Annotated in this window: 110 protein-coding genes (2 of these 110 running past the window's edge); 58 read left to right on the forward strand and 52 right to left on the reverse strand. The window is 69.9% G+C overall.

Annotation, left to right across the window (positions count from 1 at the left end; all coding sequences use genetic code 11):
- Positions 1-198: the 3' portion of a CBS domain-containing protein gene (locus tag KLK06_RS24180; protein WP_214637839.1), read on the forward strand. 234 nt of this gene lie to the left of the window's left edge; only the last 198 of its 432 coding nucleotides appear in the window; its start codon lies beyond the left edge, outside the window; the stop codon is at positions 196-198.
- Positions 199-277: 79 nt separating this feature from the next.
- Here KLK06_RS24180 and KLK06_RS24185 read toward each other — a convergent pair whose 3' ends face one another.
- Together KLK06_RS24185 and erpA are read right to left on the reverse strand one after the other, a co-directional pair.
- Positions 278-1,264: a carbohydrate kinase family protein gene (locus tag KLK06_RS24185; protein ID WP_214637840.1), complete on the reverse strand. Its 987-nt coding sequence runs from the start codon at positions 1,262-1,264 to the stop codon at positions 278-280.
- Positions 1,265-1,401: 137 nt separating this feature from the next.
- Positions 1,402-1,755 carry an iron-sulfur cluster insertion protein ErpA gene (gene erpA / locus KLK06_RS24190; protein ID WP_214637841.1) on the reverse strand — a complete coding sequence of 118 codons (354 nt, stop codon included), beginning with the start codon at positions 1,753-1,755 and terminating at the stop codon, positions 1,402-1,404.
- 157 nt (positions 1,756-1,912) lie between these two features.
- Here erpA and nadA point away from each other — a divergent pair, with 157 nt between their 5' ends.
- Positions 1,913-3,070, forward strand: coding sequence for a quinolinate synthase NadA (gene nadA, locus KLK06_RS24195; RefSeq protein ID WP_214637842.1), 1,158 nt, complete (start codon positions 1,913-1,915; stop codon positions 3,068-3,070).
- Positions 3,071-3,084: 14 nt separating this feature from the next.
- Here the strand turns inward: nadA and KLK06_RS24200 are convergent, their stop codons facing one another.
- From KLK06_RS24200 to KLK06_RS24230, 7 genes are all read right to left on the reverse strand, one after another.
- A complete protein-coding gene (locus tag KLK06_RS24200; protein WP_308168417.1) occupies positions 3,085-3,702 on the reverse strand; it encodes an SIMPL domain-containing protein in 618 nt (205 codons plus the stop codon).
- Between the two features lie 36 nt (positions 3,703-3,738).
- Positions 3,739-5,856 (reverse strand): serine/threonine-protein kinase, encoded by a 2,118-nt coding sequence (locus tag KLK06_RS24205; RefSeq protein WP_214637843.1) that lies wholly within the window; start codon positions 5,854-5,856, stop codon positions 3,739-3,741.
- Between the two features lie 67 nt (positions 5,857-5,923).
- The gene (locus tag KLK06_RS24210) at positions 5,924-7,342 is read right to left on the reverse strand and encodes an alpha/beta fold hydrolase (protein ID WP_214637844.1); all 1,419 of its coding nucleotides are present in this window, start codon (positions 7,340-7,342) and stop codon (positions 5,924-5,926) included.
- A gap of 25 nt (positions 7,343-7,367) precedes the next feature.
- Positions 7,368-7,925, reverse strand: coding sequence for a hypothetical protein (locus tag KLK06_RS24215; protein WP_214637845.1), 558 nt, complete (start codon positions 7,923-7,925; stop codon positions 7,368-7,370).
- Between the two features lie 5 nt (positions 7,926-7,930).
- On the reverse strand, positions 7,931-8,830 hold the full coding sequence (htpX, locus tag KLK06_RS24220; RefSeq protein ID WP_214637846.1) for a zinc metalloprotease HtpX: 900 nt from the start codon (positions 8,828-8,830) through the stop codon (positions 7,931-7,933).
- Between the two features lie 2 nt (positions 8,831-8,832).
- On the reverse strand, positions 8,833-9,111 hold the full coding sequence (locus tag KLK06_RS24225) for a hypothetical protein (RefSeq protein WP_214637847.1): 279 nt from the start codon (positions 9,109-9,111) through the stop codon (positions 8,833-8,835).
- Positions 9,108-9,920, reverse strand: coding sequence for a PspA/IM30 family protein (locus tag KLK06_RS24230; protein ID WP_214637848.1), 813 nt, complete (start codon positions 9,918-9,920; stop codon positions 9,108-9,110). The genes KLK06_RS24225 and KLK06_RS24230 overlap by 4 nt, the downstream gene beginning before the upstream one ends.
- A 153-nt stretch (positions 9,921-10,073) precedes the next feature.
- Between KLK06_RS24230 and KLK06_RS24235 the strand changes: the two genes are divergently transcribed.
- Positions 10,074-10,658 carry a DUF3043 domain-containing protein gene (locus KLK06_RS24235; RefSeq protein ID WP_308168418.1) on the forward strand — a complete coding sequence of 195 codons (585 nt, stop codon included), beginning with the start codon at positions 10,074-10,076 and terminating at the stop codon, positions 10,656-10,658.
- A gap of 7 nt (positions 10,659-10,665) precedes the next feature.
- Here KLK06_RS24235 and KLK06_RS24240 read toward each other — a convergent pair whose 3' ends face one another.
- Positions 10,666-11,634, reverse strand: a complete 969-nt coding sequence (locus tag KLK06_RS24240) for an SMI1/KNR4 family protein (protein WP_214637849.1) — start codon at positions 11,632-11,634, stop codon at positions 10,666-10,668.
- Positions 11,635-11,690: 56 nt separating this feature from the next.
- Here KLK06_RS24240 and KLK06_RS24245 point away from each other — a divergent pair, with 56 nt between their 5' ends.
- Positions 11,691-12,692, forward strand: a complete 1,002-nt coding sequence (locus KLK06_RS24245) for an aldo/keto reductase family protein (RefSeq protein WP_214637850.1) — start codon at positions 11,691-11,693, stop codon at positions 12,690-12,692.
- A 66-nt stretch (positions 12,693-12,758) separates the two neighbouring features.
- Here KLK06_RS24245 and KLK06_RS24250 read toward each other — a convergent pair whose 3' ends face one another.
- Positions 12,759-12,965 (reverse strand): hypothetical protein, encoded by a 207-nt coding sequence (locus KLK06_RS24250; RefSeq protein WP_214637851.1) that lies wholly within the window; start codon positions 12,963-12,965, stop codon positions 12,759-12,761.
- 709 nt (positions 12,966-13,674) lie between these two features.
- Between KLK06_RS24250 and KLK06_RS24255 the strand changes: the two genes are divergently transcribed.
- Positions 13,675-14,670 (forward strand): bifunctional adenosylcobinamide kinase/adenosylcobinamide-phosphate guanylyltransferase, encoded by a 996-nt coding sequence (locus KLK06_RS24255; protein ID WP_214637852.1) that lies wholly within the window; start codon positions 13,675-13,677, stop codon positions 14,668-14,670.
- A gap of 202 nt (positions 14,671-14,872) precedes the next feature.
- On the opposite strand, the gene KLK06_RS24260 is transcribed toward KLK06_RS24255, so the two are convergent.
- Entirely contained in the window at positions 14,873-15,673 is an 801-nt protein-coding gene (locus tag KLK06_RS24260) for an ABC transporter ATP-binding protein (RefSeq protein ID WP_214637853.1), read from the reverse strand.
- Positions 15,674-15,891: 218 nt separating this feature from the next.
- Here KLK06_RS24260 and KLK06_RS24265 point away from each other — a divergent pair, with 218 nt between their 5' ends.
- Entirely contained in the window at positions 15,892-16,737 is an 846-nt protein-coding gene (locus tag KLK06_RS24265) for an adenosylcobinamide-GDP ribazoletransferase (RefSeq protein WP_214638068.1), read from the forward strand.
- Here KLK06_RS24265 and KLK06_RS24270 read toward each other — a convergent pair.
- Positions 16,734-16,871 (reverse strand): hypothetical protein, encoded by a 138-nt coding sequence (locus tag KLK06_RS24270; protein ID WP_214637854.1) that lies wholly within the window; start codon positions 16,869-16,871, stop codon positions 16,734-16,736. The two genes, KLK06_RS24265 and KLK06_RS24270, sit on opposite strands and share 4 nt — an antisense overlap.
- 230 nt (positions 16,872-17,101) lie before the next feature.
- Positions 17,102-17,449, reverse strand: coding sequence for a GntR family transcriptional regulator (locus tag KLK06_RS24275; protein ID WP_214637855.1), 348 nt, complete (start codon positions 17,447-17,449; stop codon positions 17,102-17,104).
- Positions 17,450-17,554: 105 nt separating this feature from the next.
- Between KLK06_RS24275 and KLK06_RS24280 the strand changes: the two genes are divergently transcribed.
- The 3 genes from KLK06_RS24280 to sucB are packed head-to-tail and all read left to right on the forward strand — an operon-like array spanning position 17,555 to position 21,981.
- Positions 17,555-19,027 (forward strand): leucyl aminopeptidase, encoded by a 1,473-nt coding sequence (locus tag KLK06_RS24280; RefSeq protein WP_214637856.1) that lies wholly within the window; start codon positions 17,555-17,557, stop codon positions 19,025-19,027.
- Between the two features lie 51 nt (positions 19,028-19,078).
- Positions 19,079-20,443 carry a dihydrolipoyl dehydrogenase gene (lpdA, locus tag KLK06_RS24285; RefSeq protein WP_214637857.1) on the forward strand — a complete coding sequence of 455 codons (1,365 nt, stop codon included), beginning with the start codon at positions 19,079-19,081 and terminating at the stop codon, positions 20,441-20,443.
- Positions 20,444-20,481: 38 nt separating this feature from the next.
- On the forward strand, positions 20,482-21,981 hold the full coding sequence (gene sucB / locus KLK06_RS24290) for a 2-oxoglutarate dehydrogenase, E2 component, dihydrolipoamide succinyltransferase (RefSeq protein WP_214637858.1): 1,500 nt from the start codon (positions 20,482-20,484) through the stop codon (positions 21,979-21,981).
- A 625-nt stretch (positions 21,982-22,606) separates the two neighbouring features.
- Here the strand turns inward: sucB and KLK06_RS24295 are convergent.
- Positions 22,607-23,821, reverse strand: coding sequence for an MFS transporter (locus tag KLK06_RS24295; RefSeq protein WP_214637859.1), 1,215 nt, complete (start codon positions 23,819-23,821; stop codon positions 22,607-22,609).
- A gap of 86 nt (positions 23,822-23,907) precedes the next feature.
- Between KLK06_RS24295 and KLK06_RS24300 the strand changes: the two genes are divergently transcribed.
- Positions 23,908-24,360 carry a helix-turn-helix domain-containing protein gene (locus KLK06_RS24300; protein WP_214637860.1) on the forward strand — a complete coding sequence of 151 codons (453 nt, stop codon included), beginning with the start codon at positions 23,908-23,910 and terminating at the stop codon, positions 24,358-24,360.
- 62 nt (positions 24,361-24,422) lie between these two features.
- Here the strand turns inward: KLK06_RS24300 and KLK06_RS24305 are convergent, their stop codons facing one another.
- Complete coding sequence (locus KLK06_RS24305) at positions 24,423-24,845, reverse strand: MarR family winged helix-turn-helix transcriptional regulator (protein ID WP_214637861.1); 423 nt, start codon at positions 24,843-24,845, stop codon at positions 24,423-24,425.
- Positions 24,846-24,910: 65 nt separating this feature from the next.
- Here KLK06_RS24305 and KLK06_RS24310 point away from each other — a divergent pair, with 65 nt between their 5' ends.
- From KLK06_RS24310 to KLK06_RS24320, 3 genes are read left to right on the forward strand one after another with little or no spacing between them, the layout of a single operon-like run.
- Positions 24,911-25,714, forward strand: coding sequence for an MBL fold metallo-hydrolase (locus tag KLK06_RS24310; protein WP_214637862.1), 804 nt, complete (start codon positions 24,911-24,913; stop codon positions 25,712-25,714).
- Positions 25,711-26,034, forward strand: a complete 324-nt coding sequence (locus KLK06_RS24315) for a hypothetical protein (protein ID WP_214637863.1) — start codon at positions 25,711-25,713, stop codon at positions 26,032-26,034. Before KLK06_RS24310 ends, KLK06_RS24315 begins: the two co-directional genes overlap by 4 nt.
- Positions 25,964-26,908 (forward strand): MFS transporter, encoded by a 945-nt coding sequence (locus KLK06_RS24320; protein ID WP_214637864.1) that lies wholly within the window; start codon positions 25,964-25,966, stop codon positions 26,906-26,908. Before KLK06_RS24315 ends, KLK06_RS24320 begins: the two co-directional genes overlap by 71 nt.
- Positions 26,909-26,991: 83 nt before the next feature.
- Here KLK06_RS24320 and tgmC read toward each other — a convergent pair whose 3' ends face one another.
- The 5 genes from tgmC to KLK06_RS24345 form a co-directional block, all read right to left on the reverse strand.
- Complete coding sequence (gene tgmC, locus KLK06_RS24325; RefSeq protein ID WP_214637865.1) at positions 26,992-28,128, reverse strand: ATP-grasp peptide maturase system methyltransferase; 1,137 nt, start codon at positions 28,126-28,128, stop codon at positions 26,992-26,994.
- Positions 28,125-29,069 (reverse strand): ATP-grasp ribosomal peptide maturase, encoded by a 945-nt coding sequence (tgmB, locus tag KLK06_RS24330; protein ID WP_214637866.1) that lies wholly within the window; start codon positions 29,067-29,069, stop codon positions 28,125-28,127. Before tgmB ends, tgmC begins: the two co-directional genes overlap by 4 nt.
- Position 29,070: 1 nt before the next feature.
- Entirely contained in the window at positions 29,071-29,331 is a 261-nt protein-coding gene (gene tgmA, locus KLK06_RS24335; protein ID WP_214637867.1) for a putative ATP-grasp-modified RiPP, read from the reverse strand.
- Between the two features lie 220 nt (positions 29,332-29,551).
- Positions 29,552-30,442, reverse strand: a complete 891-nt coding sequence (locus tag KLK06_RS24340) for an aminoglycoside phosphotransferase family protein (protein WP_214637868.1) — start codon at positions 30,440-30,442, stop codon at positions 29,552-29,554.
- Positions 30,443-30,544: 102 nt separating this feature from the next.
- Entirely contained in the window at positions 30,545-31,927 is a 1,383-nt protein-coding gene (locus tag KLK06_RS24345; protein WP_214637869.1) for a serine hydrolase, read from the reverse strand.
- 122 nt (positions 31,928-32,049) lie between these two features.
- Between KLK06_RS24345 and KLK06_RS24350 the strand changes: the two genes are divergently transcribed.
- Positions 32,050-32,796 (forward strand): TetR/AcrR family transcriptional regulator, encoded by a 747-nt coding sequence (locus tag KLK06_RS24350; protein ID WP_214637870.1) that lies wholly within the window; start codon positions 32,050-32,052, stop codon positions 32,794-32,796.
- 33 nt (positions 32,797-32,829) lie between these two features.
- Here the strand turns inward: KLK06_RS24350 and KLK06_RS24355 are convergent, their stop codons facing one another.
- Positions 32,830-33,477: a TetR/AcrR family transcriptional regulator gene (locus tag KLK06_RS24355; RefSeq protein ID WP_214637871.1), complete on the reverse strand. Its 648-nt coding sequence runs from the start codon at positions 33,475-33,477 to the stop codon at positions 32,830-32,832.
- 73 nt (positions 33,478-33,550) lie between these two features.
- On the opposite strand from KLK06_RS24355, the gene KLK06_RS24360 reads away from it, so the two are divergent.
- Both KLK06_RS24360 and KLK06_RS63115 read left to right on the forward strand, forming a co-directional pair.
- Complete coding sequence (locus KLK06_RS24360; RefSeq protein WP_214637872.1) at positions 33,551-35,080, forward strand: FAD-dependent monooxygenase; 1,530 nt, start codon at positions 33,551-33,553, stop codon at positions 35,078-35,080.
- 145 nt (positions 35,081-35,225) lie between these two features.
- The gene (locus tag KLK06_RS63115) at positions 35,226-35,396 is read left to right on the forward strand and encodes a hypothetical protein (RefSeq protein WP_374197147.1); all 171 of its coding nucleotides are present in this window, start codon (positions 35,226-35,228) and stop codon (positions 35,394-35,396) included.
- 165 nt (positions 35,397-35,561) lie between these two features.
- On the opposite strand, the gene KLK06_RS24365 is transcribed toward KLK06_RS63115, so the two are convergent.
- The 3 genes from KLK06_RS24365 to KLK06_RS24375 form a co-directional block, all read right to left on the reverse strand.
- Positions 35,562-35,774 (reverse strand): hypothetical protein, encoded by a 213-nt coding sequence (locus tag KLK06_RS24365; protein ID WP_214637873.1) that lies wholly within the window; start codon positions 35,772-35,774, stop codon positions 35,562-35,564.
- Between the two features lie 86 nt (positions 35,775-35,860).
- A complete protein-coding gene (locus tag KLK06_RS24370; protein ID WP_214637874.1) occupies positions 35,861-36,064 on the reverse strand; it encodes a hypothetical protein in 204 nt (67 codons plus the stop codon).
- A 51-nt stretch (positions 36,065-36,115) separates the two neighbouring features.
- Positions 36,116-37,087, reverse strand: coding sequence for an alpha/beta hydrolase (locus KLK06_RS24375; protein ID WP_214637875.1), 972 nt, complete (start codon positions 37,085-37,087; stop codon positions 36,116-36,118).
- Positions 37,088-37,426: 339 nt separating this feature from the next.
- On the opposite strand from KLK06_RS24375, the gene KLK06_RS63120 reads away from it, so the two are divergent.
- The 10 genes from KLK06_RS63120 (at position 37,427) to KLK06_RS24425 (ending at position 46,460) form a co-directional block, all read left to right on the forward strand.
- Entirely contained in the window at positions 37,427-37,756 is a 330-nt protein-coding gene (locus tag KLK06_RS63120; RefSeq protein WP_374197150.1) for an RICIN domain-containing protein, read from the forward strand.
- 177 nt (positions 37,757-37,933) lie between these two features.
- The gene (locus tag KLK06_RS24385; protein ID WP_214637877.1) at positions 37,934-38,788 is read left to right on the forward strand and encodes a hypothetical protein; all 855 of its coding nucleotides are present in this window, start codon (positions 37,934-37,936) and stop codon (positions 38,786-38,788) included.
- A 152-nt stretch (positions 38,789-38,940) separates the two neighbouring features.
- Positions 38,941-40,104, forward strand: coding sequence for an ROK family protein (locus KLK06_RS24390; RefSeq protein WP_214637878.1), 1,164 nt, complete (start codon positions 38,941-38,943; stop codon positions 40,102-40,104).
- Positions 40,105-40,153: 49 nt separating this feature from the next.
- Complete coding sequence (locus KLK06_RS24395) at positions 40,154-41,473, forward strand: ABC transporter substrate-binding protein (protein ID WP_214637879.1); 1,320 nt, start codon at positions 40,154-40,156, stop codon at positions 41,471-41,473.
- 6 nt (positions 41,474-41,479) lie between these two features.
- Positions 41,480-42,463: a carbohydrate ABC transporter permease gene (locus KLK06_RS24400; protein WP_214637880.1), complete on the forward strand. Its 984-nt coding sequence runs from the start codon at positions 41,480-41,482 to the stop codon at positions 42,461-42,463.
- Positions 42,463-43,362, forward strand: coding sequence for a carbohydrate ABC transporter permease (locus tag KLK06_RS24405; RefSeq protein WP_214638069.1), 900 nt, complete (start codon positions 42,463-42,465; stop codon positions 43,360-43,362). The genes KLK06_RS24400 and KLK06_RS24405 overlap by 1 nt, the downstream gene beginning before the upstream one ends.
- Positions 43,359-44,618, forward strand: a complete 1,260-nt coding sequence (locus tag KLK06_RS24410; protein WP_214637881.1) for a 6-phospho-beta-glucosidase — start codon at positions 43,359-43,361, stop codon at positions 44,616-44,618. The genes KLK06_RS24405 and KLK06_RS24410 overlap by 4 nt, the downstream gene beginning before the upstream one ends.
- Complete coding sequence (locus KLK06_RS24415) at positions 44,615-45,604, forward strand: BadF/BadG/BcrA/BcrD ATPase family protein (RefSeq protein ID WP_308168419.1); 990 nt, start codon at positions 44,615-44,617, stop codon at positions 45,602-45,604. Before KLK06_RS24410 ends, KLK06_RS24415 begins: the two co-directional genes overlap by 4 nt.
- A gap of 25 nt (positions 45,605-45,629) precedes the next feature.
- Positions 45,630-46,187 carry an AAA family ATPase gene (locus tag KLK06_RS24420; protein ID WP_214637882.1) on the forward strand — a complete coding sequence of 186 codons (558 nt, stop codon included), beginning with the start codon at positions 45,630-45,632 and terminating at the stop codon, positions 46,185-46,187.
- A gap of 12 nt (positions 46,188-46,199) precedes the next feature.
- Positions 46,200-46,460, forward strand: a complete 261-nt coding sequence (locus tag KLK06_RS24425; RefSeq protein WP_214637883.1) for a hypothetical protein — start codon at positions 46,200-46,202, stop codon at positions 46,458-46,460.
- Positions 46,461-46,580: 120 nt separating this feature from the next.
- Here the strand turns inward: KLK06_RS24425 and KLK06_RS24430 are convergent, their stop codons facing one another.
- The 4 genes from KLK06_RS24430 to KLK06_RS24440 form a co-directional block, all read right to left on the reverse strand.
- Complete coding sequence (locus tag KLK06_RS24430) at positions 46,581-46,991, reverse strand: S26 family signal peptidase (protein WP_214637884.1); 411 nt, start codon at positions 46,989-46,991, stop codon at positions 46,581-46,583.
- A complete protein-coding gene (locus KLK06_RS24435) occupies positions 46,988-48,808 on the reverse strand; it encodes an ABC transporter ATP-binding protein (protein ID WP_308168420.1) in 1,821 nt (606 codons plus the stop codon). The genes KLK06_RS24430 and KLK06_RS24435 overlap by 4 nt, the downstream gene beginning before the upstream one ends.
- On the reverse strand, positions 48,801-49,349 hold the full coding sequence (locus KLK06_RS60075) for a thioredoxin domain-containing protein (protein WP_250905895.1): 549 nt from the start codon (positions 49,347-49,349) through the stop codon (positions 48,801-48,803). Before KLK06_RS60075 ends, KLK06_RS24435 begins: the two co-directional genes overlap by 8 nt.
- 190 nt (positions 49,350-49,539) lie before the next feature.
- Entirely contained in the window at positions 49,540-49,722 is a 183-nt protein-coding gene (locus tag KLK06_RS24440; protein ID WP_214637886.1) for a hypothetical protein, read from the reverse strand.
- A 432-nt stretch (positions 49,723-50,154) separates the two neighbouring features.
- On the opposite strand from KLK06_RS24440, the gene KLK06_RS24445 reads away from it, so the two are divergent.
- From KLK06_RS24445 to KLK06_RS24475, 7 genes are all read left to right on the forward strand, one after another.
- Positions 50,155-51,048 carry a TIGR01777 family oxidoreductase gene (locus KLK06_RS24445; RefSeq protein ID WP_214637887.1) on the forward strand — a complete coding sequence of 298 codons (894 nt, stop codon included), beginning with the start codon at positions 50,155-50,157 and terminating at the stop codon, positions 51,046-51,048.
- Between the two features lie 37 nt (positions 51,049-51,085).
- Positions 51,086-51,823, forward strand: coding sequence for a peptidase E (locus tag KLK06_RS24450; protein ID WP_214637888.1), 738 nt, complete (start codon positions 51,086-51,088; stop codon positions 51,821-51,823).
- 38 nt (positions 51,824-51,861) lie between these two features.
- A complete protein-coding gene (gene lipB / locus KLK06_RS24455) occupies positions 51,862-52,566 on the forward strand; it encodes a lipoyl(octanoyl) transferase LipB (protein WP_214637889.1) in 705 nt (234 codons plus the stop codon).
- A gap of 68 nt (positions 52,567-52,634) precedes the next feature.
- Positions 52,635-53,642 (forward strand): hypothetical protein, encoded by a 1,008-nt coding sequence (locus KLK06_RS24460; RefSeq protein ID WP_214637890.1) that lies wholly within the window; start codon positions 52,635-52,637, stop codon positions 53,640-53,642.
- Between the two features lie 74 nt (positions 53,643-53,716).
- The gene (gene lipA, locus KLK06_RS24465) at positions 53,717-54,646 is read left to right on the forward strand and encodes a lipoyl synthase (RefSeq protein WP_214637891.1); all 930 of its coding nucleotides are present in this window, start codon (positions 53,717-53,719) and stop codon (positions 54,644-54,646) included.
- A 440-nt stretch (positions 54,647-55,086) separates the two neighbouring features.
- Positions 55,087-55,767 carry a DUF4191 domain-containing protein gene (locus tag KLK06_RS24470; RefSeq protein WP_214637892.1) on the forward strand — a complete coding sequence of 227 codons (681 nt, stop codon included), beginning with the start codon at positions 55,087-55,089 and terminating at the stop codon, positions 55,765-55,767.
- A 20-nt stretch (positions 55,768-55,787) separates the two neighbouring features.
- Positions 55,788-56,552 carry a class I SAM-dependent methyltransferase gene (locus tag KLK06_RS24475; RefSeq protein WP_214637893.1) on the forward strand — a complete coding sequence of 255 codons (765 nt, stop codon included), beginning with the start codon at positions 55,788-55,790 and terminating at the stop codon, positions 56,550-56,552.
- A 26-nt stretch (positions 56,553-56,578) separates the two neighbouring features.
- Here the strand turns inward: KLK06_RS24475 and KLK06_RS24480 are convergent, their stop codons facing one another.
- The 4 genes from KLK06_RS24480 to KLK06_RS24495 form a co-directional block, all read right to left on the reverse strand.
- On the reverse strand, positions 56,579-57,517 hold the full coding sequence (locus KLK06_RS24480; protein ID WP_214637894.1) for a hypothetical protein: 939 nt from the start codon (positions 57,515-57,517) through the stop codon (positions 56,579-56,581).
- An 11-nt stretch (positions 57,518-57,528) separates the two neighbouring features.
- A complete protein-coding gene (locus KLK06_RS24485; RefSeq protein WP_250905896.1) occupies positions 57,529-58,146 on the reverse strand; it encodes a TetR/AcrR family transcriptional regulator in 618 nt (205 codons plus the stop codon).
- A 59-nt stretch (positions 58,147-58,205) separates the two neighbouring features.
- Positions 58,206-62,492 carry a GH92 family glycosyl hydrolase gene (locus KLK06_RS24490; protein ID WP_214637895.1) on the reverse strand — a complete coding sequence of 1,429 codons (4,287 nt, stop codon included), beginning with the start codon at positions 62,490-62,492 and terminating at the stop codon, positions 58,206-58,208.
- Between the two features lie 61 nt (positions 62,493-62,553).
- On the reverse strand, positions 62,554-63,015 hold the full coding sequence (locus KLK06_RS24495) for an RDD family protein (protein ID WP_214637896.1): 462 nt from the start codon (positions 63,013-63,015) through the stop codon (positions 62,554-62,556).
- Positions 63,016-63,103: 88 nt separating this feature from the next.
- Here KLK06_RS24495 and KLK06_RS24500 point away from each other — a divergent pair, with 88 nt between their 5' ends.
- Entirely contained in the window at positions 63,104-64,231 is a 1,128-nt protein-coding gene (locus KLK06_RS24500; RefSeq protein ID WP_214637897.1) for a hypothetical protein, read from the forward strand.
- A gap of 94 nt (positions 64,232-64,325) precedes the next feature.
- Positions 64,326-65,750, forward strand: a complete 1,425-nt coding sequence (glnA, locus tag KLK06_RS24505; RefSeq protein WP_214637898.1) for a type I glutamate--ammonia ligase — start codon at positions 64,326-64,328, stop codon at positions 65,748-65,750.
- A gap of 121 nt (positions 65,751-65,871) precedes the next feature.
- Here glnA (KLK06_RS24505) and KLK06_RS24510 read toward each other — a convergent pair whose 3' ends face one another.
- Both KLK06_RS24510 and KLK06_RS24515 read right to left on the reverse strand, forming a co-directional pair.
- Positions 65,872-66,444, reverse strand: coding sequence for a YbhB/YbcL family Raf kinase inhibitor-like protein (locus tag KLK06_RS24510; RefSeq protein ID WP_214637899.1), 573 nt, complete (start codon positions 66,442-66,444; stop codon positions 65,872-65,874).
- Positions 66,445-66,639: 195 nt separating this feature from the next.
- Complete coding sequence (locus tag KLK06_RS24515) at positions 66,640-67,380, reverse strand: 4Fe-4S domain-containing protein (RefSeq protein WP_214637900.1); 741 nt, start codon at positions 67,378-67,380, stop codon at positions 66,640-66,642.
- 113 nt (positions 67,381-67,493) lie between these two features.
- Between KLK06_RS24515 and KLK06_RS24520 the strand changes: the two genes are divergently transcribed.
- Positions 67,494-67,766 (forward strand): hypothetical protein, encoded by a 273-nt coding sequence (locus KLK06_RS24520; RefSeq protein ID WP_214637901.1) that lies wholly within the window; start codon positions 67,494-67,496, stop codon positions 67,764-67,766.
- Between the two features lie 185 nt (positions 67,767-67,951).
- The gene (locus KLK06_RS24525; protein ID WP_214637902.1) at positions 67,952-68,185 is read left to right on the forward strand and encodes a hypothetical protein; all 234 of its coding nucleotides are present in this window, start codon (positions 67,952-67,954) and stop codon (positions 68,183-68,185) included.
- Positions 68,186-68,446: 261 nt separating this feature from the next.
- Here KLK06_RS24525 and KLK06_RS24530 read toward each other — a convergent pair whose 3' ends face one another.
- Positions 68,447-69,790, reverse strand: coding sequence for an MFS transporter (locus tag KLK06_RS24530; RefSeq protein ID WP_250905897.1), 1,344 nt, complete (start codon positions 69,788-69,790; stop codon positions 68,447-68,449).
- Positions 69,791-69,874: 84 nt separating this feature from the next.
- Here KLK06_RS24530 and KLK06_RS24535 point away from each other — a divergent pair, with 84 nt between their 5' ends.
- Positions 69,875-70,828 carry a LysR family transcriptional regulator gene (locus tag KLK06_RS24535; RefSeq protein WP_308168421.1) on the forward strand — a complete coding sequence of 318 codons (954 nt, stop codon included), beginning with the start codon at positions 69,875-69,877 and terminating at the stop codon, positions 70,826-70,828.
- A 16-nt stretch (positions 70,829-70,844) separates the two neighbouring features.
- Positions 70,845-71,258, forward strand: coding sequence for a histidine kinase dimerization/phospho-acceptor domain-containing protein (locus KLK06_RS24540; protein ID WP_214638073.1), 414 nt, complete (start codon positions 70,845-70,847; stop codon positions 71,256-71,258).
- Here the strand turns inward: KLK06_RS24540 and KLK06_RS24545 are convergent.
- Positions 71,239-71,676, reverse strand: coding sequence for a type II toxin-antitoxin system VapC family toxin (locus KLK06_RS24545; RefSeq protein ID WP_214637904.1), 438 nt, complete (start codon positions 71,674-71,676; stop codon positions 71,239-71,241). The two genes, KLK06_RS24540 and KLK06_RS24545, sit on opposite strands and share 20 nt — an antisense overlap.
- A 250-nt stretch (positions 71,677-71,926) precedes the next feature.
- Here KLK06_RS24545 and KLK06_RS24550 point away from each other — a divergent pair, with 250 nt between their 5' ends.
- Positions 71,927-72,259: a hypothetical protein gene (locus KLK06_RS24550; RefSeq protein ID WP_214637905.1), complete on the forward strand. Its 333-nt coding sequence runs from the start codon at positions 71,927-71,929 to the stop codon at positions 72,257-72,259.
- Positions 72,260-72,308: 49 nt separating this feature from the next.
- Here the strand turns inward: KLK06_RS24550 and KLK06_RS24555 are convergent, their stop codons facing one another.
- The 3 genes from KLK06_RS24555 to KLK06_RS24565 form a co-directional block, all read right to left on the reverse strand.
- A complete protein-coding gene (locus KLK06_RS24555) occupies positions 72,309-72,854 on the reverse strand; it encodes a GNAT family N-acetyltransferase (RefSeq protein WP_214637906.1) in 546 nt (181 codons plus the stop codon).
- 21 nt (positions 72,855-72,875) lie between these two features.
- A complete protein-coding gene (locus KLK06_RS24560) occupies positions 72,876-73,874 on the reverse strand; it encodes a hypothetical protein (protein WP_308168422.1) in 999 nt (332 codons plus the stop codon).
- Between the two features lie 113 nt (positions 73,875-73,987).
- Complete coding sequence (locus tag KLK06_RS24565) at positions 73,988-76,927, reverse strand: bifunctional [glutamine synthetase] adenylyltransferase/[glutamine synthetase]-adenylyl-L-tyrosine phosphorylase (protein WP_214637908.1); 2,940 nt, start codon at positions 76,925-76,927, stop codon at positions 73,988-73,990.
- 86 nt (positions 76,928-77,013) lie between these two features.
- On the opposite strand from KLK06_RS24565, the gene KLK06_RS24570 reads away from it, so the two are divergent.
- Positions 77,014-77,523, forward strand: a complete 510-nt coding sequence (locus KLK06_RS24570) for an HXXEE domain-containing protein (protein WP_214637909.1) — start codon at positions 77,014-77,016, stop codon at positions 77,521-77,523.
- Positions 77,524-77,535: 12 nt separating this feature from the next.
- Here KLK06_RS24570 and KLK06_RS24575 read toward each other — a convergent pair whose 3' ends face one another.
- Both KLK06_RS24575 and KLK06_RS24580 read right to left on the reverse strand, forming a co-directional pair.
- Positions 77,536-78,423 carry a hypothetical protein gene (locus tag KLK06_RS24575; protein WP_214637910.1) on the reverse strand — a complete coding sequence of 296 codons (888 nt, stop codon included), beginning with the start codon at positions 78,421-78,423 and terminating at the stop codon, positions 77,536-77,538.
- Positions 78,424-78,493: 70 nt separating this feature from the next.
- Entirely contained in the window at positions 78,494-79,195 is a 702-nt protein-coding gene (locus KLK06_RS24580) for a type 1 glutamine amidotransferase (protein ID WP_214637911.1), read from the reverse strand.
- Between the two features lie 56 nt (positions 79,196-79,251).
- On the opposite strand from KLK06_RS24580, the gene KLK06_RS24585 reads away from it, so the two are divergent.
- Entirely contained in the window at positions 79,252-82,659 is a 3,408-nt protein-coding gene (locus tag KLK06_RS24585) for a serine/threonine-protein kinase (RefSeq protein WP_214637912.1), read from the forward strand.
- Between the two features lie 9 nt (positions 82,660-82,668).
- Positions 82,669-83,523, forward strand: coding sequence for an alpha/beta hydrolase (locus tag KLK06_RS24590; RefSeq protein ID WP_214637913.1), 855 nt, complete (start codon positions 82,669-82,671; stop codon positions 83,521-83,523).
- A 48-nt stretch (positions 83,524-83,571) separates the two neighbouring features.
- Here the strand turns inward: KLK06_RS24590 and KLK06_RS24595 are convergent, their stop codons facing one another.
- A complete protein-coding gene (locus KLK06_RS24595; RefSeq protein WP_214637914.1) occupies positions 83,572-84,291 on the reverse strand; it encodes a hypothetical protein in 720 nt (239 codons plus the stop codon).
- Positions 84,292-84,526: 235 nt separating this feature from the next.
- Here KLK06_RS24595 and KLK06_RS24600 point away from each other — a divergent pair, with 235 nt between their 5' ends.
- From KLK06_RS24600 to KLK06_RS24610, 3 genes are all read left to right on the forward strand, one after another.
- A complete protein-coding gene (locus KLK06_RS24600; RefSeq protein ID WP_250906006.1) occupies positions 84,527-85,768 on the forward strand; it encodes a serine hydrolase in 1,242 nt (413 codons plus the stop codon).
- Between the two features lie 425 nt (positions 85,769-86,193).
- Entirely contained in the window at positions 86,194-89,130 is a 2,937-nt protein-coding gene (locus tag KLK06_RS24605) for a hypothetical protein (RefSeq protein WP_214637916.1), read from the forward strand.
- Between the two features lie 125 nt (positions 89,131-89,255).
- Positions 89,256-89,606: a hypothetical protein gene (locus KLK06_RS24610; RefSeq protein ID WP_250905898.1), complete on the forward strand. Its 351-nt coding sequence runs from the start codon at positions 89,256-89,258 to the stop codon at positions 89,604-89,606.
- A 189-nt stretch (positions 89,607-89,795) separates the two neighbouring features.
- Here KLK06_RS24610 and glnA (KLK06_RS24615) read toward each other — a convergent pair whose 3' ends face one another.
- The gene (gene glnA / locus KLK06_RS24615; RefSeq protein ID WP_214637917.1) at positions 89,796-91,157 is read right to left on the reverse strand and encodes a type I glutamate--ammonia ligase; all 1,362 of its coding nucleotides are present in this window, start codon (positions 91,155-91,157) and stop codon (positions 89,796-89,798) included.
- A 152-nt stretch (positions 91,158-91,309) separates the two neighbouring features.
- Between glnA (KLK06_RS24615) and KLK06_RS24620 the strand changes: the two genes are divergently transcribed.
- The gene (locus tag KLK06_RS24620) at positions 91,310-91,855 is read left to right on the forward strand and encodes an EF-hand domain-containing protein (protein ID WP_214637918.1); all 546 of its coding nucleotides are present in this window, start codon (positions 91,310-91,312) and stop codon (positions 91,853-91,855) included.
- On the forward strand, positions 91,852-92,832 hold the full coding sequence (locus KLK06_RS24625) for a terpene synthase family protein (protein WP_214637919.1): 981 nt from the start codon (positions 91,852-91,854) through the stop codon (positions 92,830-92,832). Before KLK06_RS24620 ends, KLK06_RS24625 begins: the two co-directional genes overlap by 4 nt.
- Before the next feature lie 35 nt (positions 92,833-92,867).
- Here KLK06_RS24625 and KLK06_RS24630 read toward each other — a convergent pair whose 3' ends face one another.
- Positions 92,868-93,839 (reverse strand): DUF5937 family protein, encoded by a 972-nt coding sequence (locus tag KLK06_RS24630; protein ID WP_214637920.1) that lies wholly within the window; start codon positions 93,837-93,839, stop codon positions 92,868-92,870.
- A 60-nt stretch (positions 93,840-93,899) separates the two neighbouring features.
- Between KLK06_RS24630 and KLK06_RS24635 the strand changes: the two genes are divergently transcribed.
- The 3 genes from KLK06_RS24635 (at position 93,900) to KLK06_RS24645 (ending at position 97,621) form a co-directional block, all read left to right on the forward strand.
- On the forward strand, positions 93,900-95,111 hold the full coding sequence (locus KLK06_RS24635; protein ID WP_214637921.1) for an MFS transporter: 1,212 nt from the start codon (positions 93,900-93,902) through the stop codon (positions 95,109-95,111).
- Between the two features lie 57 nt (positions 95,112-95,168).
- Positions 95,169-96,941 carry an NAD+ synthase gene (locus KLK06_RS24640; protein WP_214637922.1) on the forward strand — a complete coding sequence of 591 codons (1,773 nt, stop codon included), beginning with the start codon at positions 95,169-95,171 and terminating at the stop codon, positions 96,939-96,941.
- Positions 96,942-97,030: 89 nt separating this feature from the next.
- Positions 97,031-97,621 carry a TIGR03086 family metal-binding protein gene (locus KLK06_RS24645; protein ID WP_214637923.1) on the forward strand — a complete coding sequence of 197 codons (591 nt, stop codon included), beginning with the start codon at positions 97,031-97,033 and terminating at the stop codon, positions 97,619-97,621.
- A 203-nt stretch (positions 97,622-97,824) separates the two neighbouring features.
- Here the strand turns inward: KLK06_RS24645 and KLK06_RS24650 are convergent, their stop codons facing one another.
- The 5 genes from KLK06_RS24650 to KLK06_RS24670 all read right to left on the reverse strand — a co-directional run bounded on the left by KLK06_RS24650 (position 97,825) and on the right by KLK06_RS24670 (position 103,861).
- Positions 97,825-98,202 (reverse strand): hypothetical protein, encoded by a 378-nt coding sequence (locus KLK06_RS24650; protein WP_214637924.1) that lies wholly within the window; start codon positions 98,200-98,202, stop codon positions 97,825-97,827.
- Entirely contained in the window at positions 98,199-100,304 is a 2,106-nt protein-coding gene (locus tag KLK06_RS24655; RefSeq protein ID WP_214637925.1) for a right-handed parallel beta-helix repeat-containing protein, read from the reverse strand. The genes KLK06_RS24650 and KLK06_RS24655 overlap by 4 nt, the downstream gene beginning before the upstream one ends.
- Before the next feature lie 82 nt (positions 100,305-100,386).
- Positions 100,387-100,995 carry a TetR/AcrR family transcriptional regulator gene (locus KLK06_RS24660; protein WP_214637926.1) on the reverse strand — a complete coding sequence of 203 codons (609 nt, stop codon included), beginning with the start codon at positions 100,993-100,995 and terminating at the stop codon, positions 100,387-100,389.
- A 7-nt stretch (positions 100,996-101,002) separates the two neighbouring features.
- On the reverse strand, positions 101,003-102,553 hold the full coding sequence (locus KLK06_RS24665; protein ID WP_214637927.1) for an MFS transporter: 1,551 nt from the start codon (positions 102,551-102,553) through the stop codon (positions 101,003-101,005).
- Between the two features lie 90 nt (positions 102,554-102,643).
- Positions 102,644-103,861 carry an MFS transporter gene (locus KLK06_RS24670; protein WP_214637928.1) on the reverse strand — a complete coding sequence of 406 codons (1,218 nt, stop codon included), beginning with the start codon at positions 103,859-103,861 and terminating at the stop codon, positions 102,644-102,646.
- 134 nt (positions 103,862-103,995) lie between these two features.
- On the opposite strand from KLK06_RS24670, the gene panB reads away from it, so the two are divergent.
- From panB to KLK06_RS24685, 3 genes are all read left to right on the forward strand, one after another.
- The gene (gene panB, locus KLK06_RS24675) at positions 103,996-104,826 is read left to right on the forward strand and encodes a 3-methyl-2-oxobutanoate hydroxymethyltransferase (protein WP_214637929.1); all 831 of its coding nucleotides are present in this window, start codon (positions 103,996-103,998) and stop codon (positions 104,824-104,826) included.
- A 70-nt stretch (positions 104,827-104,896) separates the two neighbouring features.
- The gene (locus KLK06_RS24680) at positions 104,897-106,084 is read left to right on the forward strand and encodes a LuxR family transcriptional regulator (protein ID WP_214637930.1); all 1,188 of its coding nucleotides are present in this window, start codon (positions 104,897-104,899) and stop codon (positions 106,082-106,084) included.
- A 109-nt stretch (positions 106,085-106,193) separates the two neighbouring features.
- Positions 106,194-107,432: a S8 family serine peptidase gene (locus tag KLK06_RS24685; RefSeq protein WP_214637931.1), complete on the forward strand. Its 1,239-nt coding sequence runs from the start codon at positions 106,194-106,196 to the stop codon at positions 107,430-107,432.
- Between the two features lie 46 nt (positions 107,433-107,478).
- Here the strand turns inward: KLK06_RS24685 and KLK06_RS24690 are convergent, their stop codons facing one another.
- Positions 107,479-108,402, reverse strand: coding sequence for a threonine/serine dehydratase (locus tag KLK06_RS24690; RefSeq protein ID WP_214637932.1), 924 nt, complete (start codon positions 108,400-108,402; stop codon positions 107,479-107,481).
- 48 nt (positions 108,403-108,450) lie between these two features.
- Positions 108,451-109,623 carry a PLP-dependent aspartate aminotransferase family protein gene (locus tag KLK06_RS24695; protein WP_214637933.1) on the reverse strand — a complete coding sequence of 391 codons (1,173 nt, stop codon included), beginning with the start codon at positions 109,621-109,623 and terminating at the stop codon, positions 108,451-108,453.
- Between the two features lie 60 nt (positions 109,624-109,683).
- Here KLK06_RS24695 and KLK06_RS24700 point away from each other — a divergent pair, with 60 nt between their 5' ends.
- From KLK06_RS24700 to KLK06_RS24715, 4 genes are all read left to right on the forward strand, one after another.
- Complete coding sequence (locus KLK06_RS24700; protein ID WP_214637934.1) at positions 109,684-111,117, forward strand: PLP-dependent aminotransferase family protein; 1,434 nt, start codon at positions 109,684-109,686, stop codon at positions 111,115-111,117.
- Between the two features lie 75 nt (positions 111,118-111,192).
- The gene (locus tag KLK06_RS24705; protein WP_214637935.1) at positions 111,193-111,879 is read left to right on the forward strand and encodes an alpha/beta hydrolase; all 687 of its coding nucleotides are present in this window, start codon (positions 111,193-111,195) and stop codon (positions 111,877-111,879) included.
- A gap of 45 nt (positions 111,880-111,924) precedes the next feature.
- The gene (locus KLK06_RS24710; RefSeq protein ID WP_214637936.1) at positions 111,925-112,812 is read left to right on the forward strand and encodes an ABC transporter ATP-binding protein; all 888 of its coding nucleotides are present in this window, start codon (positions 111,925-111,927) and stop codon (positions 112,810-112,812) included.
- Positions 112,809-113,510, forward strand: the 5' portion of a protein-coding gene (locus KLK06_RS24715) for an ABC transporter permease (RefSeq protein ID WP_214637937.1). 24 nt of this gene lie beyond the right edge of the window; only the first 702 of its 726 coding nucleotides appear in the window; the start codon lies at positions 112,809-112,811; the stop codon falls past the right edge of the window. The genes KLK06_RS24710 and KLK06_RS24715 overlap by 4 nt, the downstream gene beginning before the upstream one ends.

Below are 113,510 nucleotides of genomic sequence, written 5' to 3' on the forward strand. Positions count from 1 at the left end.
GTGGTCGGGCTGGTCTGGGTGCCGGTCGACGCCACGGTCGAGGAGGCGCTCCAGCGCATGGAGCAGCACCAGATCAAGCGGCTGCCGGTGATGGAGGACATGCGGATCGTGGGCATGATCTCCGAGGCCGACCTGGCCAAGCACCTGCCCGACGACCAACTGGCCGAATTCGTGCACCGCGTCTACGCCGGCGCCTGACCGCCCGGCCGGGAAGACCACCGCCCCGCCGCACTGATCGTGCGGCGGGGCGGCTCGCGTTCGGTCGCGGTGGCGTGTGTCAGGCGTGGTGGCAGTGGACGAGGCCCGCGATCTCCTCGGCGGCACCGGCCCCGTAGGCGGCGCCGAACCGCTCAAGGAACGCCTTCTGCCCCAGCTCGTACTCCTGCCCGCCGACCCGCTCCAGGACGTGCGTGGCGGTCAGGTTGCCGAGCTGGCCGCAGCGCTCCAGCGACAGGCCCCAGGCCAGACCGGACAGGAAGCCCGCCCGGAAGGCGTCGCCGACGCCGGTCGGGTCGGCCTTGCCCGCCTCCGGCGCGGGCGCGACCTGGATGGACGGCTCGCCCGCGCGGTCGATGACGGCGCCCTTGGGGCCGAGCGTGGTGATGCGGACGCCCACGCGGTCCAGGACCTCGGCGTCGGACCAGCCGGTCTTCTGCTCGATGAGCCCCTTCTCGTAGTCGTTCGAGAACAGGTAGGCGGCGCCGTCGACCAGGTCGCGGATCTGCTCGTCGGCCATGCGGGCGAGCTGCTGCGAGGGGTCGGCGGCGAACGGGATGCCGCGCTGGCGGCACTCGTCGGTGTGACGCAGCATGGCGTCGGGGTCGTTCGGGCTGATCAGCACCAGGTCGAGCCCGCCCACGCGGTCGGAGACGGGCCGCAGCTCGATGAGCCGCGCCTCTGCCATCGCGCCGGTGTAGAACGAGGCGATCTGGTTGTGGTGCTCGTCCGTGGTGCACAGGAAGCGAGCCGTGTGGTGGTTCTCGGAGACGTGCACCGAATCGCAGTCCACGCCGTGGCGCTCCAGCCACGAGCGGTAGTCGGCGAAGTCCGAGCCGACCGCGCCCACGAGGATCGGGGTGAGCCCCAGGCACCCCATGCCGAAGGCGATGTTCGCCGCGCACCCACCGCGGCGGATCTGCAGGTCGTCGACCAAGAAGGAGAGTGACACCCGGTCAAGCTGCTCGGCGATGAGCTGTTCGCCGAAGCTTCCTGGGAAGGTCATCAGATGGTCGGTCGCGATGGAGCCGGTGACGGCGATGCGCACGGGATTCTTCTTCCTCGTTGTCAGCAAGCCAATAAGCCCAAACGAGGATACGCGAGGACGGACGCGAAGGTCCCGCACGCACGAATGCGAGCGGGACCTCACCCACTCCGAACTAGTCCGAAGGACTGCTTGAAGGACTAGTTGAAGGAGTCGCCACAGGCACAGGAGCCGGTGGCGTTGGGGTTGTCGATGGTGAAGCCCTGCTTCTCGATCGTGTCCACGAAGTCGATGGAGGCGCCCAGCAGGTAAGGGGCGCTCATCCTGTCGGTGACCACGCTGACCCCGCCGAAGTCGGTAACGACGTCTCCGTCCATCGAGCGGTCATCGAAGAAGAGCTGGTAACGGAGACCGGAGCAACCACCCGGCTGCACGGCCACGCGCAGCTGCAAGCCCTCTTCGCCCTGCTGCTCGAGCAGAGCCTTGACCTTGGCGGCGGCCGCGTCAGTCAGGATCAGGCCCTGCGTCGTGGTCTCGCTGCTCTCAACCGTCATCTGCTGACTCCCTAACCCGGCTGTCTGTTTACGACGTCCTACTTAGACGCTACCAACACATCCCCCGTGCTACACATTCCCAGCCCCTCGGACCCCCGGAATAAGCGCTGCGCCCCATATGTCATGATGAGTATCGTCAGTTCGACGATAAGGGGGTATGGCCATGGCCACCCAGACTGGGCTGCCGCTCTTCGTTCTCGGCCGGGACGCCGATCCACACAGCGAGAAGGGGGTCGACTGTCCTGGTGAGCTGCCGCCCGCCTCCGATCCGAACCTGGTGGAGCGGGCGCGCAAGGCGAAGGAGGCGCTCGGTGACCGGCTGTTCGTGCTGGGCCACCATTACCAGCGTGACGAGGTCATCCAGTTCGCCGATGTCACCGGTGACTCCTTCAAGTTGGCGCGGCAGGCCGCGGCCAGGCCGGAGGCGGAGTTCATCGTCTTCTGCGGCGTGCACTTCATGGCCGAGTCCGCCGACATCCTGACCGGTGAGACGCAGAAGGTGATCCTGCCCGACCTGGCGGCGGGCTGCTCGATGGCGGACATGGCCACCTTCGACCAGGTCGAGGAGTGCTGGGAGGCCCTGGAGGACGCCGGTCTCGCCGATCAGGTGATTCCCGTCACGTACATGAACTCCAGCGCCGACATCAAGGCCTTCTGCGGCCGGAACGGCGGCGCGGTCTGCACCTCCTCCAACGCCAAGCGAGCTCTCGACTGGGCCTTCGAGCAGGGCGAGAAGGTGCTGTTCCTGCCCGACCAGCATCTCGGCCGCAACACCGCGGTCCTGGAGATGGGCATGTCCCTGGACGACTGCGTCGTCTGGAACCCCCACCGCCCGAACGGCGGCCTCACCCAGGAGCAGCTCGACCGCGCGCGGATGATCCTGTGGAAGGGCCACTGCTCGGTGCACGGCCGTTTCACGGCCGAGTCCGTCGATGACGTACGGCGGCGCATCCCGGGCGTCAACGTGCTCGTCCACCCCGAGTGCAAGCACGAAGTGGTGCTCAAGGCGGACGACGTCGGCTCGACCGAGCACATCATCAAGACGCTGGAGGCGGCCCCCGCAGGTTCGAGCTGGGCGATCGGCACCGAGCTGAACCTGGTCAAGCGGCTCGCCACGATGTTTCCCGACAAGAACGTCTCGTTCCTCGACAAGACGGTCTGCTACTGCTCGACCATGAACCGGATCGACCTGCCGCACCTGGTGTGGGCGCTGGAGTCGCTGGCGCTCGGGGAGGTCGTCAACCAGATCACGGTCGACGACGACACCGCCCACTGGGCCAGGGTCGCCCTCGACCGCATGCTGGCCCTCCCCTAGCGCCACGGGTTCCGCTAGTCACCGAAGGCGTAGACGACCCGGACACCGATCGACAAGGTCTGGTGTCCGGGGCTGATCGACGCCTTCTCCTCCGCCGCGAACGTGGCGAACGCCAGCGGCTGCGGCCCGCCCCTCAGCTCCTCGGTCACCGAGACGACCCGGCCCAGCGGGCGCCCGGCCAGTTCGGCGTACTGGGCGGCCTTGGCGGCGGCGTCGCGGAACGCCCGTACCCTCGCCTCCACCAGCGCCCCGGCGGGGTCGGACAGCTCGAACGAGACGCCGTTCAGCCGCGCCTCCTCACCCACCGCCGCCACGGTGTCGATCACCCGGTCGGCCCGCGACAGGTCGCGGACCAGCGCCTCGACGCCCTGCGCGGCCCTGTAGGCGGCCACCTTGGGGTAGACCTCGTACTCGGGGCCGAGGGACAGCTCGCTGGTGCGCAGGTCCTCAGGGGCGATGCCGGCCCCTTTCAGCGCCTCCGTGAGCCGGGCGGCGGCGGCCCGGACGGCCGCGAAGGCTTCGGCGGCCGAGGTCTTGCGTACCTCGACGCCCGTGTTCAGTCGCATGACGTCGGGTGCGGCCGAGACCGCACCCTCGCCGGCGACGGCGATCTGCTCGTGCTCCGTTTCCACGCGTACCCCCTTGGGTCCGTAGGATCGGCAGGTTCGTCAGGGCGTCCCGCGGCTGTAGCGCAGGCCCATCTTGTCGAACTCGGCCTGCTTCGCCGCGGTGGCCAGCACTCTGCTGATCTGCCCCTTCAGATCGATGACAACCGCCTCGTAACCGGCGCCCTTGGCCCGCCACACGGCCAGGTGCTGGTCATCCCACCAGCCGATGAGCCGGTTGGAGGCGAAGGGGATGGTGACGGGCGTGCCGCCGCCCGTCGTGGACCTGGCGCAGAGGGTGTCACCCGCCGTGCCGCAGTGCGACAGGAACAGCCCGCCCGACGGGGAGACGTCGTCGCCCTCCACCCAGACGGGCGAGCCCGCGCCGGTCAGCGTACGCAGCGCGTTGCCGTCCAGGTCGTAGAACTTCATCCTGCCGCCCACCCACGTGCCGACGGCCTGCCCGTCGGCGTCCCAGAAGAAGCGCCACTCGCCCGCGCCCTTCTCCTTGACCTCGTAGACCTTGCCGGTGCCCCGCTCGACGTCGATGACGCCGTAGCCGTACTCGACGCTCTTGCCGCCCGTGTCCTTGAAGAGCGTCACCAGGCCGAGCTTGCCGTCCGGCGACCAGCGCGGCGTCGTCGGGAACACCGGCTTGACGCTGAGCTTCACCGTGCGCTTGGCGCCGGTCCGGTGGTCGATGATCGACACGAGGCCGTAGCCGTCGGTGCTGTAGTCGACGTCGGTGGCCAGCGCGCGAGTGCCGTCGGCGGCCAGCGCGTACTCGTAGTAGCGGCTGTTGAGCGTGAAGTCGTCGGACGCGGCCCGCCGGACGTAGACGCGCTTGCCGCTGTCCAGGCTGTAGGCGGCCAGTTTGATCGGGTCGGAGCCGTTCTCGCGGATCTCGACGGAGCTGCCGGGCAGCGCGATCGTCCGGGTGGTCTGGTTCGTGCTGGACGTGGGGGTGGGCGTCGGGGTCGGGCTTGGTGTCGGCGTGTACGAGGGTGAGTTAGCCGTGTTGTTCGTGTTGTCGGGCGTCGGCGAGGACGTGATGCCCGGGTCGGGCAGGGACGCGAGCCGTACCACGACGATGGTGCCGACCGTGGCCAGCGCGAGCGTGCAGGCGACCGCCGTGGCGACGATCCACCCGGTGCCCCGCCTGCCGCCTGTCCGGGTGGGCGGCAGGGGAAGTGGGAGTTGCTGCTGGTAGAACGGGGGTGGAGGAGGCTGCTGGTACGTCTGACGCATCGGCCCCACCGGCGGCGGTGCCCAGCCCGGCGGAGGCATGGCGCCCGAGACCATCGGCGGGACCGGACCCGAGGCGGCCACGGCCGTGCCCTGGCGCAGGAGGCCGGGCGAGGCGCCGCCGGGCCCGTGGCCGAGCAGCCGCATCAGCGCCTCGCTCGCCGTCGGCCGCCGCGCGGGATCCTTGGCCAGGCAGTCCGCGACCAGCGAGCGCAGCGCCGGATCCGCGATCGGCGTCACGTCGGCATCGGTGTGGATGATCCGGTTGACCACCGCGGCCAGACTGTCCTGCCCGAACGGCGGCTGCCCCGAAGCGGCGAACAGCAGCGTGCACGCCCACGCGAACATGTCCGACCAAGGCCCGGGAGCCGCGTCCGTGAGCTGTTCGGGCGCCATGAACGACGGCGTCCCGATGGCGCTGGCCGTCAACGACGAGGTCAGGTCGAGCGCCCTGGCGATGCCGAAGTCGATCACCCGGGGCCCGTCGGAGGCCAGCACCACGTTCGACGGCTTGAAGTCGCGGTGCACGATGCCCGCCTGGTGGATGGCGACGAGCGCGGTGACCGTACCGATCGCCAGCCGATGCAGCGACGTCCCCGAACGCGGCCCGTCCGTGCGCACCACGTCGTCGAGCGTCGGCCCGTCGATGTACTCGCTGACGATGTACGGCAGGCGGCCGAACAGCCCCGTCTCGATGACCTGGGCAGTGCAGAAGGGCGCGACCCGCCGCGCCATCGCCACCTCGCGGACGAACCGCTCCGACGCCTCGTGGTCCCCCGCCAGGTCCGCGCGGAGTAACTTCACCGCGACCCGCGCGCCGTTGGCGGCGGTCGCCAGGTAGACGGTCCCCTGCCCGCCCTCGCCCAGCCGCCCCGACAAGGTGTACTCCCCCACCGACGCGGGATCCCCTGGCCGAAGGGCCGCGAGGTCCGGCATTGTGCAACCCCCATATATGGCGTCTTTTCCGCCATTCTGGTGGGTTACGCCGCTCCCCGTCAGCCCATCAGCGCAGGCGGCGGACGGCGTCGGCGATCGGGGCGGAGGCGGCGAGGTGGATTCGGCGGGCCGAGGCGGCCAGGTGGACGAGGTCGGCGTTCAGTTCGGCGGCCGGCCGCGCCCGGCCGCGCGCTCTCCCGCGCGAGCTGATCACGGTCACGGGCACGTCGGGGAAGGCGTGCCGGGCCCTGACGCGGCGCAGGTCGGCGGCCATGTCGTGCCGGGCGAGCCACTCCCCCGCCGCCGCGGCGAGCCCCCGGCCGGTACGGTACGCGCGCCCGTGGTCGGGCAAGCCGTTGACCAGCCGGTGGACGGCCGGACCCGCCAGCAGCGCGAGCGCGGTCGCCCCCCACGCGCCGCCCAGCGCGGGCAGCCACTGGCCGAGCGTCCGGCCGAGCGATGAGGCGCGGCGGCGGCGGTCGTCGCGGCTCGGGTCCACGAGCACCAGCCGGGACACGCACATCGGATGCAGCCGTACGAACGCCTCCGCGTGCCAGGCGGCCACCGAATGGGCGACCACGGTGACCTGTTCGGGATGGGCGGGGGCCAGGGCGGCCAGGCGGGCGGCCTCGCCGTACAGGGTGGGCGGGGCCGGCGAGGCGGGGCTGCGGCCGAGACCGGGCCGGTCGAAGCGGACCACCCGATGGCTCCGCGCCAGCTCGGCGGCCACCCGATCCCAGTGGAACCACGCACCGCCCAGCCCCGCGCTGATGAGGACGACCGGCCCCTCCCCCTGAACGACCACGTGCGCCCCCGAGCTCCCCACCATCCCGGAAACCACACCACCGAACAGCGAACCACCCGAAACCGGGCCGCTGTCGACCGGGTCGTCGGCCACCAGCAGCCGGAGTGCGACGTACACGAGCCACATCGCCGTCAGCGTCGCCTGCGCGCGCTGCGCCACCCCCGCCAGGTACCCGCCCGCGACGGCCGCCAGCGTCAGCGCGGTGGCGCCCAGGGCGGCGCCGGTGATGAGCCAGGCGCCGTACGCGTTCCAGCACCGGCTCAGCAGGGCCATCGCGGCCAGTACGGCGACCGTGGCGAGGACGCCGGTCACGGCGTGGACGTGGTGGGAGAGGGACAGCGGGGTGAGTTCGCAGACCGGATCGCCCAGTGCGGCGCAGTCGAGCGGGAACAGCCCGCCGGCGATCACGAGGACGCCGAACACCGCCAGCGCGAGCCAGCCGGACCACTCGCGCCGCACCCTGTACGTCACCGCCACCCCGAGCACGATCGCCAGGCCCGACAGCACGTCACTGGTCCTGAACAGGCGCGTCGACGGCTGGTCGCGCGCCGCCAGCTCGCCGACCAGGCCGTCGGTCCGGTCGACCAGCGGGCTGGTGAACTGGCCGGGCATCCACGCGCTGTACAGCACGGCGGCCACGACGAACGCCGTGGCCGCGAGCACCAGCAGTCTTCGCTCCACGTGATCATTAGATCACCCGGTGCGATCAGAGCCCGGGGGCACCCCATACCGGGAACCAGCGGCCGAGGTCCTGCTCCAGCGGCAGCTCGCCCTCCAGCGCGCCCCTGGCCTGGAGCTCCAGCGCGTTGTCGCGGTGCTGGCCGGACAGGGGCGCGAACGGGTAGAACGTGCCTCGCTTGTACAGGTAGACGACCGCCAGCCGCCGGCCGTTGGGGTCGGTGAACGACACCAGCGAGCAGAGCAGCGAGGGGCCGAACCCGGCGCCCTCCATGGTGGAGTTGACCGCGTGGAGCTCGGTGACCAGGTCACTGACGTCGTCGGGCGAACGGCGTACCAGGAGCCAGGTGTAGCCGTAACTGTCGGACGACTTGTCGACGCGGTCGCCGAGCAACTCGTGCACGTCGCGTTCGAGTGTGGCGAACGCGCCGCCCTCCGCCGCGCGGAAGCACACCGAGCCGAGACCGGTGGGGACGAGACCGGTGGCGGCCTGCAGCGTCACCGCCGCGGACGGCAGCGCGAACAACGCGTCGAGGTTGGGTTCTACCGGCTTCGACCGGCCTAGCAGGGTGTCGAGCCAGCCCATGCGGTTTAGCCCCTTCCGAGCTGGGCGGAGATCCTGGCCAGTTGCTCCAGGCGGCGCTCCAGCGGTGGGTGGGTGGAGAACAAGTTGGCGATGGAGGTGCCCTTGGCCAGCGCGGGGGCGAAGTAGAAGGCGTTGAACGGCTCCGCCTCGCGCAGGTCGCGGCTGGGGATCCTGGCCATGTCGCCGGTGACCTTGGTCAGCGCGCTGGCCAGGGCCGAGGGCCGCTGGGTGAGCAGCGCGCCCGCCCGGTCCGCGGCCAGTTCGCGGTAGCGCGACAGGGCGCGGGTGAGCAGGAAGCTGATCGCGTACACGACGATCGAGACGAGCATGATGATCAGCCCGATCGGCAGGCCGCCGTTGTTGTCGCGGCTGCGGCCCAGCCCGGTGTACAGGGCGAATCTGGTCATCAACCCGGCGACGATGCCGAGGAACGAGGCGATCGTCATGACCGCCACGTCGCGGTGGGCGACGTGCGACAGCTCATGTGCCAGCACGCCCTCCAGCTCCTGGGGCTCCAGGCGGCGCAGGATGCCGGTCGTCACGCAGAGAACGGAATTCTTCTGGTTGCGGCCGGTGGCGAAGGCGTTGGGGACATCGGAATCCGCTATCGCCACCCGAGGCTTGGGCATGTCGGCCATGGCGCACAGCCGGTCGACCATGCCGTGCAGCTCGGGAGCCTCTTGCGGTGAGACCTCGCGGCCGTGCATCGCGAACAGCGCGATGCGATCGGACAGGAAGTACTGCACGAGCAGCAGGCCCCCGGCGAACACCAGCACGACCAGAGCCTGTACGCCCACGGCGATCAGGACGCCCACGAAGGCCACGTAGAGCAGCCCGAGCAGGAACATCGTCACGACCATACGGCTGGTCAGGCCGCGGTCGGGCGCGAACCGCGTGCTGCTCATGGCTAGCCCGGAATGAGACCCTGGTCGCCCAGCATCTCCCGGACCTCCTCGATCGAGGCGTCCGCGGGGGGAAGGATCAGCTCTGACGGCTCAAGGCTGTCGTCGGGAAGCGACTTGCCCACGTGGCGAACCTTGTCGAGGAGGGCGTGCAGCTTGACCCGGAAGCTCGCCTCGTCGCCGGACTCGATGGCCGACTCGAGCTCGCTGTCGAGCTGGTTCAGCACGGAGATGTCCTCGGCCGAGATCTCGACCTGCCCCTCGCCCATGATTCTGACGATCATGCGCCCTCCCCAGGCTGGCGCAACTGCTGCGTCTGCGACTGAGGCTGCTGCTGGGGCGCGGCCTGCTGACCGCCCTGACCCGGCTCGATGGCGCTCTTGGGCGCGGGACCCTGGCCGAGCTCGGCCTTCATCCGGGCCAGCTCCAGCTCCACGTCCATGCCGCCGCCCATGCGGTCGAGCTCGGCCTGGATGTCGTCGGTGCGGGAGCCGCTGTAGTCATCGAGCGCGCCGCTGGCCAGCAGCTCGTCGATGGCGCCGGCGCGGGCCTGCATCTGCGCGGTCTTGTCCTCGGCACGCTGGATCGCGAGACCGACGTCGCCCATCTCCTCGGAGATGCCGGAGAAGGCCTCGTTGATGCGCGTCTGCGCCTCGGCCGCGGTATAGGTCGCCTTGATCGTCTCCTTCTTCGTACGGAAGGAGTCGACCTTGGCCTGCAGCCGCTGGGAAGCCGTGGTGAGCTTCTCCTCCTCGGCCTGCAGGTTGTCATGCTGGATCTTCAGGTCGGCCATCTGCCCCTGCAGATTGGACCGGCGCTGGAGGGCCTCACGGGCCAGGTCCTCGCGCCCGACGGACAGCGCCTTGCGGCCCTGCTCCTCGTAGCGCCTGGCCTGCTGTTCAAGTCCGTTGACCTGCAATTCCACCCGCTTGCGCGAAGTGGCGACGTCCGCCACGCCCCGGCGCACCTTCTGCAGCAACTCGAGTTGCCGCTGATAGGAGTAGTCGAGGGTCTCGCGCGGATCCTCCATTTTGTCCAGGGCCTTGTTGGCCTTGGACTTGAAGATCATCGAAAGTCTCTTCATCACGCTCATGCGCGTCGGCCGTCCCCTTCTTAGGTCGTGCTGGTGTTCACCCAGTGCAGCGCAGCCGCCTTGGGATTACCCTACGCATAACGCACGGGGGCGTCACTAAGTTGCCGTCCAGGTAGGGTTGACGTTGTGTTGCGACGCCGTTCCCAAACCTCCGTGGACGACACCCCCGTCCCCATTGACGATCCTAAGCCCCAGGGCAAGGGTCGTCCCACACCCAAGCGCCGGGACGCGGAAGGCAGACGGCGCCAGCCGGTCACCGCGCCCAAGGACCGCAAAGAGGCCTATCGGCAGTCCCGCGCCAAGCAGACGGCCGAGCGCGAGCGGGCCCGAAAGGGCATGCTCGCGGGCGACGAGCGCTATTTCCCGGCCCGTGACAAGGGCCCGGCGCGTAAGTTCGCGCGTGACTGGGTCGACTCGCGGCGGCTGCCGAGCCAGTACTTCCTGCCGTTCTCGCTGCTGATCCTGCTGGCGACCTGGGTCCCGTGGCCGGCCGACATCCGGCCGCTGGTGCTGAGCTACGTGATCACGATCGGCTGGCCGATCATGATGATCGGCGTGCTCTTCACCTCGATCTTCGTGGCCTGGCGGATCAAGAAGCTGGTGGCGGAGAAGTATCCCAAGGAGAGCCTGCGCGGTGTCGGCTTCTACGCCGCGATGCGCGCCCTGCAGATCCGCAAGCTGCGCTTCCCGCCGCCCACGGTGCAGCCGGGCGGCAAGCCGGTGCCGCCGAAGAAGTGACGCCGGCTCAGTCCGCCGTCTCCCAGCGCAGTGTTCCGCGCACCACGCGCGGCCGCGTGCCGTCGACCGTCCCGCCCTGCTCCAGGGCGTCGGCGGTGGCGCGCAGCAGCGCGCCATAGGAGGGCAGGGCCGACGTGCTCAGCATGCCTTCCTGCGCCACGTCCCACGACAGGGATCCCACTTCCGAGTCGATCAGGCCGTAACCCTCGTCATAGCGGTCCTGGAACGGGATCAGCACCCCGGAGAACTCCGGCCCGGGGTCGGCCTCCAGATTGGTGGGGTCCTCCCGGCACATCAGCCGCCAGGCGTCGCGGATCTGCCTGGTCGAGAGCTGCGCACCGTACCCGAGGCCGAAGCCCTTCGCGCCGTTGTGACGTAGCAGCGAGGCGCGCAGGCTGTCGGGGAAGTCGATCCCCATCTGCGACTCGGCGACGGCGATCGTCCTGGCCCGGCCCGGACGCCCCAGCGTCGCGTACGTCTTGGGCGCCTCGGCCTTCAGCCACCGTTCGATGCGCCGCCACTGCCGGTCGACCGCGCGTCTCACCTTCGGATCCAGCGGCCGGACGGTGACCGGGCGCGGCGCGGGGCTGCAGTAGGGGTCGGGGAACACCGGCTTCGGCAGCCGTGAGATCAGCGCGTCGGCCGCGAGCGAGGCGGCTCTGCCCGACTCGCTCACCTGCTCGAGACCCCGATCCACGTACGGGGCTTTCTCGCGTTCCGGGATCGGCATGCCCATGAAGGCGAACACCCCGAAGACGACCGCGGTCAGCGCGCCCAACCCGAACAGCGTCGCCACCGGCCGGGACCTCCCGCGCCCCGCGTAACGGGCCAGATCCACCCTGGTCGGGCGGCCCAGGATCGGCTCGGGGCCGATCGGCTCCGGTTCCGTCTCTGTCCTGCGGGCCCGGCGGCGCACCCGCACCGCGATCGCGGTCAGTATGGCCGCGGTCAGCGCCAACCGTACGAGCTTCAGCACGTCGCGCACCCTATCCCGAAATAGATCACCCCATGAGACCGCCTAAGGTCGGATCTATGGAATTCCGTACCCTTGGTCGCAGCGGTCTCAAAGTCAGCGAGATCAGCTACGGCAACTGGCTCACCCATGGCTCCCAGGTCGAGGAGGACGCCGCCAAGCAGTGCGTGCAGGCGGCGCTCGACGAGGGCATCACCACGTTCGACACTGCCGATGTCTATGCCGGCACCAAGGCCGAATCGGTGCTCGGCCGGGCCCTGAAGGGCGTACGCAGGGAGTCGCTGGAGATCTTCACCAAGGTCTACTGGCCGACCGGCCCCGGAGTGAACGACCGCGGCCTGTCCCGCAAGCACATCACCGAGTCCATCCACGGGTCGCTGCGGCGGCTGCAGACCGACTACGTCGATCTGTACCAGGCGCACCGCTTCGACTACGAGACGCCGCTGGAGGAGACGCTCAAGACCTTCGACGATCTCGTACGGCAGGGCAAGGTCCTCTACATCGGCGTGAGCGAGTGGACGGCCGACCAGATCGCCCAGGCGCTGAAGATCGCCGACGACATGGGCTTCGACCGGATCGTGTCGAACCAGCCGCAGTACTCCGCGCTCTGGCGGGTCATCGAGCCGGAGATCGTGCCGCTCAGCGAGCGCGAGGGCGTCAGCCAGATCGTCTGGTCGCCCATCGCGCAGGGCGTACTGACCGGCAAGTACCAGCCCGGCCAGGCCCCGCCGGAGGGCTCCAGGGCGACCGACGCGAGCGGCGGCGCCGACATGATCTCCCGCTTCATGAACGACGACGTGCTCGGCCGTGTACAGGAGCTCAAGCCGATCGCCGCCGACCTGGGCCTCACCATGGCGCAACTGGCGGTCGCCTGGGTGCTGCAGAACCCGAACGTCGCCAGCGCCATCGTCGGCGCCTCCCGCCCCGAGCAGGTGCGCGACAACGTCAAGGCGGTCGGCGTCAAGCTCGACTCCGGCGTACTGGAGCGGATCGACACCGTTCTCGGCCCGGTGGTCGAGCGTGACCCCACCAAGACGGCCAGCCCGCCGAAGCGCCCATAACATCCCGGGCAGCAAAAACCCCTTGAGCGACAATGACGCTCAAGGGGTTTTTCATTTCTCCTGGACTCACTCCGGACGCAATGACAATCCCGTGTATTCGACCCGGTCCTCGTCGAGCAGCGCCACCTGCTCGACGCCGGATTCCAGCAGCTCACCCCAGTTCTCGCCAAGCCAGGACTCCGCGTCCGCCTGGCTCGGAAAAACTTCTCGCGGCAAAGGGCGATCCGTCACCTCACCACCATTTGCATTTTCATAACGCCACCGCCATGTCATGCCATACGCTCCTTTTCCGCGGGTTCGCCGACGCACCCTCCGACGGCACTGGAACCCTACTCCCGAGCTTGGAGGTCAATCGATGCTGCGCGCATGTCGTGTGGCGACGGGAGTCGCCCTCTGAACGCCCGCCTTCCTCTCCTCCCCCTGCCCGGCCCCCGCCGCACCCTCCATCAGCCCTGACGACCCCGTGCCCGGAGCTCCCGATCCCAACGCCGCACGCCTGTGGAGCGTCTGGCAGAGCGACGGCACCGCGTGGCTCGCGGGCTCGGCCAAGGACGTGCCGCAGGACGGCTCGGTGGTCGGCTGGCGCTTCTCCAGCTCACCCGACGGCACCGCGACGGAACCGCCCCGGGGCGACCTGCCGTCGTTCCAGACGGTGTGCGGCGGGGACGCCGCGGCCTCCTTCAGCCAGCGGTCGTGGTCCGGATCGACTTCGGCGACGCCGAGTCCGACGCCTTCCCCAGCGAGCAGCCGCCCTCGGAGGGGCTGACGAAGTGCGTGACGGGCGCGGAGACGGCCTCCATGGCCTGACTACTGGCCTCGGCCGCCCAGGCCCGCGTGAACGCTCAGGGGGACGTGGTGACGATCAACGACTACCCATCCAGGTCCGACACCCCCAACCCCAAAAGCCCTCAACCCGCTGAGACCCGCAGTTCAGGCTGCGAGCCAAAGGTGCCGGGGTCTATGAGTTTGTACGCTCAGCCCAGTGAAACTCTTTCTCGCCGGTACAGCAGCCCGCACCGGCTGGCCGGAGCCGGCCTGCCCGTGCGCCTCGTGCGCCGGTCTCCCCTCCGGCCACCGCCGGCCGTTCGAGCTCGTGGTCGACGGTGTGGTGCGCTTCCCGTTCGACGACGTGCCGCGCGGATACCGGATCCTCGCCAACGGTCACGGCCTGGAGGGCCCCGACGGCACCCGCCTGCTGTACGCGCCCCAGGACGCCACGACGACCCCAGGCGCCCCGTACGACGTCGTGCTGGTCGATCCGCTCGATCGGCCTGAGCGGATCGGGCTCCTCCGGCGGGCGGGGCTGGTGGCCGACCGTACTCAGGTGGTGGCCGTGGGGCTGGACCACCGGGTCAGGTCCGAGGAGGAGCTGTCACGGCGGCTCGCCTTATGGCGCGTACGGGCCGTACCGGACGGAACCACGCTCGACACCGCCCTCCCCGTGTCCCCCGCTCCAGAACAGCCGAGGCGGGCCCTGTTGCTGGGCGGTTCCCGATCGGGCAAGTCGGCCGAGGCCGAGCTGCGGCTGGCCGCCGACCCGTACGTCACCTATGTCGCCACCGGCTCACGTGGCGAAGGCGACGGCGAGTGGGCGGCGCGGGTACGGGCCCACCGGGAGCGGCGGCCCGCCCACTGGGCGACGGTGGAGACCACCGACCTGGCGGGGACGATCCGCGCGGCCACGACGCCACTGCTGGTCGACGGACTGGGTACGTGGTTGGCGGCGGTGTTCGACGAGCACGGCGCCTGGGACGGCGACCGGGCGCCGGTTGCCGGGCGCTGCGATGAGCTGGTGGCGGCGTGGCGGGGTACGAGCCAGCGCATCGTGGCCGTGTCGGACGAGGTAGGCATGGGAGTGGTGCCCGCGACGGCCAGCGGGCGGGCGTTCAGGGACGCGCTGGGGCGTCTCAACGAACGCCTCGCCGTCGAGTCCGAAGACGTCGCCCTCGTCATCGCCGGGCGCCTCCTGCGCCTGTGACACACGGGGTACGCGCAGCGACTCCCTGAGCGCGACACCGGCGTGGCGCCAGACCGCCGCCATCTCACTGGACCACCAGCATCTTGCTGCACGGTCGGTGTGTTGCTGGACCGCCGCTGTGCCGCTGAACCGCCAACACAGCGCGGAACCGCCGACATCTCACTGGACCGCCGCTCGCGGCGCCGCCGGCGTCCCGCTGGGCCTAGTGGCGGATGGCTCTGGCGTACCAGCGGCCGTCCATGCGGTCGACGTGCAGGGGGCGGCCGAAGCAGTCGGACAGGTTCGTCGGTGTGAGGACGTCCGTGACCGGGCCGGCCGCCAGGACGCGTGCTTCACGCATGAGCATGGCGTGCGTGGTCGTGGCGGGTACCTCCTCCAGACGGTGGGTCACCGTCACAGTGGTGAGCACCGGCCTGGTCATCGCCAGGTCCTCCACCGTCTCGATGAGGTCCTCACGGGCCGGCAGGTCGAGGCCGGCGAACGGCTCGTCGAGCAGCAGCACCGCCGGGTCCGACATGAGCGATCTGGCCACCCTGATCCTGGCCCGCTCGCCCTGGGAGCACACCCGGAACAGGCGTTCGGCCAGGTCCTTGCAGCCCACCTCCCCCAGCAGCCGCAGCGCCCGATCCCGCTCGGCCTCGCCGTACCGGTCCCAGAGGGGGGCGCTCGTGCCCGTGTGGCCGGTGAGCACCACGGTGAGGGCGGTGGCGCCTTCCTCCTCCAGGAGTTCCTCGTCGATCAGCCGCTGGCTGGAGGCCACCAGGCCGATGTGGCGCCGCAGCGAACGCACGTCGACCCGGCCGAGCCGGTGGCCGAGGATGCTGGCCGTACCCTCTGTCGGGTGCCGTATGGCGGCGGCCAGCGAGAGCAGCGTCGTCTTGCCGGCACCGTTGGGCCCGAGCACGGCCCAGTGCTCGCCGTACTCCACTCGCCAGTCGACCCCACTCAGCAGCGACTTGCCGGCGACCCGGACTCCTACGCCTTCGAGTTCAACAACGTGCATCCGGCCACCCTAGTGGCCGCCCCCGACCGCGATCAGCGTCCGATGGTGGGGTGTATTTCTATTTTTTACGGCCAGCCCGGTGAGCCCCACCCGCCATACGGGGTTGAGGTCTGTCCAGGGGCACGCTCCTCCGGTTTACGGGGCTGGGGCCCGTAACGTGCGTCTTCTTGGCCCCGGTCCGTGGACGGGCCGACAACCGTGAGGGGGGAATTGGGGTGATGGACGGGACGCGGTTCGCGATCGGGACGCTGAGTGTCTTCCCTGTTCGGGTGACACGCGTCGATCGTGAGGTCGCGGGGCGGGCGATGGTGCTGGCTCCGGCCCTTGGGCTGGTGCTGGGTCTGGTGAGCTGTTTGCCGCTGCTGCTGCCCGGGCCGCCGTTGCTGGGCGCGGGGCTCGCGGTCGGGCTGCTGGCCGTACTGACGCGGGGGCTGCATCTGGACGGGCTGGCGGATCTCGCGGACGGGCTGGGCAGCGGGAAGCCTGCCCCTCAGGCGCTCGACATCATGAAAAAGTCGGATATTGGGCCGTTTGGCGTGATGACGCTGGTGCTGGTGCTGGTCGTCCAGGTGGCCGCGTTGTCCGGGCTCGGGCCGCCCGCCCTGGTGACCGCCTGCGTGACCGGCCGGTTGGCGCTCACCTGGGCCTGCCGGTCAGCCGTCCCCGCCGCCCGTCCCGACGGGCTCGGAGCGCTGGTCGCGGGCACGGTACGCCCAGGCGCCGCCTGGGCGGCCACCGCCACGGCCCTGGCGGCGGCCGCGGCCCTCGGCTCGGCGGCCGACCATGGACTCGGTCTGATGGGGCTCGGCTCCACGGCCAGCCACGGACTCGGCCTGGTGACCGGTGACGGACTCGGCTCGGTGGCCAGCCACGGACTCGGCTCGGTGGCGGGACACCGGATGGTCTACGTGCTCCCTCTCGGCGTGGTCGCCGGGCTCGGGGCGGCACTGCTCCTGCTCCGCCATGCCAGGCGGCGCCTGGGCGGCGTAACGGGTGACGTGCTGGGCGCGCTGGTCGAGACCGCCACGGCCGCCACGCTCACCGTCTGCGCCCTGTTCGGCTAATCGACGCCGCCTGTCGCACGACCGGGGACCGGCCACGCCGGACCGGTCAGCGTGCCCCCGGCGGCGCCGTCCGCCACGACGCCGGTCAGCCGCAGCACGCCGGTCACGGCCAGGGCGACGACCGCGAGCCCCACCAGTACATCCGGCTGAGCCTGCGCTCCATCGCCTTGCCGTGCACCGCGATGCCGAACAGCACCCACCCAGACCACGCACCAGACGGCCACGCTCATGAGGAGGTCGACATCTCGCCGTCGGCCATGAGGCCCCGCCGCCAGTGCGTGGCCAGCGGTTCGGGCAGCCGGTCGCGCACGGCCAGTGGTGCCGCGACCAGCGCGGCGGTGACGATCAGCCCCCACGCGGGGGATCATGGCAGTTCCTCCAGCATCGTGATGAGGTCTTCGCGGCGGTAGCCGAGCCTCATGGCCTCTTCCAGAAGTTCGCGGGCCCGCTGCAGGAGCAGCGCCCGCCCGTCGGCGCGGCCCGCGACACTGACGCCGCGCCCCCGCCTGAACTCCAGCAGTCCCTCATCGCGCAGGTCACGCAGGGCGCGCAGCACCGTGTTGGGGTTGATGCCGAGCGCCTCGGCCAGGTCGCGGGCGGGTGGCAGCCGGTCGCCCGGCGCGTACGAGCCCTCGCCGATGGCACGGCGGATCGCGCCGGCCACCTGCTCGTGCAGGGGACGCGCGTCGTTGAGGTCCAGAGTGAGCAACATGGTGCTAATGACGCTAGCACCAAGTCTTCATGTTTGCGCAAAGGCGATTGGTGGGATGAACCCCTGTTTGTGAGTACCTCGAAACCCTGGATAGCATCGGTTTACGTGACCACTGTGCGGCTGAACTCAGCAGATCCAGTCTCTTTCGACACCGACGCGCTGATCGTCGGGTTCCGGTCCGGCCCCGAAGGCCCTCGCCCTGCCACGGGCGCCGAGTCTCTCGACGCGGCCTTCGGCGGCAGGCTCGCCGCCTCGCTCACCGCCATCGGCTTCTCCGGCAAGCCCGGAGAGCTCGCCAAGGTGCCCGTGTTCGGCGCTCTCGCCGCTCCGCTGCTGGTCGCGGTGGGTCTCGGTGACTCCGCCGACGCTGAGGCGCTGCGCCGCGCCGCGGGCGCCGCCGTACGCTCCCTCGCCGGTACGTCCCGCGCCGCCCTGGTCCTGCCCACCGAATCGGCCGAAGAGGCCGAGGCCGTGGCGCTGGGCGCGCTGCTGGGCGCGTACGGCTTCTCCCGCTACCGCACGAACGGCGAGGCGAAGGAGCCCGTGGGCGACCTCACCGTGCTCTCGAGCGACGGGTCCGACGAGATCGCCGGACGCGCCACCGTGCTGGCCGAGTCGGTCACCCTCGTCCGCGACCTGGTCAACACGCCGCCCTCCGACCTGTGGCCGGCCAAGTTCGCCGAGATCGCCGAGCAGCGGGGCGGCGAGGCCGGGCTGACCGTCGAGGTGCTCGACGACAAGCAGCTCAAGGACGGCGGTTACGGCGGCCTCGTCGGCGTCGGCCAGGGCTCGGCCAACCCGCCGCGCCTGGTCCGCCTCTCCTACACCCACCCCGAGGCCACCAAGACGCTGGCGTTCGTGGGCAAGGGCATCACGTTCGACTCCGGCGGCCTGTCGCTCAAGCCGTCGGCCTCCATGGACTGGATGAAGTCCGACATGGGCGGCGCGGGCGCGGTCCTGGGCGCCCTGATCGGCATCGCCCGGCTCGCCCCGCAGGTGAACGTCGTCGGCTACCTCTGCCTGGCCGAGAACCTCCCCAGCGGCACCGCGCAGCGCCCCTCCGACGTCATCCACAGCTACAGCGGCAAGACCGTCGAGGTGCTCGACACCGACGCCGAAGGCCGCCTGGTCCTCATGGACGGCATCGCGCGCGCCGCCGAGGACTCCCCCGACCTGATCGTCGACGTGGCCACCCTCACCGGCGCGCAGATCGTCGCGCTCGGCTGGCGCACGGCCGGCGTGATGGCCAACGACGACGCGGTGCGCGAGCTGGTCGTCGAGGTGGCGGGGTCCGCGGGCGAGGGCGCCTGGGGCATGCCGCTGCCGGAGGAGCTGCGTAAGGGCCTCGACTCCCCGATCGCGGACATCGCCAACCTCCAGCCCGAACGCTGGGGCAGCATGCTGGCCGCGGGCATTTTCCTGAAGGAGTTCGTGCCCGACGGGGTGCGCTGGGCGCACATCGACATGGCCGGACCCGCGTTCAACAAGGGCGAGCCGCACGGCTACACGCCGAAGGGCGGCACGGGGGCCATCACCCGCACGCTCATCGGACTGGCCGAGCGGCACGCGAGCATCTGAAACAAATGAAAAGATGACGGCATCACGTACACCCCGACAAGGAGCCTGACTGTGGCCTACGACATCGTCGTCCTGGGAGGCGGCAGCGGCGGATACGCCTGCGCGCTACGGGCGGCTGAGCTGGGCAAGACGGTCGCCCTGATCGAGAAGGACAAGATCGGCGGCACCTGCCTGCACAGGGGATGCATCCCCACCAAGGCCTTGCTGCACTCGGCCGAGGTCGCCGACGAGACCCGCGAGAGCGAGGCGTTCGGCGTCAAGGCGCGTTTCGACGGCATCGACGTGCCGGGCGTCCACGCGTTCAAGGACAAGATCGTCACCCGTGCCTGGAAGGGCGTGCAGGGCCTGCTCAAGGGCGCCGGCGTGACGGTCGTCGAAGGCGAGGGCCGCCTGGTCGGTTCGCACCGGATCCAGGTGGGCTCCGAGGTGTACGAGGGGCGCAACATCGTCCTGGCCACCGGTTCCGCGCCCAAGACGCTGCCCGGGCTGGAGATCGACGGCGAGCGGGTCATCACCAGCGAGCACACGCTGAAGATGGACCGCGTGCCCACCTCGGTGATCGTGCTGGGCGGCGGCGTCATCGGCGTCGAGCTGGCCAGCGTCTACCGCTCGTTCGGCGCCGAGGTCACGATCGTCGAGGCGCTGCCCCACCTGCTGCCGACCGAGGAGGAGTCGAGCTCCAAGCTGCTGGAGCGCGCCTTCCGCCGCCGCGGCATCAAGTACGAGCTGGGCGTCTTCTTCGAGGGCGTCAAGACCACCGACACCGGCGTGGTCGTCACGCTCGCCAACGGCAAGACCCTCGACGCCGAGCTGCTACTGGTCGCGGTCGGCCGCGGCGCCGTCTCGGCCGGGATGGGCTTCGAGGAGCAGGGCATCACCGTCGAGCGCGGCGCGGTCGTGGTCGACGAGCACTGCCAGACCTCGGTCTCCGGCGTCTACGCGATCGGCGACCTGATCCCGACCCTCCAGCTGGCCCACGCCGGGTTCGCCGAGGGCATCATGGTGGCCGAGCACATCGCCGGACTCAACCCGCCCGCCATCGACTACGCGGGCGTGCCGCGGATCACCTACTCCGACCCCGAGGTCGCCTCGGTCGGCATCACGTCCGCGCAGGCCGCCGAGCGCGGCATCGAAATCGTCGAACAGGTCTACGACCTGGCGGGCAACCCCAAGAGCCAGATCCTCGGCACCGCGGGCGCCGTCAAGGTCATCGCCCAGAAGGACGGACCCGTCGTGGGCGTTCACATGGTGGGCCGCCGCATCGGCGAGCTCGTGACCGAGGGTCAGCTCATCTACAACTGGGAGGCTCTGCCCGCAGAGGTCGCCCAGCTCATCCACGCACACCCGACCCAGTCCGAGGCCGTCGGTGAGGCGATGCTGGCCCTGGCCGGCAAGCCGTTGCACGTACACAACTAGTCCAAGCCCTCGAGATCAGAACGCGAGAGAAGATAACGATGCCGGTCTCCGTACAGATGCCCCAGCTCGGCGAGAGCGTCACCGAGGGCACGGTAACCCGTTGGCTGAAGAAGGAGGGCGAGCGCGTCGAGGCCGACGAGCCGCTCCTCGAGGTATCGACCGACAAGGTCGACACCGAGATCCCGTCGCCGTCGGCCGGCGTCCTCACCAAGATCGTCGTGGCTGAGGACGAGACCGTCGAGGTCGGCGCGGAGCTCGCCGTCATCGACGAGAACGGCCAGGCCGGCGGCGCCTCGGCGCAGGAGGCCGCCCCGGCCCCCGCCGCGCAGCCCGAGCCGCAGCCGGAGCCCGAGCCCGCCCCGGCTCCCGCACCGGTCTCCTCGATCCCGCAGCCCGCCCCCGCCCAGGCTCAGGCTCAGGCCCCGGCCCCGGCCCCGGCCCCGGCCCCGGCACCGGCCCCCGCGCCGGCTCCGGTGCAGCAGGCCCCGGCCGCTCCGGCGCCCGCTCAGCAGGTGCCGGCCGCCTCCGAGTCGACCCCGCTGCCGTCCTCGGGCGACAGCCCCTACGTGACGCCGCTGGTGCGCAAACTCGCCAACGAGCACGGCGTCGACCTCGACTCGATCACCGGCACCGGTGTGGGCGGTCGCATCCGCAAGCAGGACGTCCTGGAGGCCGCCAAGTCGCAGCGCGAGCAGGCCGCCGCCCCGGCCCCCGCCGCCGCTGCCGCTGCCGCTGCCGCTGCTCCCGCCGCCGCCCCCGCTCAGACCGCGACGGCCCCGGCCGCCGCCCCCGAGCCCGTCGAGGTCGACACCACGCTGCGCGGCCGTACGGAGAAGATGTCGCGGCTGCGGCAGACCATGTCCAAGCGACTGGTCGAGTCGCTGCAGACCGCGGCCCAGCTCACCACGGTCGTCGAGGTCGACGTCACCAAGATCTCCCGACTGCGCGACCAGGCCAAGGCCGACTTCCTGCGCCGCGAGGGCGTCAAGCTGTCGTTCATGCCGTTCTTCGAGATGGCGGCCATCGAGGCGCTCAAGCAGCACCCGAAGCTCAACGCCACGATCAACAACGAGACCATGGAGGTCACCTACTTCGACGTCGAGCACCTGGGCATCGCGGTCGACACCGAGCGCGGCCTGATCGCGGCGGTCATCAAGAACGCCGGCGACCTCAACCTGGCCGGCCTCGCCCGCAAGACCGCCGACCTGGCCGAGCGCACCCGCGCCAACAAGGTGACGCCCGACGAGATCACCGGCGGCACCTTCACGCTGACCAACACCGGCAGCCGCGGCGCCCTGTTCGACACGCCGATCCTGAACCAGCCGCAGGTCGGCATGCTCGGCACCGGCGCGGTCGTGAAGCGTCCCGTCGTGATCGACACCGCTGAGGGCGAGGTCATCGCGGTGCGGTCGATGGTGTACTTGGCGCTGACGTACGACCACCGCCTCGTCGACGGTGCGGACGCGGCCCGCTTCCTGACGACCGTGAAGCGTCGCCTGGAAGAGGGACGCTTCGAGGCCCAGCTGGGTCTCGCGTAGTCCACGCGCGCTAGGGCCGAGGATTGATCGTCTTCCTCGGCCCTAGCCACCCACCCGTCACCCATCTGGGTGGTTGACCATCTGATGCCCGCCCCTCCACAACGGGCTTCACTTTCCGGCGCTTCGCGCTTTCGGAAGCTCAGGCGCTGCTCCCAGTCGGGCCAAAGGCCCGACCCCTGAAGGACCTCGCTCCGCTCGGACGCCCTCCTGAAACGCGGCTCCGCCGCGCGCTTCGCCCAAACCCTCGATCGTTGCCCAGACGGAATGATGTGAGAGGCGGCGACCCTGTCCCAAGCTTCTTGAGGAAGACTCGTGATCAGCCGGCCAAGGCGCCCGCTGAACTCGCTACGCAGCCCCCCCGGCGGCCTTCTGCCATTCGATCTCTTCCCGCACCGGACCCCACCAGCAGCCTCTTGACGATAGGCACCCCGCGGTGGGCTCCCGTCGCTCAGGCAGGCACATCCCACGACGGCCAGTCCACGTCACCCAGCCACACGGGCTGCCAGGTTGGAGTGACGGTCAGCCCGAAAGCAATAGAAGCCCTTCTGAAGTAGCGGGCATGGGAAACGGCTGCAAGGCCGGTCAACGGTGCTTGCTCAGTGCTATGCGCTCGCGCCACCGAGTGTCAGCGGGACGTAGCCGATACGGACGCACTTGGTTGGTGCGCCCGCGGCAGGGCGGTGAAACGTCGGGTCGAGGTGGCGACGAGGAGTCCGAGTGCGGCGTAGGCTGCGCCGAGCAGGCTGGCGGCCGACCATCCCATGGCACTGTAGGCCCAGGTGGTGGTGATCGCACCGAGCGCGGAGCCGAGGGAATAGAAGGCCATGTAGGCGCCGATGACGCTGCTGCTCTGGTCGGGGCGGGCGGTGGTGAGCAGGTGCTGGCTGCTGACGTGAACGGCTTGCACGGCGAAGTCCAGGACGATGACGCCGACGATCAACAGCCACAGCGATGACCCCGCTTGAGCGATCAGCAGCCACGAGGCTGTGAGCAGGGCCAGCGACCAGCCGGTGACCGAGGGCGCTAAGCCCCGGTCGGCCCATCGGCCGGCCCGGGCCGCGCCCAGCGCCCCGGTGAGACCGGCGAGTCCGAACAATCCGATCTCGGCAGTGCCGAAGTGCCACGGCGCGTCGCCTAGCGGGAGGGCCAGTCCGCTCCACAGCGTGCCGAAGGAGGCGAAGAGGAAGAACGCGACCAGTCCGCGACTGAGGAAGAGCCGGTCGCCGACGACCAGACGACCCAGCGATGACAGCAACTGCCCGTATCGGGCTCGGGGGCGGCGGATGTCGGCCTCGAGGGTGAATCGGGCGGCGAGCGCGAGCATCGCGCAAAGCCCGGCGATTACTAGGTAGACCATGCGCCAGTCGGTCAGCTCCCCCAGTGTGCCCGCGACCACCCGCACTCCGAGGATCCCGGTGACCACGCCCGAGGTGACCACTCCGATATTGCGGCCGCGCTCGCCGGTCGGTGAGACGGCGGCGACGTAGGCCACCGTGATCTGGACGACCACGGCGAACAGCCCTGCCAGGGCCAGGCCCGCGATCGCGATGCCACCGCTGGGCGCGGCGGCGGCCACCCCCGCACCTACTGCTGTGAGCAGCAAGTGCACCATGATGAGTCTGCGGCGGTCGAACAGGTCACCGAGCGGGACCAGCAGCACCAGCCCCGCGAGATAGCCGATCTGGCCGGCGGCGACCAACCACCCCAGTGCTCCTTCCCTCAGCCCGAGGTCCTCGCCCGCGGCCTCGAGGACCGGCTGGATGCCGTAAACGGTCGACACCGCCACCGCGCACACCAGCGCGAGCACGGCCCGCTGCCTCCTGGCCAATCCTGATGACATATCACCTTCCAATAAGTTTCAAAATGCAACCTATTTGAGGTTAGGGCATACTGGTTTCATATTGCAACTCATCACGGAGGGGGCCAGTGGACGTCACACTCGCTACAGGAAGCGCCTGGACCGACCCGGCCTGCCCGGTCGCACGGACCGTCGACCTGATAGGCGACCGGTGGAGCCTGCTGATCATCCGCGACGCGATGGACGGGGCGACGACCTTCACCGAGTTCCATCAGCGACTGGGGATCGCCCGCAACATCCTCACCGACCGGCTCCGCAAACTCGTGGAGCACGGCATCCTTGACAAGAGCGCCGCCACCAACAGCAGACGACACACGTACCGGCTCACCGAAGCCGGGCAGGACGTCTTCACGACCATCGTCGCCCTCCGCCAATGGGGCGAGCGCCACGCCTTCGCGCCGGACGAGCCGCACTCCATTCTCGTCGACGACCAAGGGCGGGAGCTTCCCGAACTTCACCCGCTCGGCCAAGACGGCGCGCCGCTCTCCGCCGAGGCGTCGCACGTTCGGAAAACTGCCTGAGCCCAGCCGCGCCAGAACCCGTCCCATCGGGCCCTGCACTCGATGCCCGGAACGACCGCAAGTCAGGAAGTGCGGGCGCGTAGCAGCAGGTCGCGCAGTGTCTCCTGCTCCTGCGGCGACAGATTGGCCAGTGGGGAGTCGCTGGTGAGCAGGTTCAGGAGTTGCTCGCGCAGAGCCTGCCCTTCAGGGGTGAGGACGAGCTGCTTGGCGCGCCGGTCCTGTGGGTGGGCGTGGCGCTCGATCAGGCCGCGCTGCTCCAGCTTGTCGGCGATGAACGTCGCGTTGGACGGCTCGCAGCTCATCCGGTCGGAGAGCTCGCGCAGGGTCATCGGGCCGGTCAGCTCGCGTAGCGCGGTGGCTTGCGGGGCAGTCAGGCCGAGCTTGATGGCCCGCTCGCGCACGTGATCCTCGATCTGCCGGGCCGTGCCGCTCACCAAGCCACACAGGTTGCGCTCCGCTTCCGCGAGCCGCTCCGCCTCGTTCATGGCTCGACTATACATCAAGCTTGAATACTTGCAGTTAGAATAATTCTAGCTATAACGTTCTCCGCATGACCAACGCGACGACCCGCCCCGCGGGCATGCGGACGATCCAGCTCGGCGAACTCAAGGTCAGCTACGTGCCCGACGGCGTGGTGCAACTGCCGGGACTCTCCTGGCTACCGGCGACGACCGAGGAGTTTTGGACAGACCATCCCGAGTACCTCGACGAGGGCGGCAACCTGGTGGCGAGCATCGGCGGGCTGCTGGTGGAGCACCGTGGGCGAGCCCTGTTGATCGACGCCGGGGTGGGGCCGGTGTTCTATCCCGCCGAGCCGGGCAACGCGCACGGCGCCATCCGCGGCGGCGATCTGCTCGACAACCTGGCCAAGCTCGGCCGCAGCCCTGAGCAGATAGAGGCGGTGGCCATCACCCACCTGCACCTCGATCACACCGGCTGGCTGCTGCACGACGCGCGGCCATTCCGCGGCGCCGAGGTCCTGCTGACCGGGCCGGAATGGGCGGCCGACGGCAACCCGGAACTGGCTCCTCAGGTCCGTACCGTTGCCGATGGGGAGGAGATCTTCCCCGGCGTCCGCGCCAGTCTGGTTCCCGGGCACACCCCCGGCCACGCCGCCTACGTGCTCAGCTCCGGCGGTGGGCGGCTGATCGCCTTCGGCGACGCGCTGCACTCTCCGGTCCAGGTCCCCCACCCCGAGCTCTCGGCCGCGCCGGACCACGATCCGGCCGAGTCCGCCGTCTTCCGCCGCCGCCTGGTCGGCGAGCTCGCCGCGCCGGACACGCTCGGCTTCGGCGTCCACTTCGCCGACGTGCAGTTCGGCCACGTGGTCGACGGCGCCTGGAATCCGGCATGAGCGCCGTACGTCACTGGCCGGGCGTCGTCACCGCCTCGCTCACCGCGACCGCGACCGTGATGCCCGGGTTCGCCGTCGGCGCGCTGGCCCCGTCCATCGAGGCCGACCTGCACATCTCGACGACCACCGTGGGCTTGGCGATGAGTGCCTTCTACGGCGCGACCGCGCTGGGCTCGCCACTCGCCAAGCGCGGCCCGGCTGCCGATCCCGGTGACGCTCGCCGCCGCGTCTGTCCTCTCCTCGGCCACCATGCTGCTCGCCGCGCAGGTCACCTCTGCCGCGGCCCTCTTCGCGATCCTGCTGTCGGGCGGGCTGGGTAACGGCCTCGTCCAGCCCGCCGCGAGCCGCTTCATCGCGGAACGCAGCCCGTCCCGCCGCCGCTCGCTGGCGGCCGGGATGGTGGGCGCCGCCCTCGGCGCCGCCACCCTCGTGCCCGGGCTGCTGGTCGCCTTCATCGTCCAGCCGTACGGCTGGCGCGCCGCCCTGATGATCGCCGCGCTGCTGGCACTGGTTCCCGCGGCGCTGGCACCGCTCGCCAGAGGAGGCCCATCCGCGCAGGCCGCCCAGCCCCTCAAGGCCGCGCAGCCCCGCACGCTGGTGCTCTGGGCCATTGCCGCCGGGCTGTCGGCCGCCGGCAACAACGCCGTGGCTTCCTACTTCGTCCAACTTGGCACCCACGCCGGGCTGGCGACGGAGATCACCGGCAACCTGCTGGCCATGAGCGCGGTCATCGCCATCGTCGTACGGCTGATCGCTGGGGCGCTCAGCGACCGTGCGCCGCGGCACAACCCGGCAGTGATCACCGCGATGATGCTGTCGGGCGGCGTCGGGCTGGCACTGATCGCGATCGGGAGCCCGGCAACGTTCCTGGTCGGCGCCGTTCTGGCCTTCTCGGCCGGATGGGGTTGGACCGGGTTGCTGCTGGCCACTGCGATTCGGCTGCTGCCCGGGCGGGCCGAGAACGCCGGGCACCTCGTCCAGGTCGGCCTCTACTCCGGCGCTACCGTCGCGCCGTTCGGCTTCAGCGCCCTGGCGGCCGCGCTGGGCTTCACCGGCGCCGCCCTGGTGGCCGCTGCCGCCGCTCTCGCCGCCGCAGCCCTCATCGCCACCGGCGCGTCCCTGCATCGGGATCTCAGGTGGTTCAGCGCAGGCGGCACGCAGGGCGTCGGCCGGGCCGTGAGCCGGGAGACATAGCAGCAGCGCAGGTGAAGTGCTCGCGCGGCAAGATGAGCCTCGGGCTTATTAACGCCAAGCAGCCCGCAGTACGCTCCCGTCGCTCAGGCGGGCAGATTCCACGACGGCCCGTCGATGTCACCCAGCCATACGCGCTGCCAGCTTGGGGTCGCGGTCAGCCCGAAGCCAGACTGATGGGGCGAGCCCGCACCCTGCCATATCTCGATCGCATCTTCCACAGCGTCCCAGAGACGCAACGGCCCATGCTGGCATACGGTCCACCCCTCTCCTTCGACCTTACGGGTGGCGGCCTGTGAACCGGTGCCGACATCCACGAGAATCGTCTCATCGCCCGATCCCACCCGCTGAGCCGATGGCGCGGCCAACTGCGCCACGAACAAGCCCGTCTCGTCATCGAGGATATTGGGGTCGATTCTGCTCTGCCGTGGCTCTCCTCGTGGCATAAGAGTGGACGACAAGGGATGGGGAAGGTGCGCGCGTGCGGCCATGAAGTAAAGATCATCGCCGAGAAAGCGCCCGCTGGCATTACCCATGTCATCGAGCGTCAGATGAGCGAACGCGGTGCCGCCCATCCATCCCCAAAGCGGGGCGGTAACAGTCCCACCATTACGCACTTGCCACAGCCATGGGATGGGGATGTAGCGCACGGAACAGGTGGCGATCAGTCGATCGTATTCGGCGTTCTTCTCATAACCAGCGAGCCCGTCCCCTACCACCAATGTGGGTGCGCATCCCGCGGCGGTGATCGCGGCACGAGCGCGAGCGGCGACGACCGGGTCATACTCGATCGAGGTCACCGCGCCATCGCCGAGCCGGTGACACATCAGCGCCGTTGAATAACCGGTTCCCGTCCCGATTTCCAAGATCTTCTCACCCGGGCCGACGCTTGACGCTGCCAACATCTTCACTACGAGAGTGGGCATCGTGGACGAGGAGGTGGGAGTACCCCAGATCCGGCCGGCTGCCTCATCCGCCATGAGCCCATTGACCTGAGTCACCCACGTCTCATCTTGGTAGACAAGACGCAGCCACTCACTTGCGCTTACGTCCTCGCGCCGGATGACCTTCCATTGATCCCCACGTCCCGTACCCCGGAAGACCGCCTCGCCGAGGAACAGTTCTCGCGGTACGGACGCTACGGCGTCGCGCCACGCCGAGTCCTTGAGACGATCGGCGAGAGCACGCCGCAATGACAGAGCCGCGTCACTCGGAATGCTCATGCTGAGTCCTTCAGGAGCAGGTCGGCGATGGCGGCTGCGATAGGCAAGCCGGTATGGTCCTCGATCCACCCCCATTGGCCGTTGGGGTTACATTCGAGAAAAACTGGACCGTCATCCGTAAGCGCGAAATCGAATGCACCAAAACGCAATCGGAAGGCCTTCAGGAAGGACAGGCATCTCTCGGACAGGTCGGATGGCGACTCGATCACCGCGTAGGAGATCCGGTCATAGTCTGCTCGCCAGTCCAAGAGGTCGGAGTGTATCTGAACACAGAATATTTGTTCCCCTACCACGGTGACACGAAGGTCGGCCGTCTTATTCACACACGCCTGAAAGAGATGCGGAGCGTGCCTGACGGTCTCATTCAAGTCGGCCGGATCGACGGCCGTCGTCCAAATGGTACATAGACTGCCATTGGACTCCATGAAAGACGTGCCTCGTACTGGCTTGTAGATGATCGGCCCGTACTCGGCAGCGAAGGTACGGGCATCATCCAGCTGATTCGTGATAAGGGTGGCAGGCACCGTAAATCCCACCCGTTGAGCTACAAGGAGTTGTAGCGGCTTCTGCTCAGCCTCGGCAAGCACCAATGGGTGGCTCAGGTATGGGCAGGGCAGGGACGCCAATACTCCGCCAAGCCCGAACCGGGCCTCCGTGCCGGAAAATCGTTCAACCTGGCAGGTGCTGCCTGTGCGATAGGGGGTGGGCCGCCGATAGTAAACGGCCCGCACCCGTTTCAGATTGATATGCCGCGTTGGCGCGGCCAGGTAACCCCATGACGAACCGTCTGCGAACACAGTCGAGAGCGTAGCCTTCTCCGGGAAGTCTACCCCTGGATCAAACCGGGCGACTTGCGCTCCACTTGCGACCAAATGACCGATAACCATGTCCGCAGATGAGTCCTCCAGACGAGTGAGGACCAGAACGACGCCATCATTCATATCAATCGTTGTCGTAGTCGGGAATCTCTGTTTCGTCGGGGGTGGCGGGATTTTCCCCATCCCCGCCCCCGGTCTTTTCTTTCTTCTTCGTCTCCTTGTTGGTACCGTGCCTGCCCGCCTCGATCGGGTCCCCTCCGGGCCCTATGTAGATGGCCTGCTGAGACACCGGGTCGAGATGAACGGCAGTGTACGACAGGGGCGATGCGGGAGCCAGAGGGCTCAAGCGAGTCAGCCCCCACGGCCGGTTGCGACTTTCGTCCATATTTCACTTGCCCTTCGCAAGCCCTTTGCAGCGCAATTCGAGCTTTACCATACTCTCATCGAGCCGATCCGAGCAGGCCTCTTGGCGAAAGCAAGGACAGCCAAAGCGCGATCTTCTCTCGCCATGCAGATAGCACGCTCAGACCATCGCTTCTCGGTCAAAAGACAATAGACATCTCGCACGCAGATCGCCATTTGCCCGATGACCGTCCGGGCCATCCTTAGCTGGATGCCAGAACACGATCGAGCGCCGTCCGGCCGACGGGTCCCCATGTCGGCTGGCCGCCTGGCAGGCCACGTTCCCAGGCCTGGCCGATGCCGATGAGGCCGACGCCGACGTGGACAGCCCACCCTCGTGCGCGCCGGATCATTGCCTCGTCCACGTTTTCGTACGCGTCGAAGAATCGTGTGGCCGCGCCTTCGGGAAGGATCAGCCACGCGGCCGCGAGATCTGTCGCCGGGTCGCCGGCGCAGAGCTCACCGAAGTCGATCACGCCGGAAATCGTTCCGCCCGAGACGACGACGTTCGCAGGATGAAGGTCGGCGTGCAGCCATACCGGCGGGCCCTCCCAATCGGGAGCCGAAAGCGCCTCGTCCCAGACGGCTCGGACATCGGTGACGGCGATTCTGGACGCAACGGCTTCGACTCTCCTGTCGAACTCGTGCGTGAACGTTCTGAACGGGAAACTGCGGATCGGGTTGGCCGGTGCCTCGGTGGGCGCATTCAGATGGAGGGCTCGCAAGAAGCCCGCCAATATGTCGGCTGTGTGGTGGCCGTGACTGATCGGGGCGCGGTCACCTGGTTCGCCGGGAACCCATGTCACCACGGTCCACGGCCACGGGAAGCATGCGGACGGTTCACCGATCCGAAAAGGGGTCGGCACCGGGAGTGGAAGGCGCGGGGCCAGGACAGGAAGCCACAGTTGCTCGTTGCGAAGACCGGGAGAAGCGTGTGCCCTGCGCGGCAGGCGCACGGCCAGCTCGTCACCGAGACGCCACAGTTGGTTGGACCAACCAATGGTTCCCTGATGGAGGCCCAGTTCTACAAGGTCCGGGTGCTGCTCGTGCAGCAGGGATCGCACCAATTTCTCATCGATCTCGAACCCGTCCATGTAGTGGAGTCTCTACGCCTGGTGGTGTCGATGATGAGAAACGTCCCTTGAGTTTCTCGGCCCCGGGCGACCGGCGACCCTCGCGCCAGGGCCGCGCCTCCGTCAGGCGATCTTCGGTGCCGCCCGCATGCCGAAATACACGTAAGGCGTGCCGTCCGGAAGCGTCCCGAACACCAGTGGCAGCCACGGCGCGCTGACGGGACCGATGCCCGGCATCGCGAGCACCGTGTCGGACACCGCCACCAGGTCGGCCTCCATCGGCGGTGAGTAGTCGGCCATCGCGCCGGTCAGCTGCAACCGCAGGCGCGGCACACCGTCCCGCTCGCCGATCGTGAGGCGGACACCTTCGCGTTCGTACGTGCCCGCGAGCGCGGCGACACCGACCGGCCGCGGTTCCGCGGCGGGAGCGAAGACGTCGGGCATCCGCACCCCGGCCAGCTCACCGAGCAGCTCCTGGAACAGGTCGACGAACAGACCGGTCGCGCCGCCGCCATTGGTCAGCAGCGCGGCGACGACGCCACTGCCAGGCACGACACGGAGGTACGAGAACTGCCCGCCCGCGGCGCCGTCGTGACCGTAGCCGGCGACACCGTCCCAGTCGTACAGCGCCCACCCATGGCCCCATCCGTCCGCCATGAACGACCATCCGTCCAGGCAGTCGACGACACGTCGCCGCATCGCCGCCGCCGACTCGGCGGACAGCAGGCGCCTGCCGTCGGGCGCGGTACCGCCGTCGAGATGCATCCGCGCGAAGCGGACGACGTCGGCGGCGGTGATGAGGACGCGCCCGTACGGCCCGGCCGCGCGCGGCAACATGTCCCACACAGGCGCCGGCTCTGGGTCCCTTCCCAGCTCGCCGAGATGGCTCATCGCCACCCGGAACCGCAGCGCCTCCTCCGGCAAGGTCATCGAATGCTCGAGACCGAGCGGCGCCAGCAACCGGTCGCGCAACGCGTCGTCCCAGGTCTGACCGGTGATCACCTCCACGATTCGGCCGAGAATCGCGTACCCGGTGCTGCAGTAGGAGACGACGGTCCCCGGCGGGCAGTCCTGCCCCACGCTCGCGCACGCCGCCACGTAGCGGGCGAGGCAGTCGTCCCCACGGCCGCTGTCGTGGGGGAAGTCCCCGGCGATCCCGCTGGTATGGCTGAGTAGCTGCCCAATCGTCACGCTCTTCGTGACCTTGTCATCGGCGAGCGTGAAGCCCGGCAGGACGTCGGCGACCCTGCTGTCAAGCCGCAGCTCACCGGAGTCGACGAGCTGCATCACCAGCGTCGCCGTGTACACCTTGGCGATCGAACCGGACTGGAACACCGAGTCCGTGGTCACCTCCACGCCGGTCCCTCGGTGCAGCACCCCGCTGGCCAGCTCATGGATCCTCCCGCCGGCCAGCACCGCCAGGGCGGCCCCCGGCACGTGATGGGCGGCGCGCAGCTCATCAAGCCTCGTTTGCCAGCGGTGGGCGTCGAATGGCGATGACGGCATGAAGACGACTCCTTTCCCATAAAGCGCCGTACAGTGTGCGGCACTCCGCACACTGTACGGATACTGAACATCGTTGGGCAAGCCGTACACTGTTCGGCAGGGATCGTCGTGAGGGAGAACGCATGCCGGCCGACAGACAGCCGTATCCGTCGGTGTGGGCTCGTCCGCAGCGGCGACGATCTGAGCAGCCGCCGCTGAGCCGGGAGCAGATCGTGTCCGCGGCACTCGAACTGCTGGATGCCGAAGGCATCGACGCCCTGAGCATGCGCAAGCTCGGCATCCGCCTGAGCGCCGGGGCTACGTCGATGTACACGCACGTGGCCAACAAGGACGAACTGCTCGAGCTGCTCGTCGACCAGGTCTACGGCGAGGTCGAGGTGCCGGCCGCCGACGATCCGGCGGGCTGGCGGGCGGCCATCACCCGCTACGCCCACAGCCTGCGGGCCACGGTCCTGCGCCACCCCTGGATCGTCTCCGTGCTCGGCGAGACGGGCGTGGCCTATCTGGGGCCGAACGTGATGCGGCAGAACGAGGCCATCCTCGCCGCGTTCGAGCAGGGGGGCTTCACCCTGGAAGCGGCCGATCGGGCCCTGAACACAGTTGTGGCCTACGTCATCGGGATCTCGACCAGCGAGGCCGCCTGGTTGACCACACTCGCCCGCAGCGGCCGAAGCGAGCAGGAATGGGCCGACAGTTTGTGGCCGGCCGCCGAACAGGCCGTACGGGACTACCCTCGGCTGCGAAAGCTGTACGCCGCCCAGCGAAACCAGAACTTGAGCGCCGCCCGCGACGACGAGTTCGCCGGCGGACTCGAATGCGTCCTTCATGGCCTGGCCGCTCGCTTCTCCCCCGCGGACGGTTTGTCCTAGCCGAGCACAGTCCCTATTTGAGGACGAGGCCGATCACGCCGAGGTCGTCGGCGGGGCCCTGGGCACCCCCAGCAGCGGCAGCCACACCTCGTCCACGATCTCGACGATCGACTCCTCCGGCACCGCGCGCATCGTCATGAACATGTCGTGGCGCAACAGGTCCAACGGCAGGTTCACCACGCGGGACGAACGCGGCACGTCGGGCAGCTCGCCGCGCTCGACCGCACGGGCGACGATCATCTCGAAGGGGGTCGCCTGGCCCGGCGCGATGAGGGTGTCGCGTAGCTCGCTGAGGCTGGTGCCGGTGTCGCGGAAGTAGTCCACCAACTGCACGCTCATCAACGTGATCATGCCTGCCCGGTCAGCGTCGGCGTTGTGCAGGAAGCCGATCGCGTCATCGCGGAGGCTGCCGGTGTCGGGCACCGCGATCGGCTGCCAGAACTTGGTGAGAGTGGCCAGCAGCAGGTCGTCGCGCTGCGGCCAGCGCCGGTAGAGCACAGGACGGCTCGTACCGGCGCGGGCGGCGACCGCCTCGTAAGTGAAACCGTGATATCCGTGCTCGACCAGCACGTCCCAGGCGGCGTCGAGAATCGCGTCCTCGAGTTCGGGGCCGCGTCGACGGGATGCGCCGCCGTCGCGGGTCGTGCCGCCGTCGCGGGTCCGCCCATGCTTACGATCCACTTGCGTATCTTATCGCGGTGACCTACGGTGTCCACCGTTAGATACAGTCGCGTATCTTAAGGAGGCATCAGCGATGTTCGACGTCATCATCGTCGGCGGGGGACCCACCGGCCTCTTTCTCGCCTGCGAGCTCCGCCTCGCGGGCGTCCGGCCTCTGGTGTTGGAACGACGGCCGGAACCAGACCTGGCAGACAAGGCACACGGCCTCGCCGGCCAGGTCGTACGACTGCTGGACAACCGTGGCCTCTTCGAACGCTGCGGGGGCCGAGGAGCACCGGCGCCCGCGCCTGGGTTCTTCTTCGGCGGGATGCCGCTGCCGCTGCACGTGCTCGGCAAGGAGAACCCGATGTATCTCCTGCCGGTCAACCAGCGCGATCTTGAACATGTGCTCAACGAACGCGCGGCGGAACTCGGCGCGGATGTCCGACGAGGTTGGGACGTGCTGTCCTTCAGCCAGACCGATGACCAGGTCGACGTCGTGGCACGCGGTTCGGACGGAACCGAGATGACATTGACCGCCCGATACCTCGTCGGCTGCGACGGCGGCCACAGCCTGATTCGGAAGCAGGCGGGAATCGCCTTCCCCGGCATCAGCGACGACAACGTCGTCGACCGGACGGCCCTGATCGGGCCGAGCGACCGCTTCCGGTTCGCGCCGGGGGGACGGGTCGCGATCGATGGCCTCGGCGAGATCCCGGCGGTGTTCCACCGTACGGAGCGGGGCCTTTTCACCCTCCTCGGGCACGATCCGGAGCGGCCGCTGGTCAACACGGCCGAATGGGAAGATCACCCGGCAGGCGACTTCCCGGGCCCTGGTGCGCCGATGACGCCGGCCGAGATGGAGGAGAGCATCGAACGGGTCCTCGGAGCGCGCCTGCCCCTGGCTCCGCCGCCCGAGGGCGCGCCCACCATGCTTCGCCGCATGTGCGGCCGGAACTCCCGGCTCGCTGACCGCTACCGCGACGGTCGGGTCTTCATCGCCGGCGACGCCGCACAGGTCAGCCACGGGCCGACCCTGAATCTGGCGCTCCAAGACGCGGCCAACCTGGCCTGGAAACTCGGTGCAACAGTGCAGGGATGGGCCCCAGAAGGCCTACTGGACAGCTACGAAACCGAACGCCACGCGAGCGGCGAACGCGTGCTCATGCACACCCAGGCCGCGACCGCTCTGACGGCACCCGGAGGCGACGTCACCGCACTACGCCGGCTCTTCGCGGAACTCCTCGACCGCACCGAGAACACGCACATGGTCGCCGCCCTGGTAGCGGGCGCCGATGTCCGCTACGACATGGGCGAGGAACACCCCGCCGCGCCCACCGGCTGGTTCGTACCACCCATCAACCTGACCACCGACGACGGACGCGAACGCCGCCTCGCCGAGCTCCTGCGCGACGGCCGCCCCCTGCTCCTTGACCTCACCGGCGGGAACGACCTCGCCGCCACCGCAGAGCCCTGGAACGACCAAGTGCACCGCGTGACCGCGACCGCCGACGACGCCCCCGCACCCGCATTGCTCATCCGCCCCGACGGCTACGTCGCCTGGGCCGGTGCGGACCCCGACAGCCTGAAGACAGCCCTCACCCGCTGGTTCAGCCCGGGCTGACGCCCCGACCCGCGAACCGGCGCGGACGCGGACCCGCCGCTACCTCGAAGGCGCGACGCCGCGTTCCATCCGCTGTCTCAACCGGCCTCGCTCGGCCGGAAGCCGCTCGACCGGAAGCCGCCCGGCCGGAAGCCGAGGGCGAGTTGTGCGGCCGGTTGCCGGGGCGGTCCGGCCGGTCGCCGACGAGCGCCTGCTGCGACACACGCACTGCGCGGCCGGCCAGACAGCCACCGTGCTGCGCGAGCACCGCGGCGACGGCCACTTGGCCACGCTGCGGCCGCGAGCGTGCTGCGTCCTGAGAACGTCGCCGAGGTAGGTCCGTCAGCTTGGGGTTGCCCTCGTACTCAGCACCTGCCGCGCGTTCCCCGACTGACGTCGAGGTCGGCCTGCACGTCATCTCACCGTCCTCGAGGTCGAGACGCAAAAGAAGGCGGGCCCGCCCCCGGAGTAGCGGGAGGCGGGCCCGTTCGCATGGCGGGTGCTAGTAGGGGAAGACCGGGTACCCGTGGTAGCCGCCGCCGACGCAGGTGCGTCCGGTCGGGCTCAGCCAGTCGGGAACAACTACGCCACCGGAGAACACGCACGTGGCAACGGTGATGTACTCACGGGCGGCGGCCTGAGCCGTCGCGGCGAAGCCGAGTGTCAGCGCGCCCGCGGCGGCTACGGAGATGAGGGTGACTACCAGACGACGCATGTGGACTCCTATTACATAGAGTTACCGAATCATTACTGATAGTTTCCTCTGAGGTTGCGTGCCAAACGGCGGCGGGCCATTCACGATCACACGACTTGGCCGTGACATCCGCCCAGATTCGGCGCGCGCTCGACGGAGCCGTCGAGCTGGGGGGCCGTCGAGGTGATGTACGCGGCGTCGGACGCCAGGCCGCGCAGCGGGTTCGGCGGTGCCACGGCAGAGGTGCCGTCGTCCGGCAGTTCGGCGATGGCCCCCGACCCGCTGGCGGTGTCCGTGAAGGCGCGGTGCACGGGAGAACCGCAGTGGGCTGCGACTTGCGGTCCTGTTCGGGTGCTTCCTTGTCAGCGCTGGTGGAGCGCGGTGCGCAGGGTGGCCGCGGCCATGGTGATGGCGGCCTCGGCGGCGTGGGTCTCGCGCAGTGCGTTGACCATGACGAAGTCGTGGATGATGGCCTGGAAGCGTACGGCGGTGACCGGGACGCCCGCCTTGCGGAGCTTGTTGGCGTAGGCCTCGCCCTCGTCGCGCAGTACGTCGGCCTCGCCGGTGATGACCAGGGCCGGGGGCAGGCCGGTGAGCTGATCGGCGGTGGCCCGCAGCGGGGAGGCGGTGATCTCGGCGCGCTGGGCCTCGTCGGTGGTGTACTGGTCCCAGAACCACTGCATGCCGTCACGGCGGAGGTAGTAGCCCGTGGCGAACTGGTGGTAGGAGCCGGTGTCGAAGTTCGCGTCGGTGACCGGGTAGAACAGGACCTGCTGGAGCAAGGGGATGTCGCCGCGTTCCTTGGCCATCAGGGTCAGCGCGGCGGTCATGTTGCCGCCGACGGAGTCTCCGGCCACGGCCAGGCGGGAGCCGTCCAGGCCCTTGGACGCGCCCTGCTGGACGATCCATTGGGCGACGGCGTAGTTCTGCTCGATGGCGACCGGGTAGCGGGCCTCGGGAGACAGGTCGTACTCGGGGAAGACCACGGCGGCGTCCGCGCCGACGGCGAGCTCACGTACCAGCCGGTCGTGGGTGTGGGCGTTGCCGAACACCCAGCCCGCGCCGTGGATGTAGAGGATCACCGGCAGCGTGCCCTCGGCCCCGGCCGGCTTGACGATGCGGGCCCGGACGCCGCCCGTCGGACCGCCCGCGACGGTGATCCACTCCTCGTCGACGTTCGGCTTGTCGATCTCGCCGGACTGTACCTCGTCGAGCGCCTTGCGGCCTTCGGCCGGCGGCAGCTCGAACAGGTACGGCGGATTGGCGGTGGCTTGCACGAAGGCCGCTGCCGCCGGCTCCAGGACCGGCTGAACAGGCTGGACGGCATCGGACATGTGGTTCTCCTCAGATGTGTCACCGTGTGATGCGCCGGTCTCCCCTGCGGAGACGGCCCCGGACCATGGGCAGAGACCTCCGACGCCATGCGATTCCACCCTCCCCGTTAAACCGGATATAGGCAGCAAACAGGGCATAAAACTCTGCCCTAGCAGGGGGGCTGGTCATGCTCTGGACGTTTCCGAAGACGCCCCCTGAACGGTGAACGGCAGGCAGGTTCGATCAGCTGGCACGTCGAGCCCTTCAACGGCGGCACGGCCGACGGCACCTCAATAGTGCTGATGGACTGAGGTCAAACCTGGCACGGCTTCGCACCCGTCAGCACGGGGGACAACTCGATCCGTAACTCCAGCGGCAAGTGCCTCAGCCTGGCCAACACCCAGAACCCGACCCCTGTCGGCACCCGGCTGGTGCTGCGGAGCTGCGTCAACTTCGCCGCAGGTGATCAGCAATGGACCTTCGTCGCACTGCGGCCCGGTGCCCCTGACGGCGTATGGTTCCTCCGGCAACACTCCGGCTCGTGGTGCGTGGGCCCGGCCAACGACAGCACAGCCTTCGGCGCCCAGTTGGTCACGCAGAACTGCGCCTTTGGCCCCACACAGCAGTGGCTGCTGGAGGGCTTGCCGCGCACGTTCGGCTTCTCCTACGACGATGGAACGACCCCCTGACCGGCCAGGGATCGGACGATCGGTCGTCTACCTGCGCGTACTGACGAACACGAGCATGAGCGCGCCGCGATGCCGGTCGAAGGCATCGCGGCGCTTCGTGAGTGAGTGAATGAGTTCCGGTTCTCAGGCAGGTCTACCGCAGGTCTAGCCTGGCGATGATCAAGCCGAGGAGGTCTCTTGCGTAGGACGATCGGGTGCCTGCTGCTGACGCTGCTCCTGGCCTCCTGCAACTGGTCCGACCGTGTTTCGCCCGGCGCGTTCGAATGGCGTGCTCGAGCGATGGCGACGCGCTGGCAGGGCTCCCCGATCGACCAGGCGTGGCGCGGGGGCTTCGTCCCGTTGGCGGGGCTCGACGTCGTGCCGCGGTGGGAGCGCATACCCGCCTGGGCAGCTCTGAGCCTGCACAACGGCGCATGGGACCTGGACTCCGAGTTACCCGCGGACTCTCCGGCCCGCATGCCGCTGCATTGGCCGGACGGCTCGGTCTCCGAGGTGCCGCTCATCACCGCTGCGACGGCGTACGCGCGGCTCAGCAAGCCGGCCGACTTCATCGACGAGGAGTGCCCGCGCAAGGGCTGCCGTCGGCTCCGGATGACCGGCGTCGAGCTTGGGGAGGCGGCGCTGGCCACCAGCCGGGGCACGATCCGGGTGCCTGCCTGGCACTTCACGGCCAAGGGGATCAAGGAGAGGTTCGTCGTGGTGGCCGTTGATCCCTTGGCCGCGACCCCGCGTCCCCGTGCGGCGAAGGGGGGCCGCGAAGAGGTGCGGGCCTTCGACCCCATGCCTGGCGATCCCAACGAGCTGGTTGTCACGTACGGGTACGGCAGTTGTGACCACGTGCACGGGACCCGGGCCTACGAGACCGACGACGTGGTGGTCGTGGACGTGGACGAGGAGGGCACCGGCGGCATGTGCAACCTGATGCTCCTGCTCGGCCGGGCGACCGTCACGCTCACGCGGCCGCTCGGCGATCGCGTCGTGCTCGACTCCGGTAGTGGGCTACCGGTCCTGCGGGGCCGCAGCGTGCCTTAGCGCTTCCAGGGCGGACGAGGCCGACCAGCCGCGATCACCCATGAGCGCGCTCCTCGATTCTCTTGCGATGGCCTCTTGACGTGGGCCGATGTGCATGGGGTACATTCCTCGACAATAGTCTGGGAAGTTCCCAGATAGTAAGGGAGTCCCAAGTGGAACAGCGCGGGGGAAGCCCTCAGCTGCTGCGCCGGATCAACGACCGCGCGGCGCTGCTGGCTCTGCTCGATCGAGGCCCGCTGACCCGATTGGAGCTGGATTCGCACATCGGCCTGTCGAAACCGGCGACAGCCGACCTCCTGCTCCGGCTGGAGAAGAGTGGTCACGTACGGCGGGCTGGGCTCCGGGAGGGCGGTAAGGGGCCGCGCGCGCAACTCTGGGCGGTCAACGGCGCGCTGGCCTATGTGGCGGCGGTCGACCTCACCCCGCGCACGCTGGACATCGCGGTGTCCGACATCTGCGGGGAGATCGTCGCCGAGCACCGATACCGTCCCGTCGAGGAGACGGACCTCGATGTCGATGACCTGTGCCGTGCGGTCTCCGTCGCCGCCGCCGAGGTGGGTCTGACCACCGGGCAACTGCACAAGGTCGTCGTGGGAGTGCCCGGTTCTGTGGACGCGCGCACCGGGCACCTGGGCTTCGCCCCGCACCTGCCGCCGTGGCAGGGCTTCGACGTCCTGGATCGGCTGTCCGGATCGCTCGCCACGTCGGTGGCCGTCGAGAACGACGTCAACCTGGTCGCCCTCGACGAGATGGCGGTCGGCCAAGCCGTCGGGGTCGACGACTTCGTACTGATCTGGATGGGGCGAGGGATCGGCGCCGCGGTGGTCTCGGGCGGGCGGTTGTTACGGGGCTCCTCCGGTGGCGCCGGCGAGATCGACTGGATGCCCTGCCCGCCCTCCGGCGTAACCGGCGGCCGGCGAATCGGCGACGTGCTCGGCATCAAGGCGGTCCTGGAGCTGGCCCACGCGCACGGGCTCGCCGGAGACGATCTGGAGAAGCTGCTCGCGGAGGATCTCGGCACGGACCCTGTCGCCCGGTCGGCCTTTCTCCATGACCTGGCCCGCCGGGTGGCGCTGGCCGTGGCAGGTGTGGTGTCCGTGGTCGATCCCGAGCTGGTGGTCCTCACCGGCGATATCGGCCGGGCCGGCGGCAGCGTCCTGTGCGGCCTGGTCACCGAGGAACTGGGCGAACTCGTCCTTCCCCGGCCGAAGATTCAACCCAGCCTGCTGACCGGTAACCCGGTTCGCTCAGGCGCGCTGCGGCTGGCATTGGCCGGAGCGCGCGAAGAGGTGTTCACAGTAATCCCGACCCCTTGACCTGACCATGGCGGCGGGTCAGCAGTTTCACCCCCCTTGGAGGGTTTCGATGCGACGAATCGGTGTCGCGGCGGCGTGTGCGGCATTCGCGCTCTTGGCGAGCGCGTGTGGCCCGGAGACGAGCTCATCGGGTACGGCCAATGCGCCGAGCGCCGACGAGAAGGTCTCCCTCAGCGTCTGGAGCAAGTTCAGCGGTCGTGAGCTGGGTGTGCTCCAGAAGGTGCTGGACGGCTTCCAGGCCAAGCACCCGAACATCACTGTCAAGAACCAGGGAAGCCAGGACGACGACAAGGTCGCCCAGGCGATCAGAGGAGGAAACCCTCCGGACGTCGCCATCTCCTTCTCCACCGACAACATCGGCCAGTTCTGTTCCGGCGGCGCCTGGCAGGACCTCAAGGCCTACATCTCCCGCGACAAGGTGGACCTGAACCAGCTTCCCGCCGCCACCCGCGCGTACACCGAATTCAAGGGCACGCGCTGCGCGATGCCGCTGCTCGCCGACGTCTACGGCCTCTACTACAACAAGGCGATGTTCGCCAAGGCCGGCCTCAGCGGGCCCCCGAAGACGATGTCGGAGCTGTTCGAGTACGCCAAGAAGCTGACGGTGCTCAATCCCGACGGGTCCATCAAGGTCGCCGGCTTCGTGCCCACGATCGGCTTCTACGCCAACCATGTGCAGATGTGGGCGTCGAGCTGGGGCGCCCAGTGGGCGGGCCAGGACGGAAAGTCCGCTCTCGGCACCGACCCTCAGTGGCAGGCGATGCTCGAGTGGGCGAAGAAGTTCACCGACTTCTACGGGCGCGACAAACTGGCGAAGTTCACGGCCGGGCTCGGCCAGGAGTACTCACCTGACCATGCCTTTGAAAAGGGGCAGATCGCCATGGCGATGGACGGTGAGTTCCGCACCGCCTTCATCGAGGCCGAAGCGCCCAAGCTGGACTACGCCACGGCTCCGTTCCCGGTCGCGGACAACAAGCCCGACCTGTACGGGGGTGGCTACACCACAGGCACGATCATCGGCATTCCCAAGGGCGCCAAGAACGCCGGCGCCGGCTGGGAACTGGTCAAGTATCTGTCGACGGATCCCGGTGCTCTGCAGGAGCTCGCCCATGGCCTCAAGAACGTCCCGTCCACGGTCCCCGCGCTGCAGGACCCGACGTTGCAGAAGGACGTCCACTTCAAGACCTTCCTCGACATCTTCGCCAACCCCAACCTGGCCACGAACCCGGCCAGCGCGAACGGCGGCGCCTACCTCAAGTCCGCCGAGGACTTCTCCATCTCCTATCAGAGCGGTGGCGTCACCGACCTGAAGGCGGGACTGGCCAAGACGGGCACGCAGATCGACGCCGACGCGCAACTCGGCAGCTGAGCCCCGATGACCGCCGCACCGCACACCACGCACGTGGCCGGATCCAGCTTCACCAGGTGGATCCGGCCGCGGCCGGGACACTGGATACGGCCGCTGGCTTTCATGGCACCGGCGCTGGCCGGATTGGCGCTGTTCGTCGTCTACCCGCTCCTCGCGCTGGTCTACTACTCCTTCACCCGCTACGACCTGCTCAACACTCCGGTGTGGGTCGGGCTGCGCAACTACGTCTTCCTCCTCTGGGGCGATCCGCTGGCCCGCAAGGCCGCCTACAACACCGTGTGGCTGGTCGTCGTCATCACCGTGCTGCGCCTGGTCTTCGCCACCGGGGTCGCGGCCGTGCTGGTCCGCGTCAGGAACGGCGCGGGGTTGTTCCGGACGCTGATCTACCTGCCCGCGCTGGCTCCGCCGGTGGCGGCCACCCTGGCCTTCACCTTCCTCTTCAATCCCGGCACCGGGCCGGTGAACACGGTGCTGAGCTGGTTCGGCGTCTCCGGGCCGCTGTGGTTCAGCGACCCCGCGTGGGCCAAACCCGCGCTGACCCTGCTCACCCTGTGGGCGTCGGGCGAGTTGATCATCATCATCATGGCGGGGATGCTGGACGTGCCCGGTGAGCTGTACGAAGCGGCGTCCCTGGACGGCGCGGGCTCGGTGCGGCGGTTCTGGCACATCACGCTTCCGGCGATCGCGCCGGTGCTGGTCTTCGGAGTGATCAACTCCATCATCCTCGGGCTGCAGTACTTCACCCAGGCGGTGGTCGCGGCCTCGGTGGCCTCCGGGTCGGCCGACATCGCCGGCAGCCGGCGGGTCATCGGCTACCCCGACAACTCGACGCTGACCTTCCCCGTCTGGCTGTACCAGCAGGGGTTCCACTACTACAACATGGGCTACGCATCAGCCATGTCCATCGCCCTGTTCGTGGTCTCGACGGTGTTCACCGTGTTCTTCGTGCACCGTCTACGCCGTGCTTCCCATGCCGAGGAGATGGCGTGATGGCCACTCTCACCACCGCAACCGACCTCGCCCCCGGCTCGACGCCCCGGCGCGGACCGGCGCGCCGCCGGTCGAACCGGCGCGGCCTCATGCGCTGGATCGCCGTGCACAGCATCGCGCTGGCCATCGGGCTGATGTTCGTCCTGCCTCTGGTCTTCGTCGCGCTGACCGCGTTCATGTCGGACCGGCAGGCGTTGACGGCCGACCTGTGGCCGCGGTCCTGGCATCCGGCGAACTTCGCCGAGGTGTTCCGCACCGCGCCACTGCTGAAGTATCTGGGCAACAGCATGATGTACTCGCTGCTCGCCACAGCCGGCATGCTGCTGTCCAGCGTCCCGGCCGCCTATGCCCTGGCCCGGATGCGCTGGCGGGGCCGCCAGACGGTGTTCCTGGTGGTGATCGCCGCCATGATGATCCCGCCGCAGGTCCTGTCGGTCCCGCTCTACATCCTGTGGGCCCGGCTCCACCTCACCGGCACCCTGTGGCCGCTGATCCTGCCGTACTTCCTGCTCGACGCGTTCAGCATCTTCCTGCTGCGGCAGTTCTTCCTCACGGTCCCGCAGTCCTACCTCGACGCCGCCCGCGTGGACGGCTGTGGCGACCTGCGGACACTGCTGCGGGTGCTGCTCCCGATGACCAGGCCCGGCATCGCCGCGATCTCCCTGTTCTGCTTCATGTACACCTGGAACGACTATTTCGGGCCACTGCTGTACGCCGGGGAGAACCCGGACGAGTGGACCCTGTCGCTGGCCCTGGCCTCGTTCCGGGGCGCGCACCAGGTGCAGTGGAACCTCACCATGGCCGCGACGGTCGTGGTCATGCTGCCGGTCATCCTCCTCTTCGTCCTCGCTCAGAAGTCCTTCGTCCGAGGCATTACCTTCACAGGAGTCAAGGGTTGAAACTCACCATCGTCGGAGGCGGCTCCACCTACACCCCGGAACTGGTCAGCGGGATCGCCCATCAGTACGCCGCTCTCGACATCGAGGAGATCGCGCTGGTCGACCCGGACACCGAGCGGCTCGAGGTGGTGGGCGGGTTCGCGCGCCGCCTGCTCGATCACGCGGGTCATCCGGCCAAGGTGCGCCTCACCGCCGATCTCGAGGCCGGCGCCGATGGGGCCGCCGCCGTACTGCTCCAGCTACGCGTCGGCGGCCAGGCCGCCCGCGTGACGGACGAGACCGTACCGCTGGAATGCGGGTGCGTCGGTCAGGAGACCACGGGTGCGGGGGGCCTGGCCAAGGCGCTGCGCACGGTGCCGGTGGTCCTCGACATCGCCGCGCGGGTGCGGCGGGTCGCCGGCGAGAAGACCTGGATCGTCGACTTCACCAACCCGGTCGGCATCGTCACCCGCGCGCTGCTCAACGCGGGTCACCGTGCGGTGGGACTCTGCAACGTCGCCATCACCTTCGAGCGCTGGGTGGCGGGGAAACTGGGCGTCGCTCCGGAGACGATCACGCTGGAACACGCCGGGCTCAACCATCTGACCTGGGTACGTGCCGTGCGCGTCGACGGCGTGGATGTGCTCCCCCGGCTGCTGTCCGACCATGCCGACGAGCTCGCCGACCACGTCGGGCTCCCCGCCGACGTGATGCGCCGGCTCGGCGCCGTGCCGTCGTACTACCTGAAGTACTACTACCGGCACGACGCGATCGTGGCCGGCCAGCAGGGCCCGTCACGAGCCGAGACCGTGGCCGAGATCGAGCACCGTCTGCTTCAGCTGTACCGCGATCCGAGCCTGGTCGCCAAACCGGCGTTGCTGGAGCAACGGGGTGGCGCCTACTACTCGGAGGCGGCGGTGCGCCTGGTGGCGTCCCTGCTGGGCGACAAGGGAGATGTGCAGGTGGTGAACGTCCGCAACGGCTCCACCCTGCCGTTCCTGCCCAGCGACGCCGTGGTCGAGGTGCCCGCCCGGATCACCGGCGCCGGCCCGGTCCCCCTGCCGGTGGCCCCGCTGCCGCCGGCCATCGCGGGCCTGGTCGCCCACGTCACCGCGTACGAGAACCTTGCCCTGGAGGCGGCGCTGCACGGCGGCCGCGACCGGGTGTTCGACGCGCTGATGGCGCACCCGCTCATCGGCCAGATCGACCAGGCGGCAACCCTGGCCGACCGGCTGGTCGCCGTCAACCGCGACTTTCTGCCCTGGGCGGCGGCGTGATCGACGGAGTGCTGGCGATCGACGGCGGCAACTCGAAGACGGACGTCCTCCTCGTCGCGGCCGACGGCACGGTGCTGTCGCGGGTGCGCGGTCCTGGGGCGTCGGCGCAGAACGTAGGCGTCGCCGCCAGTGCCGCCACCCTCGACACGCTGGTCCGGCAGGCGGCGCGGCAGGTCGATCCGGCGGCTCGCGCCCCGTACGCCCGGCACACCGCGGCCTACCTCGCCGGAGTCGACTTCCGCCGGGAGCAGGAGACGCTGACGCGGGAGTTGGCCGAGCTGGGCTGGTCCGAGGGGATCACCGTCGACAACGACATCTTCGCGCTGCTGCGCGCCGGCACCCCTGGGCATGGGGTCGCCGTGGTCTGCGGGGCAGGCATCAACTGCGTCGGTGTGGCGCCGGACGGCAGGACCTTGCGGTTCCCCGCGATCGGCCGGTTGTCCGGCGACTGGGGCGGCGGTTCGTTCCTGGGCGACGAGACGTTGTGGCGGGCGGTGCGGGCCGAAGACGGTCGCGGCCCCGACACCGCGTTGCGGGCGGCGGTGACCGATCACTTCGCCGTGTCCTCGGTGGCCGACCTCGTCGAGCGGCTCCACTTCGGGGAGGTTCGCCGCGCCCGGCTCCAGGAGCTCAATCCGCTGCTGCTGGCGATCGCGGGGGCCGGCGACACCGTGGCCAGAGAGGTGGTCGACCGGCTGGCCAGGGAGGTGGTCCTGCTCGCGTCGGCGGCGCTGCGCCGGTTGGATCTGCTGCACGTTCCGGTGGACATCGTGCTGGGGGGCGGCGTGCTCACAGGTGGCGATCAGTACCTGCTCGACCGCATCAACACCGGTTTTGCGCGGGAAGCACCCAAAGCGACGACCCGGGTGGTGGAGGTGCCTCCGGCCGTGGGCGCCGCGTTGCTGGGCCTGGACCAGCTCGGCGTGAGCGCCGACGCGGAACACCGCCTGCGCGACTCCTACCGTGCCGGCCCCACTTGCGCGTAGAGCGCGACCGCTTATGATCACGTTGGTGGAAGATCAACCCCTCGATGGGCATGCGCCGCTGTATCTGCTCGCGGGCGCTCCCGGCGCCGGAAAGACGACCTTGCTGCCGTACCTGCTGCGGGCTTCGGGCGGGCTGGTCGTGATGGACTCGGATGAGTTGCTCGAGGACGGCGCGCTGCTCGGGGTGCCCATCGCGGAGCCGGACGCCGCGCCCGTGTGGCCCGCGTACGACCGGATGTGGACGCGCATCGTGACCATGGTGCGGCGGGCAGGGCATCCGGTGCTGCTGCTGTGTCCGATCCCCGACCCCGAGGAGCTCCCGCCGGTGGGACGGTGGCGCGATCCGGCCCATTGGGCCCTGCTGGACTGCCCCGATGAGGTGCGGCAGGACCGGCTGCGGGATCGCGGCTCGCCGCGAGAGTGGGTCGAGGAGGCGATGGCGGACGCCGCGGCGGGCCGTGCGCTGATCCCGACGCTGTTCCACAGCGGGCCCGAGGACGTCGCCGACCTGGCGGCGCGGATCCTCTCGTGGACGCGTGACCGTCCCAGCCCTCAGGGGCGGCCCGAAATCCGGGCTTCGTGAGACGCTGACGGCGTGCGGATCGCGCTCCTTGGTGAGCTGGAGTTACGCGACGACGACGACGGGCTCGTCGAGATCGCCGGTGTGCGGCTGCGCAGGCTGCTGGCCCGGCTCGTCCTCGCCGGCGGCCGGCCCGGCTCGGCGGAAGGACTCGTCGGCGCGGTGTGGGGAGACGAGCCCCGGTCGTACGTCGAGGCTCTGGCCGCCCACCATCGCCTTGAGCTCGGACGGGGTGCCGGACGCGACGCTCCCGCACCTCCCCCGACCGCCGCGTGACGTCGAAGCCGCCCACCCGTGCCACGCCCTCATCCGGCCGCAACTGAGATGGCTCGCACACGACGCTGATACGGCCTTGATTCACCGGCGACCGCCGGGCAGTGTCAGGCCCGGCTCACCTCAGCTGAGCGCCCCCGCCGATCCGCCGATCCGCCGGAGGGCGATCCCCATCACGTCCTCCACGGGAAGCAGCCCGAAGTGCCGGGAATCCAGGCTGTGCCGGGCGTTGTCGCCCAGCACGGCGACCCTGCCCTCCGGCACGACCCCGCCGCCGAGCGTCGCGGGCAGTTCCTCGCCCGCGGCCGCGACCAGCCGCTTGACCAGCAGTGGCGGGTCGCCCTTGGGGTTGCGGAGCACCACGATGTCGCCGGTCGCCGCGGTGCCGCGCCTGGCCAGCAGCCGCTCGCCCGCGCGCAGCGTGGGCTCCATGCTGAGACCCACGACCGTGACCACCATGAGCCGCCTGCGCAGCCACATCAGCGCGCCGCCGACGAGCAGCACCGCCACCCCGATACCGACCGCGACTCTCATTCGGCGCTCTCCGTGACATAGCCCGTGGACTGCAGGGTGAAAAGTCTGGCATACACGCTCTGCTGCCCCATCAGCTCGTCATGCCGTCCCTGCTCGACGATCCCGCCCTCCTCCAGCACCACGATGAGGTCGGCGTCCCTGACCGTGTTGAGCCGGTGGGAGATCAGCAGACTCGTACGGCCCGCCCTGCTCGCCCGCGTCCTGGCGTGGATGTCGTACTCGGCCTCCGGATCCAGTCCCGAGCTCGGCTCGTCGAGGATCATCAGCTCCGGCTGGTCACGCATCAGCGCCCTGGCGATCGCCACCCGCTGCCACTGCCCGCCCGACAGCACCACGCCCGCGGCCCGCGCGTCGTCGTCCTCCTCCTCGGAGACGCCGAAGAACACGCGGGTCAGCAGCGTCTCGTAGCCCTGCGGCAGCGACGCCAGCAGGTCGTGGACGCCCGCCTGCCGCGCCGCCCGCTCGACGGCCGGCCGGTCCTCGATGCGCCGCAGGTCGCCGAGGCCGACGTTCTCGGCCGCCGACAGGTCGTAGGACATATGGTCCTGGAACACGGCGCTCACCCTGGCGCGCAGCTCGGCGGGGTCGACGTCGCGGATGTCCACTCCGTCCCAGAGGATCGCGCCCTTGGTCGGGTCGTAGAAGCGGCAGAGCAGCTTGACCAGCGTGCTCTTGCCCGCGCCGTTGAGGCCGACGAGCGCGACGGCTTCGCCGTACGGGATGGAGAGGGTGAGGCCGCGCAGGATCCACGGATGGTCGTCGCTGTAGCGGAACCAGACGTCACGCAGCTCGATGCCGCGCGTCAGCGCGGGCAGCGGCGCGGTCTTGACCGGCACGGGCAGGTCGGGGGCCGTCTCGGTGACGTCGAGGTAGTGGCGGAACAGCTGCAGGTTCTGCGCGATCTGCGCGATCGTCTGCACCAGCGTGTTCAGTCCCAGTTGCGCGCCGGCGACCGCGCCCGCGAACATCACCACGTCACCGACGCTGAGCGCGCCGTCGCGCGCGGCCAGGCCGGCCCACACCAGGCCGCCACCCGCGATGAGCGCGGTGAGCAGCTCCAGCGCGCCGTTCATGGTGAGCTGCCGCAGGTCCATGCGGCGCTGCGCGACGTTGACCCGGCCGCGCTCGCCTACCATGCGCCCGCGCAGGAACGCGCCGACGCCGAAGAGCCTGATCTCCTTGGCGGCCTCTTCGCTGGTCAGCAGTTGGCTGTAGAAGAACTCGCGGCGCTGCGCGGGGCTGGTCTGCCACATCATCGCCGTCCGCTGCCTGGCCAGCCGCAGTTGTACGGCGAGCGTCGGCACGAGCGTGACCAGCACGATCGCCGTCATCCAAGGGTTGATCACGGTCAGCGCGCCCACGAACCCGGCGAGCGTCAGCGTCGACCGCGCGCTCTCGAACGCCGAGCCGAGCAGCCCGTGGCAGGTGAGCGTGGCCTGCTGCCCGAGGCGCAGCCGGTCGAGGAAGTCGGGGTCCTCGAAATACCGCAGCCCGACGAACCTCTCGGTCGCCGCGAACAGCCGGTCGGTCGCGCGCAGCCCGACCGTCCTGCCCAGCGCGGAGTTGGCGTAGGTGGAGATGCCCGGCAGCAGCCCGGCGGCCAGCCCGCACGCGGCCAGCCCGAGCGCGGCGCCGAGCACCGACCCTTGTCGCGTGGTCAGCGCGTCGAGCAGCGCCTTGGTGAGCCAGGTGGTGGCCACGGGAAGGACCGCCTGAGCGAGAGTGGCGGCCGCGTAGACCACCACCATCGCCGGCGAGCTGCGCCAGGCCAGCTCCGCGACCGCGACCAGCGCGCGCGGCCAGGAGCGATCAGCCACGGGCGGGGCTGAGGACACCGTCCAGCGCGTCGAGCGTGTGACCGGCGGCCAGCACCGTGCGGGTCTCGTCGACCAGGAACACCCGGGGGAAGGCCTCCACCCCGAACGCCTTGGCGAGCGGCCCGCCGTCCACCTCACCATTGACGATCTTGGCGACCGGGGAGAGCAGGTCGAGCATGTCGCCCATCTCATCGGGGAACCCCGCGATCACGGCGATCGCCCCGTCATGCCCGGCGGCCAGCGCGGCGAACTTGGGCGCGAGATCCTTGCACGGCGCGCACGAGGGAGAGAAGAAGCCGATGAGGGTCCGCTCCCCCAGAGAGGCGGCCGACAGCGTCTCGCCGTCGTTGGTCGTGGTCTCGAACTCGGCCGCCACCTCACCGGCCTCCAGCCCGGTCGCCGGGTTGCCGGTCCGCTCGTACAGGCCGTCGAGGCGCTGCGTGTGATCGCGCAGCCTGCGGATGACGCCGAGCATCAGCACCAGATTGAGCACGGACAACAGGCTGAGGACCAACACTGCCGCCCACAGAGCGAAAACCATCACGATCTCCTCATCACGAACAGGTCACCGATGTCGTCGAACAAGATGAACACCATCGGACCGATCAGCCCCGCCCCGACTGCGGCGATCACGATGGCGAGCTGGGAGATAGATCACGAGCATGCCACCCGAGAGGCTGAGCAGGCCGGGCTCACTGAGGTGAGACCCGGCCCGCAGAGTCCGCGAACGGCTAGCACTTGCTCCAAGAGCCGCAGTTGAGCACGCAGGCGCCGTTGTAGCAGCAGGTACGCACGTAGCACGTACCCGAGCCCTTCCACTGCTGGAAGCAGTCCGGCGGGCAACCGGCGGCGGCCTTGACGTTCGGGACGAGCGCGGCGACCATACGGTCACCGAGTTCCTTGAAAATACGCATGAAACCCTCACTTCTGAGAATGAAGAACGGTGAATTTCGCATTTCATAGAATGCGACCTGGGAATGCCTGAAATGCGTTCTTGGCGACATGCAGGCATGATTCCAGAGCGTTATATACGCTGGTCAGCTACACCGCACTCCGCCTCGTTCCGAGACAGAGCTTGGCCACCGAACTAACCCTGAAGAAATAGGAGCGAGCGCCCCATCACCCCTTTCCGAACGCGGCGGGCTCTTGATCACAACGGAGTCAAGCAGCGGGGCAATCGTCCGTCAAGACCTCCGAAAGGTGAATTATCGGGCCGCCGAAATCTCCCCAGATCCTTTCGGTGATACGGCGGTCAACTTCTTTACGTGGGGGTGGATGTCAGACGGTCGACACTCCGGACGGGCAGCGGGTGAGTCGCGGAGAGGCCCCGGCGTAGTGTGGGGGGTATGACGATCATCGTTACGGGGGCGTCGGGGCTGCTCGGCGGGCTGTTGGTCGAGGCGCTTCGGGGTCAGGGGCAGCGGGTTGTCAGGATGGTGCGACGCCCTCCGGAGGGTGATGAGGAGGCCTACTGGGAGCCTCGGGAGGATGTGATCGATCTTTCGGTGCTCGAAGGGGCCGAGGGGGTCGTCCATCTGGCCGGAGCGCCCATCGCCGACCGGCGCTGGAGTGAGGCGTACAAGCGCGAGCTCGTACGGAGCCGGGTCGACGGGACTCGCGTGCTCGTCAACGCGCTACGGCAGCTCTCGCGGCCCCCCGAGGTGCTCGTGTCGGCCTCCGGGGTGGACTTCTACGGAGATACCGGGGATCGGGTCATCGATGAGTCTCAGGGGAAGGGCACCGGGTTTCTGGCCGACCTGTGCGAGCTCTGGGAAGGTGAGGCCAGAGCCGCCGGGGAGGTCGGGGTCAGGACCGCGCAGGTGCGTACCGGACTCGTGTTGAGCCGGCGGGGTGGGGCGCTCGGGCGGATGCTGCCCATTTTCAAGATGGGGCTCGGCGCGCCCCTGGGGAGTGGGAAGCAGTACTGGTCGTGGATATCCGAGGATGATTGGGTGCAGGCCGTACTGCATATCCTGAAAAATCGGGATTTGGTGGGGGCGGTTAATCTGACTGCGCCGAATCCCGTCACCAATGCCGAGTTCACCACCACGCTCGGGAAAGCCCTGCGCAAGGGCACTGTGCCGATGCCCGTCCCGGCCTTCGCGCTGGGCATCGGCCTCGGCGAGTTCGCGCGGGAAGGGCTGTTGCCCAGCCACCGGATTCTGCCTGGGAAACTGTCCGATACCGGCTACAGATTCACCCATAGCCACCTCGACGCGGCGTTCAGCGCCATAATCTAAAGTGCCGTTCGTCCTTTACCACGTGGGAGACATCAACATGACCAGCTCCGGCCAGTCACACATTCTTGCCATCGGCGGTGGATCGTTCCGCCCGACCGAGCGTCACGGCTTTCTGGAGGCGAGCCCGCTGCTGCGCTACGGCCTCGACCTGACCGGCGAGGACCGGCCGAAACTGGGGCTGGTCGCCACCGCGACGGGGGACAGCGCCGACTGGCTGCTGAAGATGTACGGCGCCTTCGCCGGGTGGGATGTTGAGCTGAGCCATCTGACCGTGTTCCCGATGCCCAATGTCAAGGATCCTCGGGCGTGGATGCTCGAGCAGGACATGATCTATGTCAGCGGTGGCAGCGTGGCCAACCTGGCGGTTCTCTGGCGGTTGCACGGGTTCGACGAGGCGTTCGAGGAAGCGTGGCGCTCCGGTGTGGTGCTGTCCGGGCAGAGCGCGGGCGCGCTGTGCTGGCACGTCGGCGGCAACACCGACTCCTTCGGCCCCGAGCTGAACGTGTGGGCCGACGGCCTGGCCTTCCTGCCCTACTCGTGCGGCGTCCACTACAACTCCGAGCCGCAACGCCGGCCGCTGCTGCACCAGTCGGTGGCCAGCGGGGAGTTGCCCGAGGGCTACGCCGCCGACGAGGGCGTGGCGCTGCACTACGTGGGCACCGAGTTCATCCAGGCCGTAACCACCGATCCGGCCGGATATGCCTACAGGATCGAGCATGACGGGGCCGATGGGGCAAAGGAGTTCCGGATCGAGCCCCGGCTGCTGACCTCCTGAATTACCCTTGATGCGTGAGGGAACGGCACAATGGACACATGCGCCCCAAGCACGGGGTCGACCCCCACGCATTGGCCATCGTCCGCCTCGGTGTCGACGTCCCCTACGAGCAGGCTTGGCAGCTGCAACGCTGGGTGCACGGCAAACGAGTCGCCCGTGAGCTGACCGACACGGTCCTGCTCCTGGAGCACGCGCCCGTCTACACAGCCGGCAAGCGCACCGCTCCGCACGAACGTCCCTCTGATGGCACCCCCGTGATCGACGTCGACCGCGGGGGCCGCATCACCTGGCACGGCCCCGGCCAGCTCGTCGCCTACCCGATCATCGAGATCGGCGACGTGACCCGCTACATCTGCCGCCTCGAAGACACGATGATCCAGATCTGCGCCGACTTCGGCGTCACGGCCAGGCGGGTGCCGGGGTGGGCCGGGGTCTGGGCCGCGGGCGATCCCAGCCTCGGCCTGCCCGACCGTCAGCTCGGCGCGGTCGCCATCCGCGTCTCGCGCGGCGTCACGATGCACGGCTTCGCGCTCAACTGCGCCAACGATCCGCGATGGTTCAGCCGGATCGTTCCATGCGGCATCCCGGACGTGGGCGTCTCCTCCCTGTCCGCCGAGACGGGCAGGCGGATCGTGGTCGAGGAGGTCCTGCCGATCGCCGAGAAACGGCTGGCCGAGGCGCTGGGTCTGGAGCCGTACGACCTGCACGAAGAAGACCTCATGCGCATGACCGGACACAGCTAGCCGGCCGGCAACCGAAGCAGTGCGCGCATCACGGTGAAATCTGGCATTTGCCTGCTTACGATCAGGTTGTGAAGCGACTCGCGGCTCTGGTCCTGGCTCTCATCGTGCACACGCTGACGCTGGCGTTCGTCGTGCTGGGCGGGTGGACGATCGTGGTCAACGCCCAGTTCGCCGCGGCGTGGGCGATCGGCGGCCTGCTGATCGCCCTCGGCTGGATGCTGCGGCCGCGCCTCGGCCGCCTGCCCGCCGACGCCGAGGTCCTCGATCCCGCCTCGGCCAGGCAGTTGTACGGCGTGGCGGACCGGGTGGCCGACCGGATCGGCGTCGGGCGTCCCAAGAAGGTGGCGGTCAGGGATCTGGTCCTGGGCGCCGGCTACGCGCGCAACGGCCTGCTCAGGACGCCCGTGCTGGTCATCGGGCTGCCCTCGTGGCTGGCCCTGTCGCCGAGGCAGCGGGTCGCGCTGCTGGCCGGTGCGTACGCGGAGCTGCCGACCGGCGACGAACTCATCGTGAACGGCGCGCTCTCGACGCTGGGCGAATGGCGGGAGGCCCTCCTCGGAGCGGCACCGCTGCGGGTGCGCGAGGAGGCCCAGACGCAGATCGCCTCATCGCTCGGCGCGCTGGACACCGTGAGCACCGGCTACGAGGCGGCCGGCTTCCTGGGCCGGATCATCGGACGGGTGCTCGGCGGCCCGGTGCTGCTCACCGAGTACTGCCTGAGACGGCTGGCCCGCTCCGGCGATGCCCGCAGGCGCGAACAGCGGCGGGCCAGGGCCCTGCGGGTCCTCACGGCCGCGGAACTGGCCGAGATCGACGGGCTGCTGGCGAGCGGCAGCTACGTCGCCCCGATGCAGGCGGCCGCGCTGCGCGGCGAGAGCGTGGCGTCGATCAGGCAGGTCGCGCTGTCCCCCGCACCGCTGACCCCCGGGGGCTTCCCCGCGCCGCTGGCCCCCGACGGCGTCCTCATCGCCGAGCCCGGCTCCGAGCTGCTCGGCTCGGCCGAGTCGGACCGGATCGACGACGAACTGCTCCGCCACTACACCCGCGCGATCCGCAGCCTCGGCCTCATCATCTGAGCCTCATCCGAGGCGCCCGCCCGACAAGCCGCCCTGGGAGTGGGGCAGGGTGCGGCGCGACGTAAGCTGGGGCGGTGACCGTTGCTCCTGAAGGCCGAAAGCTCCTCCGCCTGGAGGTGCGCAACGCCGAGACCCCTATCGAGCGCAAGCCCCCGTGGATCAAGACCAAGCTGAGGACGGGCCCCGAATACACCGAGCTGAAATCGCTCGTGCGCCGGGAGGGCCTGCACACGGTCTGCGAAGAGGCGGGCTGCCCCAATATCTACGAGTGCTGGGAAGACCGCGAGGCGACGTTCCTCATCGGCGGCGACCAGTGCACGCGCCGCTGCGACTTCTGCCAGATCGACACCGGCAAGCCCAAGGAGTACGACCGGGACGAGCCGCGCCGCGTGGCCGAGTCGGTCGAGCAGATGGGCCTGCGCTACGCCACGGTGACCGGTGTGGCCCGCGACGACCTGCCCGACGGCGGCGCCTGGCTCTACGCCGAGACCGCGCGGCAGATCCACGCGCTGCTGCCCGGCTGCGGGGTCGAGCTGCTGGTGCCCGACTTCAACGGCAACCGCGAGCAGCTTGAAGAGGTGTTCTCGGCCAAGCCTGAGGTGTTCGCGCACAATGTCGAGACCGTGCCGCGGATCTTCAAGCGCATCCGGCCCGCGTTCCGCTACGACCGCTCGCTGGGTGTGATCACGATGGCCCGCGAGGCCGGGCTGGTCACCAAGTCCAACCTGATCCTGGGCATGGGCGAGACGCGCGAGGAGGTCGTGGAGGCGATGCGCGACCTGCACGCCGCCGGCACCGACCTGCTGACGATCACCCAATACCTGCGCCCGACGCCCCGCCACCACCCGGTGGAGCGCTGGGTCAAGCCGGAGGAGTTCGTCGAGCTCCAGGCGGAGGCCGAGGCGATCGGCTTCGCGGGCGTGCTGTCGGGCCCGCTCGTCCGCTCCTCCTACCGCGCCGGCCGGCTCTACCAGCAGGCCATCGAGGCCCGCCAGAGCGCCTGAAGCTCCCGCGCCACGTTCAAGACCGTCTCCGTCAGGAGGCGGTCTTCTTCGTATCGCGCCGTGCGTCATGACCGCCTACGACTCCGACCGCTCGTCCTACGATTCGATAACGGCCGATGACGCTTCGGTCACGGTGGCGGTGACCAACGCGGGGCCCTGACATCAGGCTGGCGATCTTCGACGCGGTGCGGGCAGACCCCGGGCAAACGATCACCATTCAGCCCCCGCACCTGGGAGAACACGTCCGCACGCTCACGTAGGCCGGGGTCTCACCGTCTCGTCACGGCGCCCGGCCCCGCATCACCGGAGGAGCGTCCCCCTGGACAGAGCCCGGCCCCGGACGGCGACTGGGGCCCACCGTGCTCTGCCGTAAAAGAAAACTGCCCGATTGACCATGGGCGTTTTCGTATCCCGGTCGGTTGGTTTGTATTCTTCGAAGCATGGCAAAGTCCGAGGATCCAGAGAAGCCGGGACGCATCAAGCAGTTCCGCATGATCGCGCAGATCATCAAGCAGGCCAACCCCAAGGGGTTGCCGATCGTCTTCCTTTCGGCGGTCGGCACGCTGGCTGTGGTCGTCGTGATCGGGCTGGTCACGGACTATCTGTGGTATTCGGTGTTCCTCGGCGTGCTCGCCGCGCTCACCGTCGGCCTCGTGGTGTTCGGGCAGCTGGCGCAGAAGGCCCAGTATTCGATTCTGCACGGCCAGACCGGCGCCGCCGCCGCGGTGCTGCAGGGGATGCGGGGCAACTGGCAGGTCACCCCGGCCATCGCGGTCAACCGTGACCAGGACCTGATCCACCTCGTGATCGGGTTCCCGGGCGTCGTGCTGGTGTCCGAGGGGCCCGGCAACCGGGTGGCCAAGATGCTCGCGGCCGAGAAGAAGCGCGTCGCGCGGGTGGTGCTGGGCGTCGAGATCTACGACATCCAGTGCGGCGACGGCGAGGGACAGGTCCCGCTGGGCAAGCTCCAGCGCCACATCATGAAGCTGCCGCGCAACCTGAAGAAGCCCGCGGTCAACGAGGTCAAGGACCGCCTGCGCTCGCTCCCCAAGAACATGCCGATGCCCAAGGGCCCGATGCCCAAGGGCGCCCGCGTGCCGCGCGGCCCCAAGATGCGCTAGTGCCGGTGAGGAGTGCGCCGATGCTGTCGGACTCGTCGCGGGCCAACCGTGGCTGGTGGGACGGCAACGCCGACGACTACCAGGTCGAACACGGCGAGTTCCTGCGTGACTCCGGCTTCGTCTGGTGCCCCGAGGGCGTCGACGAGGCCGAGGCGCGCCTGCTGGGCGAGGTGCGCGGGCGGCGGGTGCTGGAGATGGGCTGCGGCGCGGCACAGTGCGGGCGGTGGCTGGTCGGTCAGGGTGCCGAGGTGGCCGCGTTCGACCTGTCGCACCGGCAGTTGCGCCACTCGCAGCGGATCGACCTCGAGACCGGCGTGCACGTCCCTGTGGTGCAGGCCGACGCCGAGGTGCTCCCGTTCGCCGGTGGGTCGTTCGATCTGGCGTGCTCGGCGTTCGGGGCGCTGCCGTTCGTGGCCGATCCGCTGGCCGTGTTCCGGGAGGTGGGCAGGGTGCTCAGGCCGGGCGGCCGGTTCGTGTTCTCGGTCAGCCATCCGATCCGGTGGGCGTTCCCCGACGATCCGGGGCCGCGCGGGCTGACGTCCGACCGGTCCTACTTCGACCGTTCGCCCTATGTCGAGATGGACGAGTCCGGTACGCCGACCTACGTCGAGCACCATCGGACGATGGGCGACTGGGTCGGCCTGATCGTCGCCTCGGGGCTGACCGTGACGGGGCTGCTGGAGCCCGAGTGGCCGGCGGGCCATGACCGGGTGTGGGGCGGCTGGAGCCCGCTACGCGGCAAGCACATACCGGGCACCGCCATCTTCAGCTGCGCACGCGCCTGACCGGCCGCGCGCCCGGTCGGCCGGGGTCAGTCGCGCCCGTACCTGGATGCCATCGCGTGGAAGGCCGCCTTGGGCTCCCAGCGGGTCTCGTCGAGCATCCTGACCACACCGTACGCGCCGAGGTCGGCGTCGCCGGGCCGGTTGTAGGAGGCGAAGGTGAACCACAGGGCCGTGTCGACGCCTTCCTGTTCGAAGACGTCGAGCAGCTCGTTCAGGTAGCGGACCTGCTCGCCCTCGTCGCGCTCCGAGCCGTCCGGCACGACCCACGCCATGCCCCCACGGTCCCCCGCCCCCTTGTAGGCACAAGTGCCGAACTCAGTCACCACGACGGGCTTACCGTGCTTGAAGTGGCCGCGCAGCTCCTCCACAAAGCTTTCGGCGTTGTACGCGGCACGGTAGGCGTCCACACCGACCAGGTCGAACGGCGTCCAGTCGACGAACTCCCATGGCGCGGAGGCATAGGTGATCCGGCCGCCGAACAGCGGCCTGACCGTCTCGGCGACCTCCCCGAGGAAGCCGTTGAAGCGGCCCATGATCGTGCCCAGTGACTGCCACCACTCCATGTCGGCCGACATCATCGCCCGCATGCGCTCGTCGTAGTCGGCGCCGGGCATGAACCCTTCGCAGAAGGCGCTGGTCTCGCAGCCGGTGACCAGCACCACCTCGGCGCCGCCGCGCCGTACGGCCTCGGCTCGTTCGGCGCAGTCGGCGTAGAGGGGGAGTATCCGTTCCGTCGGCAGGTCGACGGGGAAGGGCGCGAACCAGACCTCCAGCCCGGCCGCGGCGGCCTGCTCGGCCGCCACGCTGAGCCGCTCCGGGTCGCCGCCGGAGACGCGTACGGCCGCGCAGTGCAGCTCATCGGCTATCACCCGCATCTCGCGCCCGACCATCTCGGCGTCGAACGCCGCGCGGGACAGGCTCTCCCCCGGCAGGAACCCGGTGTCATAGTTGATACCTTTTTTCACGAAATATCCCCTTATTTCCCAGTAAAGCCGTGCTCGAGGAGGTCGAAGGCGAGCTCGACGTCGCCCGCCAGCCGGCGGCCCGCCTCCGCGATGGGCGTCCCCGCGACGAGCCGCTGGAAGAACCCCTCCTGCAGCGTCGTGATCACGGCGGTGATCTGCGCGGCCATGAGCTGGTCCAGCAGCTCGCAGACCCCATCCGGCGCGCCCCGCGCGCCCGCCAGCGCGGCGGCCAGCTCGTAGCGCTGCCCCGCCTGCGTCTGGTGCAGCCCGGCCATCAGCGCCGGGCTGGCCGAGATCACCCGGATCCGGGTGAGCAGGCCGTCGACGTCGACCTCCCCCGCCCCCTCGGCGGCGAGCGCCCGGTAGTGCTCGCGCAGCGCCCCGAGCGGCGTCTGCCCCGGCCTCCGCTCGGTGACGATCTTCGCCGTGTCGTCCTTGACCACGTCGAGGACCAGGCACTCCTTGGTCGGGAAATAGGCGAACAGCGTGACCTTCGCCACCTCGGCCGCCTCGGCGATCTCGTTGACCGTCACGGCCTCGTAGCCGCGCTCGGCGAACATCCGCAGCGCCACCTCGGCGATCCGCCGCCGCGTCTGCTCCTTCTTCTTCTCCCTGAGCCCCGCCATCATGAGGACAGCATAAACCGTACCGGGTTGAAAATCTAACCCGGTACGGTTTTATGGCTCGGCTAGAGACCCTTGCACTGCCCCACCGACGGTCCGGAGACCGTGTTGGGCAGGCCGTTCCCGGTCGGCGCCGGGGAGTTGCCCGCGCAGGTCAGCGGCCCCTTGACCGTAGTGGCGGCGATCAGCGGCCCGCTGTCGCCGATCAGCGTGACCGGCCCGCCGACCACCGACTTCTCCAACGCCAGCTCCTTCACCGAGGTCGCCGTGAGCGGTCCGCCCACGGAGGTGTCCACCAGGACCAGCCGGGCCGCGCCCACCGCCGTGACCGGCCCGCCGATCGTGGCGGCCCGCGCGATCAGCGACGCGCCTTGGCGTACGACGACCGGGCCCGTCACGTTCGCGCCCGCCGCCAGGCAGGTCACGCCGGAGCCGACCGTGAGCGGGCCGCTGTGCGTGCCGCTGACGGTCTGCGTGCAGGTCGGATCCGGTGCTGCCAGCAGCTCCAGCTCGGCCAGCGTGCCGGAGGTGGTGAGGCGGTACTGGGCGTACCGGCCGGGACGGGCGACCTTGAAGGGCCGGGTCTGCTTCGCCTGGTCGAACGCCTGACCCTCGCGTTGGTCGATGACCGTCCAGGTCGTGCCGTCGTAGGAGCCTTCGAGCTGCCACGACAGGGCACCGGCGGCCGCCGAGGTGAGGGTATAGAAGTCCACCTTCTCCCGCGTCCCCGCCTGGAGGGTGATATTTCCGGAAATGGTGGCTTCGGTCATCGAGGTGTCGTCCGACAGCGCCGCCGGGCCTCCGGTGACCGGGATGTCGCGCATCGGCCGGGGCGTCTCGCCGTCAGGCGTGATCGACTCGGGCGGCTCGCCCCACGTGGAGGGCTTGGACCCCATCGCGAAGTCCAGTACGGCCCCGCGGGCCAGCACGTCGTGCGGCAGCGCGGTGGACTTCCACGCCTTGCCGTTCACCTTGAGGCCCTGGACGTAGACATTCTCGGCGCTGTTGGCCGGAGCCTTGATCACCAGGTCCTTGCCGCCGGGCAGGTGCACGGTGGCCTTGGTGAACAGCGGCGAGCCGATCGCGTAGTCCTGGCTGCCGGCCTGCAGCGGGTAGAAGCCGAGGGCGCTGAAGACGTACCAGGCGGACATCTCGCCGTTGTCCTCGTCGCCCGGATAGCCCTGGCCGATCTCGCTGCCCAGGTACAGCCGCGACAGCGCCTCCCTGACCTTGGCCTGCGCCTTCCACGGCTGCCCCGCGTGGTCGTACATGTAGATGATGTGGTGCGAGGGCTGGTTGCTGTGGCCGTACTGGCCCATGCGGACGTCCCTGGCCTCGCGCATCTCGTGGATCACGCCGCCGTACGAGCCGGGGAAGGTGGCCGTCTCCTGGTCGGCGAAGAACGCGTCGAGCTTCTTGGCCAGGCCCGCGCGCCCACCGTAGAGGGCGGCGAGTCCGGTGCCGTCCTGGGGTGCGTGGAAGGCCATGTTCCAGCCGTTGGTCTCGGTGTAGTCGTAGCCCCAGACGCGGGGGTCGTAGTCGGCCTTGGTGTGCCGCCACTTGCCGGTGGAGTCGCGGCCCTGGAAGAAGCCCACCTCCGGGTCGAACATGTTGACGTAGTTCAGGGCCCTGTTACGGAAATATTCGGACTCCTCCAGGTACCTGGCCTTCTCCGGGCCGGTGGCGGTCTTCGCCAGGGACGCGGCCATGGTCGAGATGCCGAAGTCGTTGATATATCCGTCCATGGCCCAGGACAGGCCCTCGCCTACCTCGTTGAGCGCCGTATACCCACGGAAGATCGAGGTCTGCAGTCCCTTGCGGCCGACGGCCGGGTTCGTCGGCACGACGGTGGCGTTCTTCACCGCCGCCGCGTACGCCGACTTGGCGTCGAAGCCACGCACGCCCTTGCTGTAGGCGTCGGCGAAGGCCACGTCCGAGCTGGTGCCGACCATGAGGTCGGCGTAGCCGGGCGAGGACCACCGGGCGATCCAGCCGCCGTCTCGGTACTGCTGGACGAACCCGTCGATCAGCTCGCCCGCCTCGGGCGCCAGCAGCGAGTAGGCGGGCCAGGTGGTCCGATAGGTGTCCCAGAAGCCGTTGTTGACGTAGATCTTGCCGTCCACGATCTTGGCCCCGGTCTGGGTGGGGGTGTCGGGTCCGGTCCTGGCCGAGACCGGGCTGGCGTACTTGTAGGCGGGGGTGGCGGCCGTGCCGGTGTTCTCGAAGCCCGAGTTCGGATAGAGGAACAGCCGGTACAGGTTCGAGTAGAGGGTGGTGAGCTGGTCGGGTGTGGCGCCCTCGACCTCGACGGTGCCCAGCTTATCCTCCCAGGCGCGCTGGGCCCGTGCCTTGACCTCGTCGAACGTGCCGTTCTCCAGCTCAAGGTTGCGCTTGGCCTGCTCCACGCCGAGGAACGAGGTGGCGATGCGCATCGTGACCTGCTTGGCGGAGAAGGCGACATAGCCCGTCACGTTGTCGCGGCCCGCCCCGGTCAGCTTGCCACCGGCGGTGGGCTGCTGGTCGAAGACCGCGTAGACGTACATCCGGGTGGCGCCCGCCGACAAGCCGCTCCGCGTGTCGGTGAAGCCGGTGACGACGCCCTGGTCGATGGTCAGCCCGCCGTTGTTGTTGTAGTTGTCGAAGATCAGGCTGCCGCTGTCGCCGGGGAAGGTGAAGCGGAACACCGCCGCGTGGTCCGCGGGCGCGATCTCCGTACGGATGCCGTTGAGCAGGTCGACCCCGTAGTAGTACGGCTTGGCGGTCTCGCCCGAGTGCAGGAACGCGGTGGCCCTGGCGACCCGGTCGGGGTTCGGTGTGGCCAGCAGCGACGGCATGACCTGGAAGGACTGCCGGTCGCCCATCCAGGGGCTCGGCTCGTGGCTGGCGGCGAACGCCTGGATGGTCGGGATGTTGTCGGCGTTGCCGTTGCGGTGGTACTCGTACAGCCACGAGTTCGACCCGGAGCCCGTCATCGGCGTCCAGAAGTTGAACCCGTGCGGCACGGCCGTGGCCGGGAAGTTGTTGCCCCGCGAGAAGCCGCCGGTCGACTGGGTGCCGCGCGTCGTCACCACATGGTCGGCCAGGCTCTCGACCCGCTGCGGCTCGGCGTTGACCAGCGTGATGTCATCGACCCAGCCCTTGAACGGCAGCGGCCCGGCCGGCGCGTCGAACGCGACCAGGATGCGCTTGATCCGCTTGCCCTTGGCCAGGTCGCCGATGCGGGAGCGCTGGAAGTTCCACTGGTCGGCGTAGAGGGTCTTGGACTCGCCCTGCGCCCGTGGCGTCAGCGTGATGCCGTGCTGGTCCTTGGCCTTCAGCTCGCTTAAGTAGGTGCCGTCGGCGAAGGCCAGGTCCACGCTCGCGTACGTGCTGGGGTAGCTCAGCGAGGCGCCGGTGAACTCGGGGAACAGCACGTACGACAGTTCGGTGTCGGCCGTGACCTCGATGTCCGTCTCGAACACCTTGTTGGCCGAGTGGCCGCCACCGCTGGTGGTCGTACTGCCGGAATAACGCAGCGCCTTGAGGCCCGTGTAGCCGGCGCGGGGCTTGGCGGTGTAGCCGCTGCCGGGGCCGGGGCCGATCAGGCTGCGCATGTCGGAGGGCGGTTTGGGGGCGGTGTCGCCGTCCGAGAGCTGGAGTTCGGCGAGCTGGACGATCGTGCCCGAGCCGATCCGCGTGATGTTGAGCCGGTAGTAGAGGTAGGAGGCCGGGTTCGCCACGTCGAACTCACGGGTCTTGAGCCGGGCGTCGAACACCTCTCCGGCCCGCGTGTCCACGGCCGTCCAGGTCTGCCCGTCCGCCGACCCCTCGAGGGCCCAGTCACGCGGGTCGCGCTGGGCCGCGTCGTTGGCCGAAGCCATGGCGTACCGGGTGACCGCGATGGGCTTGGACAGCTTCACCGACACCCAGCCCGTGCTGGTGAACGCCAGCCACTTGGTGTTGACATCGCCGTCGAGCAGGTTCTCCTTCACCTCGCCCGAGGCGGTGTTCTCGCCGCTGGCCGCGATGTCGACGACCTCGTCGGTGATGTTGCCCGGGATGCCGCCCGTGGTGCTGCCGGTGATCCCCTCGGCCTTCCTGCCCTCGTCCACCGTGTTGAGCCAGGCGGGCTGCGGGTCGCCGGTTTCGAGGGAGGAGAAGAAGAGCGCCCCCGGCGGAGCGGTGCGTACGGCCCCGCGTCTCGCGTTCGGGGACGGCGTCACCTCCTCGATGGGCGTCGGCTGCGTGGGTGCCGCCGACGGCGCGTCCGACGGCAGCGGTGACGGAGGCGGATCGGCCACCGCCACCCCGGATAACCCGGCGAATCCCAGTGAGGCCACGGCCGCCACGACCGCAATATGTGCTCTCCGCATGTCGCCCTCCTGACAACGTTGTCAACAGCAGATCCCGAGCCGACAACGTTGTCAATGAGGCTCACATACGAACGACCATCGTGTTGGAGGCGCGGTCGTGGACTCCCCTGTGGTCGCGATCCCAGATGAGCGCGGGCACGGCCAGGCTGAGCAGCAGCGTGCGTATGAGCACGGGCAGCAGCCGCGGGTTGCCGCCGTCCAGCGCGGCGACCCTGATGCCCGCGAGCCGGTGCCCGAACGTCTGCCCCATGAGCCCGACGAGCAGCGCGTACTGCACCGCGAACACGACCGCGACCGCCCACGGCGACTCCGCGGGGTTCATCCTCAGCACCAACTGCACGACCACCCAGGTGCAGATCATCCAGTCGATGACCAGCGCGGCGACGCGCCGCCCCCACCCGGCGATCGCGCCGCTCCCCTGCTCGGGCAGGCCCAGGCGTTCGCCCGGGTACCCGAGATCGACCCCGGCCGCCCTGACGCCCCCCAGCCAGGTCTGGGTCCAGCGCGGTTCGTTCCTGCTCATGCCCTCCACGGTATCCGGCAAGGGTGCCGGTCGGGATCGTGACCCAACCGCGCCACAAAGATCACCTTTCTCCCCCATCATGTTCGCCATGACGAACGGGGATGACTTAGACGCGCGCTTCAACGAGCTCGTCGCGCAGATCGACGCGGACGAACAGCGCAGGATGCGCGCGGCGGCCACCCGGGGGAGCCGGCCGCCACGCTCGGACAAGGCCATGCGGCCTCTGGGGCGAGCCAGGCGCGGGCTGCTGGCCACCGCCGCGGTGATCACGGTGATCGCCGCCGCGGGCGCGATCGTCGCCTTCCGCCCCGACCTGCTGTCTCCTTCGGGACAGCCGGCGGGCCCGATCCCCGAGGAGACCCAACCGGTGATCGCCGCCCCGGCAGGCGTACAGACCGCGACGTCGGCAGCGACCGGAACGGAGCCCGCAGCTCAGGAGCCGACCGGCACGCAGACCGAGACGCTGGCGGCGACCGGCACGCAGACCGGGGCCCCGGGGGAGGAAACCGCCGCGGATCCGTTCGCGGGCTCCCCCGCCGAGAAGTACGCCGAGGGCGCGGCGGGCTTCGTGATGCCGAAGGCGAAGGCGATCGGCGGCGTGTCGAAGAAGGACGTCGCGAAGGCTCTGGACCGCACCCGCGACCTCATGGCCGCGGCCTACCTCGACCACAAGGCGCTCATGGGCGGCAAGCCGTCGGCCTTCATGAAGCTGCTCGATCGCGAGCAGCGCGTCTGGTACCGGAAGAACCTGGATCGCAAGAAGCCGGACAAGGACGACTTCGACAGCCGCGGCTGGGTGATCAGCTTCGCCCCGAAGACCGCCCAGCTCGCCACCGACGTCATCAAGGTCAGCGGCAGGACCACCCTGGCCAAGGCCAGGAAATACGGCCGCACCGGAGCGCTGCTGAAGCTGAACCACCTCGTCGTGTACGCCGTGCACCGCCCGGGACAGCCCGCCACGACGGTCCGCCTTGTCGCTCACCCCACCGGCAGCGTGTTCGTCTACCGCGAGGCGGGCGAGCTCGTCCTGTGGCTGGAGAGCTGGGGCGCCAGCAGTACTCCCGCACGCTGCGACGTGGACGACGCCTTCATCCATCCCTCCTACGCGGACTCGGCTCCGGACGCGGTGGGAGCGAGCGGCCCACCGTCTGACCCCTACGATCTGCACGAGGAAGAAGACCGTAAGGACGAGTGTCGCGCTTCGGATCCGACATGAGCCGCTTAACATGTGCGAAACAACCGAGACACCGATCGGAAACGGCCACGACTTAACGTCGGCCTGATAGCCATGTCCCCAGGGAGGTTCGAGAGTGTTCAACTCCGCCGACGACGTCCTGAAGTTCATCAGTGACGAAGGGGTGCAGTTCGTCGATGTCAGGTTCACCGACCTGCCGGGGACGACGCACCACTTCACCTTCCCGGTCGAGAACTTCGGCGCCAGCGTCTTCACCGATGGCCTCATGTTCGACGGCTCGTCGATCCGCGGGTTCCAGGCCATCCACGAGTCGGACATGCTGCTGCTGCCCGACCCGTCCAGCGCCGTGATCGACCCGTTCCGCCAGCACAAGACGCTCAATATCAACTTCTTCGTCCACGACCCGCTGACCGGCGAGGCCTACAGCCGCGACCCGCGCAACGTGGCTCGCAAGGCGGAGGAATACCTCAAGGGCACCGGCATCGCCGACACCGTCTATTTCGGTCCCGAGGCGGAGTTCTACATCTTCGACGACGTCCGCTTCGAGACGAAGCAGAACGCCGGCTACTACTACATCGACTCCATCGAGGGCGCCTGGAACACCGGCAAGGCCACCGAAGGCGGCAACCTCGGCTACAAGCCCCGGTACAAGGGCGGATACTTCCCGGTCCCGCCGATGGACCACTTCACGGACCTGCGCTCGGAAATGGTGCGCAACCTCATCGAGGCCGGCATCGACGTCGAGATGCAGCACCACGAGGTCGGCACGGCCGGTCAGGCGGAGATCGACTTCAGGTTCGGCACGCTGCTCAAGACGGCCGACAACCTGATGCTCTACAAGTACGTCATCAAGAGCACGGCCCTGGAGTACGGCCACACGGTCACGTTCATGCCCAAGCCGATCTTCGGCGACAACGGCTCCGGCATGCACTGCCACCAGTCGCTGTGGAAGGACGGCTCGCCCCTCTTCTACGACGAGGTCGGCTACGCGGGCCTGTCCGACACGGCCCGCTACTACATCGGCGGCCTGCTCAGGCACGCCCCGTCGCTGCTGGCGTTCACGAACCCGACGGTCAACTCCTACCACCGCCTGGTCCCCGGCTACGAGGCCCCGGTCAACCTGGTCTACTCCCAGCGCAACCGCTCGGCCTGCGTCCGCATCCCGATCACGGGGTCCAACCCGAAGGCCAAGCGCATCGAGTTCCGCGTGCCGGACCCGTCGTGCAACCCGTACTTCGCCTTCTCGGCCATGCTCATGGCCGGCCTCGACGGCATCCGCAACAAGATCGAGCCCCCGGAGCCCGTCGACAAGGACCTCTACGAGCTGCCCCCGGAGGAGGCCCGCCAGGTGCCACAGGTGCCCGGCTCCCTCCCCGAGGTCCTCACCGCCCTGGAAGCCGACCACGACTACCTGCTCGAAGGCGGCGTCTTCACGCCCGACCTGATCGAGACGTGGGTGGCCTACAAGCGCGAGAACGAGGTCGACCCGATCCGGCTGCGTCCGCACCCGCACGAGTTCGAGCTCTATTACGACGTGTGACGGCACGGTTCTCCGGCGCCAATCGTCGTCGCTGAGCAACGTCAGCCAGCAGGGAAACGGCCCGGCATCATGATCGATGCCGGGCCGTTTCTGTATCGAGCCGCCCAGCGTCGGTGCGGTGTCAGCGTGTGTAGAGACCGTCGAGGCGTCCGCGGGCCAGGGCCGGGCCGATCACGGTGGCGAGTACCGCACTGGGCTTGGCTGTTTCCAGCGTCGCGTCGCCTTCCGCTGAGGTTATGGCGGTGGGCAGGGCGAACAGTTGGAAGACGTAGCGGTGCGGGCCGTGTCCCTTGATCGGTTCGGGGCCCAGGTAGCCGCGCCCCATTTGTGAGCGAAGAATCCGCACTCCCTGGACCGGACTCCCTGTGTTCAAGGCTCCGGTAGGCAGCGTGACGAGATCGGGTTCGAGCAGGGCGACGCAGTGGACGAACGGGATGCGGGTGGGAGAGTCGACGTCCTGGACGACCAGCAGCAGTTGGGCGGTGCTTTCGGGGGTGCCGCTCCAGGCCAGGGCGGGAGAGCGGTTCTCGCCGCCGGCGCGCTTGCCAACGTGGGCCTTAGGGATGACGCTCTCGTGTTCGAAATCGGAGCTGTGCAGGCCCAGCAGCTCGGGTCCGGCCATGGCGGGGAGGTTCCAGGCCAGATGAGCTTCGCCGGCGCGCTTGTTCTTCAGCAGGGTTCCCAGAATCGTCACGGTGTGTCCTTGTCTGATACGAGTGGCCGATGCCGTGCGGGCCGTGGTGCAGGCTGGGCTGGTCCCTCACCAGCGGACTGCCGTGAAGTCGATCGGCCTGGGCGGTAGTAGTCGCGTGCGTTCTGCCAGCGCTCGCAGCCGCCGGGACATCTCGTCGACGGGCAGTCGGTGGCGGTCGCCGTGGCCTGGCAGGATTCATTGGAAGCGCAGCCGTCCGGCCGTCCTGGCCAGGGAGGTGGCCAATTCCTCGATGGAGTACCAGGTCACACTGTCCGCGACTTCCAGATCGCCGGTGGTGCGTGACCAGTAGAAGCTGTCTCCGCTGAAGCAGTACCGGTCATCCGCGAGGTAGAGCACGCTGCCTCGGGTGTGGCCGGGCAGTGGATGGGCGGTGACCCCCTCGCCGATCTCCAGAGGTTCCAGGCCCCGGATCACGTGGTCCGCGTTCGGTGCCGCGTCGAGGTCGCCCTCGTGGATCCACAGGTGGGCGCCGAAATGATCCGCATAGCGGCGGCCGTGTGCGGCGTGGTCTCGGTGTGTGAGCAGCACATCGGTGACCGGGCCCGATGCCGCGTAACGCACGGCGAGTTCACTGCTCCAGCGCGGTGTGTCGATCATCATTGCCGTGCCGGAAGGCCGTAGCAGCAGGTAGGAGCTGGCCCCGGCGGTGTGCCGGGAGTTGTGCCCGCACAACAGTACGTTGCTGTCCAAGGCCATCGGAAAAGGGTCGAGCGCCTGGTCCAGCACACCGGACTCTGGGCGGATCGAGCGTGTGGGGCAGGCGAAGGCGGCCGCGTGGAGGCGCCGAGTCTCCGCCTCATCGTTCGGCGGGCGCAGGATCTGCGACCTTCCGCCGAGCTCGCCGATCAGGTTGGGCGCGAGCTGCCGGGCGGAATCGCAGTTGATGCAGCGGTCGTCCACGTACCAGCCGTCCATGGCAGGACTCCTTCCAAAGGGGGCGACCCCGGACCTGGGCCGCCATTAGGCCCTCCGGTCCACAGTAGCTGCACAGATAAGTATCTGAACCGCGAAGATAAATGGAACCCTGCATGCCCGTCAAACCGCAGGACGACCAGAACGACGAACCGGCCAACCGGATCATCGCGTCCATGTTCGCCACGATCCGCACCCCGCGCTCCCGGCCGGTGATCGCCGCAGTACGGATGCGCCGCAGCAAAGCCGTCGACTCCCGCGGCGCCCCGAAATTCGCCGCCGGCCCTGGCCACCGCGGCCGAGGTCGGCTGCAGTCGTGTACGCGTACGAGACGGGCGTCGTGGCACCCGGGGACAACCCTCCCTGAGCTTCCCCTGGTCCGAAAATGAAGAGCCCAGGTCGGCAGGATGAAGGTCGCGGGTTCAAGTGGACTCGTCACGCCAGAACTCCGAACATAAATGATCGACTGCTGCTGGCAGTGTTGATCAAAGGCGGATACCGTGATGTCAGATCACGCAAATGGCCTTGGCATTCGCCCTGGCCGGAAAAGCCCGGTGGATCTGGAGGAACGTCCATGAACATCAAGCGAGGGGTTTTAGCGGCGGTGTTGGCAGCCGGCGTGCTCGCTCTCGGCTCGACCCCGGCTCACGCTATTCCTCCTCCCCCGCCAGGGGGCGATCTCCTCATCGTCATCAGCTACTACAGCGGGGACCAGGTCGTCGGCCAGCGCTGGTCCGGCTGCGGCCAGCCTCCTGGCGAGTGGGGAACGCTGTCGGGCACGCAGAAAATCTTTTTCACACCCTGCTGAGCGAATGGAAGAGACTTTCCTGTCTGGCATCTCAACGAGAAACTGCTCAGACGGTTAGCGAGGCACGCGGCCAAACCCCCGGAGTGGCCAAATGGCGACTCCGGGGCATCACGAAAGTCGCGCCGACGCCACTCTGAACCACCAGACGCGGACCAGCCGGTACTGCTCGAATTCCTCGGCATGGTCCACCGGCAAAGCTCGCAATACCGCGAGAGGGTTCACTGCCCAGAATCCAGGTGCGCCATGTTCGACACCCCGCGATTACTTCCCGACGGGAAGTTCACCCGGTGAGTCAACGGCCGGCACCGTCCGTCGGGCGCGGGCCGCGAGGCCGTAGCAGGCGCAGGTCAATGCGGTCAGGGTGGCGGCCACCGGCAGCGGGTGGGACAAGCCGCCGAGTACGGCCACTCCGAGGGTGGCGCCGACCTGGCGGGAGGCGTTGAGGACGCCGCCCGCCGTACCCGCCGTGCCGGGCGGCGCGCTGGTGACCACGCCCGCCATCAGCGCGGGCAGCACGTACGACAGCCCGAAGCCCATCACCACCAGCCATGGCGCCAGAAGATCGGTGAGCGAAACGCCGCCCAGGCCGATCGCGAGCAGGGCGAGGCCGCCGAAGATCGGTGGGCGGGGGCCGTAGCGGGCCACCAGGCGGCCGGTGAGCAGCGGGTTCACCGTCATCGGGAGGGTGAGGGGCAGGAAGGCCAGCCCGGTGGCCAGCGGGGTCAGGTGGCGGCTGTCCTGCAAGAACAGGGTCAGGACGAACAGGGCGCCGGAGAAGGCGAAGTTCGCCACCGCGCCCGCCAGCAGCTCCGGCCAGGTCACCGCGAGCAGGCCGCCGGGCAGGACAGGAGCGTGGCTACGGCGCGCCACGACCGCCTCGCGGCGCTCCGTCAGCACCGCGCGGCGATCCACGAGCATCTTGCGGCGCTCCACGAACACCAGCGCGGCCAAGGCGACCAAGGCCGACAACCCGGCGATCAATGACGAGTCGATCAGGGCTTCGGCGAGCAGGCCGAGGAGTACGCAGGCCAGCGCCTGCACCCACCAGTCGATGAGGCGGTGCCCACGGGCCGAACGGACCTTCCGCATGGCCAGCAGGCTGATCAGGGCGAGGGGCGGGTTGAGGAGGAAGACGGCCCGCCAGCCGTACAAGTCGACCAGCAGGCCGCCGAGCAGCGGGCCCGCGGCCAGGGCGGTGCCGGTGATGGCGGCCCAGAGGCCGGTGGCGCGGGCGCGGGTGGCCGGGTCGGGGAAGAGTTCGGGCAGGAGGCCGAGCGAGCCGCCCGTGCAGAGCGCGCCCGCCACGCCGAGCAGAGCGCGCAACACGATCAGTGCGCCGAGATGGGGCGCCGCGGCGCTCAGCAGCGAGATCACGCCGAAGGCCACCACGCCGACCTTGAAGATCCGCGCGGCGCCGTACCGGTCGGCGACCGCTCCCCCGGTGAGCAGCGACGTGGCGAACGCGACGGTGTAGGCGTTCACCGCCCACTGCTGCCCGGCCAGCGAGCCACCCAGGGAGGCGCGCAGATCGGGCAGCGCGATGGTGAGCACGGTCGTGTCGAGGATCACCAAGAAGTAGGCCAGAGAGAATCCGAACATCTTCATGCCCCTCAGCCTGCTAAAAGATGATGTTTCCCCTCAACAGGCGCAACCGCAGGGGGCATTCGGGAAAACCGTATGCTGACATTTGTGGATTTGCGTCAGTTGCGAGGGTTCGTGGCGGTGGCAGGGGCGGGCACCGTCACCGGGGCCGCGAACACCCTCGGCCTCGCCCCGGCCTCGGTGTCCGAACAGGTGCGCAGGCTGGAGGACAGCCTCGGCGTCGCGCTCTTCGAGCGCACGCCCCAGGGCATGCGCCTGACCGGACCCGGCGCCACCCTGCTCACCCGGGCGCAGGACCTGCTCGACCACGCGGACGAGGTACGGCGTGCGGTGACCGGCGAGCGTCACCGGGTTCGGATCGGGGCGCTCGAGATGCTGGCCGCGGCCAAGCTGCCCGCCATCGTCCGCCACCTGTCCGAACGCCGCCCCGACTTGGAGGTGGATGTACGGTCGCTGACCAGGCAGGCGTTGCTGTCCGAGGTGGCCGGCGGCGGCCTGGACGCGGCGCTCCTGCTCGACTCCGGTCCCCGGATCGGCGGCCTGGGCTTCACCCCTCCGGCCGACCTGGACTTCCTGGACGTGGGCGAGGTCAGGCTGCTGCTGGTCGCGGCTCCGGACGGTGACAGGGAGCCGCTGCTGGTCAGCACGCCGGGCTGCTCGATCCGGCTGGCGGCCGACCAACTGTTCGGTGCTCGGGTGCCGCGCAGAGAGCTGACCAGCATCGCCACGGCTCGCGAGTGGACCAGGCAGGGCTTCGGAAGGGCACTGCTCCCCGACTTCGTACTGGAAGCCGACCTCGCCTCCGGCGCGCTGATCCCGCTCGACTTCACCCCTGAGACAGGTGGTGCGCCGGTCCCGCTCGACTTCACGCCCGAGAAGAACGGTGCACCGGTCCCCCGCGACCGCCCCCTGGAGACGGGACCGGCCTCCGGCGTACCGGTTCCGCTCGATTACGACGCGCCGAAGCTGGCCCTGCGGCTGGTCTGGCTGCGCAGCCGCGAGGCCGCCCTGCGCGACGTGCTCTACGCGATGAGCATCTGAGCAGGCCTGAGCCTTCCTGGCACGCAGGAGCACCGGCAGCCTGATCCGGCTGACCGCCGTCGCCGAGCAGGTCGCCTCCACCGGCGAGCTGGACGTGCTCGTGCCGGTCACCGGGCAGGACGTGATCGGCCGGCTCGGCCGCTCCTTCGAGGGTATGCTCGCCCGCCTGACCCGCTCCAAGCACGACCAGCGGCGCCTGGTCCAGGACGCGGGGCACGAGCTGCGCACGCCGCTCACGAGCCTGCGTACCAACATCTCGGTCCTGCACCGCGTCACTGAACTGCCGCCTCAAGAGCGAGACGATCTCTTGCGGGACCTGGCTCAGGAGGCGCGCGAGCTGACCCACCTGGTCGACGAGCTGGTGCAGCTCGCAGTCGACGAGCGCGAGGACGCGGACTCGGCGCAGTGGGTCAGACTGGAAAGACCTTGACCTTGGAGTTTCCGGCGCCACGCGGCAGACTCGAGCGATCCAGACACTCCCCGAGGAGCTTTTCCAGCTCGTCCGGGGCGGATGTGAGAACCCGGGCGGGCTTGTCGGCGGTGGTGATCGCCGTCGCGGCGACCATCGCGTCAATGGCGTACTTGTGACCGTGCAGCCCCGCGGATTTAAGCAGGTCTGACGCCCGCTGGGCGAGGTCCTTGGTGAGCGGTTCCACAGTCAGCCGGGACAGCGTCCAGGCCAGCCGTGCGGGATGGACTCTGTCATGATCGGCCTCGACGATCGTGACAGCACTGATGACAACACGGATGTCGTCCTCGAACGCGACGGCAAGCCGGGCGCTCATCTTGCGATCAGCTCGCAAGTATTGGGAGAGGGCTTCGCTGTCCAGAATCCAGGTGCCGCTCACGCCACCTCACCGCGGGTACCGAGGCCAAGCATCTCCTCCCGAGCTGCCTGAATCTCCGCCCCGGTGAGCGGGCCGTGGAAACGTTTTGCTAGAGATGCTGTTCACCGTCAGGCCCTCGGCCCATGGTCGTCTCCTTCGTCCTGGTGAGAGCCGATCGGGTCCCAGAGCAGCGGGGCGAGGACGAGCTGAACGGTCCGGGGGTCGGCGTCAGCTTTCTGCGGTGTAATGGGGAGGAGTCTCCCTTTATGATGTGCCCCGGGATGACCCTGACACCGGGCACATCAAGCGGCATGAACGGGAAGCCATGGCAGCGGAGTTCGCGATCGGTGAGTACATCCTGGTGCATGACGGCAGGACCTTAGATGTCTTCCACTGTCTGGCGGATGCCAGGCGATACCACGTGGCGTTCCTCGGGGTGGACGCGAAACCACACCGTGACGGCTTCAAGGTGACGATCGGCACCAGGTACGACGACCGGATCGTCAACGGGGTGCCGTTGAAGATGGATCAGCAGCAGTTCGCGCGTTTCCAGGAATTCATGGCCGCCATGATCGAGGCGCGCGATGGCACAACCGCCCAGTAGCCGCACAGGATAGCTCCCGCCCACCTCCCGTCCGAAACCACGAGGTGCCCTAAATAGGGCCGATCGCCTGACCGCGCTTGAGCCGGTACAGGACGTGCGGGCGGAGCGGATTGTCCTCCGCGATGCCCGGGAAGTAGAAGTCGTCGGCTATGTCGCGGGTCATGCCCAGGCGTTCCATGACCTTGCGTGAGCGGGTGTTCCGCACGGTCGTCATGGAGATGATCTCGTCCAGCCCCGCCTCGTCGAACCCATACCGTACGGCCTGCCTGGCCGCCTCGATCGCGTACCCGTGCCCCCACGCCGCCTTCGCCAGCCGCCAGCCGACCTCGACAGCCGGAGTGAACGGCGCCTCGAACGTCTGCAGGACCAGCCCGGTGAAGCCGATGAACTCGCCGCTCTCGCGCACCTCCAGCACCCAGAGCCCGTAGCCGTGGGCCTCGAAGCCCTCCTCGATCCTGTCGACGAAGGTGTCGCTCTGCTCCCTGCTCAGCAGGGCGGGGAAGTGCTCCATCACCTCGGCGTCGGCGTTCATCGCCGCGAACGGATCCCTGTCTTCGTCGCGCCATCTGCGCATGATGAGCCGTTCTGTCTCCATCCGATCCACACTAACCCAGATCTAACGGCGACCGCGGATGCCTGTGAGGCGGCGCAGCAGGTCCCACCAGAACGACGCGCCGAACAGCAACGCCACGAACGTCAGCAGATAGCCAGGCCAGTGGCTGAGCGTGGTGAGGCGGTCCCACCACATGCCGCCGTTCCAGTTGACACTCGGATCGCCCTCGGCCGGGATCACCACGTTGACGATCGCGTGGTCGAACACCTTGACCAGCGCGGGCTGGCTCAGCGTGTCGGTGATGCACGGCACCGGGTTCGACTGCGCGCACTGCTCCTTGAGCTCGGTGTAGGCGTCGGGCCCCGCCTCGGACACGGCTGTGACCGAGGCGCGGAAGGCGTTGTCGCGCAGCAGGGTCTTGCCGTATTCGAACCCGTCCATCGTGAACAGCAGCACCACCACGATGCCGAGCAGGGCGACGACCCACTTGACGTAGCGCTTGTAGAGCATCGACAGCCGCTGCATCTCGCCGTCGAACCAGGTCTCCACGCCCTGCCGGAAACGGTCCATGTCGCGCTGCGCGGAGTCCCACACACCCTTGAGATGGCCGTGCAGCGGGCTGCCCATCGACTTGAGCTTGGCCAGCAGCCCCTCGACGCCGTCTTTCTCGACGGCCGCCATCTCCATCAGCGCCACCGCGAAGCGTTCCGGCGGGATGTTGGCGATGCTGGTGCGGCCCCTCTTCGGGTGGTCGATCTCCTGGACCCGCTGGTAGAGGAGTTTCGTCATGGCGTCTTCGGCCTTGGTCTCGTGCTCGGGCGCCTGTCCCGCCTCGACCGGGGCCGGCTGGTCGCTGTGGACCGGCCGTGGGTCGCGGACGAACGGCAGCGACGCGAACACGTCCGCCACCTTGGCGGGCAGCCAGGACTTCCCCTGCGCGTCGCTGCCGTCCATGGTGTCGCGGAGGTAGGCCCACAGGAACTTGCTGCGGATGCCGAGCAGCCGTACGAAAGCCTCGTTCAGCCCGCTCACCAGCAGCGAAAGCATGAGGAACGCGAGCACGAGACCTAACGCCAGGTCAACGTAAATGGAAAGCAAAATCGATCACCCCGCGCCTTGATACACCCGGCGACGCACCGCCCGCACGGCTTGTAGCCAAGCTGTGACAGCCGGGGTCAGGAGTCGTAGAAGACCCGGTGGACCACCTGGCGGGCGCGGCGGGTCACCCGGCGGTAGTCGTCGAGGAAGTCCTCCGAGCCGTCGGGAGGGTAGCCGAGCATGCGGGCGATGAGCCTGCGCTCCCTGACGTCGGCCGGGACGCTGTCGCCGGGACGGCCCTTGACCAGCATGACCGCGTCCCTGATGCGGGAGGCGAAGCGCCAGGCCGCCGTCAGCACGGCCGCGTCGGCGTTCGCGAGCAGGCCCTCCGCCTCGGCCGCCCGCAGCGCCTCCAAGGTACGGGTGGTCCGCAGGGCGGGGTGCCCGGCCGCGAAGCGGAGCTGCAGCAACTGCGCCACCCACTCCACGTCCGACAGGCCGCCGGGGCCCAGCTTGGTGTGCAGGGCGGGGTCGGCGCCGCGCGGCAGTCGTTCGGCCTCCACGCGGGCCTTGATCCGCCTGATCTCGCGTACGACGTCGTCGGGCAGGCCGTCCGGCGGGTAGCGCAGCTTGTCGATCACGGAGATGAACTCGGCGCCGAGCGCGGCGTCACCGGCGGAGAAGCGGGCCCGCAGCAGCGCCTGCGCCTCCCACGGAGACGACCAGCGCGCGTAGTAGGCGCGGTAGGAGGCCAGCGTACGGACGAGCGGGCCCTGCCTGCCCTCGGGGCGCAGGTCGGGGTCGATGAGCAGCGGCGGGTCGGGGGCGGGGAGGGCGAGCAGCCGGCGCAGCTCGTTGGCGACCGCGTACGCGGCGTCGGTGGCGTCGCGTTCGGAGGCGCCGGGCACGGGCGAGTGCACGAACATCACGTCGGCGTCGCTGGCGTAGGAGGACTCCATGCCGCCGAGCCGTCCCATGGCGATCACCGCGAACCTGGTCGGCAGCTCCGCCCGCCGCTCGACCTCGACCTTGCCGATCGCCACGTCCAGCGCGGCCTGGATGGTCACGTCGTTCAGCGACGACAGCGCCACCCCCACCTGCTCGATGCTCATGAGTCCGGCGATATCGGCTACGGCCGTACGGAACAGCTCCCTGCGCCGCAGCGCACGCGCGGCGGCCACCGCCGACTCCATGTCGGACCCGTGCCTCGACACGGCCGCCGACGCCTCCTTCAGCAGCGCGTCCGGCGAGCGCGGGGCCAGGCCCTCGTCGGAGCCCAGCAGCCCGACGGCGTCGGGCGCGTTCATGAGCAGGCCGGTCGCGTAGCGGCTGGTGCCGAGCACCCGCGCCATCCGCGCCGCGACGGCCGTCTCGTCGCGCAGCAGCCGTAGGTACCACGGCGTGGCACCGAGCTTGTCGCTCACCTGGCGGAACCCGAGCAGCCCGGCGTCCGGGTCGGGCGCGTCGGCGAACCAGCCGAGCATGACCGGCAGCAGCGTCCGCTGGATCGCCGCCCGCCGCGAGACGCCCGTGGTCAGGGCGGCGATGTGGCGCAGGGCGCCGTTGGGGTCGACGTAGCCGAGCGCCTGCAGCCGGGCGGCCGCCGCCGTGGTGGACAGCCGGGACTCCGACTCGGGCAGCCGGGCCACCGCCTGCAGCAGCGGCCGGTAGAACAGCTTCTCGTGCAGCCGCCGCGCCTCCCTCGCGTGGCGCCGCCACCTGGCGGTGAACTCCCCCACCGGGTCGGCGTGCATGCCGAGCGCGCGGCCCAGCCTGCGCAGGTCGCCGGGGTCCGACGGCAGGATGTGCGTACGGCGCAGCCGGTGCAGTTGCAGCAGATGCTCGACCTGGCGCAGGAACGTGTACGCCTCGGCCAGCCCGCGCGAGTCCTCGCGCCCCACGTAGCCGCCGCGGGAGAGCGCGGCCAGGGCGGGCAGCGTGGCCTTGCGCCGCAGCAGCGGATCGAGCCGCCCGTGCACGAGCTGCAGCAACTGCACCGCGAACTCGATGTCACGCAGCCCGCCGGGGCCCAGCTTGATCTGCCGTTCGCCCTCGGCCCGTACGTGGGACTCGACGCGGCGGCGCATGGCCTGCACGTCCTCGACGAAGTGGTCCCGGGTCGCCGCCGACCAGACGAACTCGTTGACCGCCTCGACGTAGGCCGCGCCCAGCGCGAGGTCGCCCGCCACCGGCCGCGCCTTGAGCAGCGCCTGGAACTCCCAGGTCTTGGCCCAGCGCCGGTAGTAGGCCAGATGGCTGCCCAGCGTGCGTACCAGCGGCCCCGCCCGGCCTTCCGGCCGCAGCCCGGCGTCGACCTCCCACAGCGAGCCCTCCGGGGTGGTCGCGGTGCAGGCCCGCATCATGGCCTGGGCCAGGCGGGTGGCGCCGCGCAGGGCCGCCGTCTCGTCGGCGCCCTCGCGTGGCTCGGCCACGAAGATCACGTCCACGTCGCTGATGTAGTTGAGCTCCCTGGCGCCCTGCTTGCCCATGCCGACCACGGCCAGTCGTACGTCGCTCGCGTCGACCTCGGCCCGCGCGATGGCCAGCGCGGCCTCCAGCGCCGCGCCCGCGAGGTCGGACAGCTCGGCGGTGACGTCGGGCAGGCCGATCTGCCCGGTGAGGTCCCGCGCGGCCAGGTGCAGCAGCCGCCCGCGGTAGGCGACCCGCAGCCTCACCAGCGCGTCGGGATCCGACGCGCGCGGCTCGTCCTCCTCCGGCTCGGCGCCGACCGCGCGCAGCAGCTCCGCCCGCGCGTCTCCGAGCTCGGGCACGGCCATGAGCCCGAGCTGTTCGGGATGGCGTACCAGATGCTCCCCCAGGGCGGCGCTCACCCCGAGCACCGCGAGCACCCGGGCCTGGAGGTCTTCGTCCGCGCGCAGCGTGTCGAGCACGGTGGGCTCGCGCTCGGCGAGCCGGGTCAGGGAGGCGAGCGCCAGATCGGGATCGGCCACGGCTACCAGTCCTTTGAGCAGGTCGTCCAGCTCGGTCCCCGACTGTCGTACCAGGGTCGCGGCCCGCGCGCCGTCGGCGAAGCCGAGCTTTGCCAGGCGGGCGGCGGTGGACTCGATCCTCGGCACACCCCCATCTTGACAGCCCTCTGGTTCTGGAGCCTAAAGTTAAACGCAACGTTGCGTTGCGTTTTGCTTGACGGGGAGGTTCTGGGATGGACGGTGTACCGGCGGCGGTGACGTGGGGGCTGCTCGCGGCCTGGGCGGTGCACGACGCGGAGGAGCTGGCCACGATGGCCCGCTGGACCCGGGAGGCCCGGCCGGAGCTGGAGCGGCGCTATCCGCGCGTCCCCTGGCAGCGGCTGGAGATGTCGCAGCGGCAGGTCAACGTGGCGATCGGGCTGATGGGCGGGGTCATGGCCGGGGCGTCGGCCGCGGGGGCGCTCACCGGAGGGCGTAGTCCGGTGTTCCAGGCGGTGCTGGCCGGGTTCGGCCTGCATGGGGTGGGCCATCTGGCGCAGTCGGCGGTCGCGCGTGGCTACACGCCCGGCGTGGTGACAGCGCCGGTGGTGGTGATCCCGTTCACGGTGTGGGCGTGGTGGCGGCTCAAGGCGTCCGGCGTGCCGGCGGCGAGCGGCCGGTCGGCCCTGGCGGGGCTGGCCGCCCTGCCGCTCGTCCTGGGCGGCGTCCACGCACTCGCCCACGCGCTCACCAAGCGCCGGTAATCCGGCACCGTGTCAGTCGACGCAGACCAGGAACTGGTCCGTGTCCCAGGGGCCGGCCAGGCCGGTCTCGTCCTCGGCCGCCCTCGTGGTCGCCTCGTTCAGCCCGGCCGACGGGAAGACGGCCATCGGGATGACCTGGTTCTGCTGGCCGCCGTTGCCGACGCCCGTTCCCACGATGCGCTGGGCGGGGTTCGGGCAGGCGACGAGGGTGCTCTTGGGGCTGGCGGAGTTGCCCTGGACCTGGGCGGGCATCTCCACCGCGTAGCCCGGCGGCTGGTCACCGCACACGGCGAAGGCCGTCACCCGCCACCTTCCCGCGAACCCGCCCTCGGCCTCGTAGGCGTTGGCGAAGGTGAAGGCGTCCTGGAGGCCGACCTCCGTCAGGAAGACCTTGCCGTCGCCGCCCTCGATCCGGCCACCGGTGCCCAGCGCGACCTTGCCCGCCGGGCAGTTGACGGTCTGCGCGTCGCTGGGCGGGGAGCCCGGCGTTCCTGGCTGCCTGAGGTAGACGAGCCCGGGAAGTTTCCCGCACACCGCGTACACCTTCAGCCGCCACTGACCGCCGAAGCCGTTGAAGTCCTCGTGCGCGGCGGCCTCGAAGTAGTGCCCGGAGCCATGGGCCACCGGCTCCAGCCGGGTGAGCACCACCTGCGCGGTGGCGTTCGGCGCCTGTCCCGCCGTGCCCCCCTCGATGGAGGCGCCACCGCTGATCACCCGCGTTCCGTGCGGGCAGCGGGCGCGGGCCGATTTCGCTTTCGCGGAGTCCTTGCCGGTCTGCGCCGAGACCCGGACGACCGGTGGGGCCGAACGCGCCGCCGCGTCCGCCACCGGCCCCGCCAAGGTCAGACCAATCGTCGCGCACACCGCCAGGGCCGCGCGCACTGCCGTGCGTCGTTTCATGACCGTCCTACCCCCTCGATCGATGAGGCAGCGTAGGACGGCCCGGAAGCCGATCGCGTCAGGGAACGACCTAGTGCATCCCCTGAATCGGCTCCCGATCACGATCCAGAATCACGCGCCCGAACGCCTCCGCCATCGGCCGCCAGGTGGCGACCAGCGCCTCCTCGGCCGCGACGACGGCCGCGTTGAGCTCGCGGGCCGAGCCGAGGCCCGAGGCCGTGGTCCACGAGGTGAAGATCTCCGGCGTGGCCTCCGGGTGGAACTGCACCGCCCAGGCCGCCTCGCCGAGCCGGTACGCCTGGTTCGGGTACTGCGCGCCGGTCATCAACGGCACCGCCCCCTCGGGCAGCCGGGCCATCACGTCCTGGTGGTACTGGACGGCCACGGCCGTGCCGGCACCCGACAGCAGCGGATCGGTGGCCGCGGCGGGCAGCGCGACCACCTCGCAGGCGCCCACCTCCAGCCCGGCGCCGCCTCGCTCCACGGTGCCGCCACAGGCCAGGGTCATCAGCTGCGCGCCGAGGCAGATGGCCAGCGTGGGCGTCCCCTCCTCGACGGAGCGGGCCAGCAGGTCGCGGGTGGCGGGCAGCCACGGGCAGCGCTCGTCCTCCCACGCGGCCGCCTCCCCGCCGAGCACGATCAGCCCGTCGGCGGCCCGCGAGGGGACCTCCTCGCCCAGGTACGGACGGACGACGTCGCAGACCGGCCCCAGCCAGCCGCCCAAGTAGCCGAGCGGCGCGTCCGCCTCATGCTCGATGACCGTGATGCGCATACGGAGTAATTTATCCGCCCAAAAACTTTCGCCACACCGCACGCATCAAACAGCCCGTGAACGAACTGATCGACGGAGACCCTCAGCGGCTGGGCGGTTACTGGCTGGCCGGGCGTCTCGGCGCGGGCGGCCAGGGCGTGGTCTACGAGGGCTACGCCGAGGACGGCCGCCGCGTGGCGATCAAGGTGCTGCACGGCGACCAATCGGCGCAACTGGCCAGGGAGGCGGCCGCGGCGCGGCGGGTGGCCGGGTTCTGCACCGCGAGCATCCTGGAGGCCGAGCTGGAGGGGCCCAGGCCGTACATCGTCAGCGAGTACGTCCAGGGCCCCACCCTGCGCAAGGCCGTCACGGAGGGACGTCGCTTCGGCGGCGGCGACCTGCACCGGCTCGCCACGGCCGTGGCCACCGCGCTGACCGCCATCCACGACGCCGGCGTGATCCACCGCGATCTGAAGCCCGACAACGTGCTGCTCGGCCCGGACGGCCCGCGGGTGATCGACTTCGGCGTCGCGCGGACCGCGGAGATGTCGCTCACCGCGACGGGCCTGGTGACGGGCACGCCCACGTACATGGCGCCCGAGGTGTTCGGCGGGCAGCGGGCCGGGACGCCCGCCGACGTGTTCGCCTGGGGCGCGATCATGGTCTATGCGGCGAGCGGCACCGACCCGTTCGAGGCCGAGAACCTGGGCGCCGTCATGCACCGGGTGCTGTCGGCCCGTCCCGACCTGAGCGTGCTGCCCGCCACGCTGCGGCCGCTGGTGGCCGCGGCGCTCAGCAAGGATCCGCTGGAGCGCCCGTCCGCTCGCGAGCTGCTGCTGGCCCTGGTGAGCGCCGAGGGCGGCCTCGACACCGGCCTGCTGCTCGCCGCGGGCGGCAAGGAGGCCGCGCGGGCGGGCGTCCCCGCCCACGATCCCGCGCTGGGCACCCTGGCCGAGGAGGCGTACGCGCTGCTCGCCGCGGACGAGCGCGAGCTCGCGCCCGAGGTCTTCCTCCGGCTGGTCACGCTGAGCGAGCAGGGCGGCCTCGCGGTACGGCGGGCGCAACTGGCCGAGCTCGTCGAGGGCCGGCCGCTGCCCGAGGTCTCGTCGGTCACCCGGATCCTGGAGGTGTTCGGCTACCTGCTGTCCAGGGAAGGCGAGGAGGTCTGGCTGGCCCGCCCCGCCCTGCCGCTCGCCTGGCCGCGCTTTCGCCGCTGGGTCGACGCCAACCGGGACGGCCTGGCCGTACACAAGGAGATCCTGACCGCCGCGCAGCGGTGGAATCGGGCCGGGCGCAGGGACGGCGACCTGTTCCAGGGCAGCAGCCTGGAGAACGCGCTGCGGTGGGCGGCCACGGCCCGCCGGAACATCACCCTGTCCACCGCCGAACGCGACTTCCTCGACGCGGGCGCCGATCTGTCCAGGCGCAGGAGCAGGCGGACCAGGCTCGTCTCCGTCAGCCTGGCGGCCCTGCTGGTGATCTCGCTGCTGGCCACCGGCCTGGCCGTCCAGCAGCGCGCGGTCGCCGATGACCGGGCCGATCGGATCGCCGCGCAGCGCGACCAGGCGGAGGCGGCGCGGCTGGCGCAGTTCGCGGGCACGCTGCGCAAGAGCGACCCGAGGGCGGCGATGCTGCTGAGCGTGGCCGCCTGGCGGCTGGACCGGACCCCGCAGACCAGAGCCGCGCTGACCGCTTCGCTGGCGCAGCGCGAGGTCGCCGTGTTCAAGGATCCCATCGCCTCCGGTGACGCGCTGCGGCTGCTGAGCGGCGACGGCAGGACGCTGGCCAGCGTGAGCGACGACGCGGTGCGGCTCTGGGACGTACGCACCGGCGAACGGACCGGCGGCATCGCCCGGCTGGGCATCGCGGGCGAGCGGCCCCTGACCGCCGCCCTCTCCCCCACCGGCCAGAACCTGCTGGTGGCTACCAACAAGCGGGCGCAGGCATGGGACCTGCGCACCGGCAAGGCCGCCGGGACATGGACGTTCGGCCATGATGTGGGCGACGACACGGGCACGCCGGTCAGCGTCCGGTACGGGACGGCCGACCGCTACGCGCTGATCCGCCTCGACCAGCACGAATACACCTGGGACCTGCGGACCGGCACCCGGACGAAGGGCCCCCTCACCGCGCGCCCGGTCGTCTCACCCGACGGCGAGTCGGTGGTGCGGCCGGTGAGCGGCAAACTGCGGATCACGGACCGCGCGGGCGGATCGGCGGAGACTCTCGGGAACGAGGTGGACAAATGGAACGGCGGCGAGGTGACCTTCAGCGCCGACGGGCGGCTGCTCGCCTCGGCGAGCGGGCAGAACATCCAGGTCTGGCGGGCCTACGACCGGTTGCTCACCACGCTGACCCTGCCCGGCGGCACGGAGGACGATTCCGTGCCGCTGCCTCAGGTCGGCTTCGACGGCCACACGCTGCGCTATCTCAGCGAGGACCGCGTCTTCCCCGTGGACCTGAGCGACCTCGCGGTGCGCGCGCCGAAGGAGGCGCGCTCTTGGTCGTGGGCGAAGTTCGGTCCCGGCGCGCGGCAGGTCCTGAGCTCCGAGGACGGCTACCAGGTCTTCCTCGCCGGCCCGCGCGGGCCACTCGGCGCCCCGGTGCAGAAAAGGCCCGATTCCGACCCGGCGGACGCCGCGGCGATCAGCCCCGACGGGCGGCTGGCCGCGGTGGGTGGCATCAGCGGGTTCACGGTCATCGACACCGGCACGCGGCGCACGCTCGCGCAGGCGGCGCCCCACGGTGACCTGGCGGACTACGAGACCTCCTTCCTGGCCTTCAGCCCCGACGGCACGAAGCTGGTCACCGGGCTGCGCTACGTCGACGGGGACGTGTCCACCCGGTACGCGGTGAGCGTCTGGGACTGGAAGTCGAAGCGCCAGCTGTGGTCGTCGGCGGTGGGCGAGGTGCACGACGCCGACTTCTCCCCCGACGGCAAGGTGCTGGCGGTGGGGTCCGGCGAGCAGCACCTGTTCGACGCGGCGTCGGGCCGGCGGCTGGGCAAGCCGTTCGGGGGCACCGGCCAGGGCACGACCGTCACCGACGTGGTCTTCACCCACGACGGCAGGTCGCTGGCGGTCGTGGACTCCCGAGGTCGCGTGAGCGTCCACGACACCGCCACCGGGCAGCGGGTACGCCAGGCCGCCCTGGGCCGGCTCGCGGGCGGGGACGTCGTGGCCAGGTCACCCCGCGAGGACGTGATCGCGCTGGTCACGCACGACCACCGGGTACGGCTCGTCGACCTGGCCGCCGGCGCGGACCTGGGCACGCTCGGCGACGACCACGGCGACCTGTACGGCCCGGCGTTCACCGCCGACGGCTCGGGGGTGATCACCCTGGACGAGGCAGGGGCCGTGCGTGAGCGGCCGGTCGAGCCGGGCAGGGTGGTGGCCGCGATCTGCGCCCGCGCCGGGCGTTCACTGAGCCCCGGCGAGTGGCGAAGCTTCGTGCCAGGAGTGCCGTTCCAGAAGGTCTGTCCGTAAGATCCGGCTATGAGACTCGACGAGGTCTACGGCATGCGGGTCGCCACGTTCGGCACGGGATCGCGCCTGATCATCGCGGTGCACGGGATCACCGCCTCGCTGATGGCCTGGGCCACGGTGGCGCGGTGGCTGCCCGATGACTGGTCTCTGGTGGCGATGGACCTGCGCGGCCGCGGGCACAGCGCCGCACTGCCCGGCCCGTACGGCCTGGCCAGGCACGCGGAGGACGTGCTGCGCGTGGCCGACCACGTGGGCGCGGGACCCGAGACCGTGCTGACCGGGCACTCCATGGGCGCCTACGTCGCGGCGCTGGCCGGTGCCGAACGCGACTTCGCGCGCGTGGTGCTGGTCGACGGCGGGCTCCCGCTGCCGCTGCCCGAGGGCGCCGACCCCGACGCGGTCCTGGAGGCCGCCTTGGGACCGGCCGTGGAGCGGCTGCGCCGGACGTTCCCGTCCCCGGAGGAGTACGTCGGCTTCTTCAAGGCGCAACCGGCCTTCCTGCGCAACTGGAACGCCGACGTCGAGGCGTACGTGCGCTACGACCTGACCGGGACCGAGGGCGCGCTGCGCTCGCGCGTGGCCGGTGACGCGGTGCGCGAGGACGGGCGGTGGATGTTCACCGAGTCCGAGCGCATCGGCGCGGCGCTGACCGCGATCCGGGCGCCGCTCTCGCTGATCAGGGCGCCGCGCGGGCTGCTCGACCAGGACATCGGCATGCTGCCCGACGCGCTGGCGGCCACGTGGACCGCGCGCCTGCCCGGGCTCGCCGACGAGATGATCCCCGACTGCAATCACTACACGATCATGTTCGACGACCGCTGCGCCTCGATCGTCGCCGACCGGCTCACGTCCGGACCCCGCTGAACAGCCGGACGGCCCGGCACGATTCCGTGCCGGGCCGTCACGCCTTTCTTACGCCTCTCGTGGAGCGATCCAGGTGGCGCGCGCGGCGGCCACCAGCGTGCCGTCCACCTCGTAGATCGCGCTCTCGCCGAACAGCTTGCGCCCCTCGCGGCCGGTCGCCCGAGCCACGACGGAGTAGGCCCCGCCCGCGTACAGCCGCCGATGGATCTGTACGGCCAGCCGCCCGAGCAGCGCCGACTCGCCGGGCTTGAAGTGGGCCCAGCCGGTGATGCAGTCGAGCGCCGCACCCACGACGGAGGCGGGCACGCCGTCCTCGTCGGCGACCGTGAACGGCACCAGCCACCCGGCGGCCACCAGATCGGTCCCCTCCACCGGGCCGGGGAAGATCCGCAGCCCGTCACCCGGCTCGCGCAGCCCGCAGGCGAAGCACTCGGGGAAGGCGTGGCCCCGCCAGCCGGGGAACCCGGCCTCGGCGCGCGCGGCGTCGTTGAACGGCACGAACTCGGGCGCCGTCAGGTCCTCGGCCACCGGAATGGCCTCGACCAGGAGCCGATCACCCTCGTGGAGGTACACCGTGTTGGCGACGTGCTCCAGGCACAGGTCGGTCTCCAGAGGGGTGGGCGCGTGCAGCGTGACCTCGACCGCTGATCGATTGCCGCCCATCGCCTCCGCCATGGTCCCGGCTATCCAGCCGCCGTTGGCGACTCCGGCCGGTCCCCTGAAGCGCTCAGGGACGGTCAATACGGTCTGCAGGGCAGCCGTCGTCATGCCACACCCTCCAACATCGCCCTATATGGCGAAATATCCGAAAAGTCTCTTTGGAACGGACCGATTTTACCGGACGATCAGCTTCCCACACCCTCCGGGGGCTTTCGTCCCACCTCGTAACACCCCACAGGGGCGCAGAACTTCCCAGCGGCGACCCTGGCTGCGCCGGGTTGTCCATGTCCGTAAGATACGACGCCTACTTTGCAAGGACGTTACCTAGGAGCCAGAAGTGACGATGCTCACTCGCAGGAGTCTGCTCAAGGCGGGGGCCATCGCCGTACCCGCCGCCGCGATGACGGCTCGGCCGGCGCTCGCCGCACCCGTCCCGGTGGTGGAGACCTCGGGGACGGCTCCCGCGTCTTTGGCCGGGTTCGACAATGTGATCAAGACCTTCGTGAAGGAACGCGAGATCTCCTGCGCCCAGTTGGCGGTCATGAAGAGCGGAAAGATCGTCCTGGCCCGCGGTTATCGCTACAGCACCGGCGCCCAGGCGGTCCCCACCGTGACGCCGACGTCGCTGTTCCGCATCGCCAGCCTGAGCAAGAACATCACCTCCGCCGCCATCATGCGGCTGGTGCAGGACGGCAAGCTGAGCCTTTCGGCCAAGGTGACCACGCTGCTCGGCCTCACCCCCGCCGACACCCGGATGAACCAGATCACCGTGCTCCGGCTGATGCAGCACCTGGGCGGCTGGGACCGTGACACCTCCAAGCAGGACCAGCTCTGGCTGGACCACACGATCTCGGCCGCGCTGGACGTGCCGCTGCCGATCGGCCACGCCGACATCATCAAGTACGCCACCGGCCGGCAGCTCGACTTCGCCCCCGGGTCGAAGATGGTCTACAGCAACTACGGTTACATGCTGCTGGGCCGGATCATCGAGAAGGTGTCGGGTCTGTCGTACGAGACGTACGTCAAGACGAAGCTGCTCAAGCCGCTCGGCATCACGCGGATGCGGCTCGGCAAGAGCCTCAAGACCGAGGCCGCGTCGGGCGAGGTGATCTACCAGTCCCAGTACACCAACAAGTCGGTCATGGACGAGTCGGGCACCGTCGTGCCGTACCCGTACGGTGGCTTCAACATGCCCAACCAGGACGCCAACGGCGGCTGGCTGGCCTCGGCCGTGGACCTCGTCCGGTGGACGCTCGCCTTCGACCGGCCGGGTACGGTGCTGAGCTCGGCGTCGATCGCCAAGCTGTTCGCCAAGCCGGAGATCGGCGTCAACTCCTCCGGCGCCTGGTACGGCGGCGGCTGGTGGGTCAGGCAGGTGACCGGGCACCTTAACACCTGGCACAACGGCTCGATGCCGGGCACGTTCTCGTACCTGGCGCGACTGCAGAACGGCTGGAGCTACGCGGCGGTGTTCAACCGGCGCGAGGAGACCGGGACCCCGGACTTCGACGTGATCGACGGCCAGATGAACGCCGTCAAGATCACCACGTGGCCGACGACGGACCTCACCTCGAAGTACTTCTGATGTGCCGGCGCGGCGCCCCCTTGCCGAGGGGCGCCGCGGACAAGGTCGGACCGAGAGTGGTCCCCCGGACCTGTCCTGACGCGTCCTTCACCGTCAGGCCCGCGCCCGAGCATCCTGGGCGAATTCGATTTTCCTCATGTGCATTTCATCTCCCCGTATTCTTCCGCGTCCGCGGAATTAGTCGAAGCGCGGTCGATATTCCAGTCGACGCGACCAGCTCGGCGGGCACCCACGGGTGCGGAATCCCCTGGTCGGCAGCCATGACAAGGAGCCGACTGCGCGCGGCCAAGGCACCTACGGAGCGCCTGCTGTCGCTTGCGGGGTAATTTGCGCTTTGAATGTGACACGCGGGAGCGCGGACTTTCTTGGCAGGGCGGGCCGAATTCCAGTTGCCGCGCCGCCGATCGGGCCGGAACCATGGGGGCGTGATGCGATTGGCCTTTGGGGTGGTGTCCGGGCGGGACCAGGAGGTGTGGGACGTCCGCGGCCGTCCCGTGAGCGATTCCCCCGGGTCCGCGGTGGTCGTGGGCCCGGCCGGCGGTGATCCCCGGAGCTCGGCGGCCGAGCTGGCCCGGCTGGTCGAGGTGGGCGGCGTGGCGGTCGCCGGGGCCGGGATCGAGCTGAGCCAGGGGTTCAGGTCCGCGCGGCTCGACGGAGCCGGGGGCGATCGGCGGGATGCCGTTCTGGCGGCGCTCAAGGTGCTGGGCGTGGCGGGGATGAGCCGGTTCGGGGAGCGGACCGGCATCCTGGTCGCCCTGTTCGGACCGGCCACGACCAAGCGGGTGGCCGCGGCCGCCGGCCAGGCCGCGACCGACGGACGCTGGCCCGCGCTCCAGCTCGCCTCGGCGGCCAGCGACCTGCTCGGGCCCGAACAGCTCGAACGCCTCCTCGCGCTGAGCACCACACCCGGGCAACCGGACCCGATGGGACGCCTCACACCGTCCGCCCTGGCCGCCCACCTGGCTCGCGTGCTGAGCCCCTTCCCCGCCCCGAGGCGGCTGGAGTTGCTGCTCGACCTGTGGGACCAGGTGGCCGCGCACCAGGCGGAGCTCCAGCGCGAGCAGCGGATCATGGCCACCCAGGCCCGCCAGAGCAGGCTGCCCGAGCTGACCCTGCGCTACCGGAGCCACGAGGACGAGCTGCTGCTCGACCGGGTCCGCATGGAACTCGGCCCGGACCCCTCACTCGCCCAGGTCGCCCGCTGGACCCCGCACTGGGCCCACATGTTGCACCGGGCGCTCGACAACGCGCTGGCCGCGACCGTCCTGCTCCGCACCGCGGTGGCGGTGGCCGAGCACGGCGTGGCAGACGGCCTGGCCCGCTTCCGCGACCAGTTGGTGGCCGCCGCCGCGCGGCTCGACGACCAGGCGGCGGGCCGGGCCTCCCGCCGGGTCCCTGGACAGTGCGGCCTGCCCGCCCGGCCCGGCTGTTACGTCCGTGACCTGGCGAGAAGGGCCGACCCGCCCGAGCCGTACGTCAGGCAGCGGCTGGCCAGAGCCCGCGAGTACGGGCTCGTCGTCCTCGACGCCGTCCCCGAGCTGCTGGAGGCCGGCAGCGACCGATTAGGGCCGTGGGCGAGCACCGACCTGCGCAGGTGGCGCGAAGTGGTCGGCTACACCGCCACCAGGCCCCCGCGATCCTGGGAGCAGATCCCGGTCGCCGGTCAGCGAGAGTCGCTCGCGCGACGGCTGGCGGCGCAGCCGGACGCGGCGCCGTACCTGGTGGAAGAGGCCGGTGACCTGCTCTGGTACGGCGAGCTCGCCGACGCGGTCGCCCGCCTGCGCGGCCACGACGCCGCCACCGTCGTCCACGTCGGCCCGGAGGCGCCGGATGTCACCTTCGACCCGCCGCCCGGCGAGGCCGCCCCGCTGGACCCGCGCCTCGACTCGCTGCCGCTGGCGGTGGCGGGCGCGGCGCAACTGGTCTCACTGGGCGCGCGGGCGCCCCGGCGCTGCCGTACCTGGAAAGAGCTGGTCGACGGGCTCATCAGCGACGTGGACCTCGCACAGGCGCTGACCGGGACCTTCCAGGTGCCGGAGCCGCTGACCGCGGTGGACGACCAGGAGGTCCCCGGCACCGGGCTCCGCGTCGAGCTGGCGCGCGGCCCGCGCACGCTCGCCGAATGGTCGTCGTACATGGGCAACTGCATCGCCTCCCCGTTCTACGTGGAGGAGGCGACGGCCGGGAAGTGCGGGCTGCTGGCGCTGCGCGACCGCGACGGCGTCATCGCCGTCAACGTGGAGCTTCGGCTGGCGAAACGGCGCTGGCATGTGGCCGAGATGAAGGCCAGATTCAACACCGAACCGGAGCCCGGGGTGGGCGAGCAGGTGCTGCGGTTCGTGGCGGGAATCGCGCCACCGGCCCTACCGGAGCAGACCCCCGCACCCCGGATACCCGGCGAACGGCTGCCCGCCAGGCGCCCACGGAACCAGGCCTTCCTCGATCTGGCCGAACCGCTGGCGGCCCTGGCCTCGCAGGCGATGACCGCCCCGTCGGCCGCGTGGGCGATCCGCGTACTGGAGTCGCTGGCGGGCGCCGCCGGCGGCAGTGGTGGCCCGAGCAGCGAGGTGCTGGTCGCGTTGCGGAGGATGCGTCCAGGCCGGCTCACAGAGACCTGCCGCACCGCGCTGGCCCCGATGGGACAGACCTCAACCGGGCCGGCGTCAGCGGGGACGGCTTCAGCGCGGCCGACATCAGCGGGAACGGCCTCAGCCCGGCTGACATCAGCGGCGACGACTTCAGCCCGGCAGGCGTCAGCAGGGGCAGCTTCGCCCGGCCCGGCGGCCCGGCTGAGCGAGCTGTGGGCGGCGACGTGGGTGCGTCCGCTGGCCGGCGCGATCGAACAACTAGATCCCGGGCTCCGTGACCGCTACGACCAGCTCGGCCTGCTGCTGGTGGACGCGCCGCTGCCCGGATCGCTGCGCGGCCTGGCCCGGCACCGGGCGATCGCTCCCGCACGGACGGCGGAGCTGGTCGTACGGAGGATCAGGGCGGCCATCGGCCGGCTCGCGCGCGCGGCGGACCCGGTGCTCGCCCAGGCCATCGGCCGGGGCGCGGACACCGACGTCCTCTGCGCCCTCGTCATCGCCACCACGATCTGGCCACTCGAAACGGTCCCGGTGACCGAGCCCGCCCACACCAGCGTGCCGGGCTTCCCCGCGTCCACCCTCTCCGACGAGAACGGCCCCTGGCACCGAGCGCTCCCGGCCGCCGCCGAGCTGGGTGCCGACCTCACCACTTTCTGGGACCGCGTCGCCACCGGCGGCCTGCGCGTCCCACCCTCGTGGCTCGGCCACGGCGGCTGGCCCGCCCTGTGGAACCGAGCAGCCAGGAACTCCCGCAGGACCGGCTACACGGCCTGAGGACCCGGCCCGCGACAGCCAGCCACCACGAGGCCACGATCTGCGACTGAAGTATCCTGACAGGGGTAGCTGATGTGCACTACGACTTCTCCCCGCCAGTACTTCACGTGTGTTGGAGGGAAGCCATGAAAATCATCATCGCCGCCGCCGGGTTGTCGCTGATCCCCATGTTCGGCATGGTCCCCACGTGGGATGGCAGCGACCGGCACGAGGTGAGCAGATCCCAATATGAGGTCCTGATCGGTCAATGCCGATATGCCAACACCTCGCACGCACGGTCGAGGTGCCGCACGTCGGTCAGGGCCAACTACCGCGTGGGGCGGCGCGACCCCATGCTGGACTGCCGGACCTATTCCAGCGTTACCGTGTGCGGCACGTTGCATCTGAGCAGTAAGGAACGCGCCTGCGTGCGGGACTCCGTGGCCAAGCACCTGTCTTTCCGCCGGGCCGAGGTGGAGTGCTACGCCTTCCAATGATCGCCGCGTTCAAGACGTAGTCGTGGGGGCCCCCCCGCGGGGGGGCCCCCCCCCGGCCCCGGACGCGGCCAGGCCGGGGGGCGGGGCCCCCCCAACTCCTCGCCGCGCTCATCCGGTTGGGGGGGCCCCCCGCGGGCGGGCCCCCACGACCCGAGCAGAGAACTCTCAGCGGCAGGGCGTCTTGACGGGTCAGAGCACGGGCAGGTAGCGGCCCAGCTCGAACTCGGTGACGTGCCGCCGGTATTCGCGCCACTCCGTCCGCTTGTTGCGCAGGAAGAAGTCGAAGACGTGCTCGCCCAGCGTCTCGGCCACCAGCTCGCTCCGCTCCATGACCGCGATGGCCTCGTCCAGCGACTGCGGCAGCGGCTGGATGCCCAGGGCGCGGCGCTCGGCGCTGGTGAGGGTCCACACGTTGTCCTCGGCGGCGGCCGGGAGCTCGTAGCCCTCCTCGATGCCCTTCAGCCCGGCCGCGAGGATCAGCGCGAAGGCCAGGTAGGGGTTGCAGGCCGAGTCGAGCGAGCGGAACTCGATGCGCGTCGAGCCGCCCTTGTGCGGCTTGTACATCGGCACCCGCACGAGCGCGGACCGGTTGTTGTGCCCCCAGCAGACGTAGGACGGCGCCTCGCCGCCCTGGCCCGCGATGGCCTCCGCGCCGCCCCAGAGCCGCTTGTAGGAGTTGACCCACTGGTTGGTGATGGCGGTGATCTCGGCGGCGTGCTTGAGCAGCCCGGCGATGAACGAGCGGCCGATCTTGGAGAGCTGGTAGTCGGCACCGGCCTCGTAGAAGGCGTTGCGGTCGCCCTCGAACAGCGACATGTGGGTGTGCATGCCGGAGCCGGGGTGCTCGGTGAACGGCTTGGGCATGAAGGACGCCCAGATGCCCTGCTCCAGCGCGACCTCCTTCATCACCAGCCGGAAGGTCATGATGTTGTCGGCCGTGGTGAGCGCGTCGGCGTAGCGCAGGTCGATCTCCTGCTGGCCGGGCGCGCCCTCGTGGTGGCTGAACTCGACCGAGATGCCCATCGACTCCAGCATCATGATCGCCTGGCGCCTGAAGTCGTGGCCCGAGCTGTGCGGGGTGTGGTCGAAGTAGCCGCCGGAGTCGATCGGCTCGGGGCGCTGGCCCGGCTCGGGCCGGTTCTTCAGCAGGAAGAACTCGATCTCCGGGTGGGTGTAGAAGGTGAAGCCCATGTCGGCGCACTTGGCGAGCGTGCGCTTGAGCACCCAGCGCGGGTCGGCGTGCGACGGTGAGCCGTCCGGCATGAGGATGTCGCAGAAGATGCGGCCCGCCCCCGGCGTCTCACTGCGCCACGGCAGGATCTGGAACGTCGCCGGATCCGGCTTGGCGAGCATGTCGGCCTCATAGACCCGGGCGAAGCCCTCGATGGCCGAGCCGTCGAACCCGATGCCCTCGGCGAAGGCGCCTTCGAGCTCGGCCGGGGCTATGGCCACCGACTTGAGGAAGCCGAGAACGTCGGTGAACCAGAGCCGGATGAACCGGATGTCGCGTTCCTCGAGCGTGCGGAGCACGAACTCCTGCTGGCGGTCCAAAGCATCCCCTAGCGAAGACAGTACTGAGTTCTCTATCAGGATGCCGTGTCCGTGTTTCGCACACGTTACGTGGGGCGTCGGTGCGAGCCTCGCTGACAAAGAGCCCGGCCCGACCTATCGTGATCACGCAGTCAGTCTCGGGGGAGGCATTGGTGGCTATCGACCTGCTCAATCACAAGTTTGATCGGGCTTTCGACCACATCGACGCGGGCGGCGAGGGCGTCATCGAGCGTGAGGACCTGCTGGGGTTGGGTGCACGACTCCTGGTGGGATTCGGAGAGTCCCCAACCTCGGTCATCGGCAGCAGTCTTGTCGACGGCTTCGACGGGATCTGGTCGACCCTGTCCGGCGCGGTCGGCCGGGACGGCGACTCCCGGATCTCGCGGGAGGAGTTCCGTTCCGGCATGACGGGGGCCTTCGTGGCGGGCGACCTGTACGACACGGTGTTCCGGCCCGCCACGGTGGCCGTGGCCGACCTCTGCGACGACGACGGTGACGGGCTGATCGGGCCCCGCGAGTTCCGTACGCTGCTGAGCGCCTTCGGCACCGCCTACGACGACGTGGACGAGGCGTTCGACCGGCTCGACCGGGCCGCCAGAGGCGCGCTGACCGTGGACGAGCTGGTCGTGGCCGCCTGGCAGTACTACGTCAGCGACGATCCGAGCGCCGCGGGCAACTGGCTCTTTGGGCCCCTATGAGTACCGATGTGATCACCTCGGTGCGGACGGCGCTGCGCTCCATGCTCCAGTGGAAACCGCTGGCGCCCGGGCCGCGCAGAGGGGCGTCCGCCGCCGCGACGCTGCTGGTGCTCACCGAGCGGGTGCCCGCCATGGCGGCGCCGTGCCGCATGCATCCGGCCGTGTACGCGATCGAGGCGGCGGTCATCGACTGGGCGCGGCGAACGGAGCTCCACGCCGACCCCGGTGTGGGGTTCCACCGGATGGCGGGCCGCGCGTTCGCCGAGTTCGACGCGGCCGCGGCGGCGCTGTTCGCGCAGTGGCTGACCTGGCTGTTCAACCTCGACGACGAGCTCGACGAGGGGCCGGGCCGGCTGGAGGTCTTCCAGGGCCTGCTGGCGGGCGGGGCGGCCCACCCGCTGGAGGCCGCCTTCGCCGACCTGTGGCGCGTGACCAGTGCCCGGATGAGCGACCTGTGGCGGACCAGGTTCGCGGCCAACCTGCGGCGCCAGCACGACGCCTGCCGCATCGAGGCCGAGAACCGCGCCACGGGCCGCATCCCGACCCTGGAGCAGTATCCGGCGCTCCGCAGGGGGACCGTCGGACCATACCTCTACGACCTCGTCGAGCCGTGCCTGCGCGTGGAGGTGCCCGCGTGGGTGCACGGCTGCGAGCCGTGGCAGCAACTCGTCGACGCCTGCATCGACGTCACCGCCTGGTGCAACGACGTGGCGTCCCTGCCCAAGGAGCGCGGCGACGGGCACAATCTCGTCGTGGTCGTGATGCACCAGCTCGGCCTGGACCAGCCAGAGGCCACGGCCTGGGTGCTCGACCGGATCGCCGAGCGCTGCCAGGACATGCACGAGGCCGCCCGGCGCCTGCCGCTCGACACGCTCACGCCCAGGCTGGCGCGCGATGTGAGCAAGGTGGCCTGCGCCTACCTCGCCGCGCCGCGCGCCCACCTCGACTGGCTCCTCGAGTCCACCCGCTACACCTGACACCGACCGACCGCCCGCTCGGCGGCTCCTGACGGCTACCGGGCGGGCGTGGTCGCGGCCAGGGTGTCGCCCGCCGACGTGCGGCGGTACACGACCTGCTTGCCGACGCGCATCCCGACGGCCAGCCCGCCGCCGCTGAGCACGCTGAGGTGCTGGCTGACCGCGCCGGGCGTGAGCGACATGCGCCCGGCCAGCGCCGAGGTCGTACTGGGCTCGGCCAGCGCGAGCAGGATCCGCGCCCGGCTGCGCCCGATGAGCGCCGCCAGCGCCTCCGGCGCGGGCGGCGGGCCCTCCTCCCACAGCGTCCCGACACCCAGCACCGGATAGACCAGCATCGACTGGTACGGAGCCGACATCACCGCCACCGACGGCCAGTAGAACGCGCTCGGCACCAGCACCAGCCCATCGCCGTGCAGCCCGCCCAGCTCGCACCACGGCCGGTTGACGTGCAGCTGCTCCCCCGTCCACACCACCGCCGGATCGAGCCCGGCGAACAGCTCACGGGCGCCCCCCTGAGCCAGTTGCCGTGACCTGCGCAGCACGTCACGCTCCAGCAGCCCGTACACGCGGGGCCAGAACTCGGCGAAACACGTCTCCCAGTAGGCCCGCAGCGCGTCGGCGACCCGGGCCACGCCCGCCGCCGGATCGTCCATGAACCGTTCGATCACCGCCGGGTCCGCTCCGCGCACCCTGGCCGCCTCGGCGCGGGCCCGTTCCGGCGAGGTGAGCCGTACGCGATCGAGCTCGGCCGCGAAGTCCGGCAGCGGCGTGTCGGGCGGCGGGGTGATGAAGTCCGCCAGATAGCCGCTCGGCGGGACGAGGGCAAACAATTCGGTCATGTCCAGCCCCGCCAGCCGGGGGCGTACACACTTGATCCACGGCAGGTGGATCGACTGCCTGGCCGGGTCCTGCAGCGTACGCAGGCTGGCGACCAGTTCCCACATCGGGGAGAACGCGAACCTGATCCGCGCGACGTCCTCCGGCCGCATCACCCAAGTCACCGGCATACCTTTTAGTCTGCCCTAAATCGTTCGCCGCCGCCAAAGGTGCAATATCAACCTGTATCCGTGACTAGCAGCGTCGTTGAGAAGCCGTCGTTCCTGAAATCCAAGGTAGGTGGGCTGCCCCGGCCGTTCTGGGCTCTGTGGAGCGGCACGCTGGTGAACCGCCTGGGCACCATGGTGATGCCGTTCACCGGCGTCTACCTGACGCAGGCCAGAGGTGTGTCGGTGGCGGGCGCGGGGCTCGTGATGGCCGTGTTCGGCGCGGGGTCGCTGATCTCGCAGCTGCTCGGCGGGTGGCTGGCCGACAGGATCGGGCGGCGTGCCACGCTGTCCGGCGGCATGCTGGCCACCGCGAGCGCGATGCTGGCGCTGGGGTACAGCACGTCCCTGGCCGCGATCATCGGCTCGATGTTCGTGCTCGGGCTGGTGATCGACGTCTACCGGCCCGCGTCCAACGCCCTGGTGGCGGACCTGGTCTCGCCGGTGGAGCGGCCCAGGGCGTACGGGCTGCTGTTCTGGGCCATCAACCTCGGCTACGCGGTCGGGATGACGGCGGGCGGGTGGCTGGCCCAGCTCGGGTTCGGCTGGCTGTTCTGGATCGACGCCGTCAGCAGCGTGGTCTTCGCCGTACTGGTCTGGCGGGCGGTCCCCGAGACCCGCGCGCCCGAGCGGACGTCGGCGGGCGGGTTCGGCGTGGTGCTGCGCGACCGGGTGATGGTCGCCTTCACCCTCGTCGTCCTGGGGCAGGCGCTGGTCTACCTGCAGACCGTCACCATGCTGCCGGTCGCGATGGTCAAGCAGGCGGGGCTGTCCACTGGCGCGTTCGGGGCGGCGATGGCGCTGAACGGGGTGCTGATCGTCGTCGTGCAGCCGCTGGTGTCCGACTGGTTCGGCCGGCTGGACGCCGCCAGGACGTTCGCGCTCGGCCTGGCCGTCACGGGGGCCGGGTTCGCGCTCACCGCCTTCGTCACCGACGCGGTCTGGCTGGGCGTCACCATCGCCGTCTGGACGGCGGGCGAGATCGTCACGGCCGGCATCGCGGGCACCCTCGTCGCCGCGCTGGCGCCCGCGCACCTGCGGGGGCGGTACTCGGGGCTGTTCGGGTTCGCGTGGTCGGCCGCCGCGGTGCTCGCGCCGCTGGCCGGCGGGGCGCTGCTGGACGTGAGCCCCAAGGCCCTGTGGTTCACGGTGGGCGGCATCGGGCTGCTGTCGGCGGTGGCCATGCTGGCGCTCGGCCCGGCGATCAGGCGGCGAGCACTCGCACCAGGTCTGTGACAGAACACACTTTTCGTCGCTTGGACGATAAAAACGCCGTCGTACTAGGCTGACCGTGTGGCCCAACTGCGCATTGCCTTGGCACAGACAAACCCAACCGTAGGCGACCTCTCCGCCAACGCCGACCGGCTGCTCGCGTGGACTCGCGACGCCGCCGAACGCGGCGCGCACCTGGTCGTCTTCACCGAGATGTTCCTCACCGGTTATCCGGTGGAGGACCTGGTGCTGCGGACGTCCTTCGTGGACGCCAGCATCAGGACGCTGGGGGAGGTCGCGGTCCGGCTGCGCGAAGAGGGGCTGGGCGATCTGCCCGTGGTCGTCGGCTACGTCGACCGGACGGGGCTCGCGCCGCGCGCCGGCCAGCCCAAGGGCGCCTCGCTCGACGCCGCCGCCGTGCTCTACCAGGGCGAGGTGGTCATCCGTACGGCCAAGCACCACCTGCCCAACTACGGCGTGTTCGACGAATACCGCTACTTCGTGCGCGGCGACCGGCTGCCGGTCTTCCGGCTGCACGGGGTGGACGTGGCGATCGCGGTCTGCGAGGACCTGTGGCAGGAGGGCGGCCCGGTGGCCGTGGTGGGCCAGGCGGGAGCCGGTCTGCTGGTGGTGCCGAACGCCTCGCCGTACGAGAAGGAGAAGGACGACGTACGCCTGGAGCTGTGCGCGCGCAGAGCGCGTGAGGCCGGGTGCGCGCTCGTCTACGTGAACCAGGTCGGCGGCCAGGACGAGCTGGTCTTCGACGGCGACTCGATCGTGGTGGACGCGGCGGGCGAGCTGGTGGCGCGGGCGGGGCAGTTCCGCGAGGAGCTGCTCGTGGTGGACCTGGACCTCCCGGTCTCCACCGCCGAGACCGGGGCGTTCCCGCACGACGCGGGCGACGGCTCCACGATCACCGTGGACCGCCTGGTGCTGTCGTCGGAGCCGGTCGAGCCGCGCGAGCCGTTGCCCGCGCCGGTGGCCGAGCGGCTCGACCTGCACGCGGAGGTCTACTCGGCGCTGGTGCTCGCGGTACGCGACTACGTGGCCAAGAACGGCTTCCAGTCGGTGATCCTGGGCCTGTCCGGCGGCATCGACTCGGCGCTGACCGCGACTATCGCCTCCGACGCGATCGGGCCCGAGCGGGTGCACGTGGTGCTGATGCCCTCGCGCTACTCCTCGGACCACTCCCTCGGCGACGCCGAGGACCTCGTGCGCAGGCAGGGCGTCAACGCCCAGGTGGTGCCGATCGCCGACATCGTCGACTCCTTCGAGAAGGAGATCAGCCTGTCCGGGCTGGCCGCCGAGAACCTGCAGGCCCGCGTCCGCGGCATGATCCTCATGGGCCTGTCGAACGAGCACGGTCACCTGGTGCTGACCACCGGCAACAAGAGCGAGCTGGCGACCGGCTACTCCACGCTGTACGGCGACTCGGCGGGCGGCTTCGCGCCGATCAAGGACGTGCCGAAGACGATGGTGTGGGAGCTGTCGCGCTGGCGCAACGCCCATGGCGACCCGTCGTTCCACCTCGACGCCGAGCGGCCCATCCCGGAGAACTCGATCACCAAGGAGCCGAGCGCCGAGCTGCGGCCCGGCCAGCGCGACACCGACTCGCTGCCGCCGTACGAGGTGCTGGACCGGCTGCTCGACGACTATGTCGAGAAGGACATGGGCTCGCAGGAGCTCATCGCGGCCGGCCACGACCCGGAGCTGGTGACGCGCATCATCCGGCTGGTCGACCTGGCCGAGTACAAGCGCCGCCAGTACCCACCCGGCCCGAAGATCACCCCGAAGAACTTCGGCCGGGACCGGCGCCTCCCGATCACCAGCCGGTGGCGCGAGACGACCACCTGACGACGCCGATCGGCACCGGCGTCCGCCACCGAAACCGTCGGTGCCGTCATCTAACCTGAGGCTCTGCGACTACTTAGGAGGTTCGGGCGATGACATCCATCCCCGTCGAGCGGCTCGGCGAGGTTTGCGACGCCACCGAGCGGTTGATCGCGCAGGTGCGGGACGAGCAGTGGGCGGCCCCCACCCCGTGCACCGAGTGGAACGTCCGCGACCTGGTCAACCACCTCGTCGCTGGCAACCGCCGGTTCGCCGGCGTCCTGCGCGGCGCGGTTCCCCCGGGCAACGGGCCGCGCCCACCGGTCACCGACGTGCTCGGTGACGATCCCTTGGCCGCCTTCCGTGACTCCAGCCGCGACATGCTCGCGGCGTTCAACGAGCCCGGCGTGCTGGACAAGAAGGTCAGCATGCCGATCGGCACCGTCCCCGGCGTCGTGGCGCTCCAGTTGCGCATCGTCGAAGGGCTCGTGCACGGCTGGGATCTCGCTCGCGCGATGGGCCAGACCGTGCGGTTCCCGGACGATCTCGTCGAGCAGGCGTTGGCGTTCACCCGCGACAAGCTCGCGGACGTCCCCCCGGACCGGAGCCCGTTCGGGGCCCCGACGCCTGTGTCGGACGACGCTCCGGCGCTCGACCGGCTCGTCGCCTTCCTCGGCCGTCCGGTGACCACCGCCACGGACTAGCTCGGCGAGCTCGATCCCCGCCAGCCCGAACGCCCCGGCATAGGCGTAGAAAAGCGGAATCGGCAGATCACTACGACTACCAACCCCATGCGCGAGCACGCCGGTCACCCGCGCGACCGCTGACGGAGCCGTATCCGCCACGTCCGCGACCGCCGGCGGGGCCACGCCCGTCACCTGTGCGAACGCCCACTGAGACACGCCCGTCATCGCACCGCCACCTGGGTGAGCACGAGCTTGCTCCGGTGTGTCTCCACCTCGAACACACCCGTCAGGTCCGCGGTGAACCGCACGGTCACCGGCACGCCGGGCCGCAGCTCAGCCTCGATGTCGTAGCCGTGCACGTGCAGCTCGTCGGCAACGTCGCTGGTCACCGTGATGCTCACCGGCCGGCCCTTGGCCACCTCCAGCCACCCCGACGGCGGGCTCACCTTGCCCCCGGCGATGGTGATCTCCGCGTTCGGCCGCGCGCTGGGCGATCCCGTGGACACTTCGTGGCTGTTGCCGGGAATGTGGTGGGTCTGCGACAGCGGCCCGCACCCCGCCACCAGCGCGCAGGCCACCACGGCCACGGCTCGCCTCACGCGGGCACCTCGGCCTGGGCGGGCGTCTCATCCACCGTACGGCGACGCCGGGGCGCGAGGACGACCACCGCGCACAGCACCCAGATCCCGGTGAGCAGCCCGCGACTCCAGCCGGGCCCCAGCGGGATCACCGGGATCAGGTAGACCACCCGGTCGAACGCATCCACCCCGGCCAGCAACCCCAGCACGATCGTGAACCAGCCGAAAACCGGCCGCCCGCGCCGCAGCGCCGCACCGAGGCAGAGCCACCAGGCAGCCATGAGCAGCAACGCGAGCGCCGCCAGCAGCGTGCTCTCGGCGGCGGCGGCGACCACGTCGAGCGCCAGCCCCACGAACCCGCACAGGCTCCCGGCCACGATCAGCCGCTGCCGGTACTCGCTGCGCGCGGCCACCGCCGGGGCCACGCCGTTGCTCGACGGATCGCCCTTGCGCAGCCGTACGGCCTGGCCGGCCCGCCGGCAGAACAGGGCCGCGATCAGCCCGAGCACCACCGAGCCGCCCAGGGCGAGCTGGGTCTCCACCTTGCCGAAGCCACTTGCGCCGAACCAGTCGCAGCCCGCGGGCAGCCGCGCCTGCGCGGCGCTGTAGTCGGCGCACAGATAGAGCTTGGTGAGCTTCACGGGCTCGGCCAGCCAGCGGCTGGAGCCACCGGATAATTCGGGCGCCTGGGCCGCGCAGACCGGCAGCATCGCCGGCGAGGACCTGCCCACGTCGGCCTGCCAGCAGTTGCCGGTCCCCTGACCGTCCCACCAGACGTCCAAGGCGTTGGGCCGCCGCTCGCCGGTGGGGCTCACCCCGAAGACATTGCCCTCGTAGCGGTTGTAGTTGGACGTGTCGGCCTGCTTGGCCAGGTCGTTCTCGCCCCTGATGAACGCGGGGACGCCGAAGAGCCCGAAGGCCGCGCGGTTGTGGCCCCAGATCTGGTTGTTCCGGAAGACGTTGTAGTTGCCGCCCGCGACCAGGACGCCGGTGCCCGGCGGGGCGCCCGTCTGGGAGCAGACCACGCCCTGCTCGTAGCCGCGCTGCGCCGGCGGCTTGGCGCAGGTGCCGTCGCGCGTGTACTCGTAGTAGTCCTTGTTGTTGTCGTGGATCTGGTTGTGCTCGAACTTGGCGTGGTTCTGCGGCAGGCCGGGGTGGCTGGGCCAGAGGCTGTCCATCGTGGCGCCGACCATGTTGTCGTAGAACTCGTTGTCGTGCACCCACATCGAGTCGCCCGCGGTGCCCGAGTAGCCGAGCGCGTTGTCGTGACTCTTGCAGCGGCGGATCTCGATGGCGTAGCGCGGGACCTCGTGCCCCCGGCCGTCGTTGATGTTGGACGCGCTGCCGGGATAGAGGCCGCCGTCGCCGTTGCCGTACGCCTCGCAGTCGGTGTAGAGGCCGTGGTCGCTGGCGAAGGTCAGGAAGCCGTACTCGTCGTTCCAGCGGGTGAGCACCTGGTCGATGACGAAGCCGTCGGTCTCCAGGATGTACAGGGAGTTGAACGTCGTGCGCTGGGCGGTGAGGTTCCTGAAGTAGACGCCGTTGGTGCGGTCGGCGCGGATGGCGTTCAGCTTGCGGTACTGGGCGTCGACGATCACGTCGAGGGGAGACGCTCCGGTGCCCTCGATCTGGAGGTTCTTCTTGCCGAGGATGGCGACCAGGTTCTGGTTGTGCGGGCAGCGTTGCTGCTGTTCGAAGGAGAGGATCTGGTAGCCCCAGGTGGACCAGCGGGCCGGGAGGTGGGCGCAGTCGCCGGTCGGGGCGGCCTGGCTGGGCTCTTCCTGGTAGAGGCCGGGGAGCAGGGCGATGGTCATGCCCGGCCGGTCGACCTTGTCGACGGCCTCCTGCAGATCCCTCACCCCCTTTTGCTGACATTTCGCGAAAAGGGAGAGGTTGCGCTGCTTGAGGGGGTCCGGGAAGGCTGCGATTCTTCGGGCGAAGTCGTCCGCGTCTGTTTTGCAGACCAGCAGATCGGGCTCCGCCCTGCGTAAGACGGGTAAGGTGCCCGAACCGTCGGGCAGCGTGATCGGCCGCTCCTCGTGCGCCAGCGCGGGGGCGGCGAGCAGGAGCAGCAGGGACGAGCTCAGGGCGACGACGGTGGCGAACCTGCGCATGGGGGGCATGGCCGCGACGCTAGAACACCACTCATGTTCTGCCTAGAGTCAAGATCGAAATGGCCGGGAGAATCTCCCGGCCATCCGCGTCTCAACTGTGGGGCGCTATCCCCGCCATGACCGCGTCGACGATCCGTTCGGCCAGGTCGAGGGGCAGATCGCCGGGGGGTCCCCACTTGGTGTTGTGCATCATGGTCCCGGACAGCATCGCCATCGCCAGATCGATGTCGAGGTCCGGCCGCAGTTCGCCCGAGGCGATGCCTCGCTCCAGCGTGCCCCGCATGGCCAGCTTGCGCGGCTCGACGGCGCGCTTCATGAAGCGTTCCATCAGCCGCGGATAGCGATCGGCCTCGCTCATCGCGATGTTCATCACGCACCGGGAGCGGGACTGGCCCGCCTCGCTGCGCATCGCGTCGAGCAGGACGATCAGGTCGTCGCGCACCGACTCTCCGGCCAGCGCCGGCAGCGGCGCTTTGAGCGTGGCCAGCGCGTCGACGACCAGGTCCTCCTTGTTGGACCAGCGCCGGTAGATGGTCGTCTTGCCGACGCCCGCCCTCGACGCGATCGCCTCGATGGTCAGCTCCGACACGCCCATGCCCTCGGCGATCAGGTCGAGTGTCGTCTCGATGATCGCCTTCTCGGCTTTTTCGCTGCGCGGACGGCCCGCCGGACGGGCCGTCGTGGATTCCTGGATCGTCATCGCGGCCTCACACTACCGCTGGTTCTTTCTTTTCCGCCTGCTGCACCGGGCGTGCCTTGCCCGGCATCCACTTCAGCACCACCAGCACGCCCAGCAGCGCGATCACCGCGGAGACCAGGGCCGTGATGTGCATGCCGTGGAGGAAGGCGTTGTAAGCGGGCTGGAGCAGTGCCTGCCCCCGCTCGCCGAGTGCGTGCGCGGCGCCGACCGTCGCCATGATCGACTCACCGGCGGCGTGCTGGGCGCCGGCCGGGAGACCGGACAGGGCGGGCGCGATCTCGCCCCGGTAGCTGGAGGACAACACCGAGCCGAGCACGGCCACGCCGAGCGCGCCGGCGATCTGGCGGACGGTGTTGCTCATGGCCGAGCCGACACCGGCCTTCTCCCTGGGCAGCGCCTCCATGATGGCGGTGGTCGCCGGCGGCATGATGTTGGCCATCGCGGCGCCCTGGACGAAGAAGATGATCTCGATGATCACGATCGGAGTGTTCTGGTCCAGGAACGCGTAGCTGGTGAGCGCCAAGGTGACCACCAGCATGCTGACCACGGAGGAGAGCTTGGCCCCGAACCGCTGGTTCACCCGCTGGCTGAGCGGCGCGAAGATGAGCTGCGCCGCGGCGAACGGGATCATCAGCGCGCCTGCCTGGATCGGGCTGAAGCCCAGCACGATCTGCATGTAGAAGGTCAGGAAGAACATCCCGCCCATCATCGCGAAGAAGACGATGCCCATCATGCCGATGGCCGAGGAGAACCGGACGTTGCTGAAGTTACGCACGTCGAAGGCGGGGTGGTCGGTACGCCGCTCCCACCAGACGAAGGCCGCGAGCACCGCCACGCCGAACAGCGTGGGCGTGAGCACCTCGGCGGAGGCCACGGTGGCCAGCTCGCCGCCGCGGATGATGCCGTAGACGATGGCGACCAGGCCGATGATGGACAACAGCACGCCGATCGGGTCGAGCTTCGACGGCTTGGGGTCACGCGACTCCGGCACGATCGTGCCGATGAGGATCATGCTGATGATCACGATCGGCACGTTGATCAGGAAGACCGAGCCCCACCAGAAGTGCTCGATCAGCAGACCGCCGGTGATCGGGCCGATCGCCACCGCCAAACCGACGCCGCCGGCCCAGACCCCGATGGCCTTGCCACGCTCACTCGGCGGGAAGACGTTGGAGATGATGGCCAAGGTCGCGGGCATGATGGCCGCGCCGCCGATGCCCATCGCCGCCCTGGCGAAGATCAGCTGCATCGGATCCTGGGCGTAGGCACTGGCCAGCGAGGCCAGGCCGAACATCAACATGCCGATGAACAGCATCCGCTTGCGGCCCGTGCGGTCACCGATCACGCCGAAGGTGAACAGCAACCCGGCGAACACCAGTGTGTAGGAGTTGATCGCCCATTCCAGCTCGCTCTGCGTCGCGCCCAGACCCAGGATGGGATCGGCGATGGTCTTCATCGCCACGTTGAGGATCGTGTTGTCGAGCACGACGGCCAGCAGGCTGAACACCAGCACGCCGAGGATGCCCCATCGGCGTGGATGTCCCGTGTTCGCTTCCATGAAAGCACCTTAATTTCGATACGACCGAGTTTCGCAACGCTACCGTATCGCAAGCTTATTCCGATACGCAACGGTTTCGTTTCGTAAGGGTTAACTCGTGGCGACGACTGTCTCCGTCGGCGCGACCGGCTCCTGCTCCGCCGGCTGGGGCCGCCGCCGCCAGAACGGCAGCGCGACCAGGACCATCGCCACGCCCGCGAGCCCGGCCACCACGAACGCCCAGGCGGGTCCGTGCGCGTCGATGATCGCCCCGGCGATCGGCGCGGAGATCGCGCCGCCGACCAGCAGGGCGGTGCCGTGGAAGCCCATCGCCTCGCCCCTGGCGCCCGCGGGCACCCAACGGCTGACGGTGTCGACGGTGGAGGACAGCGAAGGGGCACAGAGCACGCCGGCGGGCAGCAGGGCCAGCATGAGCCAGCGCCAGTCGCCACCGGCCAGCGAGGCCAGCGTGGTCAGCAGGCCCATGCCCGCGATGAGGGCCAGGGGCGAGACGCCGCGCGACAGCCCACCGTACACGAAGCCGCCCACCAGCGAGTAAACGCACCAGATGCCGACCGCGACCCCGATCCAGGCGGTCTGCCCGGTGTGCTCCATGGTGCCGACCAGGGCGAGCTCGGTCGCGGTGAGCACGAACGTGGCCGAGGCCACCGTGCCCAGCAGCGCGACGAAGGCGGGCGTGAGCCACCGCCGCCGCGGCACCCTCGCCGCGGGCGCCCGCAGCTCCTCGGCCGACCGGGTCGGTGGATTGAGCACGACCAGCGCCACGCCCGAGCCGGTCAGGCCGACCGCGATGATCGCCAGCGTCGGCCCGCTGCCGAGCGTCGTCATCCCGGCCACGGCCAGCGCCGGGCCGACCATGTAGGAGAGCTCGACCAGCATCGAGTCGAGCGAGAAACCGGCCCTGCGGTGCTCGACCGGCACCATGGCCGCCAGGCACTGCCTGATCACGCTGAACACCGGCAACACCAGCAGCCCCGCCACCACCGCCGCCACGACCAGCGCCACATAGGGCAGCGCCCACGCGCTCGCCCAGAACGCCGCCTGCGCGCAGGTGGTGACGATCAGGACCGGCCGCAGGCCGTGCTTGTCGACGAACCTGCCCGTCAGCGGCGACCCGATGGCCATGCCGACCGTGCTGGCCATGGTGACCAGCCCCGCCCTTCCGAAGCCGAGCTCCAGGCCGTTGACGACGTGCAACGTCAACGCCATCCCCGTCGCGGTGGTCGGGATGCGGGCGATCAGGCCCACCAGGAGTAACGTCCGCACGCCGGGGAGCCGGAACAGCTTTTTGTAAGGGTCGAGTGCCATGTTGGTTACTTACCTCCGGATCCATTGTGGCAAGCGGCACCGACAGTTCCGCCACCGGTTTACCGCGCGTGCCATCATCGAGAGGGTCCGGGTACGCCACTGGGGCGCCTCGAGACTTCACCGGAGGGTTTCTCATGTCCTCTTCCACCACGCTGTACGGCGGTGCCGCCGGGCGCAGGGTCACCGTCCGCGACCTGATCGCGGCCAAGGAGCGCGGAGAGCGGTGGCCGATGATCACCGCCTACGACGCGATGACCGCCCGGGTGTTCGACCAGGCGGGCATCCCGGTCCTACTGGTCGGCGACTCGGCGGCGATGGTCGTCTACGGCTACGACTCCACGCTGCCCGTCACGGTCGACGACCTGCTGCCGCTGACGGCTGCCGTCGTCCGCGGCTCGGCGCGCGCCCTCGTGGTCGCCGACCTGCCGTTCGGCTCCTACCAGGGCTCACCCCAGCAGGCGCTGGAGTCGGCGGCGCGCTTCATGAAGGAGGCGGGCGCGCACGCGGTCAAGCTGGAGGGCGGCCGCCGCGTCCTGCCGCAGGTCGAGCTGCTGGTCTCGGCGGGCATCCCGGTCATGGCCCACCTCGGCCTCACCCCGCAGTCGGTGAACGTCCTCGGCGGCTACCGCGTCCAGGGCCGCGGGCAGTCGGGCGACGAGCTCATGTCGGACGCCAAGGACCTCGAACGGGCGGGCGCCTTCTCGGTGGTGCTCGAATGCGTGCCCGCCGAGCTGGCCGAACGGGTGACCGCCTCGATCGCCATCCCGACGATCGGCATCGGCGCGGGTCCGGCCACGGACGCGCAGGTGCTGGTGTGGCAGGACCTCATGGGGCTCACCCAGCGCCCGGCCAGGTTCGTCAAGCAGTACGCGGATCTGGCCACGGAGATGGACCGCGCCGTCCGCGCCTACGCGGCCGACGTGATCTCGGGGGCCTTCCCGGAAGCCGGCCACACGTACGGGTGAGCCTGGACACATCCCGACATTTGGTGAAAACTTTATCAACAGCTTATAGTCGGGCCGACTGGGGTGCGTCATGCCTTTCGTGGGACGAGAGCGCGAACTCCGGCGGCTGGCAGACGCCCTGAGCCGTCCCCCTCTCGTGCTCCTGATCGAGGGCGAGGCGGGGGTCGGCAAGACCCGGCTGCTGCACGAACTCACCGGCCACCCGATGCTCGTCGGGAGCTGCCACCCCATGCGGTTCCCGTACGGGCCGGTCGTGGAGGCGTTGCGTGACGTCCGGCCCATGCGCGACCTCAACCCGATCACCGGGGCGTTACGCCCGTTCCTGCCGGAGTGCGGCCACCTGCTGCCGCCCACCCCTCCCCCACTCCAGGACGCGATGGTGGAACGGCACCGGCTGTTCAGGGCGGTGCTGTCGCTCCTGGGCGCGCTGCGGCCGATCACCCTGGCGGTCGAGGACGTGCACTGGGTCGATCCGGGCACGAGGGAGTTGCTGGCGTTCCTGGCTCGCTGCCTGCCGGACGGGGTCAACCTGGTCGTCACCTACCGCGCGGAGGATCTGCGCCATCCCGTGACCGAGCTGCTCGGGCACCTGCCGCCGCGCATCGACCACGCCGAGATCGCCCTCGGCCCGCTCACCGCCGAGGAGACCGCGCTGCTGGTCAAGCACCTGCTGCCGGGCTCGGCCGACCTGTGGCCGCTCACCGGGGGCGTACCACGCGCCGTGGAGGAGCTGACCCGCATGCTGGCCGACGGCCAGGAGCCGGGCACGCCGCCCGCGCTGCGCGACGCCGTGCTGGTGAAACTGGCCGCGCTGCCGCGCGCGGCGCGCCACATCGTGCAGGCGGCCTCACAGGTCGAGCATCCGGTGTGCGAGGACGTGCTGACGGGCGTCGCGGGCGTACCCCCCGAGCAGGGCGAGCGCGGCCTGTCCGAGGCGGTGCGGTGCGGCCTGCTGCGCGAGTGGACGCCCGGCAGGTACGGCCTGCGCCAGCCCCTGGCCCGGCAGGCCGTCTCAGAGACGATCACCCCGGCGGCGGGTCGCCGGCTACGCCGCAGGATCGCCGGCCCGGCCGAACCCCAGGGCACGCTGTCACCACGGGAGGAGGAGGTGGCCAGGCTGGCCGCCGACGGCCTCACCAATAAGGAGATCGCCGAGAGCCTGTTCCTGTCGCCGCGCACGGTCGAGGTGCACATCGCCAACGCGCTGCGCAAGCTGGGTCTCACCTCGCGCAGGCAGCTCAACATCGGCACGCCGTAGGTCGCACTACGTAGTCGCAATACGTGTGCTCCACGTATGGCCGCGAGCCCGATTCTGTCTCATGTTTCAGTGATCCCCGTCCAATACCCAGGAAGGGCTCACACCTGTCATGCGACCACGCACCCTGATGCTCGCATCACTCGTCGGCGCGCTGGCTCTGTCGGCCGCGCCCCTCCCCGTCGCGGCCGCGGCGCCGGAGACCAGCACGTACATCGTCCAGCTCAACCCCAACATCCGCGCCGCCACGAGCGCCGCCGAGGAGCAGGTCAGCCAGTACGGCGGCCACCTGATCGGCGTCTACGAGTCCGCGTTCAAGGGCTACACCGCCACTCTGACCGCGGACGCCGCCGAGAAGCTCAGGCAGACCCCGAACGTGCTCACCGTCGAAAAGGACGCCGTCGTCACGGCGTTCGCGCAGACGGTCCCGACGGGCGTCCGGCGGATCTTCGGCCCGTCCAACCCGAACCTGGACATCGACGGCGTGGACGACGTGCAGATCAACACGGACGTGGCCGTCGTGGACACCGGGGTGGACTACACCCATCCCGACCTGAACGTGGTGGCGCGCGCCAACTGCGTGACCGGCGTCTGCGTCAACAATTCGGGCACCGACGACAACGGCCACGGCTCGCACGTCGCGGGCATCATCGGCGCGCGTGACAACACGATCGGCTCCGTCGGCGTGGCTCCGGGCGCCCGTATCCACGGCGTGAAGGTGCTCAACTCGGCCGGCTCGGGCACCCTGGCGGGCATCGCCGCCGGGCTCAACTGGGTCGTGGCCCGCGCCTCCACCATCGAGGTCATCAACCTGAGCCTCGGCTGCGCCGGATGTACGAGCAGCGCGATCAGCACCGCGATCACGAACGCCACCAACGCCGGCATCGTGGTCGTCGTCGCGGCGGGCAACAACCACGCGAACGCCTCGACGTTCTTCCCGGCCAACCACGCTGACGTGGTCACCGTCTCGGCGCTGACCGACAACGACGGGCTGGCCGGCGGCCTCGGCGGCAGCACGCTGTCGTGCCGCACCGAGACCGACCAGGACGACACCTCGGCGTTCTACTCGAACTTCGGCGCGACGATCGAGATCACCGCACCCGGCACCTGCATCTACTCGACGTGGATGGGCGGCGCCTACAACACGATCAGCGGCACCTCGATGGCCAGTCCGCACGTGGCGGGCGCGGCGGGCATCCTCACATCGGGCACCCGCAAGCCGACGACCCGGGCCGGGGCCCTGGCCGTGCGGACCAAGCTGATCTCCACCGGCAACTCCAACTGGACCGACGACTCGGGCGACGGCGTCAAGGAGCCGCTGCTCGACGTACACGACGCGACGCAGTACTAAGCCCTATGTCCGGGTGCCCGGCGTGCCGGGCACCCGGATCGGCGGGTCAGGCCAGTGTGGCGGGATCGGTGTTCGAGCCGCACACCACCACCGCGACCCGCTCGCCGTCCGCCGGGACGTACGCCCCCGACAGCAGCGCGGCGTAGGCGGCCGCGCCCGCGTGTTCGGTGACCACCCGGTGGTCCGTCCAGAGGGTGCGGCGGGCGGCCTCGATCGCGTCGTCGGTCACCAGCACGCTCTGGACGTCCGCCCGGGACAGGATGTCGTACGCGATGCCGCCCAGTCGGCTGGCGCCCAGCGCGTCCGCTCCCACGCCGCTCACCTGCACCGGCACCGGGTGGCCCGCCCGCAGCGCCTCATGCAGGGTCGGGCACAGCAGGGGTTCGACGGCGACGATCCGCGGCCCACTCCCGCCGGTGGTTCCGGCGCCCACCGTGATGCCCGAGGCCAAGCCGCCGCCTCCGACGGCCACCACCACCGTGTCCACGCCGCCCGTCTGCGCCATCAACTCCAGCCCCGTGGTCCCCTGTCCCGCCACGACCTCCGGCTGGTCGTAGGCGTGCACCTGAAGGGCCCCGGTCTCCGCCGTCCGCTTGCCCGCCGCCTCCGCCGCCTCCGAGTAGATGGCCCCGATCTGGTTGATCTCCGCGCCCAGCGCCCGCAGCCCCGCCACCTTCACCGGGCTGCTCACCTCCGGCACGAAGATCTCCGCCCGGACGCCCAGCGCCTTCGCGGCGTAGGCGACGGCGAGTCCGTGGTTGCCGCCGCTGGCCGCGATCACCCCGCTCGGCGGCAGCTCACCGGCCGACAGGATGCGGTTGAACGCCCCTCGCACCTTGAACGACCCCGAGTGCTGCAACTGCTCCAGCTTGAAGAACAGCCCCGGAGAGACCTCGAGCACCGGCGTACGCAGCACGTGCCCGCCGATCCGCTCGGCCGCGCTCGCCACGTCCTCGTACGTCACCGTCATCAAGATCTCCTTCCAAGGTACTTAGGCATTTTCCTAAATGCCTAAGTACTATGTCAACGCCTGCGAGATGTCCGCCCACAGGTCCTCGGGGTGCTCGATGCCCACGGCAATGCGTACGGTGCCCTCGCCGATCCCGTGCCTGGCCAGCTCCTCGGCACTGAGCCCGCGGTGCGACGTGGTCGCCGGGTGCATGACGAGCGTCTCGACACCGCCCAGCGAGGGAGCCAGCAGCGCCAGCCGGATCGAGCTCATGAACTTCTCCCCCGCGGCGCGGCCACCGGCCAGGTCGAAGCTGAACACGCCGCCGAAGTCGGGCAGCAGCTTGGCCGCGAGCTCGTACGACGGGTGCGAGGGCAGTCCCGGCCAGTGCACGGCGGCGACCGCCGGATGCTCGGCGAGCCGGGTGGCGAGCAGGCGGGTGTTGGCGCAGTGGCGTTCCATGCGCAGCGCCAGCGTCTGGATGCCGCGCAGCGTGAGCCACGCGGCGAACGGGTCCGCCGAGGCGCCCAGCGCGGTCGAGAAGTGCCACACCTTCTTGTACAGCTCGTCGGAGGCGAACACCGCGATGCCGCCCACCACGTCCGTGTGCCCGGACAGGTACTTGGTCGTGGAGTGGACGACGATGTCGGCGCCGTGTTCGAGGGGACGGCACAGCATGGGCGTGGCGAAGGTGTTGTCCACGACCGACACGATGCCGAGCTCCCGGGCGACGGCGCACATCCCGGGCAGGTCGGCGACCTGGGCGATCGGATTGGCGATGGTCTCCAGGTAGACGAGCTTGGTCTCGGGGCGCACGGCGGCGCGCAGGGCGGCGGGGTCGTCCTCGGGCACGTAGGTGACCTCGACGCCGAACCTGCCGACCAGGTCGTTGATCATCGAGGCCGTCCCGCCGTACAGGGCCTTCTGGGCGATCAGATGGCCGCCCGGCTTGAGCAGGCCGAGCAGGACGGTGTTGATCGCGCCCATGCCGGAGCCGGTGGCCATGGCGGCGACTCCGCCTTCGAGGCCGGAGACGGCCAGTTCCAGCGAGCGGACGGTGGGGTTGGTGTAGCGCCCGTAGACGAACGGGCCGTCGGGGCGGCCCATCGCGTCGGCCATCACCGCCGGGTCGTCGAAGACGAAACCGGACGTCTGGTAGATGGGCATGGTGATCGGACGGCTGCCCTCGATGGACGGCTGGGGCAGATGCACGGCTCGGGTCTCGGGGTGCAGTTCGCTCATGTCACTCAGGATGTACCGGAATCTGGCTCGTTGTCAGATCCAATGGTGGAGAATTGGTCCATGAATGGGGCCAATCTCGATGATCTCGTCGATCTGCTGGGCCGCTGGGCGTCCGGGCGCGGGCCCCTCTACCTGCTGCTCACCGGCCGTCTGCGGGCGCTCATCGACGACGGCGTGCTGCCGCCCGGCGTGCAGTTGCCGCCCGACCGGGTGCTGGCCAGGCGGCTGGCGGTCGGCCGGGGCACCGTGGTCGCCGCCTACGACCTGCTCCAGCAGGAGGGCCGGGTGGTGCGCCGCCAGGGCAGCGGCACCCGCGTCGCGCACTGCGACCTGCCTTCCACCCGTTCCACGGACAGCGTCGTCGCGAACCCGCTGCTCATGCACATCCTCCATCCCCCGGACGGCGTCCAACTGCTGACCTGCGCAGCCCCCGACGTCCCACCGTACGAGCTGGTCGAGGCGTACCAGGAGGCGGCCACCCGCCTCGTCGGCCTGCGCGACCTGGGCTACCAACCGGCCGGCAGCCCCGTCCTGCGCGAGGCCATCGCCGCCTACTACCGCCGGCGCGGCGTGCCCACCACCGCCGGGGAGATCCTGGTGACGAACGGCGCGCAGCAGGCGCTGACGCTGCTGGCCGGGCTGCTGGTGTCGCCGGGCGACACCGTGCTGACCGGGTCGCCGACGTACCCGGGCGCGCTGGAGGTGTTCCGGCACGCCGCCGCGGCCGTCCGGCCGGTGGCGCTGGACCCGGTCCCGGCCGAGGCGATGCGCGAACGGCCGGCCCTCGTGTACGCCGTGCCGACCGCCAGCAACCCGAGCGGTTCGATCATGGAGTCGGCCGACCGGAGGCGCCTGGCCGAGCTCGCCGCCGAGCACGACGTGCCGGTGATCGACGACGAGGTCTGCGCCGAGCTCTGCTTCTCGGGCGTGACCCCGCCGCCGCTGGCCGCCTACTGCTCCGCCGAGCAGGTGATCACGATCGCCTCGCTGAGCAAGCTGGTCTGGGGTGGGCTGCGGGTGGGCTGGATCCGGGCGGCCGCGCCGCTGGTGTCGCGGCTGGCCCGGCTGCGGGCCGTACACGATCTGGGGGGTGAGGCTCTCGGGCAGTTCGCCGCCGCCACACTGCTCGGGCGGCTCGACGAGATCAGGCGGGCACGCGTACGGACGCTGCGGGCGCGTCACGACCACCTCTGCGCCGAGCTGCGCGAACACCTGCCCTCGTGGGAGTTCGAGCCCGCCCTCGGCGGCCAGACGATCTGGGTACGGCTGCCGCGCGGCGAGGCCGACTCCTTCGCCCAGGTGGCGCTCAGGCACGGGGTCGCGGTGCCGCCGGGGCGCTCGTTCGACCCGCTCGGGGGGCACGCCGAGTACATGCGGCTGCACTTCCTGTTCCCCGAGGAGGAGCTGTCGCAGGCGGTCGCCGCCCTGGCGCGGGCCTGGCGCTCCTATGAGGGCGTCCGCGAGCCCGCCGCCCGCCACACGCTGATCGTCTGAGCCCGTCTCCGCCTCCGCCTCCGCCGATAGCTGACAACGGGGTGGCCGGGGCGCCGCCTGCGGGAGAGTAGAGGTATGAACGTGACGTTCGTGCTCGTGCACAGCCCGTCGGTGGGGCCTTCGACCTGGACGCCGGTGGCCCGGGCTCTGGGGCGCCGGGGATATGCCGCCGTGGTGCCCGACCTGACCGAGGTGGCGCGGCGCGGATCTCCGTACTGGCCGCGGGTGGTGGAGGCGGTGCGCGCGGCCGCGCCTGAGACGCCGATCGTGCTGATCCCGCACAGCAACGCGGGGCTCTTCGTGCCGGTGATCAAGGAGGGGCTGGGCGATCGGGTGGTGTCGTGCGTGTTCGCCGACGCGCATCTGCCGCCCCGTGCCGGGCTGGTGCGGGCGGCTCAGGAGGAGTTCCTGCCGTTCCTGCGTGATCTGGCGGACGCGGACGGCGTGCTGCCGCGCTGGACCGACTGGTGGAGCGACGACGACGTGGCCGCCATGCTGCCCGACCCGCGGGCTCGCGCCGTGGTGGTCGAGGAACAGCCGCGCCTGCCCCTCGGCTACTACACCGAGCCCATTCCCGTCCCCGCCGGATGGGACGACGTCAGGTGCGCCTGCCTCTGGTACGGCCCGCCCTACGACAAGGTGGCCGAGGAGGCGCGTGGGCGGGGCTGGCCCGTGATGCGGACCCCGGGCGAGCACCTTCAGCAGGTCGTCGATCCCGAGGGGGTGACCGACGCGCTGCTGAAGCTCTCACGGAAGTCGTGAATTCTTCACTGGGGCCCATCCACATATCCCGAAATAGTCGTAGGCATGACAGCGATTCGGGTGGAAGACCTCAGGAAGAGCTACGGGGACTTCGCGGCGGTGAAGGGCATCTCGTTCGAGGTGGCCGACGGGGAGATCTTCGCGCTCCTGGGCAGGAACGGCGCGGGCAAGACCACGACGATCGAGCTGCTGGCCGGGTTCCAGCAGCCGGACGGGGGCACCTGCCGGGTGCTCGGCCTCGACCCGGCCCGGGACCGGGCGGCCGTCAGGCGGCGCACCGGCATCATGCTGCAGGAGGCCGGGTTCTTCCAGGACCTGACCGTCGCGCAGACCGTCGACACCTGGCGTGACTTCACCGCCGCGCCACGCCCCCGCGACGAGGCGCTGGAGCTGGCGGGCCTGCTGCCGAAGGCGGCCACCCGGGTGCGCCAGCTCTCCGGCGGCGAGAAGCGGCGGCTCGACCTGGCGCTGGCCCTGCTGGGCCGTCCCGACGTCCTGTTCCTGGACGAGCCGACCACCGGGATGGATCCCGAGGCCCGCAGGAACACCTGGGACGTCGTACGCGAGCTGGCCGGGCAGGGCACCACGATCCTGCTGACCACCCACTACCTGGACGAGGCGCAGCGGCTGGCCGCCTCGATGGCCATCATGGACGCGGGCGAGATCGTCGCGTCCGGCGGGATGGCGGAGACGCTCGCCGCGCGGAGCGGGCGGGTGGCGTTCCGGCTGCCTCCGGGGACTTCACCGGCTGACCTGCCGCTCCCGGTGACCCTGGAGGGCGAGACGGCCGTGTGCCGGGCGGCCGACCCCGACCTGGCCGCGCAGACGCTGCTGAGCTGGGCGGCCGAACGCGGCCTGCGGCTGGCGGGCCTGGAGGTCCGCACCGCCACCCTCGAAGACCTCTTCCTCGACATGTCCGGGAGCCACCGATGAGCTACGCCGCCACCTACCGGCTCGGTACCAGGCTGTTCTGGCGGGACCGGGCCATGCTGTTCGCCTCGGTGATCACGCCCGTGGGGCTGAGCGTCGGCCTGCCGACGCTCATGCGGCACGTGACGGCCGACGGGGTGACCGCCGCCACCCAGTTGTCCCAGGGCACGACCTCGATCCTGCTGTCGATCACCGCGTTCATGAACGTCGCCGTGGCGCTGACGGCCCGCCGCGACCAACTGGTGCTCAAGCGGCTGCGCGCCACCGGCCTGACCGACGGGCAGATCCTCACCGGCCAGATCGCCAGCACCGCCACACAGACCATGATCCTGATCGCGGTCTGCACGGTGGCGGTGCGCCTGCTCGCCGACGTGCCGTTCCCGGCGAACCCGCTGGTCTTCGCGGGCGCCGTCGTCGCGGGCTCCGTCGTCCTGGCCACGCTCGGCGTCGCCTACACCGCCGTGATCCCACGCACCGAACTGGCCGCCGCCGCCACGATGCCCGTCTTCCTGCTGGCCGCGATCGCCACCGGCGTGATGGGGCCGATCCGCGACGTCCTCCCTGCCTGGGTGGGCTCCACACTCGACCTGCTGCCCACCTCCGCCGTGGTGCACGCCATCCGGACCGGCGAGGTGGCACTGCCCGCCCTGAACCTGGCCGTGTGGGCGGTGGTCGGCGTCGTGGCGATCCGGCTCTGGTTC

It is taken from the genome of Nonomuraea sp. NEAU-A123, assembly GCF_018603905.1.
Taxonomy (GTDB): domain Bacteria; phylum Actinomycetota; class Actinomycetes; order Streptosporangiales; family Streptosporangiaceae; genus Nonomuraea.

Coding starts and splice junctions, on each gene's coding strand:
- erpA (WP_214637841.1), bottom strand. CDS start 1,755: ATGACGGTTGAGAGCAGCGAGACCACGACGCAGGGCCTGATCCTGACT.
- KLK06_RS24475 (WP_214637893.1), top strand. CDS start 55,788: ATGCTGTCGGACTCGTCGCGGGCCAACCGTGGCTGGTGGGACGGCAAC.
- KLK06_RS24365 (WP_214637873.1), bottom strand. CDS start 35,774: ATGCGTCGTCTGGTAGTCACCCTCATCTCCGTAGCCGCCGCGGGCGCG.
- KLK06_RS24445 (WP_214637887.1), top strand. CDS start 50,155: ATGACGATCATCGTTACGGGGGCGTCGGGGCTGCTCGGCGGGCTGTTG.
- KLK06_RS24490 (WP_214637895.1), bottom strand. CDS start 62,492: ATGCGGAGAGCACATATTGCGGTCGTGGCGGCCGTGGCCTCACTGGGA.
- KLK06_RS24590 (WP_214637913.1), top strand. CDS start 82,669: ATGAGACTCGACGAGGTCTACGGCATGCGGGTCGCCACGTTCGGCACG.
- htpX (WP_214637846.1), bottom strand. CDS start 8,830: ATGAGCAGCACGCGGTTCGCGCCCGACCGCGGCCTGACCAGCCGTATG.
- KLK06_RS24660 (WP_214637926.1), bottom strand. CDS start 100,995: ATGACGATCCAGGAATCCACGACGGCCCGTCCGGCGGGCCGTCCGCGC.
- KLK06_RS24250 (WP_214637851.1), bottom strand. CDS start 12,965: ATGACATGGCGGTGGCGTTATGAAAATGCAAATGGTGGTGAGGTGACG.
- KLK06_RS24515 (WP_214637900.1), bottom strand. CDS start 67,380: ATGGACGGCTGGTACGTGGACGACCGCTGCATCAACTGCGATTCCGCC.
- KLK06_RS24555 (WP_214637906.1), bottom strand. CDS start 72,854: ATGGAGACAGAACGGCTCATCATGCGCAGATGGCGCGACGAAGACAGG.
- KLK06_RS24440 (WP_214637886.1), bottom strand. CDS start 49,722: ATGCGTATTTTCAAGGAACTCGGTGACCGTATGGTCGCCGCGCTCGTC.
- KLK06_RS24245 (WP_214637850.1), top strand. CDS start 11,691: ATGGAATTCCGTACCCTTGGTCGCAGCGGTCTCAAAGTCAGCGAGATC.
- KLK06_RS24705 (WP_214637935.1), top strand. CDS start 111,193: ATGAACGTGACGTTCGTGCTCGTGCACAGCCCGTCGGTGGGGCCTTCG.
- KLK06_RS24230 (WP_214637848.1), bottom strand. CDS start 9,920: ATGAGCGTGATGAAGAGACTTTCGATGATCTTCAAGTCCAAGGCCAAC.
- KLK06_RS24295 (WP_214637859.1), bottom strand. CDS start 23,821: ATGTCATCAGGATTGGCCAGGAGGCAGCGGGCCGTGCTCGCGCTGGTG.
- KLK06_RS24310 (WP_214637862.1), top strand. CDS start 24,911: ATGACCAACGCGACGACCCGCCCCGCGGGCATGCGGACGATCCAGCTC.
- KLK06_RS24225 (WP_214637847.1), bottom strand. CDS start 9,111: ATGATCGTCAGAATCATGGGCGAGGGGCAGGTCGAGATCTCGGCCGAG.
- KLK06_RS24645 (WP_214637923.1), top strand. CDS start 97,031: ATGACATCCATCCCCGTCGAGCGGCTCGGCGAGGTTTGCGACGCCACC.
- sucB (WP_214637858.1), top strand. CDS start 20,482: ATGCCGGTCTCCGTACAGATGCCCCAGCTCGGCGAGAGCGTCACCGAG.
- KLK06_RS24400 (WP_214637880.1), top strand. CDS start 41,480: ATGACCGCCGCACCGCACACCACGCACGTGGCCGGATCCAGCTTCACC.
- KLK06_RS24695 (WP_214637933.1), bottom strand. CDS start 109,623: ATGAGCGAACTGCACCCCGAGACCCGAGCCGTGCATCTGCCCCAGCCG.
- KLK06_RS24710 (WP_214637936.1), top strand. CDS start 111,925: ATGACAGCGATTCGGGTGGAAGACCTCAGGAAGAGCTACGGGGACTTC.
- KLK06_RS24570 (WP_214637909.1), top strand. CDS start 77,014: ATGGACGGTGTACCGGCGGCGGTGACGTGGGGGCTGCTCGCGGCCTGG.
- KLK06_RS24260 (WP_214637853.1), bottom strand. CDS start 15,673: ATGCACGTTGTTGAACTCGAAGGCGTAGGAGTCCGGGTCGCCGGCAAG.
- KLK06_RS24685 (WP_214637931.1), top strand. CDS start 106,194: ATGCGACCACGCACCCTGATGCTCGCATCACTCGTCGGCGCGCTGGCT.
- KLK06_RS24265 (WP_214638068.1), top strand. CDS start 15,892: ATGGACGGGACGCGGTTCGCGATCGGGACGCTGAGTGTCTTCCCTGTT.
- tgmC (WP_214637865.1), bottom strand. CDS start 28,128: ATGAGCATTCCGAGTGACGCGGCTCTGTCATTGCGGCGTGCTCTCGCC.
- KLK06_RS24275 (WP_214637855.1), bottom strand. CDS start 17,449: ATGTTGCTCACTCTGGACCTCAACGACGCGCGTCCCCTGCACGAGCAG.
- KLK06_RS24575 (WP_214637910.1), bottom strand. CDS start 78,423: ATGAAACGACGCACGGCAGTGCGCGCGGCCCTGGCGGTGTGCGCGACG.
- KLK06_RS24375 (WP_214637875.1), bottom strand. CDS start 37,087: ATGTCCGATGCCGTCCAGCCTGTTCAGCCGGTCCTGGAGCCGGCGGCA.
- tgmB (WP_214637866.1), bottom strand. CDS start 29,069: ATGAATGATGGCGTCGTTCTGGTCCTCACTCGTCTGGAGGACTCATCT.
- KLK06_RS24305 (WP_214637861.1), bottom strand. CDS start 24,845: ATGAACGAGGCGGAGCGGCTCGCGGAAGCGGAGCGCAACCTGTGTGGC.
- tgmA (WP_214637867.1), bottom strand. CDS start 29,331: ATGGACGAAAGTCGCAACCGGCCGTGGGGGCTGACTCGCTTGAGCCCT.
- KLK06_RS24530 (WP_250905897.1), bottom strand. CDS start 69,790: ATGAAGATGTTCGGATTCTCTCTGGCCTACTTCTTGGTGATCCTCGAC.
- KLK06_RS24500 (WP_214637897.1), top strand. CDS start 63,104: ATGACGAACGGGGATGACTTAGACGCGCGCTTCAACGAGCTCGTCGCG.
- lipB (WP_214637889.1), top strand. CDS start 51,862: ATGCGCCCCAAGCACGGGGTCGACCCCCACGCATTGGCCATCGTCCGC.
- KLK06_RS60075 (WP_250905895.1), bottom strand. CDS start 49,349: ATGGTTTTCGCTCTGTGGGCGGCAGTGTTGGTCCTCAGCCTGTTGTCC.
- KLK06_RS24595 (WP_214637914.1), bottom strand. CDS start 84,291: ATGACGACGGCTGCCCTGCAGACCGTATTGACCGTCCCTGAGCGCTTC.
- KLK06_RS24345 (WP_214637869.1), bottom strand. CDS start 31,927: ATGCCGTCATCGCCATTCGACGCCCACCGCTGGCAAACGAGGCTTGAT.
- KLK06_RS24525 (WP_214637902.1), top strand. CDS start 67,952: ATGAACATCAAGCGAGGGGTTTTAGCGGCGGTGTTGGCAGCCGGCGTG.
- nadA (WP_214637842.1), top strand. CDS start 1,913: ATGGCCATGGCCACCCAGACTGGGCTGCCGCTCTTCGTTCTCGGCCGG.
- KLK06_RS24450 (WP_214637888.1), top strand. CDS start 51,086: ATGACCAGCTCCGGCCAGTCACACATTCTTGCCATCGGCGGTGGATCG.
- KLK06_RS24625 (WP_214637919.1), top strand. CDS start 91,852: ATGAGTACCGATGTGATCACCTCGGTGCGGACGGCGCTGCGCTCCATG.
- KLK06_RS24655 (WP_214637925.1), bottom strand. CDS start 100,304: ATGCCCCCCATGCGCAGGTTCGCCACCGTCGTCGCCCTGAGCTCGTCC.
- KLK06_RS24580 (WP_214637911.1), bottom strand. CDS start 79,195: ATGCGCATCACGGTCATCGAGCATGAGGCGGACGCGCCGCTCGGCTAC.
- KLK06_RS24350 (WP_214637870.1), top strand. CDS start 32,050: ATGCCGGCCGACAGACAGCCGTATCCGTCGGTGTGGGCTCGTCCGCAG.
- KLK06_RS24610 (WP_250905898.1), top strand. CDS start 89,256: ATGAAAATCATCATCGCCGCCGCCGGGTTGTCGCTGATCCCCATGTTC.
- panB (WP_214637929.1), top strand. CDS start 103,996: ATGTCCTCTTCCACCACGCTGTACGGCGGTGCCGCCGGGCGCAGGGTC.
- KLK06_RS24630 (WP_214637920.1), bottom strand. CDS start 93,839: ATGCCGGTGACTTGGGTGATGCGGCCGGAGGACGTCGCGCGGATCAGG.
- KLK06_RS24215 (WP_214637845.1), bottom strand. CDS start 7,925: ATGGGCTGGCTCGACACCCTGCTAGGCCGGTCGAAGCCGGTAGAACCC.
- KLK06_RS24600 (WP_250906006.1), top strand. CDS start 84,527: ATGCTCACTCGCAGGAGTCTGCTCAAGGCGGGGGCCATCGCCGTACCC.
- KLK06_RS24470 (WP_214637892.1), top strand. CDS start 55,087: ATGGCAAAGTCCGAGGATCCAGAGAAGCCGGGACGCATCAAGCAGTTC.
- KLK06_RS24205 (WP_214637843.1), bottom strand. CDS start 5,856: ATGCCGGACCTCGCGGCCCTTCGGCCAGGGGATCCCGCGTCGGTGGGG.
- KLK06_RS24485 (WP_250905896.1), bottom strand. CDS start 58,146: ATGATGGCGGGGCTCAGGGAGAAGAAGAAGGAGCAGACGCGGCGGCGG.
- KLK06_RS24360 (WP_214637872.1), top strand. CDS start 33,551: ATGTTCGACGTCATCATCGTCGGCGGGGGACCCACCGGCCTCTTTCTC.
- KLK06_RS24495 (WP_214637896.1), bottom strand. CDS start 63,015: ATGAGCAGGAACGAACCGCGCTGGACCCAGACCTGGCTGGGGGGCGTC.
- KLK06_RS24320 (WP_214637864.1), top strand. CDS start 25,964: ATGCTGCTCGCCGCGCAGGTCACCTCTGCCGCGGCCCTCTTCGCGATC.
- KLK06_RS24520 (WP_214637901.1), top strand. CDS start 67,494: ATGCCCGTCAAACCGCAGGACGACCAGAACGACGAACCGGCCAACCGG.
- KLK06_RS24430 (WP_214637884.1), bottom strand. CDS start 46,991: ATGAGAGTCGCGGTCGGTATCGGGGTGGCGGTGCTGCTCGTCGGCGGC.
- KLK06_RS24665 (WP_214637927.1), bottom strand. CDS start 102,553: ATGGAAGCGAACACGGGACATCCACGCCGATGGGGCATCCTCGGCGTG.
- KLK06_RS24315 (WP_214637863.1), top strand. CDS start 25,711: ATGAGCGCCGTACGTCACTGGCCGGGCGTCGTCACCGCCTCGCTCACC.
- KLK06_RS24670 (WP_214637928.1), bottom strand. CDS start 103,861: ATGGCACTCGACCCTTACAAAAAGCTGTTCCGGCTCCCCGGCGTGCGG.
- KLK06_RS24680 (WP_214637930.1), top strand. CDS start 104,897: ATGCCTTTCGTGGGACGAGAGCGCGAACTCCGGCGGCTGGCAGACGCC.
- KLK06_RS24340 (WP_214637868.1), bottom strand. CDS start 30,442: ATGGACGGGTTCGAGATCGATGAGAAATTGGTGCGATCCCTGCTGCAC.
- KLK06_RS24690 (WP_214637932.1), bottom strand. CDS start 108,402: ATGACGGTGACGTACGAGGACGTGGCGAGCGCGGCCGAGCGGATCGGC.
- KLK06_RS24405 (WP_214638069.1), top strand. CDS start 42,463: ATGGCCACTCTCACCACCGCAACCGACCTCGCCCCCGGCTCGACGCCC.
- KLK06_RS24700 (WP_214637934.1), top strand. CDS start 109,684: ATGAATGGGGCCAATCTCGATGATCTCGTCGATCTGCTGGGCCGCTGG.
- KLK06_RS24395 (WP_214637879.1), top strand. CDS start 40,154: ATGCGACGAATCGGTGTCGCGGCGGCGTGTGCGGCATTCGCGCTCTTG.